Origin of the sequence: Bradyrhizobium sp. SZCCHNR1053 (assembly GCF_032381235.1) — a bacterium.
Lineage (GTDB): Bacteria > Pseudomonadota > Alphaproteobacteria > Rhizobiales > Xanthobacteraceae > Bradyrhizobium.
Genome location: NZ_JAUHJM010000014.1, coordinates 1 through 111,774, shown reverse-complemented (window position 1 = coordinate 111,774; position 111,774 = coordinate 1). Strand labels below are relative to the sequence as shown.

Genomic DNA, 111,774 nt, shown 5'->3' with positions numbered 1-111,774 from the left:
AAGCTCAAATCACCTTTCAGCAGCCACCCGTCGAAATGCCGAACTATGGGGCAGTTGCTTGCAAGGTCTCTTGGACTTTCTGAAGGGTTTGGGCGCCGCGCGGCTCACCGCCATGATCGCAGTCACCGCTGCTCTGATCGGCTTCTTCGGTTTCGTCATCATGCGCGTGACGGCGCCGCAGATGACCACCCTCTTCACCGACCTGACCATGGAAGACTCCTCCAGCATCATCAAGGATCTGGAGCGGCAGGGCATCGCCTTCGAGATCCGCAACGAAGGCAGCGTGATCCTGGTACCGAAGGACAAGGTCACCCGGCTGCGCATGAAGCTCGCCGAGGGCGGCCTGCCCAAGGGCGGCGGCGTCGGCTACGAGATCTTCGACAAGTCGGACGCGCTGGGCACCACGAGCTTCGTCCAGAACATCAACCATCTCCGCGCGCTCGAGGGCGAGCTCGCCCGCACCATCCGCGCCATCGACCGCGTCCAGGCGGCACGCGTCCATCTCGTCCTGCCGGAGCGGCCGCTGTTCTCGCGCGAGACCCCGGAGCCGTCCGCCTCGATCGTCGTGCGCGTGCGCGGCACCCTCGAGCCGGCGCAGATCCGCGCCATCCGCCACCTCGTCGCTTCCGCCGTCAACGGCCTGAAGCCGCAGCGGGTGTCGATCGTCGACGAGGCCGGACAGCTGCTCGCCGACGGCACCCAGACCGACATCGACCAGCAGGTCGGCGACGAGCGCCGCAACGCCTTCGAGAAGCGGATGCGCAAGCAGGTCGAGGACATCGTCTCCTCGGTCGTCGGTGCGGGCCGCGCCCGCGTCCAGCTCTCCGCCGACTTCGACTTCAACCGCATCACTCAGACCTCCGACCGCTACGATCCGGAAGGCCGCGTGCTGCGCTCGAGCCAGACCCGCGAAGAGCAGTCGGCGACCAACGAGAGTAACGGCCAGGTTACGGTCAACAACGAGCTGCCGGGCAACCAGCAGAACCAGCCGCCGCAGCAGCCGCGGGACCAGAGCAAGAAGACCGAAGAGACCAACAATTACGAGATCTCCCGGACCACCAAGACGGAGGTCACCGAGGCCGGACGGGTCAACCGCATCTCGGTCGCGGTGCTGGTCGACGGCGCCTACTCCAAGAACGAAAAGGGCGAGCTGGTCTATCAGGAGCGCAGCAAGGACGAGCTCGACCGCATCGCCGCGCTGGTCCGCTCCGCAATCGGCTTCGACCAGAAGCGCGGCGACCAGGTCGAGGTGGTCAACCTGAAATTCGCCGACGCTCCCACGGTGCCGCAGATCAACGAGCCCACCGGCTTCCTCGGCATGCTCCACTTCACCAAGGATGACGTCATGTACGTCATCGAGCTCGCGGTGATGATGCTGCTCGGCATTGTCGTCGTGTTCATGGTGGTGCGGCCGCTGGTGAAGAAGATCATTGCCACCGAAGAGGTCGCCGCCCTGGGCGGCGGCCTGCCGGCGCTCACCGACGAAACCGTCCAGGCAGCCGCTCACGCCCAGCAGACCGCCAGCCTGATCGACGTCGCCCAGGTCCAGGGCCAGGTCCACGCCCAGTCCGTCCACCGGGTGGGCGAGCTGGCCGACCGCAACCCGGGCGAAGCCGCCGCCATCATCCGCCAGTGGCTCGCCGAGCCGCAGCAGAACTGATCCCACCGACGTGAACCGCCTGAACTGAAAAGAACGTAGACGCCATGTCGCTGCCGCAGACCCAGAACGCCAACGCCAACAACAACGACATTTCCACGGTGATCGCGACGCTGGCGAGCCGCCAGGCGCAGCGCCCGAAGACCGAGCCCTTGAGCGGCCCGCGGCGCGCTGCCGTGATGATGCTCGCGCTCGGCGAGCAGTATGGCGGCAAGATCTGGCAGCAGCTCGATGACGACGAGGTGCGTGAGCTGTCGCTCGCGATGTCGACGCTGGGAACCATCGAAGCCGACGTCGTCGAGGACCTGATGCTCGAATTCGTCTCGCGCATGTCTGCTTCCGGCGCGCTGATGGGCAATTTCGACGCCACCGAGCGGCTGCTGCAGCAATATCTGCCGCCGGAGCGTGTCAACGGCATCATGGACGAGATCCGCGGCCCCGCCGGCCGCAACATGTGGGAGAAGCTCTCCAACGTCCAGGAAGAGGTGCTCGCCAACTACCTCAAGAACGAATATCCGCAGACCATCGCGGTCGTGCTGTCCAAGCTGAAGCCGGAGCATGCCGCGCGCGTGCTCGCGATCCTGCCCGAGGACATGGCGCTCGACGTGATCGGCCGCATGCTCCGCATGGAAGCGGTGCAGAAGGAGGTCATCGAGCGGGTGGAGCAGACCTTGCGCACCGAATTCATGTCGAACCTGTCGCAGACCCGGCGCCGCGACGCCCACGAGGTCATGGCCGAGATCTTCAACAATTTCGACCGCCAGACCGAGACCCGCTTCATCACCTCGCTGGAGGAAGATAACCGGGAGTCAGCCGAGCGCATCAAGGCGCTGATGTTCACCTTCGACGACCTGATCAAGCTCGATTCCGCCTCGGCGCAGACGCTGCTGCGCAATGTCGACAAGGACAAGCTCGGCGTGGCGCTCAAGAGCGCCAACGAGGAGGTCCGCAACTTCTTCTTCGGCAACATGTCGTCGCGCGCCGCCAAGATGCTGCAGGACGACATGGCCGCCATGGGACCGGTGCGACTGCGCGACGTCGACGAGGCGCAGGCCCTGCTCGTCAATCTCGCCAAGGATCTCGCCGCCAAGGGCGAGATCATGCTCAGCAAGAACCGCGCCGACGACGAACTGGTGTATTGATGGCTCAGCCCGCGAAATTCCTGTTCGATACCGACTTCGCCGCGCCGGAGAAGACGACGCGGGAGCGTGCGGCCACGTCCGCCGAGATCGCACAGAAGGTCGCGGCCGCCGAAGCCGCCGCCTACCGCAACGGCTATGAGGCGGCTCAGCGCGAAGCCAAGGTCGAGGCCGACCGCCGCGTCGCGTCGGCGCTGGAGCAGATCAACATCCAGTTGCAGGGCATCTCCGCCCGCTTCGAAGGCATCGAGCAGCGGATGGAAACCGAGGCCGTCGATGTGGCGGTCGCCGTCGCCCGCAAGCTGTGCGCGGCGCTGATCGACGCGGAGCCGCTCGGCGAGATCGTCGGACTCGTGCACGACTGCTTCGCGCATCTGGTGGCCACGCCACACCTCGTGCTGCGCATCAACGAGACGCTGTACGAGCTCGCCCGCGAGAAGATCGAGAAGCTCGCCAAGCAGAGCGGCTTCGAGGGACGCCTCGTGATCCTCGCCGAGCCGGAGATCGCGACCGGCGACTGCCGCATCGAGTGGGCCGATGGCGGCGTGGTGCTGGAGCGCGCTGCGATCGACGCCAAGATCAACGAGCTGGTCGGACGCTACATGGCGTCCAGGAAGAACTAGGCCGCTGTGGCGGCCGAAGGAGTTTAAGTCATGAGCGACAACGAGATCCCGCTTCCCGACCTCAATTCTGCGGACGCACCTCCGTTGGGCGGGGACGTCGGCTACAACGAAGAAGAGCATGCCGCGCGCATCGCGGCCGACCTCGAGGCGGTGTTCGACGTCCCGGTTCAGGTCTCGGCCGTGCTCGGCCGCTCGAAGATGGATGTTGGCGAGCTCCTGAAGCTCGGGCCCGGCACTGTGCTCGAGCTCGACCGCAAGGTCGGCGAGGCGATCGACATCTACGTCAACAACCGGCTCGTGGCACGCGGCGAGGTGGTTCTGGTCGAAGACAAGCTCGGCGTGACGATGACCGAAATCATCAAGTCCGACCGCAACTGACAGGCATGACCTGCGTGCCGATCGAGAGCGGCGCGACCGAATAGGAGACCAACATGCGGCTTCTCATCGTCGGAACGCTGAAGGGCCAGTTGACGACGGCCACCAAGATCGCCATGGAGAACGGCGCCACCGTCACCCATGCCGAGGACAATGAGCAGGCGATGCGCGTGCTGCGCGGCGGCAAGGGCGCCGACCTGCTGCTGGTCGACGTCGCGCTCGACATCCGCGACCTGGTGATGCGGCTCGACGCCGAGCACATCCACGTGCCGATCGTCGCCTGCGGCATCACCAGCGATGCACGCGCCGCGGTCGCCGCCATCCATGCCGGCGCCAAGGAATACATTCCGCTGCCGCCGGATCCCGAGCTGATCGCGGCGGTGCTCGCCGCCGTCGCCAACGATTCACGCGACCTCGTCTATCGCGACGAGGCGATGGCGAAGGTGATCAAGCTTGCCCAGCAGATCGCCGGCTCCGACGCCTCGGTGATGATCACCGGCGAGTCCGGCACCGGCAAGGAGGTGCTGGCGCGCTACGTCCACACCCGCTCGGCCCGCGCCAAGCGTCCCTTCATCTCGATCAACTGCGCCGCGATCCCCGAGCATCTGCTGGAATCCGAGCTGTTCGGCCACGAGAAAGGCGCCTTCACCGGCGCGGTCGCCCGCCGCATCGGCAAGTTCGAGGAGGCCAATGGCGGCACCCTGCTGCTCGACGAAATCTCGGAAATGGACGTGCGGCTGCAGTCCAAGCTGCTGCGCGCGATCCAGGAGCGCGTGATCGACCGCGTCGGCGGCACCCGCCCGGTGCCGGTCGATATCCGCATCATCGCGACCTCCAACCGCAACCTTGCCGACGCCGTTCGCGAGGGCACGTTCCGCGAGGACCTACTGTTCCGCCTCAACGTCGTCAACCTGAAGATCCCGCCGCTGCGCGAGCGCCCCGCCGACATTCTCGAGCTGGCGCAGCATTTCGCGCGAAAATACTCCGAGGCCAATGCCGTGCCGCTGCGGCCGATCTCGGCGGAAGCCAAGCGCATCCTCACCACCAATCGCTGGCCGGGGAATGTGCGCGAGCTGGAGAACACGATGCACCGCGCGGTGCTGATGGCGCAGGGCGACGAGATCGGGCCGGATGCCATCCTCACGCCGGACGGCACCCGTCTCGACATCGGCAAGACCCAGCCTGCCGTCGCGCATGCTACGATGGCCGCGGAACAGGTCACACGCGCTTTGGTCGGCCGCACGGTCGCCGATGTCGAACGTGACCTGATCCTGGAGACCCTGAAGCACTGCCTGGGCAACCGGACACATGCGGCCAATATCTTGGGCATCTCGATCCGCACGTTGCGCAACAAGCTCAACGAATATGCCGACGGCGGCGTGCCGATCCCGCCGCCAGGCTCCGGCGACACGCCGCGCATGCCGAGCGCCGTATAATCTGCCCATCCGGATCGTTCTCGGCGGCGCGCTGGCCCTCGGCGCGCCGCTTGCCGTTTCGCCGGCTGATGCCGCAACGCGCGGCGTGCTGTCCGGCTGCTGGGAGCAGACGTCGCACGCACCGCTCGTCAATCCGTCGTCGGGTCAGGAATGGGGCGCCCGGAGCTGGTGCTTCGCAGGCAAGGGCAAGCTGATCTCGCGAACGATCGCCTGTGGCAAGGAGGGCTGCGACGGCTGGGACAATGAACGCAGCTATCGCTGGCGGCCGCCCACCCTCTCGTTGTCCGATGCCGAGACGTCGCCGGACGGCGGGCGCACCAAAGTGTGGCGCCGCTGCCGCGTGCAGTTTCTGACCGACGATTGGATGCAGCTACAGGACTGTCAGCAGTCCCCGGATCCGTGGGTTCGCGAGAACACGCCGGCGCGTCGTCGCCGGGCACCACCTCACGAATAGTTCGGCGCCTCGGGATTGCGGAAGATGTGAATGGGATCGCCGGGCGTGAACTCGCGTTGCGTCAGCACGGCATAGGCATAGAGCGCGAGATACAGGATCGCGACGGTGCCGATCACGTAGAGCGCCCAGGTTCCGATCCGTTTCATCAGCTCCGCCGCAAACACCGCCTCAAGGCCGCGGTGCTTTTACGGCGTTCAGCTTCGGGACGCCACCCTGCGACCAACCGCCGCTCACCCCCTACGGCACGTCCTGCGGATCGGCCCCGCCGAGGGGGGCAAGTCGGGCGATGTCCGCGTCGCGGTCGACGTGCACATAGCCGCCATGCCAATACGCCAGGGCTGCCGCTTGCGGCGCCACCTCGACATGCACCACGCGGCCGATCACGATGCCATGGGAATGCCGCTCGATGATCTCCTCGACCTCGCAGTCCAGCGCGGCGAGCGCCCCGACCAGGAGCGGCACGCCGGTCACGTGCTTGCGCCACTCGGCGCCGGCGAACCGCTCGGCGCCTCTGAGACCGCCTTTACCCGAGAACCGCTCGGCCACGCCGATCTGGTCCGCGGCGAGCAGATTGGCGCCGAAAACACGCTCCCGCTGCAGGATCGGCCAGGACGAGGCGTTCCGGTTCAGGCTCACGATCACCGAGGGCGGCTCGATGGACAGCGACGCCAGCGAACTCACGGTCATACCGGTCACATCATCGCCGCGCCCTACGGTGATGACGCTGACGCCGCCGACCAGTTGGCGCATCGCAGAGCGGAAGTCAGGCTGAAGCGCCGTAGCATCGGGCATGTGACGGATGATGGAGTTCATTGCGATATTATCTCCTAACCCGTCGTGCCCGGTCCGAGCAACTGGCCCAGGATCGAGCCTTCCAGCGCCGCAAGCTCCGCAGAGCCGCGCTGGCGCGGGCGCGGCAGATCGACCCTGATGTCCTCGGCGATCCGGCCATTCTCGATGACCAGAACCCGGTCGGCCAGGGCCACGGCTTCCGCCACGTCATGGGTGACCAGGATTGCGGTGAAGGTTTGATCGGCCCAGACCCGCTCCAGCAGCCGCTGCATCGCGATCCGCGTCAACGCATCGAGGGCGCCGAGCGGCTCGTCGAACGCCAGCAGGCGCGGACCGCTGACGAGCGCGCGCGCCAGCGCGACGCGCTGCTTCTGGCCGCCGGACAGCACCGCCGGCCATTGGTCGCGCTTGTCGGCGAGACCCACTTCCTCCAGCGCCTGCCGCGCGCGCTCATGCGCGCCGGCGGCCTTGCGCTCGCGGCCGAGGCCGACCTCGACATTGCCGAGCACCCGCGCCCACGGCAGCAGCCGCGGTTCCTGGAACATGACGCGGACGTCCTCGGGCCGCGCCGCGGCTTCACCGAAGCTGATGCTGCCCGACGTCGGCTTGTCCAGACCTGCGATCAGGCGGAGCAGCGTGCTCTTGCCGCAGCCACTCTGACCGACGATCGCGAAGAACTGACCGGCCGGAATCTCGAGATCGATGCCGCGCAGCACCTCGTTGTCGCCGAACGCCTTGCGAAGGTCGCGGATCACCAGCGGCAGGCCGCGCGTCTCGGGTTTGGCCGCGGTCACGCCTGGCTTCCTCGCGCGGCGGAAGGCCTCAGCCTGCCCGATCACGTCAGTGCCGTCGATCGCCTCGGCGCCGGACACGGGAATTCGGAGCGCTTGCTGCATTTACGAACCTCAATGTTTGCTGAAGGCCGGATGCCAGGACAGCGTCATCCGTTCCAGCACCCGCGAAGCGCTGTCGGCGACCTTGCCCAGCAGGGCGTAGATCAGGATAGAGAGCACGACGACGTCGATCTGCATGAACTCGCGCGCCTGCATCGCCATGTAGCCGAGGCCCGAAGAGGCCGCGATCGTCTCGGCGACAATCAAGGTGAGCCACATGATGCCGAGCGCGAAGCGCAGACCGACGAAGATCGACGGCAACGCGCCGGGGAAGATCACGCGGCGAAACAGCTCGCTGTCGGTCATGCCGTAGACGCGGCCCATTTCAATGAGTTGCGGATCGACGGTGCGAATCCCGTGCAGCGTGTTGAGGTAGACGGGGAAGAACACGCCGAGGGCCACCAGGAACAGTTTTGCGCTCTCGTCGATGCCGAACCACAGGATGACCAGCGGGATCAGCGCCAGATGTGGCACGTTGCGCACCATTTGCAGCGTGGTGTCCGTCAGCTTCGCCGACAGCTGCGACAGGCCATTGGCGAGCCCGAAGGCGAAGCCGATGCCGCCACCGATCAAAAAGCCGATCGAGGCGCGCCAGAAGCTGACCCAGATGTTACGGCCGAGCTCACCCGACCACAGCAGCTTCCACCCGGCGCGCGCGACGTCGCTCGGCGCCGGCAGCACCCGCGGCGACACGAGACCGGCGACCGAGGCCGCCTGCCAGATCAGAATGATCGCGAGCGGAACCAGCCAGGGCAGAAATCCATCCGCCTTGGGCATCCTGAGCTTGCGAACCTTGGGAAGGCTTTCGATCAGGCTCATGATTGCGACGCCCGCTGCAGGGGACGATGCTCGTTGGCGATGGTCTCGCCGAACGGGCCGGTGTTGGTGCGCAGTTTGGTCACGTTGCCGGCCTGCTCCGACACGTTCAGCCCAAGCTTGGGAAACACCAGCTCGGCGAAGCGGTAGGCTTCTTCGAGGTGCGGGTAGCCGGACAGGATGAAGGTGTCGATGCCAAGCTCCTGGTACTCGCGGATGCGCGCCGCGACCGTGTCGGGATCGCCGACCAGCGCGGTCCCGGCGCCGCCGCGGACGAGGCCGACGCCGGCCCACAGGTTCGGGCTGATCTCGAGCTTGTCGCGGCGGCCGCCGTGGAGCTGCGACATGCGCTGCTGGCCGACCGAATCCATCCGCGCAAAAATCTTCTGTGCCGAGGCGATGGTGTCGTCGGTGACGTGCTTGATGAGGTCGTCGGCGGCCGCCCACGCCTCCGCGTTGGTCTCGCGCACGATCACGTGCAGGCGGATGCCGAACGACAGCTTGCGGCCACGGCTGTCGGCGACGGCTCTCACCCTGGCGATCTTCGCCGCGACATCTGCCGGCGGCTCGCCCCAGGTAAGATACTTCTCGACCGTATCGACGGCGACGTCGATGCCGGCATCCGACGAGCCACCGAAGAACAGCGGCGGGCGTGGCGACTGCACCGGTGGGAACAGCAGCCGGCCATCCTCGACCTTGATGTGCTTGCCGGCGAAGTTGACGGCTTCGCCTTCGAGCAGCGCGTTGTAGACGGTGAGAAACTCGCGGGTGACCTCGTAGCGCTCCTCGTGCGACAGGAAGATGCCGTCGCCCTTGTTCTCGACCGGATCGCCGCCGGTGACGACGTTGACCAGCAGGCGTCCGTTGGTGACACGGTCGAGCGTCGCGGTCATGCGCGCGGCTACGGCCGGCGATTGCAGACCCGGACGCACCGCCACTAGATAGCGCAGCTTCTCGGTGAATGGCGCCACGGCCGACGCCACGATCCAGGAATCCTCGCAGCTGCGTCCCGTCGGGATCAGCACGCCGAAATAGCCGAGCTGGTCGGCGGCCTGCGCGACCTGGCGCAGATAGTTGAAGTTGACCTCGCGGCCGCCTTGCGAGGTGCCGAGATAGCGGCCGTCGCCATGGGTCGGCAGGAACCACAGCACATTTGGCTTCGACGAAGCGTTGCTCATGTCGTTGTCTTTCGGATTGGTGTCGCGATCTGGCGTCAGGTGGACGGCGTCCACTTCCAGACGATGTCGGCGACGTTGACTTGTTTCGGAATGAGCCCAACCCGGGCGAAGCGGTCGGCGACGGCCTGCTGGCTCTTGATCACCTCGTCGTCGATCGGCACGACGCTATAGACCGAGCGGTCGACGAAGCGCTTGACCGCCTCAAGATCGACGCCGGTGGCCTCGGCCTGGGCCTTGGCGACCTCCTCGTGATGGCTGTTGGCCCACACGCCTTCCGCGGCGAAGGCGGCGTTCAGCCTGGCCACCACGGCCGGATACTTTTCGACGAAGTCGGAGCCGACGATGTAGAACGAATTCGGCTTGTGGACATCCTTGTCCCAAGCGATCACCCGCGCATTCTCCTTGAGCTCGGCGAGCGCGAGATACGGATCCCAGATCGACCAGGCGTCGACCGAGCCCTTGACGAAGGCGGCGGTGGCATCGGCGGGCGCGAGCGGCGCCGGCGTGATGTCGCTCCAGGACAGGCCCGCCTTCTCCAGCGCGGCGACCAGGAGATTGTGCGCGCTCGAGCCCTTGCCGAAGGCGACGCGCTTGCCCTTGAGATCGGCCAGCGTCTTGATCGGCGAGTCCTTGGGCACGATGATCGCCTGGCTGCTGCCGTTCTGCTTGACGGCGGCCGCATAGCGGATCTTGGCGCTGGCAGCCTGCGCGAAGATCGGCGGGGCGTCGCCGACATAGCCGAAGTCGACGCTGCCGACATTGATGGCTTCCAGCAGCGGCGGACCGAACTGGAAGTCGACCCAGACGATGTCGATGCCGACAGGCTTGAACGTATCCTCGATGGTGCGGCGCGCCTTCACCGCCGGGAAGAAGCCGCCCTTCTGGGTGCCGATCCGGATCTCCTTCGGCTTGTCCTCGGCGCGCAGCGGCGCCGCTGAGGCCATCACCGCAGCCGATGCCAACGACAGTTTCAGAAAATCACGCCGCTTCATTGCCCTCTCCGATCACCCTTGCGCATCTACGTTGATGCGATGCACAGGATGATGGTGGCGGGCGAAACGCGTGTCGAGCACCCCTGGAAAATAGTGATGCCGGTCCTCTCGGCTCACGACCAGAGGGGATGATCGTATCGAGGCCCCCACGCAAAGCAGCGAGAATTTCTCGCAAGCAAAGATGCGATCACGCGTCTTCACGGCCCATCAACCAAGATCTCGGTGGGACCGGCGCGACTCCGCTCTGGCGGTGCGCCGGTGTGCGCGAGGTTCCGCCCGCTTGATCCAGGTCAACGCCGGTTTCCGGAGCTTTCTTAAACATAAGATTAGGCGCGGCCCGGATGCCGCAATCCCTCCTGAACCTCCCCTAGCAGAGAATTCTCTCATGTCGCTCGTTGGCAGCGATGCGAACGCGCATGCGCGTCGCAGACGCATGGAAATTTTTGCCTTCCTGTTTCTCACCGCCGTGCTGATGCCCGCGCTCGCGGTCGCCACCGTCGGCTCCTACGGGCTCACGGTGTGGGTCTACCAGATGATGGTCGGGCCGCCCGGCCCGCCTGCTGCGCATTGATTGGAACGACCACGCCTATGCTCTCCCACCGCACCTCCCTCGACCGCCGCGCGCTGATCACCGGCCGTGTCCTCACCGCCGATCCCGTCGTCGCGCCGGCCAAGGGCGAGATCGCCAGCATCATCGTGCAGACCCGCCCCGAGCAGCTCGATCGCGTCGAAGCCGACATCCTCGCGCTGTCCGGCTGCGAGATCCACGGCCGCGACGAGCGCGGCAAGCTGATCGTGGTCGTCGATGCGCCCGATGCCGGCGCGCTCGGCGCCACCATGAACCGGATCGGACTGCTGCCGCACGTGCACTCCGCCTGCCTCGTCTTCCACGCCATCGACGCCGGCTAATCACACGAGACTCCAATGACCGACATGAAGATCGATCGCCGCCAGATGCTGAAGCTGGAGGCCGCCGCGATTGCCGCGGCCGCCGCCGGCATGCCGAGCGCCTCGCTCGCGGCGAACCTCGTCACCGAGCGCGAAGCCTCCGAGTTGAAATGGGACAAGGCCGCCTGCCGCTTCTGCGGCACCGGCTGCAGCGTGATGGTCGCGACCAAGGACAACCGCGTCGTCGCCACCCATGGCGACATCAAGGCCGAGGTCAATCGCGGCCTGAACTGCGTCAAGGGCTACTTTCTCTCGAAGATCATGTACGGCCATGATCGCCTGACGCATCCGATGCTGCGCAAGACCAATGGCAAATACGACAAGAACGGCGAGTTCACGCCCGTCTCCTGGGACGAAGCGTTCGACGTCATGGCCGCGAAGTACAAGGAGGCGCTGAAGAAGCGCGGGCCTTCCGGCGTCGGCATGTTCGGCTCCGGACAGTGGACGATCTGGGAAGGCTATGCGGCCTCGAAGCTGTTCAAGGCCGGCTTCCGCTCCAACAACATCGATCCGAATGCGCGGCACTGCATGGCCTCGGCCGTCGCCGGCATGATGCGCACCTTCGGCATCGACGAGCCGCCCGGCTGCTACGACGACATCGAGGCCACCGACGCGTTCGTGCTGTGGGGCTCCAACATGGCGGAGATGCATCCGATCCTATGGAGCCGCGTCACCGACCGCAGGCTGTCGGCGCCGCATGTCAAGGTCGCCGTGCTCTCGACCTTCGAGCACCGCTCGTTCGACCTCGCCGACATCGGCATGGTGTTCAAGCCGCAGACCGATCTCTATCTCCTCAACGCGATCGCCAACCACATCATCAAGACCGGCCGCGTCAACAAGGAGTTCGTCCAGGCGCATACGGTATTCAAGAAGGGCCAGACCGACATCGGCTACGGCCTGCGGCCCGAGCATCCGCTGGAGAAGAAGGCGACCGGCCGCACCAAGGCCAATGACGCCACCGACATCTCGTTCGACGATTATGCCAAGTTCGTCTCCGACTACACGCTGGAGAAGGCCGCCGAGATGTCCGGCGTGCCGCTGAACCGGCTGGAGGCGCTGGCCGAGCTCTATGCCGATCCGAAGACCAAGGTGGTCTCGTTCTGGACCATGGGCTTCAACCAGCACACCCGCGGCGTCTGGTGCAACAACCTCGTCTACAACATCCATCTGTTGACGGGAAAGATCAGCGAGGCCGGCAACAGCCCGTTCTCGCTGACCGGCCAGCCCTCGGCCTGCGGCACCGCGCGCGAGGTCGGCACCTTCTCGCACCGCCTGCCCGCCGACATGGTCGTCACCAACAAGGAGCACCGCACCAAGGCCGAGCACATCTGGCAGTTGCCGGAGGGCACGATCCCCGACAAGCCAGGCTATCACGCCGTGCTGCAGAGCCGGATGCTGAAGGACGGCCTGCTCAACGCCTATTGGGTACAGGTCAACAACAACCTCCAGGCCGGCCCCAACGCGAACGAGGAAACCTACCCGGGCTTCCGCAATCCGGACAATTTCATCGTCGTTTCCGACGCCTATCCGTCGGTGACCGCGCTCGCCGCCGATCTGATCCTGCCGACCGCGATGTGGGTGGAGAAGGAAGGCGCCTATGGCAATGCCGAGCGCCGCACCCAGTTCTGGCACCAGCTCGTGTCGGCACCCGGCGAGGCACGCTCGGATCTCTGGCAGCTCATGGAGTTCTCCAAGCGCTTCAAGATCGAGGAGGTCTGGCCCGAGGAATTGATCGCTAAGAAGCCGGAATATCGCGGCAAGACGCTGTTCGACGTGCTCTACAGGAACGGCCAGGTCGACAAGTTTCCGCTCGACCAGATCGAGCCGGGCTATGCCAACGACGAATCCAAGGCGTTCGGCTTCTACGTCCACAAGGGCCTGTTCGAGGAATACGCCTCCTTCGGCCGCGGCCATGGCCATGACCTGGCGCCGTTCGAGGCCTACCACAAAGAGCGCGGCCTGCGCTGGCCGGTGGTCGACGGCAAGGAGACGCGCTGGCGCTTCCGCGAGGGCTCCGATCCTTACGTCAAGGCCGGCACCGGCGTGCAGTTCTACGGCTTCCCCGACGGCAAGGCGCGCATCTTCGCTTTGCCCTACGAGCCGCCGGCCGAATCGCCCGACAAGGACTACCCGTTCTGGCTGTCGACGGGCCGCGTGGTCGAGCATTGGCATTCCGGCACCATGACGCGCCGCGTGCCCGAGCTCTACAAGGCCTTCCCCGAAGCCGTCTGCTTCATGCATCCGGACGATGCGCAGGAAGCCAACCTGCGGCGCGGCGACGAGGTCAAGGTCGCCTCGCGGCGCGGCTTGATCCGCGCCCGCGTCGAGACCCGCGGCCGCGACAAGCCGCCGCGCGGGCTCGTGTTCGTGCCGTGGTTCGACGAGTCGAAGCTGATCAACAAGGTGACGCTCGACGCCACCGATCCGATCTCGCTGCAGACCGACTACAAGAAATGCGCCGTGCGCATCGAGCGGGTGTGACGATCATGATGAGAAAAATTGCTGTCATGCTGATCGCGGCCAGCGTTGCGGCCGGATCGAGCGCCCTGCTCGCCCAGAGCGTCTCGTCCTCGCTGCGCGGTCCCGCGCCGCTCAACGACGAGGGCCCGGCGCCGCCGATGCAGCCGATGAAGAACACCGCCGAGAAGGAGGTGCGCAACTATCCGGAGCAGCCGCCGGTGATTCCGCATGCCATCGACGGCTATCAGGTCGACATGCAGGGCAACAAATGCCTGTCCTGCCATGCCCGCGCGCGCACCGCGGAGTCGAAGGCGCCGATGCTGTCGATCACGCACTTCATGGATCGCGACGGCCAGTTCCTGGCGACGGTGTCGCCGCGCCGCTTCTTCTGCACCCAGTGCCACGTGCCGCAGAGCGTCGCCAATCCGCCGGTCAGCAACGACTTCGTCGACATCGACACGCTGCTGGCGCACGACAGGCCGGGTGGCAAGCGATGAGCAGCGCCGACATCCCGGAGGGCGCCAAAGCGCCCGTCCCCGAGAAGCGGCTCGGCCTTGTCCGCCGCGCCTGGCAGTTCATTCTCGACCTCATCGACGTGCTGCTGAAGCCGAGCTCCGTGTTCGGGCTCGGCGTGCTGGTGCTGGCGGGCTTCCTCGCCGGCGTCATCTTCTGGGGCGGCTTCAACACGGCGCTGGAGATCACCAACACCGAGAAGTTCTGCACCGGCTGTCACGAGATGCGCGACAACGTGTTCGCCGAGCTGAAGTCGACCGTCCACTTCTCCAACCGCTCCGGCGTGCGCGCCAGTTGCCCGGACTGCCATGTGCCGCACAACTGGACCGACAAGATCGCGCGCAAGATGCAGGCCTCCAAGGAGGTCTGGGGCCATCTGTTCGGCTCGATCAACACCCGCGAGAAGTTCACCGACCGCAGGCTGGAGCTGGCCCTGCACGAATGGGCGCGCTTCAAGGCCAATGATTCGCTCGAATGCCGCAACTGCCACAGCGCGCAGTCGATGGACATCACCAAGCAGTCGCCGCGCGCCGTCGAAGCGCACCAGCGCTTCCTGTTCACCGGCGAGAAGACCTGTATCGACTGCCACAAGGGCATCGCGCATCATCTGCCGGACATGCGCGGCGTCCCGGGCTGGCAGTAGGCTTCTTCTGGAGGGGAACGAGCGATCGCCGCAGGCACGCTGCGCCCCCTCCCCCGCTTGCGGGGGAGGGCTGGGGTGGGGGCGCCACACGGACAGTCCCGCCGGAGCGTTCCCCCACCCGCATCGCATCTTCCGATGCGATGCGACCTCCCCCGCAACCGGGGGAGGCGTGGACCCACTCGCATCAGCGCTTGATCTCTCCCCTCCAGCCCTTAGGTTCACGGAATGTCCCCGAGTCGCCGCGCGGCTCCATCCCGTTGAGCCATGCCCGCCTTCTCTCCGCATCAGGATTCCGCCCTCAAGGCCGTCGGCGACTGGCTGAAGGCCAAGCCAGGCAAGAACGGCACGCCGCAGGTGTTCCGGCTGTTCGGCTATGCCGGAACCGGCAAGACCACGCTGGCCCGCCACATCGCCGAAGACGTCGACGGCGAGGTCAAGTTCGCGGCCTTCACCGGCAAGGCGGCGCTGGTGATGCGCAGCAAGGGCTGCGACAATGCCTCCACCATCCACTCGCTGATCTATCGCGCGCAGGAGAGCGGCGAGGAGCAGCCGAACTTCGAATTGTGGGACGACGCGCCGGCGTCCAAGGCCAAGCTGATCATCATCGACGAATGCTCGATGGTCGACGCCGATCTCGGCCGTGATCTCCTGTCCTTCGACTGCCCGTTGCTGGTGCTCGGCGATCCCGCGCAGCTGCCGCCGGTCAAGGGCGGCGGCTTCTTCACCGACAGCGAGCCCGACGTGATGCTCACCGAGGTGCATCGCCAGGCCAAGGACGATCCGATCGTGCGGATGTCGATGGACGTGCGCGAGGGCAACACGCTCGACATCGGCCGCTACGGCGAGAGCGAGGTGGTGGAGCGCCGCGAGCTCGATCCGTCGCGCGTGATGGAGGCCGACCAGGTGCTGGTCGGCCGCAACGCCACCCGCCGCGCCTACAACAACCGCTTTCGGCAGCGCCTCGACATCGAGGACGCCCTCCCCGTCGCCGGCGACAAGCTGGTCTGCCTGCGCAACAACCGCAAGAAGGGCCTGTTCAATGGCGGGCTATGGCGGGTGAAGTCGCGCGCGACCTCGAAATCCAAGATCGTGACGATGCGGGTCGCGCCCGACGAGGATCTCGGACGCAAGGTAACGAAAGTCTCGGTGCGCGGCGAATGCTTCGGCGGCGGCATCGACGACATCCCGTGGGAGCAGCGCAAGCCTTACGACGAGTTCGACTACGGCTACGTGCTGACCGTGCACAAGTCGCAGGGCTCGCAATGGGACGACGTGGTGCTGTTCGACGAGAGCTTTGCCTTCCAGGAGAGCCGCGCCCGCTGGCTCTACACCGGAATCACACGGGCCGCGAAGCGGCTGTCGATCGTAGTGTAACGCCGGCTTTACCGCGCGAGGCGATTTCGCCCGCCTCGCTGGTACCCGCCTGCGGCCGGTTGATCCACGTCAACCTGACGCAGGGTCCTTGGCGGATAGAGATCGATTCACATCTCTGTTAATCCGGCAGCAGGCGGCGGGATCGCATGGCAAAGTCCAGGACCACGAAGGGCAAGGCCTCCAACGGCCAACGCATGAAGCGCGCAGCCGCCACCGCGCGCGTCGCGCGCCGGCAGTCCGCCGCCAGGCTCGATCCGATCGCGCAGTCGCTGGTCGACGAACAGATGCAGGCCGCGCAGATCACCGGGCTGTCGGCGTTCGAGACCGTGCTCAACGGACCGCCGGCCCTGGACGCCAACTCTGCGCCGGTCAAGGCGATGCTGGATGGTGCCGCGCCCGACGATGCCAAGCTGATGAAGGCGCTGATCGAGGGCAAGGCCAAGCCCGACAAGCGTCACACCTCCGACGAGCTCGCCGACAACTGGCGCCAGGGCGGCTACCCCTACAAATTCCGCATGTACCGCAAGGACTATGAGGAACAGAAATTCATCCTGCAGACCGAGCTGCTCAAGCTGCAGAACTGGATGAAGGATGCGCGGCAGCGCCTGGTGCTGCTGTTCGAGGGCCGCGATGCCGCCGGCAAGGGCGGCACCATCAAGCGCTTCATGGAGCATCTCAATCCGCGCGGCGCCCGCGTCGTCGCGCTGGACAAGCCGAGCGACGTCGAGCGCGGCCAATGGTATTTTCAGCGCTATGTCGAGCACCTGCCGACCGCGGGCGAGATCGTGCTGTTCGATCGCTCATGGTACAACCGCGCCGGGGTCGAGCGCGTGATGGGCTTCTGCTCGCAGGCCGAATATGACGAGTTCCTGCGCCAGGTGCCGGAGTTCGAGCGCAATCTCGTGCGCAGCGGCATGCATCTCATCAAGTTCTGGTTCTCGGTCAGCCGCGAGGAGCAGCGCCGCCGCTTCAAGGAGCGCGAGGCGCATCCGCTCAAGCAGTGGAAGCTGTCGCCGATCGACACCGCCTCGCTCGACAAATGGAACGACTACACCCGCGCCAAGGAGGCGATGTTCTTCTCCACCGACACCGCCGACTGTCCGTGGACCGTGATCAAGTCCGATGACAAGAAGCGCGCGCGGCTGAACGCGATGCGCTGCGTGCTGCACTCCCTGCCCTATGCCGGCAAGGACGCCTCGCGCATCGGGCAGGTCGACGATCTCATCGTCGGCCGCGCCAGCGTCATCCACGAGCGCGAGGAGCACGCGAGCTGAGGCGACGCGCTCAGCGCCGATGACGCCGATGCGCCCTCACGGGATCGGCCGGCGGCATCGTTGCATTTGCATTCGGAAAGGCCGGCGTGCCACGGCGGGCCAGCTGCGCCTGCGCCGCCGGCGTCAGCGCGCCGCCATTGAGCACATCGCGGTCGGGATGCATGGCCGCATAGGCCGCCGGCTCGGAGAATTGGGCCGACGCCGCGGTGGCCGCCAGTGGCGACACCAGCAGAGCTGCCGCCAGGCTCCTGAATGCGATCATGATTGGTCTTCCCTGTTGCGCACCAATTCGCGCAGGCGATGATGTAGGCAGGCGAAAGCGGCATCCCAATCACGACCGCGCGAGGTGACGGCCGTTCGTGATCGCGCCCATCTCTCAGACGTAGCGCTGCAGCCGCTGTCCGGGCAGCAGATCGTAGGACGCCTTCCAGGCGACCCGTCATCGCCGCTGCGGCAGCCGATCATTCGGGCGGAGATGAGCGGACGGCGGAAACGCGGGCGCCGCGCCGGAGGCGCGCACCAGGCCCATTCGTCCCGCCGGCGTCAGTGCGCCGCCGTTGAGCACGTCGCGATCGGGATACATCGCCTGAAACGCCCCCGGCTCCTGCTCGCCGTAGAACCAGCCCTGCGCCGATGCCGGCGCGGCAGTCGCCATCGACAGCAGCACCGCTGCCGCCTTTGATTTCCAGGATGTCATGATTGTTCTCCAGGTTCTCAAGATGCGGAGAACGCGCACTCGATGTCTGGTCAGGGGTCTGACGATCGAGACGCGTCCGCCTCTGTATTGACCGCAGAGAGAACGAAATATTCGCGGCGTCTCCGCCGCGCGGGCATCACGACCACGAGACCTGAACCACATCATGGTTCGAAGATCGACGAAGTGTGATGTCATCGTGAGCTTGCGGACTAGATGGCCCGTCGGGCAAATCGGCCAACGACGACAGAAGCTGTCAAGGTCTTCTGAAAAACACAAATCGTTTCGCGGTTTGCCCAAATCAGGCTTATGATGCCCGCGTTTCGTTGCACGGCAGGGGACGTATCGCGATCGTCACGGACGTTGGCAGCGAAATGCGATGGACGCGACATGTTGCAGCGGGCGAAGCGCCTGCGGACGAACGACATGGCGCGGACGGCGAAAGCGTGTGGTCCTGGCCTCCCGACGCTGAGGCCAAGCTGGTGGTGATGATCCGCCGGCGACGGGGGCAAGACAGCCGGTCCCCGAGGAGAGCACGTATAAGCGTTAACACCATCGCGCGGGGAAGGCCGGATCTGTCTGGCTGCACCTGTGGTACCTGCCGCCTGCATTTTTTTGAGCAGGCGGGCCACGGGCCTCAGCCGAGGTCCGGCCTTCCCTGCGCCCTCCGCTTCCGGAGGGCCAATGAACCGGTATCCCTCGGGCCATTCGAGCCGCGAGAACAAATCGCCATGTCTGGAACGCTCCCGCCACAACTCACAGTGTCGTTCCCGACGCCCAGTGCGCAATTGTGCACGCCTCGCGCCACCCCGGCCGTTCACGCAGTCGTGTCGCGTCCCCCGTAACGCCGGCCGAGCACCGACGTATCTTGCAGGAGAGGCCGGACCGGGCCAGTGTTTCCGGCTGGCGAGACGAGACAAGCCACCCCTCACGAGGATCCAAAGATGCGCCTCACCCGCTCCCTTTTCGTCAAGACAGCCGTGCTCGGTGCCATGACGGCCGGCATCCTGGCCTGGCAGCCGCTGCACGCCGCCGAGGTGGCCGTCGTGATCCCACCGCCGGCCCAGGATCAGCCGGCCTCCGACGGGCTGGAAACCGCCGTTGTCGCCGGCGGTTGCTTCTGGGGCGTCCAGGGCGTCTACCAGCACACGGCGGGCGTGGTCAGCGCGGTGTCCGGCTATGCCGGCGGCACCAAGGCCACGGCCGACTACCGCACGGTGTCGAGCGGCACGACGGGCCATGCGGAATCGGTCCAGATCAAGTACGACCCGAAGAAGATCTCCTACGGCAAGATCCTGCAGATCTTCTTTTCGGTCGTGCACGATCCGACCCAGTTGAACCGACAGGGCCCGGACTCAGGCCCGCAATATCGCTCGGCGATCTTCACCACCTCGGAGGCGCAGAGGAAGGTCGCGGAGGCCTATGTCGCCCAGCTCGACAAGGCCAAGGTGTTCGGCAAGCCGATCGTCACCAAGATCGGCAAGCTCGAGGCGTTCTATCCGGCCGAGGCCTATCATCAGGACTATCTGACGCTGCACCCGAGCCAGCCCTATATTGCCTATAACGACCTGCCGAAGATCGAGAACCTGAAGAAGATCTTCGCGGAGAACTACATCGAGAAGCCGACGCTGGTCGGCGAGGCCAAAGCGACGAACTGAGGCGACGACCTGCCGCCACGACTTTGAGGCCGCGACGGCGGCCGATCAGCGCAATGACAGGGGCGGACGAGTCTAGGTCCGCCAGAGGAAAAGAGATGAGCGACACCAAGACCGACGACAAGGTCATCAAGAGCGAGGCGGAATGGCGCAAGGAGCTGACGCCGATGCAGTACGCCGTGCTGCGCGATAAGGCGACCGAGCGCCCGTTCTCGGGCGAATACGAGCATGAGCATCGCGCCGGGACCTATGTGTGTGCCGGCTGCGGCCAGACCCTGTTCGAGTCCGACGCCAAATTCGACTCCGGCTGCGGCTGGCCGAGCTTCACCCAGCCGGCGACGGAGAGCCACATCGACGAGGAGACCGACTATACCCACGGCATGGTCCGCACCGAGGTGCTGTGCTCGAAATGCTCGGGCCATCTCGGCCATGTCTTTCCCGACGGTCCGGGGCCAACCGGCCTGCGCTATTGCATCAATTCCGCGGCCCTGAAGTTGAAGCCGCGCTGACGTCACCATCGGCCCCGGTTCCGTTACGGACGGTAATGGGGCCGCTGGGCTGGCGGCCGGCGAGGCGTGGGCGGCCAAAACCGGCCACCAGGGGTGAGATTTTAGCCGTGCAGATCGGGCTCTCCTGCATTCACAAGTTGCAGATCGATTAAACTATTGAAAAAAGAGGACATTTCAGCGCGGTCCGAACCAGGCCGGATTTACGATGTGAGCGTGCAGGATTCGCATTTCTGCCAAATCGGCCTATATTAGGGGTCGTAACTGACTATGCAGGGCCGGGCCGCCTGGAGCGGCAAATCCCGCCCTCCACCCCCGCAATCGCTGGCGTCATCGCCAAGCTGAATGTTTTGAAAGCTCGCGTCAGCGCTTCCAGCCGACAAGAAGAGGTCTCAGACCATGCGTCCACTGCGTCCGTTCAACTTCAACACCTCTGCCGAACTGTTTCCCGCCGCCATCCGCAAGAAGAAGCGGGCGGGGTTTGCCTATAGGCGGTTCGGCACCGCGGCTGAAGCCGTGCGCTTTGCCATGGAGGAGTTGCCTGCGGATTCGCTGAATGGCGCCTACCTGCAGGTCGAGGAAGCCCGGTTCGACCAGAACGGCATCCGCACCCTGTATGAGAGCGAGGCGTTCCCGCTGCCGCGCCGGGTGGTCGACAAGGCGCCGGACGCCGATGCGGCCTGACGGCTGCCAAACCATTCTCCAACACCCTGCCCCGCCTTGTGCGGGGCAGTTTTTTTATGGGGGTCGGTTTGTGCGGCTTTTGGCCCGGTCTCGCGGCGCATCAACGCGGCTGGGTATCGAGCCACCGCCGCAAGATCTTGGCGTTGCGCATGTTGGCGCGGAACAGCACGTCGAAGGCGTCGCCCGCCACGGGGACCATGCCGATCACCCCCTCGACCGCGACATTGCCGAGCATCCGGGTGATGACGTGCCAGGGCGCGCCCAGCGCACGGGCCTCGCGCACCAGCCACAGCGACAGCGCGGTCGCGATGAGGTCACCGACCACAGGGATCAGGCCGATGATGCCGTCGATGCCATAGCGGATGTTGGTGCCGGGCAGGACGAAGGCGACGTCGAGCAGCTTCGCCACCGCCTCCAGCCGCGCGATGCGCTGCTCACGGGTCAGATTGCCGAATGGATTGGAGGTGCTGAAATCGAAGCGCACGCCGCCCGGGCCGACGAAGGCGCCATTGAACGAGGACTGGAAGGATCCCTGCGGGATCTCACGTCCGTCCTGGTCGATGATCGGTCCGCGCGCCTCATTGGCGTTGAAGCGTGCCTGCGAGGCGCGTCCGGAGGCGCGGCGGGGCGAGGGGGTCATCTGCTCTTGCATACCCATCACATAGAAACGCGGCAGCAGGGCGCAAGTTGCGTCACGCCGTCACGCGCTGTGCTCGCTGGGCTGAGCCGCCGGCGCTTCGGGCGGGGTTTCGTCGACGAATTTGTGCACCAGCCACGACGACACCGTCGCGGGAATGAAGCCGACCAGTCCGTAAAGGACCCATTGCAGGGCACCGTATTCGGAGCCGTGCGAAGCGTAGTTGAAGCCGGCGAGCAGGAAGGCGATGCCGCCCACCAGCAGCATCCGCAAGGTCGGCCCGATGCGCCTGACGTGGAACAGGATGTCGTCGATCGCGCACATCATCAGTGCCGGCAGGAAACCGAACAGGTAGCTGTATTGCAGCGAGGTGACAAAGACCTTGAACAGCTTGGCCACTTCGCCGGGATTGGTGTTGGTCCAATAGCCGGACATGTAGGTCGTGACCAGAAGCAGCGCGAAACCGCCCAGCGCCGGGCCCACGGCAACGAAGATGAGATATCGCTTCATGCCCAATCTCCTGCCTCGCCGATTCGCCCAACGCGCGAGGCGCGTGCGGACTGCTCAGTCACCCCACAGCGCGAAGGCGTCGTTGAAGGCGCGCTCGCCCGGCGCGCCCTTCTCGATCGCGATGATGGCCCGGCGCTGATTGCTGTAGACCAGCGGAACGTCGAACCAGGAGCGCTCCTTCAGGAGCTGCACGTTGCGGGTCCGGTCGGCGTCGACATTGGACAGGCCGACCAGGAAGAAGCCGTCGGTGACCTTCACTGCGAGGCCGGCCAGCGGCGTCCCGCGCGCCTGCTCGTTGGATTTCATCAGGATCCCCGGCACGTTGCCGACGCCGCCGCCAGAGAAATCCTGCGGCAGGATGAAGGTCAGTTCCGCGGTATGGCTCGCCGGCAGCGACGTGTCGGTGTTGCGGCGGAACGACATCGTCATCTTGAACTTGCGATCGGGAATCTCGATGTCGGCGCGCACAGCGATGTCGGCCTTCTGCGTCCCCGTCGCCTTGATCTGCTCGGTGCGCCAGACCACCGAGCCGATGTATTGCTTGCCCTTCGGATCGGCGGGATCCTCGTCATAGAGCACGACGCGTTGCGCGACCGGCGCGATCTGGTCCGAGGACGGCGACTGCCCGACACGGTCGGTGATCTTCGGCTTGCTCAGCGGCGTGCCGGTGTCCTTGGGCGCCTCGACCGTCGAGGAAGATTTGAACAGGCCATTGACCATCCCAACCAGCGGCCGGCCCCACAGAATTCCGGCGCCGATCAGGATCAGCACGATCCCTGCGGCGATGGCGGCCTTGAATGGAAAGGTCGAGCCGCTGCGCTCCGACTTCTTCTTGCCCTCGCGATCCGGCGCGGCGCCGCGCTGGCGGGTCGAGGTGGCAGGCAGCGCGTAGCGCTCGGCCTCCTGGACCGACTCGTCATAGGAGTATGGCGCCTCAGGCAGCGGCGGCCGGTCATCGTCGTCGCCCTCGAGCCGATCGAGATCGGTGGTCGGAACGTTGGCGTAGGTCTTGCGCGCCGCACGGTTGGCCTGGGCAGCGGCCTTGCCGAGATCGTCGACATCAGCGGTGATGTCGCGGAAGCCGCGCATGGCGGGCGGCGTTGCCGGATTGCCGTTGTCCTGAGCACCGCGGCGGGCGGCCGCCGGACGTTCGCGCACTGGAGGCGCCGCCCCATCCTGTGGAGGCGTTTGAGGCGGCTGGGGCCGCGGCGGCACAGCCGGTGCGCCAGCGGCAGCCGGCGGCGCTTCCGGTCGCGGATTGCGCGCCGGACGCGGCTCGGCCGTCTCGCCGCCGAGCGGCGGCCGCTCGGCCCGGGCAGCGGCCGGGGCCGCCGGTCGTGGCCGCGGGGCGGTCGTGGCGGCCTGGTCTGGAGTCGGAGCGGGCTGAGCCGCGGGGGTGGCCGGAGCATCCGAATTGCGCGCACCGGCCCGCCGGAGCGCATCACCTGGGCGGGCCGCGCCGCTGGACGCCCGCTGTGCCTCGCGGGCGCGCTGGGCCGCTTCCGCCTCAACCTTGCGCACGGCTTCCTCGAGCGACAGCCGCTCGCGCGTAATCTCGGATTCGCTCAGCGGCGGCTGGACGCTGCGCAACTGTGCGATCAAGGCCGCCCGCGCCCGCTCGTAAAGCGCACGCCGGCTTTCCCCGGGAGCGTTGGGGTCCAATCCGGCAATGGCACGGGCTATCAGCGGGTAGTAGTCGGCCATATCAACTCAATTCGCGCGCTCAGCTGTCGGGTCCCGTCACGCCTCGAAGGGATTCTGGACCAGAATAGTATCCTCGCGTTCGGGGCTGGTGGAAAGCAGCGCGATCGGGCAACCCACCAGTTCCTCGATCCGCCGGACGTATTTGATGGCCTGTGCCGGCAGATCGGCCCAGGAGCGCGCGTTTGCGGTCGGCTGCTTCCAGCCTTCGATGGTCTCGTAGATCGGTTCGACCCGAGCCTGCGCGCCCTCTCCTGCCGGGAAATGATCGATCTCCTTGCCGTCCAGCCTGTAGCCGGTACAGACATCGATGGTGTCGAAACCATCGAGAATGTCCAGCTTGGTCAGCGCAAGACCGTTAATGCCGCAGGTCCGCACCGCCTGGCGGACCAGGACCGCATCGAACCAGCCGCAACGACGCGGCCGGCCGGTATTCGTTCCGAATTCGCGGCCACGCTCGCCGATCTTGCGGCCGGTCTCGTTGTCCTGCTCGGTGGGAAACGGCCCCTGCCCGACCCGGGTCGTGTAGGCCTTGCACAGGCCGAGCACATAGCCGATCGCGCCCGGCCCGAGGCCCGCGCCCGTGGCCGCCTGCGCCGCGACCGTGTTGGACGAGGTCACGTAGGGATAGGTGCCGTGATCGACGTCGAGCAGCGCGCCCTGCGCGCCCTCGAACAACATCCGCTTGCCTTCGCGGCGCTTGATGTCGAGCAGACGCCAGACCGTCTCCGCATAGGGCAGCAGCTTCGGCGCAAAGGCCGTCAGCTCGCGCAGGATCTGCTGGCCGTCGATCGGCTCGAGGCCGAGGCCGCGGCGGAGCGCATTGTGGTGCGCGAGCAGCCGATCGATCTTGTGCGGCAGCGTATCGAGATCGGCGAGGTCCATCAGGCGGATCGCGCGGCGGCCGACCTTGTCCTCATAGGCCGGGCCGATGCCGCGGCGGGTGGTGCCGATCGCGGTCGCCGCGCTCGCGGACTCGCGCAGCGCGTCGAGTTCGCGGTGCAGTGGCAGGATCAGCGTGACGTTCTCGGCAACGCGCAGATTGTCCGGGCTGATGGCGACGCCCTGCGACTGGAGCTTGCCGACCTCGTCGAGGAAGGCCTGCGGATCGAACACGACGCCATTGCCGATCACCGACAGTTTGCCGGTGCGCAGCACGCCGGACGGCAGCAGCGCCAGCTTGTAGGTCGCGCCGTTGATGACGAGGGTATGGCCGGCATTGTGGCCGCCCTGGAAGCGCACGACGATGTCGGCCTGCTCCGACAGCCAGTCGACGATCTTGCCCTTCCCCTCGTCACCCCATTGGGCGCCGACGACGACCACGTTAGCCATTCGCAGCTCTTTCCTCTGCCAAGATCCAAAACAGCACGATCGGTTCGGACGAAATCGCTTCCGATGAGGGGCCAGCCTGGCCAACCATGCGCCCAGCCCAAATCGCGGCCGGGACCGCTCGCTTGCGAGGCGACCCACCGGATAAAGGAAGCCGCCGGGCTAGGCAAGCGAGAACGGGCCTTCGGAGCACACAAGAGCGCCACCAAGCCTTTGATAAGCCCCAAAATTTCATGCCGCCCCGGCTGCGGATCGGGCGACCCGGCCGTACGCTTCTGGCGGCGCATCGACCTGGGCGGTTCCATTGAGCACCCGAACGGCGGCGAATCTACGATCGAAGCGGCGCGCTCTCAGCTCTGGATGCGGCCGTCGACAACCTCGATGATGCGATCGCAGCGCCGGGCCAGATCAAGGTTGTGGGTGACGAGCAGGACGCTCGTGCCAACCTCCCGATTGACCTCGCGCATCAGGCCAAAGACCGCCTCGGCCGACTTGGTGTCGAGGTTGCCGGTCGGCTCGTCCGCCAGCACCAGATCGGGGTTCATCGCCAGCGCCCGCGCCACCGCGACGCGCTGCTGCTGGCCGCCTGACATGTTGCTCGCGAGATGGTCGGCGAATTTCGCCAGCCCGACCTGGTCGAGCAGCGTCGACGCCTGCGCCTCGATCTCGGGGCCCGGGAAGCCGCGATCGACCAGCGAGCCGACGAAGCCGAGCAGTCCGCCTGCAGCAGAAACACACGCAAAATCTGTCCGCGCGAGGTGCCCATCGCACGCAGGATCCCGATCTCCTTGGAGCGCTGGATCACCGAGACGATCAGCACGGCGGCGATGCGGCGCATTGCGGCAACCGAGGCCATCACGGCAGCGGGATGTTGCGCTAGGTCAACCGCCGCCCGGAGAGCTTCATGCAAATCAACCATGATGACCACGACCATTCATCCACCAACCTGGACAGGCCCGCGTGAGCACTGAGACGACCTCCGGTCCGCACCAATTTTGGCGCCTGTCGCCCGCGCAGGCGGGCGCGGCGCTCGGCTGCGACCTGAACGGTCTCGGCGCGGCCGACGCCGAGCAGCGGCTGCAACGCTACGGCCACAACGCCGATGCGCCCTCGCACGTCGTGGGTCCATTGCGCGCCGTGCTCCGCCGCCTGCTCGAGCCGCTGTCGCTGATCCTGCTGGTGGCGGGCATCATCTCGATGGTGACGGGAGACGTGATCGGCGGCGCCATCATCGTTCTCATCCTGACGCTGTCGATCGGCCTCGACACGGTTCAGGAGGGACATGCCGTCAAGGCGGCCGAGGAGCTCCGCCGCTCCGTCGCCTTGAAGGCCGAGGTCAAGCGGGATGGCGCCTATCGCCAGATCGACGTCGAGGCGGTCGTTCCCGGAGACATCCTGCGCGTACGCGCGGGCGACATCGTTCCTGCCGATGCGCTGATCATCGATAGCAAGGCGTTCACCGCCGGCGAGGCGGCGCTCACGGGAGAGCCCTATCCCGTGACGAAACAGTCCGGCATTCCGGCCGTTGAGAACGACACGTCGAATGCGCTGTTCCGCGGCTCGGTGGCGCAGACCGGCGAGGCCGTCGCCATCGTCGTCAACACTGGACCGAACACGATGTTCGGCGCGGCCGCCGCGGCGCTCGCCGAGGGGCAGGCGCGCACGCCGTTCGAGCGCGACCTGCATGAATTCGGCCTCGTCATCGCGCGGCTTACGCTGGCCCTGGTCGTGATCGTGCTCACGGTTCGCGTCGTATTCGGACGCGATGTGCTCGACTCGCTGTTGTTCTCGGTCGCGCTCGCGGTCGGATTGACGCCCGAGCTGCTGCCGATGATCACGACGGTGACACTGTCGCGCGGCGCACTGCGCATGGCCAAGCGCAAGGTGATCGTGAAGCGGCTCGCGGCGATTCATGATCTCGGCGCGATGTCGGTGCTGTGCACCGACAAGACGGGAACGCTGACATCCGCGGAGATCACGCTCGCCCGCAGCGTCGCGCCCGACGGCACCGACCATCCGCGAGCTGCGGAGCTCGGCGCGATCGCGGCCGCACTCGGCGGTGATCGCGGCTCGCTCGATTGCGCGCTCGTCGCAGGCGCCAATCATGCGGCCGAGGGATGGTCCTTGGGCGGCCAGCAGACCTTCGACTTCTCGCGCCGGCTCGGCTCGGTGCTGGCGATCCGCGGCCAGGATCGAATCCTGATCGTGAAGGGCGCGCCTGAGGCGGTGATCGAGTTGTGCACGCAGCAGCGGCATGGCGGCACGTTCGCGCCGCTCGACGACAACGGCCGCACCGAGATGTACGAGCGCGTTCACGCGCTCGCACGCGAGGGCTTGCGCACGGTCGCGATCGCGTCACGGCCGTGGACCGGCGCGCCGCGCGAGATCGAAACCGACGACGAGCAGGAACTGATCTTCGAAGGGCTGTGCGCGTTCGCCGATCCGCCCAAGCCGACCGCGGCGGCAGCGATCGCGCAGCTTGCCCGCGCCGGCATCGCGCTGAAGATCCTCTCCGGCGACGATCCCGTCGTGGTCAAGCGGCTGGCCGGCCTGGTCGGGCTGAAGGCGGATCGCGTGCTGTCCGGCAGCGACATCGCCGAGCTCAGCGACGACGCGCTCGCGGTGCAGGTGCACTCGGCCGATGCGTTCGGCCGTCTCGCGCCCGATCAGAAATCGCGCATCGTCAAGGCGCTGCAGGCCTCCGGCGAGATCGTTGGCTTCCTCGGGGACGGCATCAACGATGCGCCGGCGCTGAAGGCGGCCGACATCGGCCTGTCCGTCGAAGGCGCCACCGGCGTCGCCCAATCGGCCGCCGACATCATCCTGCTCGCCTCTGATCTCGACGTCGTCGCCAACGGCGTCGAAGAAGGCCGACGCACCTTCGCCAACATCCTGAAGTATGTCCGAATGGGCGCGAGCTCGAATGTCGGCAACATGCTGTCGATGGCCGCCGCATCGATGGTGCTGCCGTTCCTGCCGATGCTGCCGACGCAGATCCTGCTCAACAATCTGCTCTACGATCTCTCCGAGCTCGGCATTCCGTTCGACCGCGTGAGCCGGCAGGCGACCGCGCGGCCGCAGCGCTGGGACATGAAGCGGCTCATGCGCTTTGCCGCGATCATGGGGCCCCTGTCGTCCCTGTTCGACTTTCTCACCTTCGGCGCGCTGCTGTATTTGTTCCATGCGACGCCCGATGAATTCCGCACCGCATGGTTCCTCGAATCGATGGCAACCCAGATTCTCGTCATCTTCATCATCCGGACCAATGGGCGGCCATGGAGCAACCGGGCGGATCCGATGCTGACGGCGTCGTCGCTCACCGCGCTCGCCGTCGCACTGGTCGTGCCCTTCACACCGGCCGGCGCATGGTTCGGCTTCGTTGCACCGCCCCTCACCCTCTTAGCTGCCATCGCCGCCCTCGTCGTCGCCTATCTGGTCAGTGCGGAGGGCCTCAAATCGCTCGCGGTGCGATCCGGACCGCGGAGACCGCACCGGGGACACGCTCGTGCGCGATCTTGACGACGGCCATCGCTGCATGGTCGCGATGCATCTGCCCTCTTGATAGGCAGCTGCAATTGGTGTCTGTCGAAAGCGCCGGGAGGAACGGCGGCCGGACATCCCGGCCGCGCGCCGCGGCGCATCGAACCAGGCCAACACCGCCGCATGTCCGCCGCCGATCCCACCGCGTCCGCCGCGCCCGCGCGCGCCTGGATCGCCAACCAGCCCTATGTGCTGCTCAGCATCACGGCGCTGTGCTGGGCCGGCAACTCGATCGTCGGGCGGCTTGCCGCCGGCCACATCCCGCCGGTGACATTGTCGTTCCTGCGCTGGTCGCTCGCCTTCCTGCTGATCCTGCCGCTCGCCTGGAAACAGCTGCGCCAGGACTGGCCCGCGATCCGGTCGCGGCTCGGCATCATGATCGCGTTGTCCGTGACGGGCATCGGCGCCTTCAACACGCTGCAATACTGGTCGCTCGAATATACGCAGGCACTCAACACCCTGCTGCTGCAGTCGGCAGGTCCGCTGATCGTGGCAATTTGGTCGATGCTGCTGTTGCGCGTGCACCTGACCCTGGCGCAGGCCATCGGCATCGTGCTGTCGCTCGTGGGCGTGCTGCTCATCCTGACGCGCGGTCACCCCACCGCGCTGGCCGACATCAGCTTCAACAGAGGGGATCTGATCTTCCTGCTGGCGATGGCGGTGTTCGGCTTCTACTCGGTGCTGACGATCAAGCGGCCGCAGATCCACGGCCTGTCGATGGTCGCCTTCACCTTCGGTTGCGGCGCAGCCAGCCTCATTCCGCTGCTGATCTGGGAAATCAACGCGCGACCGGTCATGGCGCTCGACGCGCAGAACCTGTTGTCGCTGCTCTACGTCGCGATCTTTCCTTCGACGATCGCCTATCTCTGCTTCAATCGCGGCGTGCTCCTGATCGGCGCCAATCGCGCCGCGCCGTTCTTTCACGTGGTCCCGGTGTTCGGCTCGATCATGGCCTTCGTGTTCCTCGGCGAGCAGCCGGAGGTCTTCCACGTGATCGGCTTCGTGCTGGTGCTCGCCGGCGTGTTCGTGGCGTCGCGCAAGCAGGCGACCTGATATCCACGTCCTGCGCGCGCCCCCGCGGCCCTTTGCTGTCCGATGCATGGCACCAATCCGCTGCGCCGGCTTGCGAGGGGATACGATTCAGCCCAGATTGCCTCGTCTCTCCAAGCACGCTTGGCTGCCTTTGCCTGCCCCACACCGTCATCCGCTCTCCTGGCTGAACAACCAGCCCTATCTGCTGCTCACGCTGGCCTCGCTGTTCTGGGCCGGCAACATCGTGCTCGCGCGCTATGTGGCCGGTCATGTCCCGCCGCTGACCTTGTCCTGCATCCGCTGGGTCGGAACGTTCCTGATGCTGTGGCCTTTCGCCCGCGCGCATCTCGCCCGCGACTGGCGAACATTGCGCGCGCATTGGCCGCTGATCCTGCTGTTGTCGCTGACGGGCTTTGCCATCAACAACGCGCTGTCCTATTGGGCGATGCAATATACCCAGGCGCTGAACGGTCTCCTGATCCAATCCTCGACGCCGCTGTTCGTCGCGCTGTGGTCGCTGGCCTTGTTCGGTGTGCGCCTGACCATGGCCCAATTCGCCGGCATTGCGATGTCGCTGATCGGCGTGCTGGTGATCCTGCTGCGCGGCGATCTCGGTGCGCTCGCCGGCATCCAATTCAACCGCGGTGACCTGATGTTTGCGGGCGCGCTGATGGTATTCGGGCTCTACTCGGCCGCCATGACGCGACGGCCGGCGGTGCACCAGCTGTCGCTGATCTCAGCCTGCACGGCGGCCGGCGCCGTGCTGCTGCTGCCGTTCGCGGCTTGGGAATACGCGTCGGGCTTCGTGCTCAAGCCCGATCTGCTGTCGGTCCTGACGCTCGGCTACGTGGTCGTGTTTGCGTCGACACTGGCCTACCTGTTCTTCAATCGCGGCATCAGCCTGATCGGACCGAACCGCGCCGCGCCGTTCCTCCATCTGGTGCCATTGTTCGGCTCGGTGCTCGCGATCCTGCTCCTCGGCGAGGAGCTCAGGCTGTTCCACCTTGCGGGCTACGCGCTGGTCATTGCCGGCGTGATCATCGCGTCGCGGGTCCCGATCCGGCCTCCCGGCACGGGTGACCGGCTCAAGGTGTGAGCGTGCGGCAAGACGCCTCATGAAGACCGGGGAGCATCATCCGGCTGTCATCGAAATGTCAGCGCCGCGTCAGGCCTCCTGTCCAGAACGATGCGTAGATCAAGCTCCCAGGAGGCCCCCCATGCATCGATATCTGCTGACCACCGTTGCCGCGTTCGTTCTGAGCGCCGGCACAGCGTTCGCCCAGGGCGAAGGCGAATTCCCGGCGACGCTCTCCGGCCATGCCGTGATGCCGGCCGAGTCCTTCGTCGAGGCGCCGGCCGATGCCCCGAACGATCTCAAGACCTCCGGCAAATACACCACCGGCAAGCGCATCGACGCGATCGGCAGCGTGATGGGCAAGTCCTATGAGCGTCCGACCGGGGTGTCGCTCCCATTCAAGGGACAACCTCTCCAGGGCCACTCCGGCATCAAGAAGATGGCCGACGGCACGTTCTGGGTCCTCACCGACAACGGCATGGGCTCGCGCTACAACTCGCCCGACTCGATGCTCTATCTGAACCACCACAAGATCGACTGGACCAGCGGCAAGGTCGAGCGGCTCGAGACGATCTTCCTGCATGATCCCGACAAGAAGGTGCCCTTCCGCATCGTGCACGAGGACACTTCCAAGCGCTACCTGACCGGCGCCGATTTCGATACCGAGGGCTTCCAGATCATCGGCGACAATCTCTGGATCGGCGACGAATTCGGTCCCTACGTCATCAAGGCCGACAGGACCGGCAAGGTGCTTGCCGTGTTTGAAACGATCGCGGACGGCAAGCCGGTGCGCTCGCCCGACCACTGGGCGGTGCAGTCGCCGGCCGCGCCCGGCGCCACCTATACCAACGTCAACCTGCGGCGCTCGAAGGGATATGAAGGCTTTGCGTCGTCGGTGGACAGCAAGTTCATCTATGGCCTGCTCGAAGGTCCGCTGTGGGACACCGACAAGAAGGACTGGGAGAAGGTCGACGGCAAGGAAGCCTCGCGCATCCTCGAATTCGACGTCGCCGCGGAGAAGTTCACCGGCCGCTACTGGCAGTATGTGTTCGAGCAGAACGGCAACGCCATCGGCGATTTCAACATGATCGATCCCACACAGGGGCTGATCATCGAGCGTGACAATGGCGAGGGCACCAGCGACAAGGCCTGCCCGCAGGGCACGCGCGGCGAGAACTGCTTTCCCGATCTCGCCAAGTTCAAGCGCGTCTACAAGATCGAGCTCTCCGACGCCAACGTCGGCAAGCCGGTTCGCAAGATCGCCTCTATCGACCTGATGAAGATCAAGGATCCGGACAAAAAGGCGCGCAAGCCGCTCAACGACGGCGTGCTCGCCTTTCCGTTCTTCACGATCGAGAATGTCGACCGCGTCGACGACACCCACATCATCGTCGGCAACGACAACAACCTGCCGTTCTCGTCCAGCCGGGATCCCAACAAGGCCGACGACAACGAGTTCGTGCTGCTGGAGGTCGGCGACTTCCTCAAAGCCAAGTGACGGCTGGCACGCCTACGACTTGACGGCCGCCGTTGATCCGAGAGCCCCGGATCAACGGCGCGCCCGGCCTGATCAGGCCGTTCGCACCTTCGCCATGAAGCCATCGACGGCCTGCTGCAGCAGGCCCGACTGGCTGTCGAGCTCACGCGCGCTCGACAGCACTTCGGAGGCAGCCATGCCGGTCGCTTCCGCCGCCTTGGTAACGCCGCCGATATGGGCGCTGATCTCGTTGGAGCCTGCAGCGACGGACTGGATGTTGCGGGCGATCTCGCGCGTCGCGTCGCCCTGCTGCGCGATCGAGGTCGAGATCGAATTGGTGATCTCGCTCATCTGCGCGATGGTCTGGGTGATGCCGCTGATGGCGGTGACCGCATCCTGGGTCGAGGTCTGCATCGCCGCGACCTGTGCCGAAATCTCCTCGGTCGCCTTCGCCGTCTGGTTGGCGAGCGCCTTCACCTCCGAGGCGACGACGGCAAAGCCCTTGCCGGACTCGCCGGCGCGCGCGGCTTCGATGGTGGCGTTCAGCGCCAGCAGGTTGGTCTGCGCCGCGATCGAGTGGATCAGCTTGACGACCTCGCCGATCTTCTCGGCGCCGGTCGACAGCACCTGAACGGTCGCATTGGTGCGCTCCGCATCGCCCACGGCTTTGCTCGCAATCTCGCTGGAACGGGCGACCTGGCGCGAAATCTCATTGACCGAGCTCGACAGCTCTTCGGCCGCGGCCGCGACCGTGCCGACATTGTCATTGGCGCTCTGGGTGGCGGCGCTGACGGTCGAGGCGCGCGAGCTGGCATCGCTCGCGGTCGAGGTCATCGATTGCGCGGTGTGCTGCATGCCCTCGGCCGCCGACGCCACCGAGCGGACGATGCCGTTGACGCTGCGCTCGAAGTCGGCGGCGAGGTTCTGCATGGCCGCGGTCCGCTCGGCGGCCGCGCGCTGCTGGGTGGCGGCCTCGGCCTGCTCGAGCTCGCGCATCCGCAGCGCGTTGTCCTTGAAGATCTGGACGGTGGCTGCCATCCCGCCGATCTCGTCGCCGCGGCCGACACCGGGAATCTCGCCATCGAGCCGGCCATCGGCGATCTCGCGCATGCGGATGCCGAGACGATCGAGCGGCACGCTGATGCTGCGGCTGATCAGCCAGGCGATCCCGCCGGCGATGACCGCGATGCCCGCGCAGGCCATCCAGATCAGCCATTTCAGGGGCATCATCTTCGCATCGAGATCGTCGACATAGACGCCGGTGCCCACGAACGTATTCCAGCCGGGAATCATCACCGCATAGGAGATCTTGCGGGTCGGATGCTCCTGACCGGGACGCAGATATTCGTAGTGCAAGGTGACTTCGCCGTTCTTGGCAACGCCGTCGCGCAGCTCGACGACGAGCTTGCGGCCGTTGAGCTCGAAATCGATCACATTCGAGCCACGCTGCTTCGGATCCTGGGACAACACCACGTTGCCGTCCATCGTGTAGGCGAACAGATAGCCCATGCCCTTGTCGAAGGTCATCGTTCTCGCGCGATTGACGAACTCGTCGAGCGCGGCCTCCTTCGTCAGCTTGCCGGATTCGACCTCCTTGATGAGGCCCATGGCCATGTTACGCGCGGTCTCGACGATCGCCCGGCACTGTTCGATGCGGGCGTCGACCATCTCCTTTTGCATCAGAGTGCCGGCAAACGTACCGGCCGCGGCAAGGCCCAGCATCGCCACGCCGACGACGATGGCGAGCTTGGGGGCAATCTTCAGGTTATTCAGCAGCACGTAACGAACTCCGCCCGGTCCCCGATCGACGACCTCGATCTGTCAAGGTGAGCTGCTGGTCAACTGATCAGGCGATGGTTAGATTTCGGTTGCAAACGCCCCCCGTAGAAACCCGGATCAGCTCGAGACAACGGCATCCCGAACCGGGACCGCAGCGGAGGCCGGCCGCAACGGCGCAAACTCCTCGGCGGTCAGCGTCTCCTTGGCGATCAGGAGCGCGACGCCGCGCTCGAGGTCCGGGCGATGGCTTTCGAGGATCGCGCGAGCGCGGGCGCCGCCGTCTGCGATCAGATCCCGCACGGCGAGATCGATCTCGCGGCCGGTCTCCTCCGCCGCCGACACGATCTGATCCTGTGGCTGCAGGAACGAGACCTGTGGACGCGGCGCGTATGTGCGCTGCCCGACGGTCGCATCCATCCCGTATTTGGTGACCATCTCGATCGCGATCTCGGTCGCACGCTGCAGATCGTCGGCGGCACCGGTCGAGACGTCGCCGTCGAAGATCAACTGCTCGGAAGCCCGTCCGCCCATCAGCACGGCGATGCGGTTCTTCAATTCGCTGACCGCGAGCAGGAAGCGATCTTCGGTCGGGCGCTGCATCGTGTAGCCGAGCGCGCCGACGCCGCGCGGAATGATCGAGACCTTCTGCACCGGATCGACGCCGACGAGATTGGCTGCGACCAGCGCGTGCCCCATCTCGTGATAGGCGACGCGGCGGCGCTCGGCGGGACTGAGCACGCGGCTCTTCTTCTCGATGCCGGCGACGATGCGCTCGATCGCCATCGTGAAATCGTCGAACGTCACCTCGTGGCCCTTGCGGCGCGTCGCCGCGATCGCAGCCTCGTTGATCAGGTTGGCGAGGTCGGCGCCGGTGAAGCCGGTCGTCAGGGCCGCGACCTTGTCGAGATCGACGCTGTCGGCGACCGTGATCTTGCGGACATGCACCTTGAGAATGGCAAGCCGCCCGCCCCTGTCGGGACGGTCGACCAGCACCTGGCGATCGAAGCGGCCAGCGCGCATGAGTGCGGGATCGAGGATCTCCGGCCGGTTGGTCGCGGCGAGCAGGATGACGCCGGAGCTTGGGTCGAAGCCGTCGAGCTCCGCCAGCAATTGATTGAGCGTCTGCTCCTTCTCGTCGTAGCCGCCAAACTGGCCACCGCCGCTTCGGCTGCGCCCGAGGGCATCGAGCTCGTCGATGAAGATGATGCAGGGCGCGGCCTTGCGCGCCTGCTCGAACAGGTCGCGCACCCGCGCGGCGCCGACGCCGACGAACATCTCGACGAATTCGGATCCGGAGATGGAGAAGAACGCCACACCCGCTTCGCCCGCGACGGCGCGCGCGAGCAGCGTCTTGCCGGTGCCGGGCGGGCCGACCAGCAGGATGCCCTTGGGCACGTGTGCGCCGAGCCGGCCATAGCTCTTCGGATCCTTCAGGAACTGCACGACCTCCTGCAGCTCGAACTTGGCCTCGTCGACGCCAGCGACATCGGCGAAGGTCACCTTGGTGTCGGTCTCGACATAGACCTTGGCGCGCGACTTGCCGATCGACATCAGGCCGCCGAAGCCCTGGCGGTCCATCACCTTGCGGCCGAGGAACACCCAGATCAGATAGAACATCAGCGCCGGCACGACCCAGGACAGCAGCGCCTGAATCAGCCCGCCCGAGGGTACGCCGGTCACCGTCACGCCCTTCGCGGCAAGCTTCGCCGCCAACGGCGGATCGACACGCGTGGTGATGAACGAGGTCTTGCCGTCCGGCTGCTTGTCCTTGAACTTGCCCTGGATCGTATCCTGGCCAACCGCCACTTCGGTGATCTTGCCCTGCTCGATCAGCTGCTCGAACTGGCTATAGGGAATGGTTTCGACCGTGTTGTAGGTCGTCAGCAGCCATTGCAGCAGCAGCATGCCGACGCCGGCGAGGAAGATGTAGCCGACGGCGACGGCCTGCTTGCGGGTGTTCGGGTCGGATTCCATGGCGGCGCTCTCGGTCGAGTTCGATCACGGCCGGACAGGACGTGATCGAACGGGTTCCCACGCGCATAACAGGAGCGGGACCGGGCGGCTTGTCATGGATCAAACGGCGCCGGCCCGTGGCCTCACGCCCCGCCTCAACCCGACGGCTGCATCACGATCGACTTGTCCTTCGGCCAGCGCACCCGCCAGGCGAAGGCGATATCCTTGGCCTCGCCCGGTTTGGCGTCGATGACCCATTCGACGACGCCGCGGCGATCGCGCACGTTCGTCGACGTCGGCGACGTGGTCGCGGACAGCATCTCGACCACGATCTCCTCATTCTCGCTGACCGGCAGCTGATCCTGGATCGCGACCTTCAGCGGGAAGTCGTGAGCGTTGCGGACCGTCGTCTTGAAGGTGCGCTCGTCGATCTTCGCCGTCGTCACGATCAGGCCGGCCGAGCCTTCGTTGCGCTTGACCACACTGCGCTCGACCTTGACCTTGTCGTCGGCCCCGAAGCCGACATGAACGACCTCGTCCTTGCCGGCCGACGCCAGTCTGCTGGTGCCGACGAACATGCCGTCGCGATAGATCGAGACCTTGCCCGGCAGCAGCGGTGCCTCCTCGTTCTGCGGGAAGCTCGCTTCGAGATAGGCGGTGGGATCGATGACGGGCGCCGAACGGATCGTCAGTTCGGGCGTGATCGTCGCGGTGGAAATACGCAGGCTCTTCGCGCCATCATTGGCACCGACGCTGACGCGTCCGGGGAGGTGGAAGACGGTCTGAAAGGCGCTGATCTCGGCAACCGTCTGCTGCTCGACGGCCTTGTCCGCGACATCTCCGAACGTCGTCCCTCCGCCAAAGCGAAACTCCTGTCGGCTCTCCATGAGTCCTCGCACGGCGCTGACGGCGGCCGGCTTCGGCGCTGGCTGTGGCGGCGGCGGATATTGCGCGATGATCGTCCTGAGCTCGGGCGCGCTGCCGCCGCGTCCGGTCCGCACCGTCGAAACCGTCAGCGCGACCTCGGACCAGTCCTCCCCGGTGGCCTGCTGGATCTCGGCGCGTCGCACCAGTTCGAGAGCCGGTTTGCGGTCCTTCGCCGACGTGTCGAGACGCGCGTCGTAGAGCGGCACCCAGCGGGCGTTGCGCACCGCGTAGGTCACGCGCAAGGTCGCCTTGGTCGCTGCTGCAGCCGACAATTCGATCCGCACCTCCAGCTTGCTCGGGGGCTTCGTCGTGAGATTGTCCTGCAGGCGCGCGATCTCGCGATCGATCTCGCGCTGCTTGCGCTCGGCATCACGGATCGCCGCGTCGGCCTGTCCAACCTCGTCGGCAACGGCGGCGAACGCGGCACGCCATTCTGTGATCGGACGCGCCTCGCCCTTCTCGCCGAGCCCGGCCGGTGACGCCTCGGCAAAACGCTCGGCAAACTTCTTGCGCGCCAGGGCCGCGGCGATCGTGCCATCGAGATTGGCGCGCTCGTCCTTCAGCGCTTCGATGCGCTTGTCGATGTCGGGCAAGTTGACGGGCGGCGCCGCACGCGGTGGCTTGGCGTCGACGGTGCCGATCACGAGCTTGGCGCCGGCCTCGCCTTCCACGCGAAGCGAGGACGCATCGAGTCCGAGCGGGAAGTCCTTGGCGATCGCCGTCGTGTCACCGGTGGGAAGGTCGAGCGAGATGACCCGGGTCACGGTCGCGCCGTCGGGATACACGGTGACGGCATCGACGGTGGACGTCGCGTCGAGGTTTGCCGCATGGCCCGGCGCCGCCGCCAGCGAGGCACCGAGAACGAGAGTTGTCGTAACCAGCCACGTCGTTCGCATTGCCATCGATCTCTCCGTATCCCAGCGCCCCTGAGAACCGGATGAGCCGGTCCCTTGCGGGGCGTTAGACGCCACGAGAGGTCCGCGGGTTCAAATCGTGCGACCGCAAAGCTTGCCGTTGAAATTCCGCCGAGCAAAAAAATGGGCAGCACGGCCACGGTGCCGTGCTGCCCCTTTCCGGTCGGTCAATTTGGCCCAGCGCGTGAAGAGTTGAGGTCTGGTTGCGAACCGCGAAGGATGTGCGCTCCCTCTCCCGCTTGCGGGGGAGGGCTGGGGTGGGGGTGTCTCCTCAATTGGGGCTGCCCGAGTGGAGGGGGCCCCTACCCGGCGCTTCGCACCGACCTCCCCCGCTCTGGCGAAGCGAAGCTTCGCTTGACGGGAGAGGTGAACTGAGCCAGCGGCTAAGTCGATTCAACCAAGAAGCACCGCGCGCTCTAGCGCGTCATCAGAACGCCAGCGCCTTGGCCTGCTTGACCTGCGGCAATGCCTGGATCTTGCCGAGCAGCTCGGCCGGCACCGCACCGTCGACCTCGACCAGCGCGATCGCGTCGCTGCCCGGCGCCACGCGGCCGAGATGGAAGGTCGCGATGTTGATCTTGGCGTCGCCCAGGAGGCTTGCGAACTTGCCGATGAAGCCCGGCTTGTCCTCGTTGGTGACGTAGATCATCGACTTGCCGAACTCGGCGTCGACACGGATGCCCTTGATGTCGACGAGACGCGGCTTGCCGTCGGCGTAGACCGTGCCCGACACCGCGCGTTCCTGGTGCTCGGTGGTGACGGCGACCGTGATCAGGCTCTCATAGTCGCTCTCGCCGGCGCGCAGCACCTCGTCGACGATCATGCCGCGCTCCTTGGCGATCACCGGCGCCGACACCACGTTGACCTCGCCCAGCATCGGCCGCAGCAGCCCGGCCAGCACCGCCGAGGTCAGCGCCCGGGTCTTCATCTCGGCGACGTGGCCTTCATAGGTGATCTGGATCTTGGTGATGCTGCTTTCGGTGAGCTGGCCCGCGAACGAGCCGAGCTTCTCGGCGAGCGCGATGAACGGCTTCAGCTTGGGCGCTTCTTCCGCGGTGATCGACGGGAAGTTGATCGCGTTCGAGATCGCGCCGGTGAGCAGGTAGTCCGACATCTGCTCGGCGATCTGCAGCGCGACGTTCTCCTGCGCTTCCGTGGTCGAGGCGCCGAGATGCGGCGTGCAGATCACATTGGCATGACCGAACAGCGGATTGCTGGTCGCCGGCTCCTCGGCGAACACGTCGAGGGCTGCGCCCGCGACATGCTTGCTGTCGAGGGCCTCGAGCAGCGCCTGCTCGTCGATCAGGCCGCCGCGCGCGCAATTGATGATGCGCACGCCCTGCTTCATCTTGGCGATCGCCGCGGCATCGATGATGTTGCGGGTCTTGTCGGTCAGCGGCGTGTGCAGCGTGATGAAGTCGGCGCGCTTCAGCAGCTCCTCGAGCTCGACCTTCTCGACACCGAGATCGAGCGCGCGCTCCTCGGTGAGGAACGGATCGAAGCCGATCACTTTCATGCGCAGGCCCTGCGCACGGTCGCAGACGATCGAACCGATGTTGCCGCAGCCGATCACCCCCAGCGTCTTGCCGGTGATCTCGACGCCCATGAAGCGGTTCTTCTCCCACTTGCCGGCCTGGGTCGAGGCGTCGGCCTGCGGGATCTCGCGCGCCAGCGACAGCATCATCGTGATCGCGTGCTCGGCGGTCGTGATCGAATTGCCGAACGGCGTGTTCATCACGATGATGCCCTTGGCGGTCGCCGCGGGAATCTCGACATTGTCGACGCCGATGCCGGCGCGGCCGATCACCTTGAGCCGCTTGGCGCGCTCGATGATCTTGGCCGTGGCCTTGGTCGCGGAGCGAATCGCAAGGCCGTCATAGTCGCCGATGATGTCGGCGAGCTTGTCCTTGTCCTTGCCGAGATTGGGCTGGAAGTCGACCTCGATGCCGCGATCCTTGAAGATCTGCACGGCAGCCGGCGACAGCGCATCGGAAATGAGAACTTTGGGTTTGGACATGACGATGTTCCTTCACGCCTCTCGCGAGAGAGGGACAGCGCATCGGCGCCGGAATGGGTGGAAGCAATCGAATCGTAGGGTGGGCAAAGCGCAGCGTGCCCACCGTCTTTCGCGTCGGTTGACGTTGATGGTGGACACGGCGCTTCGCGCCTTTGCCCACCCTACGCGTCTTGAATTTCGTCACTGCGAGGAGCGGAGCGACGAAGCAATCCAGACTTTCTTCGTGGCCCTGGATTGATTCGCTGCGCTCGCAATGACGGCACGACGAGCGCGGGTCAGGCCGCCTTCGGCAGCGCGGCCTTGGCTTCGGCAAAAGCCCAGTCGATCCACTGCGTCAGCAGAGCGACGTCCTTGGCTTCCACGGTGGCGCCGCACCAGATGCGCAGGCCGGCCGGCGCATCGCGGTAGTGCGCGAAGTCGAAACCGGCGTTCTCCTTCTCGACCAGCGACACCAGCTTCTTGGCGAACTCCGCCTGGGCATCGGCCGACAGCGATGTGATCGCGGGATCGACGACCTTGAGGCACACTGAGGTGTTAGAGCGGATGGCGGGATCCTTGGCGAGAAAATCGATCCACGGCGTCCGCGCCTTCCAGTCCGCCAGCACCTTGGTGTTGGCGTCGGCGCGGGCGATCAGCGCCTTGAGGCCGCCGATCGACTTGCCCCAGTTGAGCGCGTCCAGATAGTCCTCGACGCACAGCATCGATGGCGTGTTGATGGTCTCGCCCTCGAAAATGCCGGCGTTGAGCTTGCCGCCCTTGGTGAGGCGGAAAATCTTCGGCAGCGGCCAGGCCGGTTTGTAGGTCTCGAGGCGCTCCACCGCGCGCGGCGAGAGGATGAGCATGCCATGCGCGGCCTCGCCGCCGAGCGCCTTCTGCCAGGAGAAGGTGACGACGTCGAGCTTCGGCCAGTCGAGCGGCTGCGCGAACGCGGCAGATGTCGCATCGCAGATCGTCAGGCCTTCGCGCGTCGCGCTGATCCAGTCGGCATTCGGGACGCGCACGCCCGACGTGGTCCCGTTCCAGGTGAAGACCACGTCGCTTGCCGGATCGACTTTCGACAGATCGGGGATCTCGCCATAACCGGCGTGCAGCTTGGTGACGTCCTTGAGCTTGAGCTCCTTGACGATGTCGCTGACCCAGCCTTCGCCGAAGGATTCCCAGGCGATCGTGGTGACGGGCCGCGCACCGAGCAGCGACCATAGCGCCATCTCGACCGCGCCGGTGTCGGATGCGGGCACGATGCCGATCTTGTAGTCGGCTGGCACTTCGAGAACGTCGCGCGTCAGCTCGATGGCCTGCTTGAGCTTGGCCTTGCCAATCTTCGCGCGATGCGAACGGCCGAGGGGAGCATCCTTGAGATTTTCGGAGGTCCATCCGGGGCGCTTGGCGCAGGGGCCGGAGGAGAAATGCGGCACGGCAGGCCGCTGCGAGGGCTTCGCTGCAGTCATCGTCTATCCTTCCAGATAGTAAGCCTCCCGTTGGGGGGAGGTGTCCCGCCGGCGTGAATACGGGAAGGGTCGTTCCGCGTCAAGGAACTTCGCGCGCTCTTGTCGGCGTTCACGCAGTCGTGCTGGCATGCAAGCGAATGCAATTCATTCCGGTGCGGCACCGACCGGTGCCTGACCAGCCGGCGGACGATGCAGGAAGGTCATCGAGGCGTAGGCGCCGATCCAGGAGCCGACCGCCGCAAACGCGACGTAGATCCAGTTCTCGGTGTAGCTGATCACGGCGAAGGACGACAGCATGTACCAGATCGAGCTCCAGGTCGCCGCTGATACTCGCCGCTTGGCAACGACCGCCGAAGTGAACATGACGTAAACCGCGTCGGTCGCTGCAGTCGCCAGCACGACACCGAAGGCCGTCAGTGGATTGATCGCCGACATCGTCCCTCCTCTTCGTTGTGCTGCACCAAGCGACGTCATTGTCTCGCCAAACGCATCCATGCACAATGACGCGATCTGTACGCGCCAAACAACAAGGACAGAACAATGGAACGCGTCCGCCTCGGGAGGAGCCCGCTCGACATCACCCGCCTCGGCCTCGGCACGGCGCCGCTCGGCGGCCTGTTCGAGCCGGTCAGCGATGGCGATGCCGAAGCCACGATCGCTGCGGCGTGGGCGCGCGGGGTGCGCTTCTACGACACCGCGCCGCTCTACGGCTTCGGCCTCGCCGAGCAGAGGCTCGGTGCATTTCTGCGCCATCAGCCGCGCGACAGCTACGTGATCTCGACCAAGGTCGGCCGGCTGTTGCGGCCGGACCCGGCCGCCTCGGGCGAAGATCCGCACTACAAGGGCACGCCGCCGCTGCGGCCGCAGTTCGACTATTCCTACGACGGCGTGATGCGTTCGGTCGAGGAGAGCCTGGTTCGGCTCGGCCTGGATCGCGTCGACATCCTGCTCGTGCATGATCCCGACGATCACTATGACGAAGCCGTGGCTGGCGCCTTCCGTGCCCTGCAGCGGCTGCGCGACGACGGCAGCATCAAGGCGATCGGCGCCGGTATGAACCAGTCGGAGATGCTGACGCGCTTCGCCGAGGCCGTTCCGGTCGACTGCTTTCTCCTGGCGGGCCGCTACACGCTGCTCGACCAGGGTGCGCTGACGGCGCTGTTTCCGATCTGCCGCGCGAAGAACATCGCCATCATTCTCGGCGGGATCTACAACAGCGGCATCCTGGCCAATCCTTACGGGCCGGCGAAGTTCAACTACGAAGATGCCGATGCCGCCTTGGTGGCCCGCGCGCGCCAGCTCGACGCCCTGTGCAAGCAACACGGCACCGAGCTCAAGGCCGCCGCGATCCAGTTCTGTCTCGCCCATCCCGCCGTCACCGTCGGCCTGCAGGGCGCGCGCAATGCGCAGGAGGCGGCCGACAACATCGCGTTGGCGCAGGCGCGAATCCCCGACACGTTCTGGCGCGACCTGCGCGCCAGCAATCTGATCGATGCGCGCGCACCGCTGCCGGGAGAGGCGTCATGAGCCGCGTCATCGATGCGCATCAGCATTTCTGGGATCCCGGCCGCGCCGACTATCCGTGGATGGCCGGCGACGCGCTGGCGCCGATCCGCCGTCCGTATGGTCCCGCCGACCTCGCCCCGCTGCTCGCCGAAAATGGCCTCGACGCCAGCATCCTGGTGCAGACCCGGTCGTCGCTCGACGAGACCGAGGAATTCCTGCGCGTCGCGCACGCGACGCCGTTCGTTGCCGGTGTCGTCGGCTGGGTCGACCTGAGCGATCCATCGGTAGGGTCGACGATCGACAGGCTGCGCGGCCTGCCCGGCGGCGACAGGCTGGTCGGCATCCGCCACCAGGTCCATGACGAGGCCGATCCGGCGTGGATCTATCGCGGCGATGTCAGGCGCGGCCTCGACATCGTGTTCGCGCACGACCTGACCTACGATCTGCTGGTGCGCACGCGCGAGCTGCCGGCGGCGATCGCGACCGTGCGCGCGTTTCCAAGAGCGCGCTTCGTGCTGGACCACGCCGCCAAGCCGCCGATCGTAACCGGGTTCGATCAGGACTGGGCCGATCGCATCGCCGAGCTCGGGGCCTGCGGCAATGTCTGGTGCAAGGTGTCGGGGCTGGCGACGGAGGCCGTCTGGACCGACTGGGATGCCGAGCGGCTGTTTCCCTATGTCGCGCACATCGCACGCTGCTTCGGCGCCGACAGGCTGATCTTCGGCTCGGACTGGCCGGTGTGTCTGCTCGCCGGCAGCTATGGCGAAATCAAGCAGGCGCTCGAGCACTGCCTGACCCGGCTCGGTGCCGAGGTCCGCGACAAGGCCTTCGGCCCGAACGCCGTCGCAGCCTACCGCCTGCCGCTCTGATTGGATCAGAACCGCATCACCATGCCGAAATGGCTCTTGGCGAAGCCGAGCCGCTCATAGAAGCGCTGTGCGTCGGTGCGGCTCTGATGCGTCATGAGCTCGACCAGATTGCAGCGCCGGCTGCGGGCCTCGGCAATCGCCCATTGCAGCAGCTGCTCGCCGATGCCCCGGCTGCGCCGGACGATTGCGACCCGAACGTCTTCGATCAGCGCGCGCGACGCACCTTGCGAGCTGAGCCCGGGCAGGATGCAGAGTTGCAGGCAGCCGACCACCCTGTCCGCCTCCACGGCGACGACCAGGGTGATATTCGCGTCCCGCACGATCGCCTCGAATGCGTCGTAGTAGGACTGCGGCAACGGCTGCTCGACACGCTCCCGCGCCTGGCCGAGATGATCGTCGGCGAGCATGGCGACAATGGCGCCGACGTCGTCGCGCTGCGCGGGTCGAATGCTGATGGACATGAGCTTTCAGGACAGGCTTGCAGACGGCTCAGAACTTGTAGCCGAGGCCCGCGCGCACCGTGTTGATGCTGGTGTCGACCGTCGAGGTGAAGCGGATGTATTCGTATTCGGCCCGCGCAAACAGTCCGCCGACGAGATTGACGTCGACGCCGAGACCGGCGCTGTAGCCATAGATCAGGTGATTGTGCTGAATGTTGTTGGCGCTGAGCGGCGCGAGCGGCGTGTAGGTCCCCAGAAAAGTGGTGCTGACCCGATCCTGAACCGTCACGGACTGGCCGAGATCTGCATTGCCGAGCGCAAGGCCGAAGAACCCATAAGGCAGGAAACAGCCCATTGCATAGCCGGCACGCCCCCGGATCGTTGCCATGTCGGTGATCGAGATCTGCGAGGACTGCGTCGAGGTCACGGCGTGAAAGTTGCCGTCAGACAGTGCGGCCGTGCTGACAAGCGTGCGGCTCGAAGAGGCCATGCCGCCATACTTGCCATGCAGATAGCTCGCCTCGACGCCGAGCACGACGTCGTCCCACTGACTGTTGTAGCCGACGAAGGCGCCGAAGCCAGATGCGCGCGAGGACTGCTTGCCGAGATTGGGGTTCCACGACGATACCTGCATCTGGCTCTCGATCAGCGTGTTGGCAAGCACCGCCGCCGTGATGTTCTTGGTCGAGCCGTTGAAATTTTCATCGGACGAGCCGTAGCCGCCCTGGACGCCGACGTAATAGCCGTCCCAGTTGACCCGCGAATTGTTCAGGCCCTCGGTCAGGCCGCCCCGCAGGATCGGAAGGTCGGACAAATCCGCGGCCTGCGCCGCGGAGATCATGCCGCACACCGAAACCGCCACCACCAGGCTACGCATCGCAACGCTCCAATCAACACTTGACTCTCTGTTCCGATCATCGCGCGTTAACCTTAATCATTCGTTGTCGCAGCGCTCTGCACGGAAATTCTTTCAGCGCGGAGGCGTTCGAACAGCGGGATCAGAAACGCCAAACGGCGCGGGACGCCCGCGCCGCTTGATTGTTTACAGTGATGAGGACCGCTCGGCTCAGCCCTTGCGGATCAAGGGCGGCATCATCGGGGGCGGCGGAGGCTGGTCGAAATTCCAGCGCACGCCGAGCTTCAGGTCGTGCGAGGTGATGTCCTTGAACTTGAAGACGTTGCCGGTGGTGTTGCCGACATAGTCGGACAGGACGCCGGTCTGCCCTTGACCGAGATCGACGTAGCTGTAGGCCAGCTCCAACACCAAGTTCGGATTCACGTTGTAGGCGAGACCCGCATGGGCCGCCCAAGCGAAATTCCATTTCGAGGAGGTCGGCGCCGTCGCGAAGCTCGTGGTCGTGAACGGCAGGTTGTTGATGCCCGTGTCGGTGAAATTCGAAATCGTCACCCGCGCACCGCCGACACCCGCGCCGATGAACGGCGTCACGCACCACCAGGTGCCGAGATCGACGTAGGCGTTGGCGAGCACCAGCCATTCGGACTTGCTGCCGCTGTAATTGTCGATGCCGCTGTAGGGCACGCCGCCCGCCGTTGCATTGAAGCGGTCGGTGGCCTTGAAGTTCGAATTGCCGCGATACTGGCCGGTGACGTCGGCGCGGAACCAGCTGTTGAAGCGATAGCCGACGCCGACGCCGTAGATGCCCGCGGTGTCGAACGCCGAGGTCTGGTTGAACGACGTCATCGGCGTGTAGGCGGACTCGCGCGAGTAATGAACGTCCTTGACCTTTTGATTGCTGAAACCGATGTCGCCGCGCAGATACCAGCCACCGAAATCGGCCGCCGGCGGCGGCGCGTAGACCGGAGGAGGCGCGATGGGCATGTCGGCCGCAAAGGCGAGAGTTGAAAACAGAGAGGCCGCTCCGGCGGCGATCAAAGACTTAACGCTACGCATTGGCTTCGTCCCTTTGGCCGGTGAGGCGATCGAGAATCCGGCCCCACATCACAACTGACGACCGTACAATCGCGCCAAATGCTTAAGCGGCGCTTAACCCTAATTATTAAGGTTGATATTTCCTGAGCGCACAAGAACCGTTAACGACCGCGCAACACCTCCTAACAATTCGTCATCTCCGTCTCGTCCTCGTAGTAATCATCAACTAATTAGTTCAACTTAAAATTGTCAGCGTCGCCCCTCTCCAGACGGAGCGATCGCATATGGCGATCTGCGTTCTGCGCCGTCTGCTCCCACATCGTCGTGGCCGGCCTGTCCCGGCCAGCCACGTCCTTGTTGCGCTCGGAAGGAACGTCGTGGATGCCCGGGTCAAGCCCGGGCACGACGTAACAGATTGGCCGACTTGCCCGCCGCGATTGGCCGATTTCATCGATGCATCGTCCTGTCCTGGCCCCTGCCCGCTTTACGACGAGCCGCGGATCGCGCCGGCAGACCCGAGCCCACCGCTCTCGCGCGCAGGACGACAAGCTGCCAACAAAACGGCCTGCCATCAGACGATGATGGCAGGCCGCAAAGGCCGAATATGACGGTTGATGACTATGCGGCGGCCGCAGCCGCGTTGCCGACCGCAGCAACGATCTCATCGACGACCTCCTCGACCAGATCGCGGTCGTCACCCTCGCCCATCACGCGGATCACCGGCTCGGTGCCGGAGGAGCGCACGAGCAGTCGGCCATGGCCGTTGAGGCGCTTCTGTCCGGTGTCGATCGCCGACTTCACCTCGTCCGCGTCGAGTGGCTTGCCGCTGCGATAGCGGACGTTCTTGAGGATCTGCGGCAGCGGATCGAAGCGATGGCAGACCTCGGAGACCGGACGGCGCAGCCTCTGCACCGTCGCCAGCACCTGGAGCGCGGCGACGAAGCCGTCCCCCGTGGTCGCGTAGTCCGAGAGAATGATATGGCCCGACTGCTCGCCGCCGAGATTGTAGCCGTCGGCCAGCATGCGCTCGAGAACATAGCGGTCGCCAACCGGCGTGCGCACCAGCTCGAGCCCTTGCCCCTGCAGGAAGCGCTCGAGACCGAGATTGGACATGACCGTCGCGACGATGCCGGCGCGCGCCAGGCGGCCGTCCTCCTTCCAGCTCTGCGCGATGACCGCGAGCAGCTGGTCGCCATCGACGATGTGGCCGCGCTCGTCGACCAGGATCACGCGGTCGGCATCGCCGTCGAGCGCGATGCCGATGTCGGCGCGCATTTCCCGTACCTTCCGGCACAGTGCCTCCGGCGAGGTCGAGCCGCATTCCTTGTTGATGTTGAAGCCGTCCGGCTCCACGCCGATCGAGATCACGTCGGCACCCAGCTCCCACAGCGCCTCGGGCACGACCTTGTAGGCCGCACCATTGGCGCAATCGACCACGACGCGCAGGCCGTCGAGCGAGAGGTCGCGCGGCAGGGTGCGCTTGGCGAATTCGATATAGCGATCGTGCACGCCGTCGATGCGGCGGGCGCGGCCGAGGCTCGCGCTCTGCGCCAGCTTCTTGTCGAGCGACTCGTCCAGCAGCTGCTCGATCTGCTTCTCGACATCGTCTGACAACTTGAAGCCCTGCGGCCCGAACAGCTTGATGCCGTTGTCCTCGAACAGATTGTGCGATGCCGAGATCATGACGCCGAGATCGGCGCGCATCGACTTGGTGAGCATGGCGACCGCCGGCGTCGGCATCGGGCCGACCAGCAGCACGTCCATGCCGACCGAGGTGAAGCCGGCCACCATCGCGTATTCGATCATATAGCCGGACAGGCGGGTATCCTTGCCGATCACCACCCGGTGGCGATGCTCGCCGCGCTGAAACAGAAGACCTGCGGCCTGCCCGACCTTGAGCGCGAGTTCCGGCGTGATCAGGCCGTTGGCGCGGCCACGAATCCCATCGGTCCCGAAATAGTTACGGCTCATATGACCCCCAGCAACGGCTTCTGGATTTCGTTACCGGCGGGGGCGAATCACATGGCAAGCCCCTCCGGTCAGCCCGCGGGTTATAGTCGCCTTAAAGCTAAGATGGATTCAAAAAATGTGATCAATCATTACCACGAAACCGCCACGGCCGCCGCAAGTCATTGTTAAGGCTAATTTTTCACTCGACCTGACGGCTCCGGAGGGCCCCCCTCGGAGTGCCCCCGCAGCAGGAATGTGCTCGCTCCGGCGGCCCCTGACGTCCTGTTGCGGAACGCTCGCAGTTTGCGTGTCTTGCCCGGACGCCGTGGCGGTTCCCAAGTTGGATTTGGCAGGCGCCGCAAAGATGCTAGATGACTGCCGAGCCCAAGAAACGAGACGTCGGTGGGGAGTCGAAGAGCGCGATGAAACACGTCACCTGCATTGAAGACCTGCGCCTGCTGCACAAGCGCCGCGTGCCCAAAGCCTTCTTCGACTACGCCGATCGCGGCTCCTATGCCGAGGAGACGCTGCGGGCCAACCGCGACGATCTGCAGAAGATCAAATTCCGCCAGCGCATTCTGGTCGACGTGTCCAAGCGCGATCTGTCGACGACGATCCTTGGCGAGCCGTCATCGATGCCGCTGATCCTGGCGCCGGTCGGCCTCCTGGGCATGCAGCACGGCGACGGCGAGATTCACGCCTGCCGCGCCGCGCAGGCCGCCGGCATCCCGTTCACGCAGAGCACGATGTCGATCTGCTCGATCGAGGACATCGCGGGCAGCGTCGAGAAGCCGTTCTGGTTCCAGCTCTACGTCATGAAGGACCGCGGCTTCATCAAGGCCCTGGTCGAGCGCGCGATTGCTGCGAAGTGCAGCGCACTATGCCTGACCGTCGACCTGCAGGTGATCGGCCAGCGCCACCAGGACATCAAGAACGGCATGAGCGTGCCGCCGGAATGGACGCTGTCGAAGCTGTTCGACTTCGCCACCAAGCCGGCCTGGGTGCAGGGTGTGCTGCAGGGCAAGCGCCGCACCTTCGGCAACATCGCCGGCCACGTGAAGAACACCGAGGATCTCACCAAGCTCTCGGCCTGGACCGCAGCGCAGTTCGACACCTCGCTGAACTGGAAGGATGTCGACTGGATCCGCTCGATCTGGCCGGGCAAGCTGATCATCAAGGGCATCCACGACATCGAGGACGCGAAGCTCGCGGCCGCGACCGGCGCGCAGGCGCTTGTCGTCTCCAACCATGGCGGCCGCCAGCTCGACGGCGCACCGTCCTCGATCCACGTGCTACCCGGCATTGCGGAAGCGGTCGGCGACAAGATCGAGATCATGTTCGACGGCGGCATCCGCTCGGGCCAGGACGTGATGCGCGCGCTCGCGCTCGGCGCCAAGTCGTGCATGCTCGGCCGCGCCTATGCCTACGGCCTCGGCGCCGGCGGCCAGGCCGGCGTCGCCAAGGCGATCGACATCATCCGCAACGAGCTGCTGACGACGATGGGCCTGTGCGGCATCAACACGGTGGCCGAGATCGACCGGAAGGTGCTGGCGGATTGATCGACACTTAACCGGTTGGGACAAAGCATGACGCTGGTCTCACACCGTGATGATCCGAAGCGCTTGCCAAGCAAAAGCTGTCGTCCCTGCGAACGCAGGGACCCATAGCCACCGCTGTCAGTTATTTCGGGCGGTCGCGCCACTGCATGGTGCGTTTGGGCATCTGCTCAGACTAAGACACCCTGGCGTGCCCCGACACTCCGTCCTGGGGTTATGGGTCCCTGCGTTCGCAGGGACGACACCTTTTGTCAGGATGCGGCATACGCTCCAGATGAGCTGGGTCACATCGGCGGCGTCAGCCCATCGCGGCCGACGCTGACGCGGCTGGTCTCGAGCGAGCCATCGGGTAACTGCTTGACGGTGGCCATCACCTTCGCGCCGGCCGTCAGCTCGGACTTGTCGCCGGGCACGAAGGTCACGATCGGCGTGTCCGGCGCGATGTCGACCCGCTTCTCGCCGCCCTTGTATTTGACGAGCAGCGAGTGACCGTCGGTCGAGACCGAGCTTTCGGATACGGTGGCGTTGGTCATGCTCGAATTCGGCTTCAGGTCCCACGACCGCGAGCCTTCGCCCGTGCCGCGCATGTCCTCGGGAAAGATGTGGATCTCGACCGCCTTCGGCGCGCCGTCCGGGCCGGGCACCGTGGTGGCGCCGATGAACGAGCCCAGCTTGATGTCGGAAAGCTGCGCCTTGACGACACCCGAAACGCGCAGATCACCGGCCATGCGCAGCTTGAAGATCTCGCCGCTGCGGGCTTTCACCGTCATCATGTCGGCGTCGACGCTTTCGATGGCGCCGCGCACGCGCGTCGGCACCGGCACCTGCTGGGCAATGGCGAGCGCGGATACAGCCGCAACCATGGCGAGTGAAGCGACGGAACGGATCAGGACGAGACGAGCGGACATGCAGGGCTCCGAGGGCGAGAGAAGATCATCCGCGTCCAATGCGGGGCTACGCGGACGCTCGATCAATGAGACGCCGACCATCTGCGCTTATTCCGCGTTCAAGCCCTTGTGAGATCGGCCTCGACCAGCGCGCGCAACTCGGGCGTGACCTGCGGACGGCGGCCGAACCACAATTCGAAGCCACGCACGGCCTGGTGCAGCAGCATGCCGAGCCCATCGGCAGTGCGCAGCCCCCTCGCCCGCGCCGCCGCGAGCAACTGCGTCTCCAGCGGCACGTAGACGATGTCGGCGACGACAGCCTGCTGCGGCAACAGCTCGACGTCGAGCTCGAGCGGCGGCTGGCCGTGCATGCCGAGCGAGGTGGTGTTCACGAACAGGCCCGCGCGCGGCAGCAGCGCGCCGACGCGGTCCCAGCCTTCGGCAACGACATGGCTGCCGAACTGATCAGCCAGGGCTTGTGCGCGCGCCGCGGTGCGATTGATGACGTGGACGCGGCCGATGCCGCGCTCGAGCAGGCCGAACACGACGGCCCGCGCCGAGCCGCCGGAGCCAAGCACCAGCGCCTCGTCGGTGCGGTCCCAGCCTGGGGCGGCGGCATCCAGATTGCCGATGAAGCCTTCGACGTCGGTGTTGGTGGCCCGCAGGATGCGGTCCTCGTACCAGAGCGTGTTGGCCGCGCCGACGGCGCGGGCACGCGCGTCCGGCTCGCTCAGCTCCAGCACGCGCTCCTTGTGCGGGATCGTGACGTTGGCGCCGACGAAGCCGCGACGGTCGAGATGCATGACGAAGTCCGCCAGCTCTTCCGGCGGCACCGCCTCGATGGTGTAGCCGCCGGCAATGCCAAGCTCGTGCAGCCAATGATGATGGATCAAAGGCGAGCGCGAATGCGCGGCAGGCCAGCCGATCAGGCACGCAGCGCGGGGTTTGGCGGCGAGGGTCATGGCCGTGACATCGGACAAGCCCCGGCTGGAGTCAATGCTGGGGCTCGGCAGTCGCCCCCCGGGAAAGCGCCGCAGCGGCCGAGAGGCGCCATGGCCCCAACGGCGACGCGGCGTTAAGGTCGCGTGTCAGCTCGCGGCGAGCCCATCGGCGACGTCCGCCGGCGCCGTCTCCTTGCCCTTGATGTCGGCCACGGCGCGCTCGATTGTCTCGCGATAGCGCACCAGCGGCGGCCGCACGCCGTGGGTCAGCAGCGCCCGGCGCACGGTCGGCGACGCGCCCGTGATGAACAGGCGGATGCCCTGGCGCCTGGCCTTGGCGGCGACGCGGCTCATGGCGTTGGCGGCCGTCGAATCCAGGAACGGCACGGCGGCGAAGTCGACCACGAAGGCTTTGCGGCGGTCGGCGATCGAGTCGAGCACGGTGCCAACGGTCGAGGCGGCGCCGAAGAAGAACGCCCCGGTGATGCGATAGACCAGCACGTCCTTGTCGGTGCTGAGCTTGGGATTGTAGGGCACCCGCGCGCCGTCCTCGAAATCCGCACGGTCCTGCGCGACCAGCGGCGTGCTGTCCTCGACGCCGGTCATCTGCGCCATGCGGTTGATGAACAGCACGGCGCCGAGCGCAAAGCCGACCAGGATGCCCTCGGTGAGATCGCGGAAGACCGTCAGCCCGAAGGTCGCGAGCAACACCGTGGCATCGCCCCAGGACGATCGGATCAGGGTGGCGAACTCGTGCTTCTCGGCCATGTTCCAGGCCACCACCACCAGCACCGCGGCGAGCGCCGACAGCGGGATGTAGCTCGCGAGCGGAGCCGCGATCAGCATGAACACCAGCAGGAACAGCGAATGCAGCATGCCCGACACCGGCCCGCGTGCGCCGGCGCGAACGTTGGTGGCGGTGCGCGCGATGGTGCCGGTGACGCAGATGCCGCCGAACAGCGCCGAGCCGACATTGGCAAAGCCCTGCGCCACCAGCTCGCAGTTCGAGCGATGGCGACGGCCGGTCATGCCGTCGGCGACGACGGCCGACAGCAGCGATTCGATGGCGCCGAGCAGTGCGAAGGCGATCGCGTCGGGGAACACCGCCTGGACCTTGGCGAGCGAGAACGCCGGCAACGCCGGCGCCGGCAGCTCGCGCGGGATACCGCCGAATTTCGTCCCAATGGTCTCGACCGGAAGCTGCAGCGCGAAGGTGATGATGGCCGCGACCACGACCGCGATCAGGATGCCGGGCCAGGTCGGCCGCAGATGCTTGAGGCCGATGATGATCGCGATCGACAGCGCGGCCGTCACGACCGCAGACATGCTCGCGGTCGGCGCGCCATGCGCGAGCGCCGTGAGCTTCGGAAGCAGCTCGCCCGGCTCCTTGCCCGCAAGCGTGATACCGAACAGATCCTTCAGCTGGCTGGCAAAGATGATGACGGCGATGCCCGCGGTGAAGCCGACCGTGACCGGATAGGGAATGAACTTGATGTAGGTGCCGAGCCGCAAATATCCTGCGATCACCAGGATCACGCCGGACATCATCGTCGCGATCAGCAGGCCATCGAGACCCTGGCGATCGACCGTCGCAGCGACCAGCACGATGAAGGCACCCGCGGGACCGCCGATCTGAAAGCGGCTGCCGCCGAGCAGCGAGACCAGGAAGCCGCCGATCACGGCGGTGTAGAGACCACGCCCCGGCGAGACACCGGAGGCGATCGCGATCGCCATCGACAGCGGCAGCGCCACGATCGCCACGGTCAGGCCCGCCAGCGCGTCGGCGCGAAAGTCGCTGAGGCCGTAGCCCTCGCGCAAGACCGTCAGGAGTTTGGGGGAATAAAGCTCGGCGAAGGTCGGCTCATGATGTCCGACCCGCCCGTGCGAACGGTGTTCGTTTGCGATGCTCATGCCCATCACGCTCCCGTCGCCTCATCGGGCCGCGGCGCAGCCGACGATGCGTCCCACACGAAGCGCCCAGGGGCCCCGTGCCGCGCGATGAGCCTAGCTCGCGTCATCGCGCACAATGTCAGTTTGACGGCCCATGCGGCGGGGCGGCCCCGGGTCCTTCAGGCGAACACCACGCCCGCCATTCTCGCTGCGGGAATGCTCACCGATCAGATCCACGCCCGCACGATTGAGCGCATCGACGACCTTGGTCAGCGAGTCCACCACGCCGCGGACGTTGCCCGTGGAGGCTTCCATCCGCTGGATCGTCGGCAGCGACACGCCGGCCAGCTCGGCCAAGGTTCTCTGATCTATCCCGAGCAGCGCACGGGCTGCTCGCATCTGGAACGACGTGATCACGATGGCCTCACGTAGCAGACACCATAAATGATGTCTGAGACAAAGACAATGATGTAAAATACATCATAAATTGCTTTCGGAGGCAAGCTGGAACCGGCCCTCGCCCACTGTTCCCTGCGCGCCCGAGCAAAGGTCCCGACGCGATCCGGCCCGCCATCCCGAGAGGATGACGGGCCGGTGCTGCTCGGCGCGGAGCGTTCGGCTCAGGCGGCGTCGCGGTGGGAGGCGATGATGTGGTCGGCGGCGCGGCCCGTCACCTCGGCCATGTGGTCGAACTGGCGAGTGAAGCTGCCGGCGCCGGCCGTGGCCGAGCGCAATTCGACGATCAGCTCGCCGATCTCGGCCTCCGGCATCATCGCGCGGACGCAATCCCAGCCCGGCCAGCCGTCGCGGGTGTCGAACGACAGGATCTGGCCGCGCCGCGCCGACAGGATCGCGTTGATCCTGGCGGTCGCTTCCGTGGGGCAGACAATCTCAACGGTGTGAATCGGCTCCAGCAGCACCGGCTGGCATTGCGGCAGCCCCTCGCCGACGCCGACCCGCGCCGCGGTGCGGAACGCGAGGTCGGACGAATCCACGCTGTGATAGGAGCCGTCGGTCAGCGTGACCTCGACGTCGATCACCGGAAAGCCCAGGGGGCCGCGGGCCATTGCGTCGACAACGCCCTCCTCCACCGCCGGGATGTAGTTGCGCGGCACCGCGCCGCCGACCACCTTCTCGGCAAAGCGGAAGCCTTCGCCGCGCGGCAGCGGCCTGATGTCGAGCACGACGTCGCCGAACTGGCCGTGACCGCCGGACTGCTTCTTGTGGCGGCCGCGCTGCGTGATCGGCTTGCGGATGGTCTCCTGATAGCCGATCGCAGGCTGATGCGATTTCACGTTGACGCCGAAACGGTCGCGCAACCGCTCCAGCGCGACGCGCAGATGCATCTCGCCCTGCCCCCACAGCACCGTGTCGTGGGTGCGCGGGTTCTGTACCATCGTCAGCGATGGATCCTCCTCGTGGAGCCGCTGCAAGGCCTGGCCGAGCTTGACGTCGTCCTTGCGGTCCACGGCGGCGATCGAGAGCGCCAGCACGGGTGGGCACGCCTCGACCTTTGCCAGCGGCAGCGGCGCCGTCTTGCCGGTCGCAACCGTATCTCCGGTCTTGACCGCATCGAGCTTGCCGAGCGCGACCGTGTCGCCGGCTTCGGCGCCCGCGCGCTTGCTGTCATAGGCGCCGGTCGCAGCCAGGATGCCGGACACGCGCGCCGCCTCGCCCGAAGCGGCATGCAGCGTCGCGCCGTCGTCGAGATGGCCCGAAAGCAGGCGCGTCAATGACAGCTTGCCGCCGTGCTGCAGGTGCAACGTCTTGAAGACGTAGCCGAGCGCCTCCTTCGCGTCCTTCACGCCCAGCCGCTGCGCGGTCTCGGCGATTCCGGGCGCCTCGTGGCGCAGCGCCTTCATCAGCCTCAGCACGCCGTTCTCGCGCAGCGCCGAGCCGAGCAGCACCGGGCAGATCAGCCCCTCGCGCAATTCGCGCGCGAGATCGTCGAACACGGCGTCGCGCGGCGGCGGGATGTCCTCCAGCAGTTGCTCCATGAGCGCGTCATCGTGATCGGCGAGCTTCTCCAGCATCGAGAAGCGCGCCTCCTTCTCGCGGTCGAGATCGCCGCCTTCGAGCCCAACGACTTCCGACGCCTTGTGCTCGCGATAGATGAAGGCGCGCTCCAGCGCGAGGTCGACGAAGCCCTCGATCAGCTCGCCGTTCCAGATCGGAATCTGGCGCAGCACCAGCGGCACGCGCGAGGCCGGCTGCAATGTGGCAAGCGTCTCCCTGATGCGCGCATTGGCGCGGTCGATCTTGTTGAGGAACAGGAAGCGCGGGATGCGCAGCTCCTCGAGCTCGCGCAGGATGATCTGCAATTGCGGCAGCTTCTTCTCGTCGGCCTCGCAGACCACGATGGCGGCATCGACCGCCGGCAGCGCCGCGCGCATGTCGTGGATGAATTCGATCGAGCCGGGACAATCGAGGAAGGTGTAGCTGTCGCCCATGAAGGTCGTGGTCGCCGCCGTCATGGCGACGCTCATCTTGTGCTGACGCGCCTCCGGGCTGGCATCGCCGACGGATGTGCCGGCGTCGACGCTGCCCGCGCGTGGGATCACGCCCGTCCGCGCCAGGATCGCCTCCAACAGAGTGGTTTTACCGCTTTGGAAAGGGCCCACCAGCGCAATGCACCGTGGACCGCGGGGACTTCTCAGGTCTTGTCCCATTCGCCGCCTCCTCGTTGTGGAGCTCGGCCCTGGATTGGGTCGGCAAAGCCGAATGCTCTGCCTCGGCTGCCGCTTTGGCAAGCAGGGGGCCCGCGAAAAACGTCGCTGCAGTGCGGGGAGTCCGCCGCCTTCCCGCACGATGGCGGAAAGAGCGGCTATTCACGGCAAAGGGAAGATCACCGACCCGGGCGCAATTCGAGGCTTTGCAGCCCCGCCGAGACGCTGAGGCCGACCTGGCCCTGGACGCTGAGTGGCTGCAGCGCGATCGAGTTGGCGGAGCCGCCGACCAGCACGTTGCCGCCAAGGCCGACGCCGACGGCGGCCGAGCCCTGTGCGCCGGCATAGTCGCCGGAGAGATCGCCCGGCCCGAGCCGTGCAACCGGGGCATAGACCACCCAGGCCAGCAGCGATTCCTGGGTGATGCCGAGATCGAGGCCGACCTTGCGGATGGTCGCGACGTAACGATCCTCCGGCAGCCCGTCGGCGCGCAGCACGCAGCCGAGATGGGTGACCGAGCCGACGATGAAGCCGACGCTGGCGCCACCGCGGCATTCGAGGACGCCGACCCGCACGCGATCTTGCGCCTGGGCAGCGCCGCCGATGCAGAGGACGACCGCAGCAGCGAGCCCGGCGAGGATGGTCGAGCGCATGAATAAAACTCCGGCTGAAATGAACGTGTGATGCAGCTCCGTCGATCGGACTGACGATCACGGGGCATCACATCTATGCCACAAGCCTTACAGTCGCACCAGATTCGCCGCGCCGTCAGCACGCGCCATCGCGCCGGCCATTGCGACGCGTTCGCCCGAACGCTTCCGCGGCTCAGCGATAGAAGCGCGAGAAATAGGACGATGAACGGCTCGGGCTCGGGTGGATCGGCAGCAGCGGCACCAGCTCGACCTCAGTGATTCCGGCAGCGATGTTCAGGCCGGTCTGCCCCTGCAGGCTGATCGGCTGCAGGGCGGCGGCGCGATCGGTGTCGCGCACCAGGAAGCTGCCGCCGAAGCCGACCAGAGCCGCAGCGTTGGCGGACAATCCACCGTACCGCCCGCGCAGCTCGCTGCGGCCGAAATCGTTGACCGGTGCGCTGACCGCCCACGCCATCCTGGTCTCATCCGTCAGCCCGACATCGAGGCCGTAGCGCCGGACCTTGGCGACATAGCGCTCCGGCTGGCGACCCTGGCTGCGAAACACGCAGCGCAGGCGTGACTGGGACATCACGAGCTTGCCGGAAGTCTTTCGTCCCGCGCACTCGAGCACACCGGCGCGCATGGGGCGATTTGCGTGGGCTTGCGCGAACGGAGCAACCGACACAAGCAACATGATCGACAGCAGAAGCAGCCGCATCGAACTCCAACCCTACGCCACCAGACTTATCGACCGACAAGAGAAAGGCGCCATGTTCAAAACATGGCGCCTTTCGGCCTGGAACTTGGCTTCTGGAGTTTCGAGACGGATGTTGCCCGATTACCTCAGATTGCCGCAGAAGCGCTGGATGCGCTTGCAGGCGTCCTCGAGGTCGGAGGTCTTGGTCGCGTAGGAGATGCGGAACGCCGGGCCGAGGCCGAACGCCGAGCCGTGCACCACCGCGACGCCCTCGGTCTCCAAGAGCTCGGTGACGAAGGCCTCGTCATTGTCGATCACCTTGCCCGACGGCGCCGTCTTGCCGATCGTGCCGGCGCAGGACGGATAGACGTAGAACGCGCCTTCCGGCCGCGGGCATTCGATGCCGCTCGCCTGGTTCAGCATCGAGACCACGAGGTCGCGGCGCTCCTTGAACACCTTGTTGTTCGCGGGAATGAAGTCCTGCGGACCGTTCAAGGCTTCCACCGCCGCCCATTGCGCGATCGAGCACGGGTTCGAGGTCGACTGCGACTGGATTGTCGCCATCGCCTTGATCAGGTGCGCCGGACCGCCGGCATAGCCGATGCGCCAGCCGGTCATGCAATAGGCCTTGGAGACACCGTTCACGGTCAGCGTGCGGTCGTACAGCGACGGCTCGACCTGCGCCGGCGTGGTGAACACGAAGTCGTCATAGACGAGGTGCTCGTACATGTCGTCGGTCATGATCCAGACATGCGGATGCTTGACCAGCACCTCGGTGAGCGCCTTCAGCTCGGCCTTGGTATAGGCCGCGCCGGTCGGATTCGACGGTGAGCACAGGATCAGCCACTTGGTCTTCGGCGTGATCGCCTTCTCCAACGCCTCCGGCTGCAGCTTGAAGCCATGCGCCGCGGTGCAGACCACCGGCACCGGCTCGCCGCCGGCGAGCGCCACCATCTCCGGATAGCTGACCCAGTACGGCGCCGGGATGATCACCTGGTCGCCGGGATTGATGGTCGCCATCAACGCATTGTACAGGACCTGCTTGCCGCCCACGCCGACGATCACCTGGTTCGGCTTATAGGTGAGGCCGTTCTCGCGCTGGAACTTGCCGATGATGGCTTCCTTCAGCTCGGGGATGCCGTCGACCGCGGTATACTTGGTCTTGCCGTCCTGGATGGCCTTGATCGCAGCCTGCTTGATGTTGTCCGGGGTGTCGAAATCCGGCTCGCCGGCGCCAAGGCCGATGACGTTACGGCCCGCCGCTTTGAGGACGCGCGCTTTATCCGTGACCGCGATGGTCGCGGACGGCTTCACACGGTCGAGCGCAGCGGCGAGAAAGGACATCATCAGCTCCTATGCAGGCGTCGTGGATCACCCCCTCGGGGCCACGACCAGTCATGTCAGGGAAACGCCCATTTGTAGGGCCCCCAGCGCTGCATCGCAAGAAGCTTGGGCACATGGCTCCCAAGACTTTAGGGAACGTTAAAGCCGCCCCGCTAGCGTGGGCCCACGATTGTCCAGAGTCTCAGGCCGAAATGACCACTATCGGGTGCGCCCTGCGATCCGGCGACTGGCTCACGGCCACGCGGATCAAGTCCTACAGCTGGATTCTGCTCGCGGTCACGATCGCGGCAATCGCCGGCTGGATCGCGCTGTCCGACGGGCTGATCGACCGCAACGGCAAGCCGATCGGGACCGACTTCTCCAACGTCTATGCGGCAGGCGTGCTGACCCTTCACGGCAAGGCGGCGGATGCCTACGATCCGCCGCTGCAGCATGCGGTGGAAAAGGCCGTGTTCGATGGCCGCGACGTGCCGTTCTTCGGCTGGCACTACCCGCCCTTCTTCTTCGCGATCGCCGCCATCACCGCCCTGCTGCCCTATGCCGGAGGGCTCGCGCTCTGGGTCGTGTCGAGCCTGCTCGCATACCTCGCGGTCATGCGCGCGATCCTGCCGCGTTCCGAGACCCTGCTGGTGGCGACCGCCTTTCCCGCCGTGTTCGTCAACATCGGTCACGGCCAGAACGCGTTCTTCACCGCGGCGCTGCTCGGCGGCGCGCTGTTGCTGATGGAGCGCGACCGGCCGTGGGCGGCCGGCATCCTGATCGGCCTGCTCGCCTACAAGCCGCAATTCGGCGTCCTCATTCCCGTGGCGCTGCTCGCAGGCACGCGCTGGCCGACGATCGCTGCTGCAGCCGCCACGGTGGCCGCGCTGGTCGCGATCAGCTTCGCCGCGCTCGGCAACGAGGTCTGGCACGCCTTCTTCCAGTCCATGACTTTCACACAGAGCGTCGTGCTCGAGCAAGGCGGCACCGGGTGGGAGAAGATCCAGTCGGTATTCTCCGCCGCGCGCCATTGGGGCGCCGATGTCAGGTCCGCCTATGCGCTGCAAAGCCTGCTGGCGCTGTCGCTCGCGGCCGGACTTGCCTGGCTGTGGCAGAGCGAGGCTGCGTTCGATCTCAAGGCTTCGGCACTGGCGAGCGCGAGCCTGCTGGCGACGCCCTACGTGCTCGACTACGACCTCGTGGTCGTTGCGGTTGCGATCATTTTCTTCGTCCGGCACGGCCTCGCGAACGGCTTTCGCGACTACGAGCTCAGCGTGCTCGCGGCCGCCTGGATCGTGCCGCTGCTCTCGCGCAGCGTTGCCGGGCTGACGACGATACCGCTGGGCCTCATCATTCTGATGGCCCTGTTCGCGCTGACCCTGCGCCGCGCATTCACCGATCGCGCCGTCGAGATCGGTGGACACGCGCGCATCGCACAAGCGTGATCTCGATTGTTTGAATCTATTGGAAAGTTGTTATTCGAGAGTGCAGTGCAGTAGCGCATTTCGACTTTTTCCATCCGTCGGCACTTGCAGCCTGCGCTCATCGGCATCATTGTCTGGCCGCATTGCGGGACGATCTGGCGTCCGGATGCGCGATGCGTCCAACCCTTGATTCCTCGAACTCGAAATCGGCCGGATGTACAAGCTCTATTCGATGCAGCGGTCAGGCAACAGCTACAAGGTCCGCCTTGCGCTTGCGCTTCTGAACGCGCCCTATCAGGCGATCGAGATCGACATTCTGCGCGGCGAGAGCCGCACGCCGGATTTTCTCGCCAAGAATCCGAGCGGCCAGGTGCCGCTGCTGGAAGTCGGCGAGGACCGCTTCATCGCCGAATCGAACGCGATCCTCTGGTATGTCGCCGGCGGCACGCCGCTGGTGCCGGAGCAGCGCATCGAGCGCGCCGAAGCGCTGCAGTGGATGTTCTTCGAGCAGCATGCGCTCGAGCCGAACATCGGCGCCGCCTATTTCTGGCTGCTCTTGGTCAAGGGCGGGCGCGACCTTCAGACCCATGCGCTGGAGGACTGGATGGAGCGCGGCTATGCCGCGCTCCAGGTGATGGAGAATCATCTCAAGAGCAACGATTACTTTGCCGCGAAACAGCTGACGGTCGCCGACATCGCGCTCTACGGCTACACGCACGTCGCCGATCGCTGCGACTTCGATCTGTCGACCTTCCCGAAGATCCGCAACTGGCTGCGCCGCGTCGAACAGACACCCGGTTTCGTCGCGATGGATTGGCAGCCGGCACTGATCGATTCAGCCGGCATCGCCGCCGACTACGGGTGACATGCTCACCGTAAAACTACCGACCGCCCGTAGAACAGCGGGGAAAATACACGTTTAGGCGGGAACAAATACCACGAGCGCCATGTTCTTGCCTTTTTTGCTGATTTGCCGCCGCAATCCTGCCCAGCGCTACCTTAGAATTTACCTCTGCGAGTGATTCGCTCGCGGATGTATGGGTAAGGGATTTCGACTTCATGTCCCGGTGGCGTTGTGCTCCCGTTCCGAAGTTCAGTTGGGTCCGCGGCCGCGCGTCACCGCAGGAGTCGAACCACCGTAGAGGGCTCCGCACGCCCGTCAGCGGCTTTCACGGCCACGCAACGCTCACCCTTTCGCCCGGCCTGACCACCGCCGTGGTCGCAACGATCGCGGCCAGCACGCTCTCATTGGGTGTCAGCGTCACCATTGCGGTGGTGTCGATTCACGCCCTCTTGTCGATGCCCGCTTAGCAGGAAGCCATTTTGACAACCCTTCGCGGTTTTCGCGACAACAGGCGATGATTGTCTCGCACACAAAATGGCGATGAAATCAACGGTCGTAATCGTTGCCGTGACCCTGGCACTCGCGATCCTGCTGGCGGCGTCACTGCTGATCCTGATCGAGCGACGGGGCGAGCTCTCGCTCTCGCCGCTGACCGAGGAGGATCGGTCGGTCTACGTCGAGCTGATGCGGCCGCCCACCGCCGAACCGGTGCTGCCCATCCCTGATTGATCGCGAACACGGCTGCGCGTATCGAAGGTCCGTCGAGATTTTCAAACGGACGACGAATCCTTCATGCACGAAGCACTCACTGTGCGCGCCATCGCGCGCGACGACCATGATCGCTGGCTGCCGCTCTGGGACGGCTACAACGCCTTCTACGGCCGTTCCGGGCCGACGGCGCTGCCGGCCGAGGTGACCGCGATGACATGGTCGCGCTTCTTCGATGCCAACGAGCCGGTGCATGCCCTGGTCGCCGAGAGCGGTGGCGAGCTGATCGGCTTGGCGCATTACCTGTTTCATCGCGCCACCACCACGATCGGGCCGCTCTGCTATCTCAACGACCTGTTCACGAGCGAGGCCGCCCGCGGCAAGGGCGTCGGCCGGGCGCTGATCGAGGCGGTCTACCGCGAAGCGCGGCAGGCTGGTGCGCCGCGGGTCTATTGGCAGACGCACGAGACCAACAGGACGGCACAGGCGCTCTACGACAAGATCGCCGAGCGCTCGGGCTTCATCGTCTACCGCAAGGCGCTGTGAACGGGCGGTGTCACGCCGCCGTCACGGGGCCGGCCTACGCTCCATCGAGCGCCTGATCATCCCCCCGTCACCGGTCACGCGTTTCAGCGGTCCCCGTCAGTCGCCGTCTCTGACCGGGGCCGCATTTTTTTGTCGGGCCTGGTCGTTGGACGTGGCGCGTCTCACGCCACGTTCGTCGTCGTGTCCTGCTGCTCCAATGGTGCCAGCTGAGAAGCCTTCGCCTGCGCGGCTTCGATGCACATTCTGACAGCCTCGCCCATGCTCGCCGCGACCAGATCGGCCTTGGTGGCTTCTTGCAGCACCTTCGCGGCCTCCTGATCGACGTCGGCCGCGCAGCAGACCAACATCACCTTTGCTCTGGGGAGCCGTCGCTTCAAGCGACGAACGGAGTAGCGCATATGTGCGACGCCGGAATTGCCGATATAGATCAGGCAGGCAATCGCAACACCTGCGGGCTCGAGCTTGATGACGTTCGCCGTCGAGAGCGCCTCCGCTCCTGAGACCTTCGCGCCCAACCCGTGCGCCGACGACAGTTGCGCGAGAATCACCGCCGCCGCTTCGTCGATCGGGGTTCGCCCGGCCACGCACAGGACCGGCTGCTCGCTCCGCCATCCTTCGGCGAGATTGTCCTTGCTGAGGATGGGTATCGTGTCGATGGCCCCACTGCTGGCCGAGCTGTCGACGGCCGATGCCGCCTCTGGATCGCTGGTGGTCTCGCGTTTCGCCAGCGGACCATCATTCTGATCGGAAAGATCGGCGGTCAACTCGGCGACGGCGTCACGGATCGTTGCAAGGCGATCATAGGCGAGCGCCCCTCGGTCGGCGTCGGCTTGGGCCAATTGCAGCCCCTTCACCGCGACCTCGTCGCAATAGGCAATCAACGAGCGCTCCTTCAAGAACTCCTCTGCCTTCTCGGCCGCTTCCGTCGGATCGTTCGCAAGCATGCGCTGGTAGAAGATCTCGGGAGGAGACAGCGCTGGACGATCACCGAACATGACGTCGAGGAACTCCAGGCGCTCCACATGTCGTCCGATGACGACCAGGCAGACCGTCAGCGGCGTCGCGAGCACCAACCCGATCGGGCCCCACAGCGCGGTCCAGAACGCGGCTGAAACGACCACCGCCACAGGGGACAGGCCCGTGCTGCGCCCATAGACCATCGGTTCGATGACGTGGCCGAGCAACGGCTCGACCACGAGAAACAGGGCCAGCGTCCAAATCAGCATCGACCAGCCAGGGTCGACCGCTGCCGCCAGAGCAAGCGGAAACGCCGCGGCGATGACGGCGCCGATATAGGGCACGAACCGAAGCGCTGCGGCGAGGATTCCCCAAAGGAGGGCGCTGGGGATGCCGATGAACCACAAGCCGACGCCGATCACGACGCCGAACCCGCCGTTCAGGGCGAGCTGGGTGAGGAACAGCCGGCTGAGCCTGTAAGCCGCATCATCGAGTGCCGCCGTGGTGCGCTGCAGGTCCGATGAGCCCGCAAGGCGGATGAGCCGATTCCTCAGGTCCTCGCGTTGAAGCAATATGAAAATCACGAAGATGATGATGATGCCGGTCGTCGCCAGCGGATGAATGAGCGGCGAAATCAGCGTGCGAAGACTGTCCAGCGCCCCAGGATCGGGCTGCCGGACCTCCACCGGGATCGGGGTCACAGGGACTGAGGAATTCGTTCGCAGTCCGCTCGGCGACCGAGCCGCTTCCGGCTCATTCGGTTTGTCGAGTTCCTTGCCCAGATCCTTGAGCATGTCCGATGCACGCTCGAGCGTCCCTCTCCCGGCTTTGGTGTCGCGGAACGACTGGATCTTGTTGCTCATCGTCGATTGATAGTTCGGCAACTCACTGGCAAGCTGGGTGAGCTGGGTGGCGAGCAGGCTGCCCAGCGTAAAGATCACGACGAACGCGAGAACGACCACGCTGACGACGGCCAGTCCGCGCGGGGCACGAAGCCGCTGCAGTTGCGCGACCAACGGCGCCAATACGAAGCTGAGCAGGATGGCCAGGGCCACGGGCACCAGGATGTCACGACCGAAATACAGCAGCGCGATGATGATGACCGCAAAAATGGCGACGGCCAGCGCGCTGATCAGCCCGAGAACTTCCTCCGGGGTGCGGACCTTGAGCGGCTGTCTGATGATCATCGAATCTCTCTGCGAACGAGGAAGGGCGGCGCACGTCGCTCATGCGGTCAGGCTGTCAACGTCGACGAAGGCGGCGCGTTGCAACGGAGGGAAGCTTCTGACGATGTCGCCGGCGCCGGTGGTCATATGCCGAAAGGTTCGTCTCGATCCGAGCAACCATCCCGGCCTTCGCTAGAACAGAACGACCGAGGGCGCTGGCCGGCGCTGCCCGCCCTGCCGGACATTCGGCTTCCTGTTTCAGACACGCGATAACAGCCTCGTGAGGCTCCAGTTCCCGAGAGCGCCTGACGTCGCCTGCGCGTCTGCCGACGGCTACGACTGCTCAGCTTCGGCGCGCCGTCGCACCTGCTCGAATCAGCCGGACCTTCGCTATGGCGTCGTCCTTGTTGACGCCAGCAGGCCCGGCGGACCGGCTGGCCCGGCGCGAGCAGCTTGCGATGGCGCACGACCGGCGGCCGTCCGGGTCCTGTCGGCCGCCGCATCGCTTCAGCGCAAAACAAGCGTCCGCTCGGCCGTGCTCAGCCAAGCGGGGTCGCGGAGACGGATCGCAATGGCGGGCTTTGTCCTACGTCTTGCTGCCCACCGTTTGGCGGACCTCGAACCCCTCGAACTGCGGCGGGCCGAGATAGTGCACCTTGGTGTCGCCGGCCCGCTGGTGCGCGGCGCGGAATGCTTCGGACTTGGTCCAGTCCTCGAACGTCGTCTTCGACGCCCAGATCGTATGCGAGGCGTAGAGCGTATGGTCCTCGGCTTCCGGTCCCTTCAACAGGTGAAACTCGACGAAGCCCGGCACCTTGTCGAGATGGCTGTCGCGCGACAGCCAGACCTGCTCGAAGGCGGCCTCCGAGCCCTTGGCGACGCGAAAACGATTCATGGCGATGAACATGCTGATCTCCTGAGGGATGAATGCCGCAGGTCGAGGAGTAGCAGACTTCGCGGTGCAATGCGCCTGCGACGACGGCCGCTGATGCCGCAATGTGGAAGGCTTCAGGACGCCTGATCGGGAAATGGCGCAAGCGAGCCTTACGCTACGAGCCCCTTGATCGGCTTCACGGCCGCGCTGTCCGGAAACACCGCGCCGCCGAGCGCGTGCTCGCCGATGCCGAGATGATCGGCGAGTACGCCCTTGAACACCGCGCGAAGATCCGTCGTCGGCGCAAGATCGCGTCCCTGGTAGAGGCTCGCCATCTTCAGCGTCGGCCAGTCGGCGATCACCCGTCCGCCCTTCACCGCACCGCCGGCGAGCAGCGCAATCGTCCCGGTCCCATGATCGGTCCCCTGGGTGCCGTTGATCCTTGCCGTGCGCCCGAACTCGGTTGCGACCACCACGACCGTATCGCGCCAGCGCGGGCCAAGCCCGCTTTCGAACTCGGCGAGCGCACCGTCGAGACCCGACAAGAGCTGCGCCAGCCGACCGACCGCACCACCTTCATTGGCATGCGTGTCCCAACCGTCGAACGCCAGCGCGGCGATGCGCGGACCATCATCCGCGGCGATCAGCTTCGCCGCGCCGCGCGCGACCTGGCGCATCGCCGCGATCTGGTTGCCGCCCGGCTTCGGCTTCATGTCGTCACCGACCGCGACCTTCTCGAGCTGGAGCCCTTGCGACAACGCAGCCGCCAACGCGGGATCGCGATGCGCATAGAGGTCGACCAGCCGCATCGCAGTGTCGTCATCGGCCTGCGGCACCGTCACCGGCGCCCAACCGACGGTGGGCGCTGCGCCGCGCAGCACCAGCGGCGCCGTCGGACCGACCGCGAGCGCGCCCGCGACGCGGGGGCCGCGCGGCAGAGCCTCCACCGCGCGGTTCAGCCAGCCCGATTGCACGCGGCCAGGACCGGCGAAGCCGCTTTCGAGCACGTCCTGACCATCGAAATGCGAGCGCTCGCGATACGGTGTCGCGACCGCGTGAACCACGGCAGCCTGCTTGTCGCGATACATGCGCGCGAATTCCGGCATCGACGGATGCAGCGCAAAGAACGAATCGAGCGGCAGCGCCGGATTTGGTCCCGCCGTCGTCAGCGCGATCGCGCCATGCAGTCCGGCGTAGTCGGGATCGCCGATCGGCGCGACGGTGGCGAGGCCATCGAGCGCGCCGCGCAGGATCACGACGATCAGCCGCGGGTCGCGCTGGCCGGCGGCCCACGCGAATTTCGGCAGACAGCCCCAGGCCGCAAAGGACGCGCCTGCCAGCAGCAAATGGCGTCGCGAGGTCAACAGCGAGGTCGCGATCCGGTCCATCGTCATCTCCTCTGGAATTCCGGCGACATCAGCAACAACGCCAGCGCCTGCTGGCGCGATTCTGCACGCTCGATCGTGCGCCGCGTCTCCGTCGAGGTCGCATCGCCCGCGACGAGATCGAGCAGGTCGCGCGGATCGAGATTGTTGCCGAGACGTGCGGCGAGTTGCGCGGAAATGTCCAGCCGCAGCTTCATGCCCTCAGGGGCAGCCCACATCGCGTTGGTATCAGCAAATCCGTTCGGTCCTGCGGGCGCCCATAGCGGCTGGCCGAGCGTGTTCAGGGAACTGAGATAGAAGCCGGGATCTTCCGGCACGCGCGCCAGCAGCCGGCCGCCGGCGACCAGGAACTCATAGGGCGAACGGATCTTGGTCAGCGGCGCCGACCAGGCCTCGTCGGAGTCGACCAGCGCCAAGGTCAGCGCCTTGAGGTCGCCATCGCTCTTCTTGAACACGGCTTCGAGCCGGGCGACGAGCGCGGGCGGCGGATCATCGGCGACGAAATGGCGCGCGAGCCTGGTGGCGATGAACTTCGCCGTCGAGGGATGGCGGGCGATGTCCGCGAGCGCGGCCTCGCCCTGCGCGAGACCGTCATCCTGATAGACCTTGCCGAGCAGGATCTGCGGCCCCGGCTGGTGCGCATTGGCATTGAACACGAAGCTGCCGGGCGCCGCGTTGCGGCCGTTGCGGCCGGCAAAGCTCCAGCCGGTGATGATGCGCGCCAGCGAGGTTACGTCCTCCTGGGTGTAGCCGCCGCCGACACCCAGCGTGTGCAGCTCCATGATCTCGCGGGCGAGGTTCTCGTTGAGGCCGCGCTTGCGGTTCTGGCCGGCGCGCGAGTCCGGTCCGAGCGATTCCTGGTTGTCGAGGAAGAACAGCATCGCCGGATGCTGCTCGACCGCCTTCAGCATGTCGGCGAAGCGTCCGAGCACGTGCGGCCGGATCGCCTCGCGCTCGAACGCACCGGCCCACATCCGCGCCAACTCGCCCTTGCCTGCGGAGATGCAGAAATGGTTCGACCAGAACGCCACCAGCCGCTCGGTGAAGCCGCAATCGGCGAGCACGGCGCGCTGCAGCCGCGCCAGCGCCTCGGCACGGAACGTCTTCTGGACGACGTTGGGCGGCTGCTGAGCCTGCGCGGGCTTTGCCGGCGTTCCCTGCATCGCGGGTGCAGGGTCGGCGCCGGCTGCTGGGGCCGCCGATGGCGTTGCGGCCGTGGCTTTGTCCGCGCCGTTCGTGGACAGGCCGCGCGTGGGGCTGGACTGCTCCTGCGGCGCAGCCTCCGACTTCGCGGCCTCGCGGGCCCGCTTGACCTCGTCCTGATAGGCGAAGACGGCATCGGCGAGTGCGGGCGTCGGCTGCAGACCCGGCGCTTCCAAGAGCGCTCCATTGGGACGCCCGAGCTCGGCCTTGACGAAGCCGCGCGGGTCCGACGCCGCATTGACGAGATCGCCCGAGGCGCCGCCACGCGCCCCGAAGCCGAAGCGATTCAATGCAACAAGAGCCGCTCGAGCATCACGCGCCATGCCACATCCTCGAGCCTGTCATCGCGGGAGCTCCCGAAACGCTGTGTTGCCGCGACCGCAGACTGCGATGGCGCGGCAGATTGTCACGCACTATACTTGCCCCGGCAGATGAACCGGACATGAAAAGGGGCTGGTCGGACGTGGCTCCGAACGTGACAAATCGTTTAGCGGACATGACCGCGCGGCAACTCACCTGCGAGTCGTGCGGCGCGGAGTTCAGCTGCGATCCCGGCGGCTCCTGCTGGTGCTTCGAAGAGGCCGTGCGCCTGCCGCTGCCCAACAACGGACAAAGCCGGTTCAAGGACTGCCTGTGCGTCAACTGCCTCAAGAGGCTGGCCGGCGAACCGGAGGCGGGATCGTGACGCGCTGGCACGTCGAAGCGGTCCTGCTCGACATGGACGGAACGTTGCTCGACACCGAGAAGGTCTATCTCGAAGCTGCGATCGCAGCGCTGAATGCGCTCGGCTACAGCGACGGCGTCGTCGAGCTCTGCCATGCGATGATCGGCATTCCCGGACCCGACAACGAGCAGACCCTGCGCGACCATTTCGGCGACAATTTTCCGCTGGTCGAAGTCAACCGCCTGTTCGCGGCCAAGACGGTCGAGATCCTGCAGGCGGGCATGCCGCTGAAGCGCGGCGTCGTCGCGCTGCTCGACGCGATCGACGCGGTCGGCCTGCCCAAGGCCGTCGTCACCTCGTCCTCGCGCAGCACGGCCGCGGAGCATCTCCGCCTCGCCCGCATCGACCACCGCTTCGATGCGGTCCTGACGCGCGACGACGTGACCCGCGCCAAACCGCATCCGGACCTCTATCTGCTCGCCGCGGAACGGCTACGGACGCGCGCGCCGGCCTGCGTCGCGATCGAGGATTCCAATCCCGGCGTCGCCTCGGCGCACGCCGCAGGCGCGATCACCTTGATGGTGCCGGACATCGTGCCGCCGAACGATCATTCGCGGGCGAATGCGGCGGCCGTGCTGCCGGATCTCGATGCCGCCATCGCGCTGCTCGCGCGCCGTTCGGTGTTGCCTGTCAAGACATGACGTCACGTCGGCAGGCTCGTCCGGCCATGCCGCTAATTCATCAGCCATTGTCTTCAAAGGCGGCAGAAGACGGTCACGATCGGTTCACGTCGTTGCGCGCCGCCGGCGGCCCTATCGGATGCATTAACCCGCACGCACTACCGTACAGGCGTTGGCGGATGGGCTTCTTTCATGTTGCGATTTATTGGCGCCGCAGGTGCGGCATTTTTGGTTGCGTTCGCAGGTGTGAGTTGGGCGGTGAGAGGCTTTCCGCTTCCGGATGGACCGTGGCGGGGCATGACTCGGACGGCTTCGATTGAAACCGCGGCAAATCTCGCTGCGCCCTTGCGCGAGAGCGGGGCCGTTGTGACGCCTCTATCTCCCCTGGTGGACAGGACCTTCGGCGGCCCGGAGGCAAAAGAGTTCGAGCGCAAGGCGTGGCTCGCGGAGCATACCTCGCAGAGCGACAAGAATCCCAAGCTCGACGCGTTGCGCATGGACGCGCTGCAGGCCGCGACGGCCTACAAGCTGTCGCCATGCGACAAGACCATGAAGCAGAACCTGGTGGACGCACTGACGGCCTATACTCGCGCCTATGTCGCCAAGCTGGATTGCAAGCGGCAGTTCTGGGGTGCAAAAATCTGCACGGACAAATCGCTCCAGGAGGCGGCCGACAGCGTCGGCACGCCGCTCGATCAGCGCGTGAAGGAGGCCTTGTTCGAAGCCTTCGACGAGAAGGGGATCACCAAGGCGGACTTTCCGGCGGATGTGCGCGAGGACGTCCCGATGTTCGCCGGACCCGGTCTCTGGTCCGACGAATCGTCGGTGTGCCGTATCCGGCAGGCGCAACGGGACCGGCGATAGCAAACGAGCGCTGCCATGAACCGGCTCATCTTCATCATTGCAGCCATCCTCGTCTGGCAGGTTGGCGGACGCCTGTTCCTGACCGACGCGCCGAGTGCGGCGGCTGCGTTTCCGCCCGTCACGGGCGCGGAGTTTCAGGACCACGAGAAATACACCGAGGACGCCCGGCGCTCGCAGCGCCAGGACGCGCTGAAGGCGCTCGATCTGGCGTGGAGCGACCGCTGCGGCGCCAAGCGCGACAGCTTCATCAGCGGCCTCAACCACTACTACTATCATCGGCAGAACCAGAACGAGCGCTATCCCGAGACCTATGGTCCGGCGGGCGCCGCCTACATCGCCGGCGTCTGGACGACCGCCGAGGATCGCCGGATCGAACGCCTGACCCAGGAAGCCTACGCCGCCGGCTACATCAAGCCGTCCGATTTCGACGGCATGGCCAGCCAGATGGTCGCGACGATCGTTCGCGGCGAGCGGGTCAGGGGACGCGGCTGCGCAGGCTGACGGTCCTGCGGGAAGCATATCGCCTCCCCTTTGGCAGCGCCGCCGCGACCAGCGTCCGTGCCGCCGCGCCCGCGGTCTCCATGTAGCTGGCGTCACGATGCAGCAGCACGACCGCGAACGCGCCGTCGAGCAGGAGCAGCATCTGCCGCGCGAGCTCGCCCGCTTCGGCAATTCCCTGCTCTTCGAACATCGCCTGCAGCCAGGCCTCGAACTTCTTCTTGTGGGCGGCGCCGATCCTGATCGCGGGATGGCCGGGCAGATTGGCGAGCTCCGCGGTGGTGCGCAGGAAGCCGCAGCCGCGCCATTTCGGATGCCGCGCGGCGCGCGCAAGCTGATTGAAGATCCCGGCGATCTTGTCGGGCAGCACGCCCTCGGTCTCGTCGAACCAGCGCTTGAACAGCGTCAGGTTCGGCTGGTCGCGCGCGGCGAGATAGGCCGCGACCAGATCGTCCTTGCTGCGGAAATGATAATACAGCGTCTTCTTGGTCACGCCGGCCTTTTCCGCCACCGCATCGACGCTGACGGCGCGGATGCCTTCGGCATAGAACAGCCTGCTCGCCGCGGCGACGATGCGGGCGGGCGTGGGATCGGAGGATCGGGGCATGGCGGCGCTCGGTCTCGGTCAATGTATACTAACCAGTGAATATACCTCGGCTGCCGCGACGCCTAGTCTTCGCTTGCTCCAACCGCCAGCCTGCGAGACGCCATGACCGACCTCATCCTGCTCGACATCTCCGACCGCATCGCCATGATCACGCTGAACCGGCCGCAGCGGCTGAACGCGCTCAGCTACGCGCTGATCGATCGATTGACGGCCGCGCTCGACCGCATCGAGACCGATGCCGGCGTCAGGGCCGTGATCCTCACCGGTGCGGGACAACGCGCCTTCTCGGCCGGCGCCGACATCGACGAATTCACCGCAAGCGTCCGCCAGGGGCGCGCTGCCGCGCTGCGCGACTTCGTCCGGCGCGGCCAGGCGATGACGGCGCGGCTGGAGGCGTTCCGCAAGCCGGTCGTCGCCGCCGTGAACGGGCTCGCCTTCGGCGGCGGCTGCGAGATCACCGAGGCCGTGCATCTTGCGGTGGCGAGCGAGCGCGCTAGCTTCGCCAAGCCCGAGATCAGGCTCGGCATGCCGCCGACCTTCGGCGGCACGCAGCGGCTGCCGCGGCTGGTCGGCCGCAAGCGCGGACTCGAGCTGCTGCTGACCGGTGACGCTTTCCCGGCGCAGCGCGCGCTGGAGATGGGCCTCGTCAACGCCGTCGTGCCGCACGACGAGCTGCTGCCGGCGGCGCACGCGCTGGCGCAGCGCATCATCCGCCACGGGCCGGACACCATCGCCGGCATCATCACCGCCGCGACGCGCGGGCTCAACATGGCCGTCGGCGAAGGGCTGCAGGTCGAGAGCGAGCAGTTCGCGAGCCTGGTCGGCAGCCGCGATCTCACCGATGGGCTGGCGGCCTGGCGCGAGCGCCGGCCGCCGCGTTTCTAGACCGGGTGGCCCGGCGACTTGCGCGCCAGCCCGTCGAACGCATCGAGCAGCCGCTCGCGCCAGGCATGGACGCTGTCGCCCTCCTCCAGCAGCCGGAACGGGCTCACCACGCGCGCCCATTGGAAGCCGCCGAACACGATGTAGTCGGCATAGTCGGGCGTATCGCCGCCGATGAAGGCCTGCGTCTTCAAGGTCTGCCGCAGCGGCTCCAGCGACCTGCGGAAGCCGATGACCGCCTGGTCGCGCGAGGCCATGACCTCTTCGAGGCTCTTGCCGAACCGCGCCTCGCGCGATTTGCGGAAATAGTCGGCATCCTCGGCGGCGAGGTTCTTCGGAATGTCGGCGATGATCAGCGGGAAGATGCCGCCGACGATGGCGATGTCACCCCAGGCATTGAGGAAGCGGGCCATCGCGCGGCCGCCGGCGCCGCCGAACAGTGACGGCCGGTCCGGATAGGTGTCCTCGAGGTAGTTGGCGATCGCCCAGGAGTCGGCCACCGCGCGGTCGCCGTCGAGCATGACCGGCACCTTCTCCGATCCATGCGGCGCGATCGCGCTCTTCTCGGTGAAGCGCCACGGAATCGATTCTGCGCTCAGGCCCTTGTGCGCCAGCGCCATCCGCGTGCGCCAGCAATAGGGGCTGAACGGGCGGCCCGCATCGGTCCCGACGAGTTCATACAGCTTCACTGCCATTCCCGGTCTTTCCTCCAACTCCGGACCGTTCTAGCGCACGACGCGGCCGTTGTCGCGCAGCAGCCGCGCGCCGGCATCGGTGACGATGATGAAGATGCCGACGCCCGCGATCGCCTGGCGCGTGACATAGCCCAGATCGGCGGCATCCTCCCACACCGTCAGCCGTGGGCAGCTCGTTCGCCACGTCGCCACCACCTCGGCATGGCTGCGCGGCGCGCGCGCGATCCATTCGACGAAGTCGAGCACCAGGGGGTCTGCCGATACGGCCATGCTCGCCTCACTCTGCCGCCGCCGAGCTCTGCGCGGCCAGCAGCAGCCAGCCGCCATAGAGGATGTAGTAGCTCGCCACCGCCGTGATGATGCGGTTGGCCCAGGTGCGGAACTGCTGCTCGCTCATCGCCTCCAGCAGCCGCCGCGCCAGGCTGGTGCCGAGCATCGACGCTCCGACGGCGACGAGCGCGAGCACGGGATCGAGGCCCGCGGCCTGATCGATGATGCCGCCGAAATAGATCAGCTTGGTGAGGTGGCTCGCGACCTGGCACGTCGCCTTGGTGGCGACGATCGCGCGGCGGTCGAACCGCGCGCCGAGAAAGAACGTGTCGAGCAGCGGCCCCGACACGCCGGTCATCAGCATCAGCCCCATGCAGATCGTGCCGTAGATCGCGCCCTGCCAGACGCTGTCCGGATCGGGCTTGAGGCCGGCCGGCATCAGCCGCGCCATGAACGGCGTGACGCCGAGCAGCAGGAGCGCGACCGGCTTGTCAGGCACGTAGCGCACCAGGGACCATAGGCCGAGCGCCAGCGCGCAACCGACGAGATACACCGCGACCGGCCGCCAGCGGATGTGCCGGCGCCACAGCACGGCGCGCCAGCCGTTGGACGCCATCTGCGTCGCCGCGTGCAGCACCATCGCCGCCGGCAGCGGCATGATCGCCAAGAGCACGCCGATCAGGATCAGCCCGCCCGCCATGCCGAACAGGCCCGACAGGAACGCCGTCGCCACCATCAGCAATCCGAGCGCTGCAATCAGGGCTGGTGTCATGGCTGATCTCCTCGCCATGCAGATTGTCGCACTGGTGACGGCCGCACAAACCGAGTTATCTTGCCCTCCATCAGTTTTCCTGAGGGCTCGATGAGACGGCTGCTGTTCCTCAACGGCATCAAGGCATTCGAGGCGGCGGCGCGCACCGGCAGCTTCGCCGCGGCCGGCAGCGAGCTCAACGTCTCCGCGGCCGCGATCAGCCGCATGGTCAACCTGCTCGAGCAGCGGCTCGGCGTGGTGCTGTTCGAGCGCAAGGCCAACCGCCTGGCGCTGACCGCGCCGGGGCGCGCCTATCAGAGCGGGCTGACGCCGATCTTCGATGCGCTGTCGAGCCTGACCGCGCAGATCATGGCGCCGTCGTCGATGCGCGTGCTGACGCTCGGTGTCGGTCCGACCTTCGCGATGAAATGGCTGATCCCGCGGCTCGCCGATTTCAGCACCGAGCAGCCGGACATCGAGGTCCGCATCACCACCGGCGGGGCGGCGGTGCCGTTCGGCGACGATTGGAGCTGCGGCATCAAGCTCGGCCACGGCGCCTGGCCGGGTCTCGTCGCCGAGCCGCTGTTCGCCGCCGATCTCGTGCCGGTGTGCACGCCGCGGCTGGCCGCGACCTTGAAGAAACCGGCCGACCTCAAGGGCCCGAGCCTGCTACGGGTGTCGCATGCCGCCGAGGACTGGGCGCTGTGGCTGAAGGCCGCGGGCGTCACCCGCGTCAGCGCGCGCGGCACCGAGTTCCAGTATTACGGGCATGCGCTGCAGGCCGCGATCGACGGGCTCGGCGTCGCGATGGGCATCCGTCCCTATATCGACGATGACCTCGCGGCGGGACGGCTGGTTGCACCGTTCGCACTGACCGTCCCAAAAGGCGAGCGCTGGTATCTTGTCTACCGCCACTTCCAGGCCGGCCAACGTGATTTCGCCGCGTTCCGGCGCTGGATCATGCGCGCAGCGTCGCAACCCGCGACCCGGAATTCTCAGCGGAGGGACGCGATCAAAAAAGACGCTGACGTGTGAACCTGTTCACAAATGCCCGGACAAACTCATGCTGTTGTTGCAGTTTGGAACATCCAGGACTGCGCAATGACGTACTTGTACGAAGACTTCGCCATCGAGCCGTTCGAAGCAGGACGCGGCTTGTGGCACGCGCGGATCCGCCGCGCGGACATGACCCCGGTGGTGATCAATGGTGTTTCGTTCCCGTCTCTCGAAGTCGGCTTTGCCTGGTCCGATGCAGACATGGCGATCGCCGATGCCAAGAGCCACATCGACCGCTTCCGCAAGCGGTGGGACTGACGACGGCCAACTGATAGGCCGTCGCTTCGAGCATGCAACGGAGGATATCGACCGCCCCCCGGGAAAAGACGGATAGCGCGACGTGGAACAATCTTCGAGAGTGAAGTCCCCGAGAGTCCATCCGCGCGGCCAGACGGTTCCAAGCCAACAATCCAAACGCCAATTCGAAATGCCGAGTGTATTCGTAATGCGGACTGCAATTCATGGCTGAGCCTGCCGTCAAACACCTCGCTTATTCGGTGCGTACGCGATGCCCGGACTGCGATGCCGAGCTGAGCGTCCTGAGCGTCATCAACGGCCGCGGCGGTTCCGAGTACTGGGCCCTGCAATGCGTCGCCTGCCACGGCGTGCATCTCGACATCGTCGAGCAGCCGACCCGGCATTGAACCGCAGCGAGGGGTCGCTGGAGCGCCATCGCGCGCGCCACGGCTCGCGAGTCGCTCGCTGATCTCGTGTGGCCTTCCGCGTGCAGGCGCATCTCGGGCCGTCCTGCTGCCACCATGCTGTCAGCAAGGCCGCTGCGCGGCGCCCGATCACTCTTTCAAGTCGGCGTCATCCGTCCCATATTCGGGCCATGGCGAAGACCCCCGACACCCCCAAGAAGCCTGGCCGAACTCCGAAATCGAAAGCGCACCGGCCCGACGTGCAGCCGATCGCGCCCGCGCTCGCCGAGCTGCTCAATCCCGCCATCAACCGCGGCGAGAGCGGCATCGGTTCCTCAACGGGACTGAAGCCGCCGCCGGACAATTCCTGGGACCGCCGCAGCGGCGGCGAGGCCGCCGCGCATCGCGCGCGGGCGTCGACCAAGGGCAAGAGCGCCGAGGTTGCGGCCCGCGACACGTCCGATCGCCCGATCCCGCTGCGGCCGAATCCGCAGCCGGTGGGAGGGCGTTCGTCCGTCCGTGACACGTCACAAGCTTCAGCCCAGCAGGACGCTGCGCTCCCTCCCCCCTTGTGGGGGAGGGCTGGGGAGGGGGGTGCCCCAAGCAACACTGCCCGTGAATCCACCCCCGCCTCCTCCCCGCAAGGGGGAGAGGAGGAGAGCGTGGCGGCGCGACCTGAGTCCCCTCCCGCGTTGGCCGACGACTCAGACACAGCTCGTGCCGGAGTACCCCCCTCCCCACCCCTCCCCCACAAGGGGGGAGGGAGCGCCGCAGCGCATGCGGACGCGCCCTTTGACAACGCTGGCGAGTCAGGCCTCGCCGAAGCTCCGCAGGCCAATTACGGCACCGCCGCCACCATTCCGACGCTCGATCCCGAGTTGGCGCGGCAACTCGGCCTGCCGACCGCCGAGGACGACGACGAGGCGCTCGCCCGGCCGCCGCGCAGCAAGATGGAGGCGCTCGGCGTCAAGGCCACGGCCGAAGCGCTGGAGGCGCTGATCCGCGACGGCCGCCCCGAATTCCGCCGCGATGACGGCTCGACGCAGATCTGGACGCCGCACCGCCCGCCCCGCCCGGAGAAGTCCGAAGGCGGCGTGCGCTTCGAGATCAAGTCGGCCTATGAGCCGAAGGGCGACCAGCCGCAGGCGATCAAGGAGCTGGTCGAGGGCATCGCACGCAACGACCGCACACAGGTGCTGCTCGGCGTCACCGGCTCCGGCAAGACCTACACCATGGCGAAGGTGATCGAGGCGACGCAGCGCCCGGCCATCATCCTGGCGCCGAACAAGACGCTCGCCGCGCAGCTTTATGGCGAGTTCAAGAGCTTCTTCCCCGACAACGCGGTCGAGTACTTCGTCTCGTACTACGACTACTACCAGCCCGAGGCCTACGTCCCGCGCACCGACACCTATATCGAGAAGGATTCCTCGATCAACGAGCAGATCGACCGCATGCGCCACGCGGCGACGCGCGCGCTGCTCGAGCGCGACGACGTCATCATCGTCGCCTCAGTGTCCTGCATCTACGGTATCGGCTCGGTCGAGACCTACACCGCGATGACCTTCGCGCTGAAGAAGGGTGAGCGCATCGACCAGCGCCAGCTGATCGCCGACCTCGTCGCTTTGCAATACAAGCGCACCCAGCACGACTTCACCCGCGGCACCTTTCGCGTGCGCGGCGACGTCATCGACATCTTCCCGGCGCACTATGAGGACCGCGCCTGGCGCGTGAACCTGTTCGGCGACACCGTGGAGAATATCGAGGAGTTCGATCCGCTCACCGGCCACAAGCAGGACGAGCTGGAGTTCATCAAGGTCTACGCCAACTCGCACTATGTGACGCCGCGCCCGACCCTCGTGCAGGCGATGAAGTCGATCAAGTCAGAGCTGAAGATCCGGCTCGACCAGTTGCACGCGCAGGGCCGCCTGCTCGAGGCGCAGCGGCTGGAGCAGCGCACCACCTTCGACATCGAGATGATGGAGGCGACCGGCAGTTGCGCCGGCATCGAGAACTACTCGCGCTATCTCACCGGCCGGCTGCCCGGCGAGCCGCCGCCGACGCTGTTCGAATACGTCCCCGACAATGCGCTGGTGTTCGCCGACGAGAGCCACGTCACGGTGCCGCAGATCGGCGGCATGTTCCGCGGCGACTTCCGCCGCAAGGCGACCCTGGCCGAATACGGCTTCCGCCTGCCCTCCTGCATGGACAACCGCCCGCTGCGCTTCGAGGAGTGGGACATGATGCGGCCGCAGACGGTCGCGGTGTCGGCGACCCCCGGCGGCTGGGAGCTGAACGAGGCCGGCGGCGTGTTCGTCGAGCAGGTCATCCGCCCGACCGGCCTGATCGATCCGCCGGTCAACATCCGCCCCGCCCGCACCCAGGTCGACGATCTCCTCGGCGAGGTCCGCGCCACCGCGCAGGCGGGCTATCGCTCGCTGATCACGGTGCTGACCAAGCGCATGGCCGAGGATCTCACCGAATATCTGCACGAGCAGGGCATCCGCGTCCGCTACATGCATTCGGACATCGACACCATCGAGCGCATCGAGATCATCCGGGACTTGCGCCTCGGCGCGTTCGACGCGCTGGTCGGCATCAACCTGCTGCGCGAGGGCCTCGACATTCCCGAATGCGCGCTGGTCGCCATCCTCGACGCCGACAAGGAAGGTTTCCTGCGCAGCGAGACCTCGCTGATCCAGACCATCGGCCGCGCCGCGCGCAACGTCGACGGCAAGGTGATCCTCTACGCCGATCAGATGACCGGCTCGATGGAGCGCGCCATCGCCGAGACCAACCGCCGCCGCGAGAAGCAGGTCGAGTACAACACGGCCCACGGCATCACGCCGGAGAGCGTCAAGAAGTCGATCGGCGACATCCTCAACTCGGTCTACGAGCGCGACCACGTGCTGATCGAGACCGGCGGCGGCACCACCACCGACGACGTCATCTCGATCGGCCACAATTTCGAGGCGGTGCTGGCCGATCTCGAAACCCGCATGCGCGAAGCCGCCGCCGATTTGAACTTCGAGGAAGCCGCCCGCCTCCGCGACGAGGTCAAGCGCCTCCGCGCCACCGAGCTTGCCGTCGTCGACGACCCCACCGCCAAGCAGCGCACCGTGCAGGGCAAGGCCGGCGCCTACGCCGGCGCCAAGAAGTACGGCGACGCCGCCAACCTCCCGACCACGGCCCTGAAGGGCCGCGGCTCGGCAGCACGCGGCGGCGGTGCGTCAAGCCGCGCGGGCGGTCCCTCCGTTCCCTCCCCCCTCGTGGGGGAGGGCCAGGGAGGGGGGCCCACGAGTCGCGGCGCCCATGGCGCAAGCACCGCCTCCAAAGTCCACAAGCCGCATCTCGACGAGATGCACGGCCCGGAGTCCCTGCCCTACCGCCCCAACCCCAAGCTGCCCGAAAAACCGTTCGGTAGCACCAGCCGCATCATCCAGCCGACCAACTCGCGCGAGTCCGGCCCCGAATTCGGCCCCGCCCCGCGCTCTACCGGCGGGCAGCCTGGCAAACGGGGTGGGTGGAAGAAGCGGTGAGCGTCGTCCGTGGGGAAAAGCGATGACCATGAAGACGAAGCGTTTCGACAAGCTGCTTCATCGGCAGGCGAAGGCGGACACGAGATTCGCGGCGGCGCTTCTTCGCGAAGGCGTCGACGCGATGCTCAGCGGCGACATGGAAACGGGGAAAACCATTCTTCGCGACTACATCAAGGCGACCGTCGGATTCGAAAAGCTCGGTGAGGCGATCGATACACCGCCCAAGAGCCTGATCCGCATGTTCGGCCCGCAAGGCAATCCTCAGGCCAAGAACCTCTTAAGCGTGATCGCTTATCTGCAGAAGCAGGCGGGATTGCAGCTCCACGTCACCGGCTAAGCGCTCGATCGAGCGTCGGCCAAGTCGACAGGCTGCATCTGGACCAAATGCACGGCGAGGAGTCGCTGCCCTACCGCCCCCTGCCGGAAAAATCTTTCCGGTCCGTATCATCCAGCCGACCAACTCGCGCGACTCAGGCCCCGAATTCGGTCCTGCCCCCGCTCGACCGGCGGCGCGCCGGGAAAGCGCGGCGGGTGGAAGAAGCGGTGAGGTGTAAACCTTCTCGCCGCCTCATTGCGAGGAGCGACAGCGACGAAGCAATCGAGTCTATGCACTTGGCCTGATCTGGATGCTTCGCTTCGCTCGCAATGACGTCCGGCCCGCGATCTCGACTGGAAAACATATCATGTTGAGCTACTCTGCTCACATGAAACTCGGTTTTGAAGAACCTCAGACTGCCTACACCAGCGGCACGCAGAAGGCGCGGGCCTGGACCGAAGCTTGGGTCGGCGCGCAAGCCTATTGTCCGAACTGCGGCCGATCGAACATGGCGCAGTTTCCCAACAACAGCCCGCTGGCCGACTTCTTCTGTACGAGCTGCAGCGAAGAGTTCGAGCTGAAGAGCCAGAAGAAGGTATTCGGCGCCAAGGTCGCCGACGGCGCCTATGGGACGAAGTGCGAGCGGCTGGCCGCCAGCAACAATCCCAATCTCCTGCTGATGAACTATGACCGTGACACCCGGTCGGTCATCAACCTCTTCGTCGTGCCGAAGCATTTCTTTGTCCGCGACATCATCGAGCAGCGCAAGCCGCTCGCGGCGACCGCGCGCCGCGCCGGGTGGGTCGGCTCGAACATTCTTCTCGATCGCGTTCCCGAGTCGGGCAAGATTCACATCGTCCAGAATCGCGTCGTCCGCGCGAAGGAGGTCGTGCTGCAGGAGTGGAGCCGGACGCTCTTCCTCCGCAAGGAATCCTTGGATTCACGCGGATGGCTGATCGAGGTCTTGAAATGCGTCGAGTCGCTCGGCAAAGCGGAATTCACGCTCGACGATGTCTACGCTTTCGACCGCCATCTCAGCCTGCTCTATCCCGGCAACCAGAACGTCCGACCGAAAATCCGCCAGCAGCTCCAGTTCCTGCGCGATCAGGGATTCCTGGAGTTCGTATCGCGCGGCCGCTATCGTTTGAAGACGTGAGGTCCGGCAATGGCCTGGTTCTTGAACTTCTATCGTTGTGAACGTTGCGCGCAGGCCTGGACCGATGAATGGTCGTGCATGTGCGACGACGAGTGTCCTCATTGCGGCGCCCGCGACATGTCTCCGTCCCGGAGCGAGGACCTGACAGAGCTGATTTTGAGCAATGAGGATTGCTTTGTCGTCCTGCGATCGGCTGATGACGCCGAGGACGAGCCGTCCTATGAAGAGCTCGGGCGGTTCTCGAGCCGAGCCAAAGCGGAAGAATTTCTCGCGGCGTCGGACCCAAATTAGGGGTGCCCTTCACGAAATCCATCAGACGGCCCGCCAGACAACGCGAGAGATGAAGCGCGCATCTTCCGAAAAAAATAAACTTCTTGCGCTTTATCGGAATTCATGATTATCTCCCCCGCATCCCGCCTCACCGCAGAGGGGCGTTGCGCGCGATCGTCACGACACGCGAGGTGGGAATGCGATGGCCGCGACGAAGCCGCAGCGCATCTTCGGATGCGCGGACGAACGGCAGCTTGCGGACGTGAAGTCGCAGCGTCCTGATACCCCGATGCTGGTATCAACCTGGCGCAATGCGAGCGCATGGCGCTAGGGATGGTGGCCAACAAGCCCGGCGCACCAGGGAGACTGCGTATAAGCGTGAAGACCGTCGCGCAGGGAATGCCGGTTGAATCGGCTTTGCCTGTGGTACCTGCCGCCTGCATTTTTTTTCGCAGGCGGGCCATGGGTGAGGCCTTCACCCGGCATTCCCTGCGCCCTCTGCACTCACGAGGGCTACGCGGATCGCATCACTCGGGCATCACATGCCGCGAGACCGCGCCGTCATGTCCCGGAGCAATCCTTAGCTGTTTGAATCGTAAATCCGTTGTTCTCTCCACTGCCGTCGCGGGCAGGCTGCGACGCGACAGCGCGGCGCGGCGACCTGGGATCCATACGCAGCGGCGGTCGTGAGGGACAAGAAGCCAATAGCAAGCGTGCCTCAAACCGCTCCCTGGGGGTATGGGTCCCGGCGTTCGCCGGGACGACAACAGGGTTTGTTGAGGCCAATGCGCATCACCCTCGCTGGCGTAACGGAAAAAGCCACGACGCGAACAAGCGGCGCTCCCTTGTAGCCGGCACCTGCGGCACGGACCGAACGCCCGGTCACGCCGGGCCATCGCCGCCAGCTTGAGGTGAAGGCATGCCAAGCACGATGGACGCGCGGATCAACTACGTCCGGCCCTGCCCGTTGATCTGGCCCCGCTGCTGCTGACGCTCCTGCTCCTTGGCACGGTGACGGCCATAGAGGCAGCCGGCGGCCGCGCCGAGCACGCCGTGATGACCGGCATAGTGGCCGGCCACGCCGCCGACGATGGCGCCCTTGATGCACCCCTTGGCTTCGGCGGCCTGCGTCGACAGCAGCGCCAGCGCTGCGACGGAGGCGGCAAGCATGGTCTTCGTGATCGACATCTTCGTGATCGAGCTCCGCAAGAATGGTGCGGGGTAACGGCGACGCGGCGGAGCGGTTCCCGCCTCGCAACCGACATGACGCCTTGCGCGAACCTTTCGCGCGCGGGGATGACCCATGGGATGAGAGATGGCCCGAGACATGATCGTGACGCGATCCCGCGCCAAGCTTCCGTTCACCGTACCGGCGCATTGCGCCGGCAGACGGTCACACAAGTGGTTGACGGCCGCGGGCCGGCATCTCCAGAACGCCATCGCCGACGCGGGCGTTCCCGTCAGTGGAGACAGGATGATCGAGCACATCAACAAGCAGCGCGTGCGCAAGCTGCTCGAAGCCCATGCCGCCGGCGATTTCGACAGCGTGCTGGCGCATTGCACCGACGATCTCGAGCACTTCGCCTCGGCGCCGATCGACATCTTCCCCCATCTCGGCGGCCGCCGGGGCAAGGCCGAGGTGCGGCAGATGTGGGAGACGGCACGCAGCCGCTATGCCGAGGTCCGGCACGAGATCAAGACCATGATCTGCGAAGGCGACCAGGTCGCCGTGGATCTGCGCATCTTCCTGCGCAAGCGCGACAACGACCGCATCGTGCAATACGACCTCGCGGCCTTCTACACGCTGCGCGACGGCCGCGTCGCCCGCATCCGCGAGATCATGGACACCTACGACCTGGTGCAGCAGGTGCTCGAATGCGATCTCAGCCGGCTGCTGATCGCGGGCGCCGCCCGGCCCTGAGGCCCGGCACGGCGGTTGCGGAGGCCAGCCCTGACCGGCCGATCACGGAAACGTCACCACCGGCGGCGCCGTTGCCTTGAACCTGTGGCCCGGGCTCCGCACCCCATCAGCGGTGGTATACGGGGCATCGGTGACATGAGAATAGCATTCCTGGCGATGGCCGGACTGGTGATGGGCGTCGTCGGCGGCGCGACGATCGGAGTAGGGCTTGGACTGGCCTGGATCGAGCTGTTCAACACCAGCGAATTCGAAGGCTATGCGGGCATGCTGGTGTTCTTCACCTTCATGCCCCTCGGCGCCCTGATCGGCGGTCTCGCCGGCGCCACCCTGTTCGGCATGGCCGCCTTCCGCGACCACGAGGTCGCGATCGCGCAGCAGCGGATGCAGCACGAAGGGCGTTGACGGGGGTCCTGGCGCCCCGCTGCCGGCACTGGCGTGCATTTGTGCGATGCAAAAAGAACCGTTGCGCGCGCAGGTGGTTGATTTATGTGAGGCGTAAGAGAGATAGATTCGGCGCCCCGGCGTGACGTCCATTGCGGCGTCGCCTTCGGGCCGGCGCGCCCCCTCGCAAGCCAGTTCAGGATCCCGAGCCGATGACGGAGCACAGCCTCTGGCGTCTGTCGCGCGCATTGCATGGCGCGATCAACGACCGCCGTTTCGACGATTTCGCCGAGCTTCTCGACGACGACATCGACTGGGCCATCTACGGCCCGATCGACATGTTTCCCTTCCTCGGCGCGCGGCACGGCCGCGCGGCGGTGCTCGACGCCGTCAGGCAGATCGCGGACAATGTGAGCATCCGGCGGCTGGAGCGCGAGACCTTGATGCTGGACGAGACCAGCGCGGCGACGATGGTCCGCTGCGCGATGACGGCGCAGGATTCCGACAAGCCGATCACCGCGCGGCTCGCGCAATTCATGCAATTCCGCGCCGGAAAGCTCGCCCGGCTGCGGATCCTGATCGATACGTTCGATCTGGTCGAGCAGACGCTCGGCCGCTCCATCGACCTGCCGCGCATCGGCAGCTTCGCCTGAGCCCGCCGCCCCGCGGGTTGGATTGTGGTCGCACTCACCGACAACCCAACAGATCGTGACTGGCGCAGCCATAATTTTGCGCCAAGATTCCACCATATTCCGGCACACAGGTTCGGGCGGCGGGGGTTGCTCTCATGACATCGTATGGTTGCGCGCTGGCGGTTTTTACGGCCGGCTTCGGCCTCCTTGCGTCGGCCGCGCAGGCCCAGACGCTGATGCAGGCGCCGCAACCGCTGCAGATCGTGCCCTGGCAGCAGATCGCGCCGGAGCCGGAGGACGATGACAAGTCCGAGGACCAGGCCGCAGCGGCCGACCCGATGAAGGACATCGACGTCGGAAAGCTCGACTGGAGCCAGCTCGCGATCGACGACACCACCTTCCTCGACCGTCCCGAAGCCGCCGCCGCGGCGAGGCGCAAGGCCGCCGCAGAGAAAGCCGCCGCGCTCGACTGGTCGAACCAGAACAAGGGCAGCCTCGCCTCGGGCGTGTCGGTCAAGCAGTCGGTGTCGTCGTTCTGGGACGCCCGCGTCGGCGCCGACATGACGGTCGCCCGGCAGCCGACCACGATGTCGGAATTGCTGGCGGAGAAGGCCGAGAACGGCGGCAATGCTCCGCAATCCGGCGGCTCGGCCTGGGCGGCCGTCACCGCGCCTGGCGCCGGCTCGATCTGGGACAAGACCGCCATCGAGGCCCGCGTCGACCCCGGCTCGGATCAAAGCCGGCTGGGCACCACCATCACCAAGGCGGTGCCGATCGATCACTACAATCTGACCCTGCAGAACGGCTACAACGTCACCCAGCAGGGCATGGTGCCGATTCCCGGCGCGGCGCCGAAGACCAGCCGCAGCTTCGACACCGAGCAATCCGCCAGGCTCTCGATCGGCGACACCGGCACCAGCGTCACCGCCGGCCAGACCTTGTCGTCCAGCGACGACAAATGGCTGCGCAAGCTCGGTGCCGAGCAGAAGCTGTCGGATGGTCTCAGCGTATCCGGCTCGGTCAGCGAGACCGCGCAGGGCGGCACCAGCAAGAGCATTTCAGCCGGCTTCAAGCGGAGCTGGTGACGTTCACCATTGCGGCAGCCCGCCACGAATGGTCGAACCATCGCCGCAGCTTCGCCGCGGTGCGGCCCAATTTGGCCGCACTGATAGGCTTTGAGAAGTTCGTCGTGCGGGGACACCGCGCTCGCTTGAACGCGAAATGAGGAAATAGCCGATGAATGTCATTCGTCCGGACAAGATCGATGGAACTGAAGCCGAGCTGGATACGGATCTGGCGGCGGTCTCCGAAGTCGAGGCCGGCATTCGTGATTTCGTCCGTAATGATATCGCCTATCTGCGCCGTCCCAATGCGGCCGCCACGGCCGAGGCCTCGATCGATGCCGATGCAGCAGTGAACAGCGTCACCACGCTGATCCAGCGCGTCGCCGGCACCTCCCTGTCGGAGATCGAGAACCTGATCGGGGAGCTCGAGAGCCTGCGCGAGCTGCTGCACGCCGAGGGCCAGCGGGTGCAGCGCGAGATCGCGAGCTATGCGCAGCTCAGCCAGGCGGCGATGAAGTCGACCCGGGCGATCGCCGAGAACGTGACGCAGTGGAAGCGCGCCGCCGACGGCCTGCGCAGCAGCTGAGCATTCTTTCCGGACCTTGAAGAGGACCGCCGTGCGAGCCATCGCGCGGCGGTTTTCGTCTTTGCAGCGCCTCGCCCTTGAACGTGACCCGGCCCTCCCGCGACCAACTCCCGCCCATCTCGTGGCGGGCAGGTTGCGTCAAGAGGGTGTCACTTTCATGGAAACGATCCGGCCGGAAAACACCGATCCGATTCCTCTGAGGCCTGAGCCTCAGCGGATCGGGACCATCATGGTCCGCTTCGTCGGTTTGCTGGTGGTGGCGATGGCGGTCATGGTGCTCATCTGGAGCCGCTAGACCGCCTCTACAAACAACAGAACTGCGTGGTCCGTTCTGGTTAACGAGTAGTTAATCCGTCACTCGTTGATCGTCGCTGACGTCTCCAGCGAATACGAGCCGTCGGCATAGCCCTTCACGACCATTCCCGTCGCGAGCATCACCGCGAGCGTCACGCTGGCAAAGATAAAGCCGAGGAGTTTCAGACCACCGCGATCTGCCATACTCATCCCCCACATCCTGATCCCTGATTGGCTGTCTTATAGAGTCGGAGTTCAGAATGCGTTAGCGCGAAGTTCGTTCCGCGCCGACAATCCTACGAAGCGTGACCTTTTCGCCTCAACCCTCGTTCCGTCGAGGGACAAAGGCCGATGCCAGCACCGAGAACACCAGATCGCCGTGCTGATTGATGCCGGTATTGCGCGCCTGCAGGATGCCCCACTCCGGGCGCGACGCCGACGCGCGAAGCGAATCAATCTCACTGGAAAAGCTGATCGTATCACCCGCAAGCACCGGCTTGTACCAGCGCAGATCCCGAAAACCGGGAGAAGGACCTCCGAGGACGATCGGCTCGCCGCGCGAGCGCGCGATCTCCAGGAGGCGCTGATTATCCGCGACGATCAGCTTCATGCAGACGGAGCCGATGTGCCATCCCGATGCCGCGAGCCCGCCGAACAGCGATCGGCGGCCCTCTTCCTCGTCGAGGTGAAAGCGTTGCGGATCGAATTGAACGGCAAAGCGCTTAATCTCTTCGGCTGTGAACGTGTAGGAGCCGAGCTCTCGGCGCTGGCCGACCTGAAGATCTTCGAAAAAGCGCATCAGCCCACCTGCCCGCGGCTCTCACGGCGCTCGACGATGATCGGCGAGACCATCTCGCAAAGCCTCATGCCTGCCTTGTTGCGCACGCTGCATTTGAAGGTGACGATCCCGGTCGACGGACGGCTCCGCGACACCCGCGCCTCCAGAACCTCCACATCGAGCATCAGCTCATCGTCGGGACGCAGGGGCGAGAGCCACCGGACCTCGTTGACGCCCGGTGAACCGAGCGAGGCGGTGCGACCGATGAAGCCGTCGAACATCATGCGCATCATCAGCGAGCAGAGGTGCCAGCCCGAGCCGGACAGGCCCCTGAGCATCGACTGCGAGGCGGCTTCTTCGTCCAAATGCATCGGCTGCGGATCAAACTCAGAGGCGAAGGCGATGATCTCGTCGCGGGTGACGTGTCGCGGGCCAAAGCTGCCGAACGGGCCTTGCGGAAAATCTTCGAAGGTGAGGGTCATGAGGCTGGGAATGGCTGAAAGAAGCCCGATTGTGGCCGCACTTTGCAGCAATCACAACCGGGCCGCTCGCATGGCTGACGCCCGGTCCAGTCGCACGAGAGTGCCAGAAGGCGCCACACACTGGGACCAACTCGGCCGCCGCGCATGTCGTCTGGCGCGAGAGTCGAGCAGGACTTAAAGACGGATTCGACTTCGATTCGGACGTGGCCGGGGGATCAGGATGTTGGAATTTCGCGATTTGTTCCAGTGGGACCGCTTCATCACGCCCACCATCATCAAGACGTTCTATTGGCTCGTGATTGCGCTGATCATCCTGTCGGGAATTCGCGGCATTTTCACGGGCCTCTCCGAAATGGCGATCAGCCCATTCGGCGGTTTCCTGATGCTGTTGTCCTCGCTCGCCGGAATCATCGTCGGCATGGTGTTCTCGCGCATCATCGCCGAGTTCGTGCTGATCGTCTTCCGTATCAACGAGCACCTCGGCGCGATCCGCGAGCAGGGGCGGATGTAGCCGCCCCACAGGCTCTCAGTTGTTGAAGCGGAAGTGCATCACGTCGCCGTCGGCGACGACATACTCCTTGCCTTCGAGCCGCAGCTTGCCGCCCTCGCGCGCGCCCGCCTCGCCGCCAAGCGCGACGTAGTCGGCAAAGGCGATAGTCTCGGCGCGGATGAAGCCCTTCTCGAAATCGGTGTGGATGACGCCGGCCGCCGCCGGCGCCTTGGTGCCGCGGTGAATGGTCCAGGCCCGCGCCTCTTTCGGACCTACGGTAAAATAGGTGATCAGGTCGAGCAGCTGATAGCCGGCGCGGATGAGCCGATCGAGGCCAGCCTCTTCGAGCCCCAAGGTCTCCAGGAAGTCGACGCGCTCCTCGCGCGACAGCGTCGCGATCTCAGACTCGATCTTGGCTGAGATCACGACGGCGACCGCGCCCTCCTCCTTGGCCCGCGCGAACACCGCCTGGGAGAAACTATTGCCGTCCTTGGCAGAGCTTTCCTCGACATTGCAGACATAGAGCACGGGCTTGGATGTCAGCAGGCCGAGCATGCCGAAGGCGCGCTCCTCCTCAGGCTTGCGCTCCAACAGCCGCGCCGGTTTGCCGTCGCGCAGCAGCACCAGAGCACGGGTGACGAGCTCGTACTGCTCCTTGGCATCCTTGTCGCCACCCTTGGCCTTCTTGGACAGGTTGTCGACCCGCTTCTCGAGGCTGTCGAGATCGGCCAGCATCAGCTCGGTCTCGATGGTCTCGATATCGGCGAGCGGCGCGATCTTGCCCTCGACATGGGTGATGTCGGAATCCTCGAAGCAGCGCACAACATGCGCGATCGCGTCGACCTCGCGGATGTTGGCGAGAAACTGGTTGCCGAGGCCTTCACCCTTGGAGGCGCCGCGCACCAGGCCGGCAATGTCGACGAAGGTCAGCCGCGTCGGGATGATCTGTCCCGACTTGGCGATGGCCGCGAGCTTCTCCAGCCGCGGATCGGGCACGGCGACCTCGCCGACATTCGGCTCGATGGTGCAGAACGGATAGTTCGCGGCCTGCGCCGCCGCCGTCTCCGTCAGCGCGTTGAACAGCGTCGACTTGCCGACATTGGGCAACCCGACGATTCCGCATTTGAATCCCATGACCCGTCCCGCATCCTTTTAGACGACGGCCCGAAGCGCCTCACACGGCGCCAGCGTCGCCCTTGTCCAGAAAACCTTTGGCCTGCAGCGCCAGATGCACCTTGTTGGCGAAGGTGGAATCGCGCCGGCCCGTCAACAAACCTGCATTGTCGGCGACCGCCTCGCACAGCGCCTCGACCCAGGGCATGTCGGATTTGGCGAAGTCCGACAGCACGTGGCCGTGCACCAATTCCTTGACGCCGGGATGGCCGATGCCGAGCCGGACGCGGCGATAGTCGTTGCCGAGATGCGCCGAGATCGAGCGCAGCCCGTTATGGCCGGCAATGCCGCCGCCGACCTTCACGCGCAGCTTGCCCGGCGGCAATTCCAGCTCGTCCTGAAACACCGTGACGTCGCCGACGCCGAGCTTGAAGAAGCTGGTCGCCTCCTGCACGGCGCGGCCGGATTCGTTCATATAGGTCGAGGGCTTCAACAGGATGACGCGCTCGGAGTCCAGCGTGCCTTCCGAGGTCTCGCCCTGAAACCTGCGGCGCCACGGCGAAAAGCGGTGACGCCGCGAAATCTCGTCCACGGCCATGAAGCCGATATTGTGCCGGTTGCGCGCATATTTCGCGCCGGGATTGCCGAGGCCGACAAACAGCAGCATGACGCGGCATCCGCACCCGCCGTCGCTTCGGGAAGCACGGGACCCGCCCGTGCTTCCCGCAAGCGGAACGGCTTACTTCTTCTTGTCGCCGCCAGCCGGCGCCTTGGCCGCGGCAGCAGGGGCCTTCGCCGCGGCAGCCGGAGCAGCAGCAGCGGGAGCCGCGGCGGCGCCAGCAGCAGCCTTCTGCTCCTCGCCATAGCCGGACGGCGGCACGATGGTCACGAGGGTGGCGTCGTCGCGCGACAGCGTCTTCACGCCGGTCGGCAGCTTGACGTCGGAGATGTGCAGCGAGTGGTTGATCTCGAGCGCGCTGACATCGGCCTCGATGAACTGCGGGATGTTCTCCGCCAGGCACTCGAGGTCGAGCGTGTGGGTCACGATGTTGACCGTGCCGCCGCGCTTGACGCCCGGCGCGGCTTCCGAACCCACCACATGCAAGGGCACGCTGACGCGGATGGTCGCGCCCTGGCCGAGCCGCATGAAGTCGACGTGGATCGGGAAGTCCTTGACCGGATCGAGATGGAAGTCGCGCGGGATCACCCGGTGCTTCTTGCCGTCGAGGGTGACGTCGAAGATCGTGGTCAGAAACCGGCCCGCAAGGATGCGCTGGCGCAGCTCGCGGTCTTCCACCGAGATCGGCAGCGGGGGCTGGTTGTCTCCATAAATCACTCCGGGCACTCTCCCGGCGCGACGCTCTGCCCGTGCGGCCCCCTTGCCGACTGACGGACGGGCGGTCGCCTTCAGTTCTCTGACGGTCGCCATCGTGTTAAGTCCTTGTTTTAAAAAGTTAAAGGCCGCAATGCGGCCCGTTGCTGGACGTCCTTCGGCAAGCCTCCAGGGGTGCGGGGGCCGCGGACGTGGCGGCGTTCTAGCGGCAAACCTGGGAAATGACAAGGAAATGAAGGGGCCGCCTGCCCTTCCCGTCCCAGGGCGACCCGGCCGCGGCGTCAGCCGTCCGCGCGGCCGGCACCCGGCGGCGTGCCGGCCGCGCCGCCCAGCTTGGCTTCCAGCGCCGCGATCCGGGCCTTCAGCGCCTCGTTCTCCTCGCGGGCGAGCCGGGCCATGTCCTTGACCGCCTCGAACTCCTCGCGCTTCACGATGTCCAGGTCGTTCAGGATCTTTTCCGCCTGGTTGCGGATGACGGAATCGACCTCCCGCTTCATGCCTTGGGCGGCACCGGCGGCATCGTTCATCAGGCGGCCGAGTTCGTCGAAAAACCGGTTGTTGGTCTGGGTCATGTGAGAAACTCCGCGTCCCGCGACGAGCACGATTGTGGAAGACAGAATGGCGATCCCTGTCGCCGCCCGCAAGATGGGCCCGTCTTGTCATGCCTTGGTTTCCTTGTCATCGTACTTGTTGCGCCGGCCCGCGGCGCTGGTATGAGCAGCCCTGAGATCACATCGCGCCGCGCCTGTTCATGTGGCGGGGCCCGTTCGAAGCCCGCATCGCCCGGGGGCTTCCAGAAGCGGGACGCCGTGTCCACGAAAGCCAGTGAATGACGCCTCTCCTCATCGACTTCCCCGTGTTCGATCCGGTTGCGATCGCCATCGGCCCGTTCGCGATCCGCTGGTACGCGCTGGCCTATATCTGCGGCATCGTGCTCGGCTGGCTCTACGCTCGCTCGCTGCTGAAGAAGGACCGGCTGTGGGGAGGCCCGGCGCCGATCTCGCTGCCACAGCTCGACGATTTCATTCTCTGGGTCACGATCGGCATCATTCTCGGCGGCCGCACCGGCTACGTGCTGTTCTACAATCTGCCGTTCTTCATCGACCATCCGCTGGAGATCTTCCAGCTGTGGAAGGGCGGCATGTCGTTCCATGGCGGCTTCATGGGCTGCGTCATCGCCGTGATCTGGTTCAGCCGCCGCAACGGCCTGCCGATCCTGTCGCTCGGCGACCTCACCACCGCCGTCGCTCCGATCGGGCTGCTGCTTGGCCGCATCGCCAATTTCATCAACAGCGAGTTGTGGGGCCGCACGGCCGATCCCAGCCTGCCCTGGGCGATGATCTTCCCGCGCGATCCGACCCACCTGCCGCGCCATCCGAGCCAACTCTACGAAGCCGGCCTCGAAGGCATCCTGCTGTTCATCGTCCTGGCGATCATGATCCGGCTCGGCGCGCTGAGGCGGCCCGGCATGATCCTCGGCAGCTTCATCGGCCTCTATGGCACGGCGCGCATCGTCAGCGAGCTGTTCCGCGAGCCGGACGAGCAACTCGGCTTCCTCTGGCGCGGCCTGACCATGGGCATGCTGCTGTCGGTGCCGATGCTGATCGTCGGCGCCATCCTGGTGGCACGGGCGCTGCGCAGGCCCGAGAGTCGTCAAGCCACTCCGTCGCTGCAGGCCAATCCGTGATCGAGACGTCTCCGCTCCACACCGAGATCAAGCGGCTGATCAAGGCGTCCGGCCCGATGCCGGTCTGGCGCTACATGGAGCTGTGCCTGATGCATCCGGAGCACGGCTACTACATCTCGCGCGATCCGCTCGGACGCGAGGGCGACTTCACCACCGCCCCCGAAGTGAGCCAGATGTTCGGCGAGCTGCTCGGGCTGTGGGCGGCCTCGATCTGGAAGGCGGCCGGCTCGCCGCAGCAGTTCCGGCTGATCGAGCTCGGGCCCGGCCGCGGCACCATGATGTCGGATGCGCTGCGGGCGCTGCGCGTGCTGCCGCCGCTGTACCAGACGATCTCGGTTCACATGGTCGAGGTCAATCCGGTGCTGCGTGAAAAGCAGAAGGCGACGCTGACCGGCCTGCGCAACGTTACCTGGCACGAGAGCTTCGACGAGGTGCCGGAGGGCCCCAGCGTCATCTTCGCCAACGAGTATTTCGACGTGCTGCCGATTCACCAGATGGTGAAGCGCGAAACCGGCTGGCACGAGCGCGTGGTCGAGCTCGACGAGGAGGAGAACTTCGTCTACGGCGCGGCCGCCGATCCGACGCCCGGCTTCGAGCTGCTGCTGCCGCCTCTGGTGCGCGCCGCCCCGGCCGGCGCGATCTTCGAATGGCGGCCGAACACCGAGATGATGGCCATCGCCAGGCGCATCCGCGACCAGCGCGGCGCCGCCGTCATCATCGATTACGGCCATGTGCGCAGCGACGTCGGCGACACCTTCCAGGCCATCGCCCGTCATAGCTTCGCTGATCCCCTCAAGACACCGGGGCTTGCCGACATCACCGCCCATGTCGATTTCGACGCGCTGGCGCGGGCCGCGGAAGCCGTCGGCGCGCGCGTTCACGGCCCGGTCACGCAGGGCGAGTTCCTGCAGCGGCTCGGCATCGAAACCCGCGCGCTGACCCTCATGCAGAAGGCCTCGCCGGAAGTCTCGGAGGACATCGCGAGCGGGCTGAAGCGCCTGACCGGCGGCGGCCGCGGCGGAATGGGGTCGCTGTTCAAGGTGCTCGGCATCTCCGATCCGGCCATTCCGGTGCTGGCGGGAATCAGCGACGAGCACACCAACGAGACGACGGGAGGCGCATGATGCTGGTATCATCGGATGTGATGTCCGCGATTCCTGGCCTGCGCCACGCGTTCTTCACCCGCGAGGGCGGCGTCTCCGACGGCATCTATGCCGGGCTCAATGGCGGGCTTGGATCGAATGACGTGCCGGAGAACGTCCGCGAAAACCGCCGCCGCATGGCCGTCCATCTCGGCGTCGCGCCCGACCAGTTCCTCAGCCTGCACCAGATTCATTCGCCCGACGTCGTGGTTGCGACCGGGCCCTGGGACGGCCCCGTCAGGCCGAAGGCCGACGCGCTGGTCACCGCGACGCCGAATCTCGCGATCGGCGTTACCACGGCCGATTGCGGGCCGATCCTGTTCGTCGACCCGCATAGGCGCATCATCGGCGCGGCCCATGCCGGCTGGAAAGGTGCGCTCAACGGCGTGCTCGAAGCCACGCTGCGGGCGATGGAGGAGCTCGGCGCAGAGCGCGGCCGGATCATTGCCGCGATCGGCCCCCTGATCCGCCAGCCGAGCTACGAGGTCGGCACCGAGTTCGTCACGCGCTTCCTCGACGACGACGCCGAGCACGCGCGCTTCTTCTTGCCGTCGGTTCGCGACGGCCACGCGATGTTCGACCTCGCCGGCTTCATCCGGATGCGGCTGGAAAACGCCGGCGTGCTGCTGATCGACGATCTCGGCCTCGACACCTATGTCGACGAGCGCTTCTTCAGTTACCGCCGCTCGGTCCATCGCAACGAGCCGGACTATGGCCGGCACGTCCACGCCATCATGCTCGAAGGCTGAAGCTGGGCGCCATTGTGGCCGCATGTGGATTGCTTAACCCTTTCTGTACAACTGAGTGCACTCTGTCCCGATCTGTGGCAGCCGCGACCTAGACGTTAATCGATTTTAACGATATCGCTCCCGACGATGAGGGGAGCGCCGACACCACTTCGACGGATCAGCCGCGCTGCGCAGCACGCCTGCGTTGCCGTTTTGCTGATGACGTCGGCCGCAACGCTCGGCGGCTGCGCGACCAGCAGCGGTGGTCCGTCCAACGCCTATGCGATGGCGCCTGCATCCGATAGCGCCACGATCGCCTTCGAGCAGATCGACGGCCCGCCGCCGCAGATCTTCGACCGCATGGTCAGCGTGCTCGACAGCGAGTCCAAGCTGCGCAGCCTCGCCATCGTGTCGCGCGAGGCCCCTGCAGCGTATCGTGTCCGCACCTATCTCTCCGCCCAGGTCGTCAGCGGCAAGGGCGTGATCGCCTGGGTGTTCGACGTCTACGATCGCAATCAGCAGCGCGCGCTGCGGCTGTCGGGCGAAGAGCCGGTCGGACGCGGCGGCCGCGATCCGTGGAACAATGTCGACGACATGGTGCTTCGGAAAATCGCGCAGGCTGGCTTCAGCGGACTTTCGAACATGCTGAACGGCACCGCGCCGGCCGACAGCGCGCCACCGGCGGCGCCGGCCGCCCGCGGCCCCGCGGTCGCCGCGGCCGAGCCCGCATCGCCCAGATCCGACGGCACCAGCGTCGCGGCCCTCGGCTACACCGACCATTAGGCAAAGAGGCGCAATTTGCGCCGTTCTTGACCGGGAAAAACACCTGTTTGACCGGGAAAAACACCTGCGGCGGGTTGCCATGCGCGCAGTGTCCTTGATATCACCTCGCCCGTGCAAAACTGCCGGTTCCATGGATAGCCCGATATGCTGAACAAGGTCTCCAGCGAGACGCGAGGAGAATTCACGATGTCGGCCAAGAACGGCTCCATCAAACTCGTCGCCGGCAACTCCAATCCGGCTCTCGCCGCCGGCATCGCCGCTGAGCTCGGGCTGCCGCTGACGAAAGCGGTGGTCCGGCGCTTCGCCGACATGGAGATCTTCGTCGAGATCCAGGAGAACGTCCGCGGCTCCGACGTCTTCATCATTCAATCGACGTCCTATCCGGCGAACGACCTGCTGATGGAGCTCCTGATCATCACCGATGCGCTGCGCCGCGCCTCCGCGCGCCGCATCACCGCCGTGGTGCCCTATTTCGGCTATGCGCGGCAGGATCGCAAATCGAACTCGCGCACGCCGATCTCGGCCAAGCTCGTCGCCAATCTGATCACCCATGCGGGCGTCGACCGCGTCATGACGCTCGATCTGCATGCCGGCCAGATCCAGGGTTTCTTCGACATCCCCACCGATAACCTTTTTGCCTCGCCGCTGATGGTGCGCGACATCAAGGATCGCTTCGATCTCTCCAGCCTCATGGTCGTCTCGCCGGACGTCGGCGGCGTGGCGCGCGCCCGAGGCCTGGCCAAGCGCATCAACACGCCGCTTGCCATCGTCGACAAGCGCCGCGAGCGTCCCGGCGAGTCCGAGGTCATGAACGTGATCGGCGACGTCTCCGGGCACACCTGCATCCTGATCGACGACATCGTCGATTCCGGCGGCACCCTGGTGAACGCGGCGGATGCGCTGCTCAAATACGGCGCCAAGGACGTCTACGCCTACATCACGCATGGCGTGCTCTCCGGCGGTGCCGCGACCCGCATCACCTCGTCGCGGCTGAAGGAGCTCGTCATCACCGACTCCATCATGCCGACCGAAGCGGTCCGCAACGCGCCCAACATCCGCACGCTGGCGATCGCGCCGCTGATCGCCGAGGCGATCGGCCGCACGGCGGCGGAAGAATCGGTGTCGAGCCTGTTCGACTGACCTCGGTTGTCTGCGAACGTCGCCTCATCCTTCTCGCGCTAGAACTCGATTTGGCCCACCCTCCCCTGGAGGGGGAGGGTCGATCACACGCGAAGCGGGCGAGCGGGGTGGGGTGATCTCTCCGCAGGCTCTGGTGCAAGTGGAGAGATCACCCCACCCCGCCTCACGTCTCGCTTCGCTCGTCGTGAGGCGACCCTCCCCCTCCAGGGGAGGGTGGGCAGCTTGCCCCGTACGCCGTCATTGCGAGGAGCGCAGCGACGAAGCAATCCAGGGTGCCTCAACGGAGAGATACTGGATTGCTTCGCTGCGCTCGCAACGACGCCCGCGGTGTCTTTCATGGCAACATTGTCTGCCGACATCTGGAGATGCAGCTCCGCGATCTCGCGACGCATTTTGCGTCCGAGCTTTGCTCATCGTGCCGCCCTCACGAGATGAAGGGCGCAGGGAAGGCCGGGCGCTGGCCGCGCCCGTGGCCCGCCTGCTGAAAAAAATGCAGGCGGCAGGTACCACAGGTCTGGCCGAACACACCCGGCCCTCCCTGCGCGATGGTTTTGACGGCTGCTTCGCGTTCTCCCCGGTGCGCCGGCTTGTTGGCCACCGTGCGCGCAACGCGCTTGCGCGCGTTACGCGGGACACCAGCTTCGGGATGCCAGGACCGCGCGACTTGACCGTACGGGCCGCATCGTTCGTCGGCGCGAACTGAATCACGCTGCGACCCGACCCGCCCATCGCATTCCGCTGCCGACGTCCATGACGACCGCGATACGTCCCCTCCGACGCAACGGAACGAGCGGGACCATAATGCTGATTTTGCGAAATCGTCAAGCGATTTATTTTTATCCGAAGGGATGGACAGGATTTTGCGAGGACAAGACGATTTGCCCGGCGGGCAGTCTGAGCCTGTCAGAATTTGCTGATGAGCTCGAGCTACGCCGATCCCGCCTCATCCTCGAGCCGCTCGACAGAACCGAACTCCAGGCGCAGCAGCATCTCCAGCGCCACACCCATGTTCGGAACGATGGTGCCATAGTCTAAGCGGCTGGTCGACGCGATCACCCCACGCAGATGGTCACCGAGGTGATACACCGCGCGGACGTTCGGGCCGAGCCGATCCAGCGTTGCCTTGATCGGATCCAAAGGCGTCTTGGTCTCCAACATGAAGACAGCCGACACGAACGAGGACAGAACGCTCTCGACGATCGCGCCCTCGCGCAGCATCAGCTCGATGGCATCGGAGCGATAGGTCGGGATCGTCTCGGCTGTATCGTCGCGAACCTGAAGCAGCACATGGCACACTCTCGTGCGCTGGAGTGGAGGGATGGATAGGTCGCGCTGCCCGAGCGCCTCCAAGGTCTCTTCAGACACAAAGTCTCCAAAGACGGCACGGAGACGTTTTCTCATGAACCAGCTCATGGCCAAAGATAGCCCGGATGAGTCCCAACCCGTCAATCGAAACCGTTGCCGCCGCGTAGAGCCAGCCGCATGGGCGATCGGCGGGCGCCTTGCACACCTGATGCCGTTGGTTCACAACATCCCACGAGACGCCAAGGACAACAACAAGAACGCAGCCGAGCCCTGCCCTTCATGCTCAACGCCATCGAACGCCCGGCAGGCCCGCCGCCCAGCCTCGGCCAGATCGCCAGTGACTTTGGTCCGCTCTACGCCTCGCACGGCTTCATCGGCTGGCTGTTCGCGATCACAGGACCGGTCGCCATCATTCTGTCGGTCGGCGCCAATGGCGGGCTGTCGCAAGGCGAAATCGCGTCGTGGATCTTCGGCGTGTTCTTCATCAACGGGCTGATCACGCTGTTGCTGTCGTGGCGCTATCGCGAGCCGTTGGTGCTGTTCTGGACCATTCCGGGCACCGTCCTGGTCGGCCAGTCGCTGACACATCTCAGCTTCCCGCAGGTGGTCGGCGCGTTCTACGGCACCGCGCTGTTGATGCTGGTGCTCGGGCTCACCGGCTGGGTCAAGCGCGCGATGCAACTGGTGCCGATGCCGATCGTGATGGGCATGGTCGCCGGCGTATTCCTGCGCTTCGGCCTCGATCTCGTCCGCGCCGTGTTCGCCGACTTCGCCATCGCCGGGCCGATGGTCGTCGCCTGGCTGCTGCTGACCGCGCTGCCAGCGCTCGGCCGGCGCTGCCCGCCGATCATCGGCGCGCTCGTCATTGGCACGCTCGCAGCCATCCTGTTCGGCAAATACGACCAGAGCGCGTCGCTGCAAATCGCGCTGATCCGGCCCGTGATCCAGACGCCGTCCTGGTCGCTGGCGGCGATGATCGAGTTGATCGTGCCGCTCGCGGTCACCGTGCTGGTGGTGCAGAACGGCCAGGGCTTTGCGGTGCTGACCGCCGCCGGCCACACGCCCCCGGTCAATGTGGTGACCGTGGCCTGCGGCATCGGCTCGGCGCTCGCGGCTGTCGTGGGCGGCGTGTCGACCTGCCTGACCGGACCGACCAACGCGATCGTCGTCTCCGGCGGCGAGCGCAAGCGCCACTATACCGCGGCGATGGTCGTGGGCGTGCTTGCGCTCGGCTTCGGCCTGCTGGCGCCGACCTTCACCACGCTGCTGCTGATCGCGCCGAAATCATTGATCACCGCGCTGGCGGGCCTCGCCATGCTGCGCGTGCTGCAAACGGCGTTCGTGACCGCGTTCAGAACGAACTTCTCCCTCGGCGCCCTGATCGCCTTCCTGGTCACCGTCGCCGACGTGCCACTGCTCAACATCGGCGCCGCGTTCTGGGGGCTCGTCGCTGGCTTTGCACTGTCGTGGCTGCTGGAGCGGGCGGATTTCACAGCCGCATCGGGCGCATAACGGATTGCCGCATCGCACCACGCGCTGTCGTCGCATTCCCAGCCGAACGGGCACCATGCTGTTGCAGCGCCGCTGGATCGCGCTACACTTCACGACCAAACAAGAAGTCTTCTGGGAGGATATGATGACCGCGATCACGCGCCGCAACATGCTTGCGGGCACGGCAGCAGCAGGCGCGCTGGCGCTCACCGGCCAGCCGGCCTGGTCTGAGCCGCAGTGGAAGAAATATGCCGGTACCAAGCTCGAGGTGATCCTCGCCAAGGGGCCGCGCGGCGACAATCTGCAGAAGAACATCAAGGAATTCACCGCGCTGACCGGCATCGAGGTGGAATCCGAGCAGATCCCGGAGCAGCAGCAGCGACAGAAGGTCGTGATCGAACTGTCGTCGGGCAAGCCGAGCTTCGACGTCGTCCATCTCAGCTATCACGTGCAGAAGCGGCAGTTCGAGAAGGCCGGCTGGCTCGCCGACATCACCGACTTCATGAAGGATCCGAACCTCACGGCGCCGGACCTCGTGCAGAGCGATTTCTCCGCCGCCGGGCTGACTTACGCCAGCAACGACAAGGGCCGGATGTTCTCGCTGCCATGGTCGGTGGACTACTTCATCCTCTACTACAACAAGGAGCTGTTCGCGAAGAAGGGCGTCGAAGTGCCGAAGACGCTCGACGAGATGGTCACGGCGGCGCAGAAGCTGACCGATGCCAAGGACGGCACGTTCGGCTTCGTCGGCCGCGGCCTGCGCAACGCCAACATGACGCTGTGGACGAACTTCTTCCTCAACTATGGCGGCGAGTTCCTGGACGCCAAGGGCAACATCCTGACCGACGGCCCGGAGGCCGTCGAGGCGACCAAGCTGTATCAGAAGCTGCTGACGACCTGCGCGCCTCCCGGCGTGGCCGGCTTCAACTGGATGGAGTCGATGGCCTCATTCACGCAGGGGCGCTCGGCGATGTGGATCGACGGCGTCGGCTGGGCGCCGCCGCTGGAGGACGCCAATGCCTCGCGCGTGGTCGGCAAGGTCGGCTACACCGTGGTGCCCGCCGGACCGAAGGGACAGTACTCGGCGACCTATGGCGACGGCATCGGCATTGCGGCTGCGAGCAAGAACAAGGAAGCCGCCTGGCTGCTCTGCCAGTGGCTGGTGTCGAAGCCGCAAGGCGCCCGCCTGGTGCAAGCCGGCGGCGGCGTACCGTTCCGCAACTCGGTGCTCAACGATCCCGGAGTCCAGGGCGGCGTGAAGATGCCGAAGGAGTGGCTGCAGTCGGCGATCGACTCCGGCAAGATCTCTAAGCTCGGCCTGCCCGTGATCATCCCGGTCGCCGAATTCCGCGACCTCGTCGGCGCTGCGTTGACCGCCACCCTGTCGGGCGCCGATCCCGCGACCGAGCTGAAGAAGGCGCACGAGCAGTTCCGCCCGATCCTGGAGCGCAGCGAGAAAGCGTGAGCACGATCGTCGAACAGGCCGGCGCGGCAGCGGACGCCGCTGCGCCGGAACGCGCGTTGCGGCCGCCGTCGTACTGGCCGTTCGTGGTGCCGGCGCTGGTCACCGTGCTCGCGGTGATCATCTTTCCCTGGCTGTTCACGATCTGGATGAGCTTCCAGGAGTGGAAGGTCGGCTCACCCACGACCTTCGTCGGGCTGTCGAACTACCTGCGGCTGCCGGCCGATCCGCGCTTTGTCGAGTCGGTCGGACACACGCTGTCCTACACCGCGCTGTCGGTGCTGCTGCCGCTGGTGCTCGGCACCTTCGCCGCGGTCGTCTTCCACGCCCGCTTTCCCGGGCGCGGGCTGCTGCGCGCCCTCTTCATCATGCCGATGATGGCGACGCCCGTCGCGATCGCGCTGGTGTGGACCATGATGTTCCACCCGCAGCTCGGCATCCTGAACTATCTTCTGTCGCTGGTGGGCCTGCCGCCACAGCTCTGGGTGTTTCATCCGGGCACGGTGATCCCCTCGCTGGTGCTGGTCGAGACCTGGCAGTGGACGCCGCTGGTCATGCTGATCGTGCTCGGCGGCATCGCCTCGCTGCCGACCGAACCGTATGAGAGCGCGCAGATCGACGGCGCCAGCACCTGGCAGATGTTCCGCTACATCACCTTGCCGCTGATCATGCCGTTCCTGTTCATCGCCGCGATGATCCGCGCCATCGACGCCATCAAGAGCTTCGACATCATCTTCGCGATCACCCAGGGCGGCCCGGGCTCGGCGTCGGAGACCATCAACCTCTATCTCTACAGCGTCGCCTTCGTCTATTACGACCTCGGCTATGCCTCGGCGATCGCGGTGGTGTTCTTCGCGCTGATCATCGCGCTGACCGCGCTCTTGCTGGTGCTGCGCCGGCGCGCACAGTGGAATGCGCTGGGGAGCGACGCATGAGCGCGCAGACCATCCTCGGCCGGCTCGGCCTCGCGCTCGGCGTCTTCCTCATCGTCTCCCCGGCGATCCTGTTCTTCCTCTGGATGATCTCGCTGTCGGTGAAGTTCGAGGTCGACAACGCCGCGTATCCGCCGGTGTTCTGGCCGGAGCATTTCGCCTGGAAGAACTATGCCGACGTGCTGTCGTCCAACCGCTTCTTCACCTATTTCAAGAACAGCCTGCTGGTGACCGGCGGCGCGACTTTTCTCGCCATGCTGGTCGGCGTGCCCGCCGGCTACGGCATCGCACGGATGGCCGCGCATAAATCGGCGATCGTGATCCTGATCGCGCGCATCACGCCCGGCCTGTCATACCTCATCCCGCTGTTCCTCTTGTTTCAGTGGCTCGGCCTGCTCGGCACGCTGTGGCCGCAGATCATCATCCATCTCGTCGTCACCGTGCCGATCGTGATCTGGATCATGATCGGCTATTTCGAGACCACGCCGATCGAGCTCGAGGAAGCCGCGCGCATCGACGGCGCAACGCGCTGGCAGGTTTTCCGCCACGTGGCATTGCCGGTGGCGAAGCCCGGCCTCGCGGTCGCCTTCATCCTCGCGGTGATCTTCTCCTGGAATAATTTCGTGTTCGGCATCGTGCTGGCCGGACGCGAGACCCGCACCTTGCCGGTCGCGGTCTACAACATGATCTCGTTCGATCAGCTCTCGTGGGGGCCGCTCGCGGCGGCGGCGCTGATCGTGACCCTGCCGGTGCTGCTGCTGACCGTGTTCGCACAGCGGCAGATCGTGGCCGGCCTGACGGCGGGTGCGGTCAAGGGGGGCTGACGGGTATAATGCATACCAAAGAGAACCTGCGGCGGAATGCCGAACTTGCCTTGGTCAGGCCATAGTCTACCACTTGGTTACCTGCGTGGAACCGGGATTCGCCCCGCCCTGAAGCGCGGCGATGGCCGCGTTGATGGCTTCATCTCGTCTCTGCGCCGGCTTCGTTCCAGCCGAATACCACTGCGCCGCACGATCGACCGGCTCCGGATTTGCGCTCCGTCCGGTCCGTCTTGCAACCTGTCACCGGCTGAACGCCCGACCGACGAAAGCTGCATGACGTCCGATCGCGACGCCTCCGCGCCAGACCGATTGACTTCCCTGTTGCAGACCGAGCTGCTCGACTCGCCGCCGGAGCCGGGCTTCGACCGCGTCACGCGCCTGACCACGCGGCTGTTGCAGGCCCCAGCGGCGATCATCGCGCTGGTCGATCGCGACCGGCAGTTCTTCAAGAGCTCGGTCGGCCTGTGCGAGCCATGGGCGTCGCTGCGCGAGACGCCGCTCAGCCACTCCTTCTGCCAGCACGTCGTGACCTCGGCGCAGCCGCTGGTGATCAGCGACGCCAACGAGCATCCGCTGGTGAAGGACAATCTCGCGGTGCCGGTTCTCGGCGTGATCGCCTATCTCGGCGTTCCCCTGCGGCTGCCGAGCGGCGAGGTGATCGGCGCGCTCTGCGCCATCGATCACGAGCCGCGGCCGTGGAGCGACGACGACATCGCCCAGCTCACCGAGCTCAGCGAGATCGTGATGGACGAAATCGCACTGCGCACCGAGAATGCGCGGCGGCGCACGGTCGAGCAGCACCATCGCGTGCTGGTCCATGAGCTCAATCACCGCGTCAAGAACACGCTGGCGCTGGTCGACAGCGTCATCGCGCTGAGCATCCGCGCCGATTCGGCGCTGGCCGAGTTCGGCGAGGTGCTGCGCGGCCGCATCGCGGCGCTGACGCGCAGCCACGCGCTGGCGCTGGATCGCGGCCGCGAAGCGATCGCGCTCAATGAGCTGGTCTGCGCCGAACTGGCGCCGCTGCAAGGCGACCGTGTCGCGGTCGACGGTCCTGCCGTGCCGCTTCCGCCGGGCGTCGCGCTGTATCTGTCGATGGGGCTGCACGAGCTCGTCACCAACGCGGTGAAATACGGCGCGCTGTCGAACGATGCAGGACGGGTGACGCTGAGCTGGACCCATGCCGACGGACGGCTCAAGCTGTCCTGGGAGGAGAACGGCGGCCCGCAGGTCTCCCCACCTGCGAGCAACGGCTTCGGCTCGCTGCTGTTCGAGCGCATTCTCGGCGCGGCCCTGAAAGGCGAGGTCACGCGCGACTTCGCGCCGGACGGGCTCAGGGTCTCGTTCGACCTGCCGCTCGCGCCGTGACGGAATTCAGCCGCGCTGCCCGCGCCGCCGCACCTGCGTGATCTCGGCCAGAATCGACATCGCGATCTCCTCCGGCGTGATGGCGCCGAGATCGAGGCCCGCCGGGGCCTTGACCTTGTCGAGCAGCGCGGCGTCGATGCCGTCCTTGATCAGCTTGTCGCGCAGGCTGTCCATCTTGCGGCGGCTGCCGACGAAGGCGTGGTAGGCCGCATCGCAGGCGAGTGCGGCGCGCAAGGCCGCCTCGTCGCCCTTGCCTTGCGTCGACACCACGACGAAGCGGCTGCTCCCGGCCGGTTGATCCAGCGCGAAGCCATCGATCAGCACATCGGCCTCTGGTGTCGTGACGAGATCGGACGCCGGCGCCGCCAGCGTCACGTGATAGCCGAGCGGCCGCGCCTGCGCGGCGAGCGACAGCGCCACCGGGCTCGCGCCTAAGATCACCAGCGCGGGATACGGCAGCACCGGCTCGACGAAGATGTCCATCGTGCCCTTGCTCGGGCACATGTTGGATGCGAAGCGCACACCCTCTTTCATCTCACCCGGCTTGACGCCGAGCTCGGCGAGCAGGTCGTCCGGCTGCACCGAGACCATGCGCGGAATGCCGTCGGCGAGCGCCTCGCGCGCCGCCTTGAGCACCGCGCCGCGGGCGCAGCCGCCGCCGATCCAGCCCGCGACGATGGCACCATCCGGTCGGATGATCGCCTTGGCACCGGCCTTTGCCGCGGTCACCGACACCGTGCGCACGACGGTGGCGAGCACGAAGCTTTCGTCGGCAGCTTTCAATTGGGCGGCGAGATCGAGCAGTTCGGAGGAGGTGGTCATGGGTGCCCCCTCTGACGCACGTTCGAGGCAATCTGCAGCAGCACTGAAGGTCTGTTCCCTCCCCCCTCGTGGGGGAGGGAGCCGACCGCCGATGCCGAGGCAGTCTGCGTCAACAACACTTCAGAGCGGCTCACCCTCGTCATCTCACAACCTCGCCAGATACGGCTCGAGCGCCGCGAGCGAGCCCAGCGTATGCGCGGGCGCGTAGAGATCGACATGCGGCAGCGCCGCCTTGATGCCGCGGGCTTCCGGCGCGTAGCCGTGCCAGCCGAGCATCGGATTGAGCCAGACGATACGGCGGCAACGGCGTCGCAATTGCGCCATCTCGCGGCCGAGCAAGGCTGGATCACCGGTGTCGTAGCCGTCGGAGACGATCATCACGCAGGTGCGCGAATGGATGACGCGCGGCGCGTGCCAGCGGTTGAAGGTCGCTAGGCTTTCGCCGATCCTGGTGCCGCCGCCGGCGCCCTGCGCCATCATCGACAGCCGATCCAGCGCCCGCGCGGCATCCCTCTCCTTCATCGCATCTGAGACGTGAGCCAGCCGGGTGTGAAACAGGAACGCTTCGGCCTCGCGGAAGGCGTCGAGCACGCCGTGGATGAAGCGAACAAACACCGACGTATAGGGGCTCATCGAGCCGGAGGCGTCGAGCAGCACCACCAGCCGGAGCGGCTTGGGCTTGCGGCGGCGATGCACCAGCGCGATCGGCACGCCGCCATGGCTGATGTTGCGGTGGATGGTGCGGCGCAGGTCGAGCCGCTCGCCCTTGCGCCGGAGCTGATCGCGGCGGGTCAGGCGCGTCTGCATCGCCTTGGCGAGACGCGCCGCCGCCTCATGCGCCAGCGCGACCTGGTCGGGATCTGCGAGCTTGCGGAAGTCGGTATCGCTGATGGACTCCACGCGCGATGCACCTTCGCGGACGCCCTCGCCGGCCGCCTCGCGTGGGGTTTCGTCAGAGGGAATCTGATCGGTCGCGCCGTGATGCCCCTGCCGAGCAGCATTCGCATCCTGCAGACTCTTCAGGGACGGGCTGTTCGCCGATTGCAGCGACCCTGCCGTCAGAACGCGCGAGCGCACGCGCTTGCCGAGCCAGAACGCGTCGAACAGGCCGTCGAAGCGATCCCACTCGTTCTTGCGCGCCGAAAACAGGTGCTTGAAGGCGGAGCGCAACAGGCCGGGCCTGTCGGCATAGCCCGCCGTCATCACGGCCGCCGCATCCTGCCCCTCCGACAGGCCGACCGCAAAGCCGTTGTCGCGCAGCGTCTTGAGAAATGCGCTGAGGCGTCCCGCGACCAGCCGCGCCACCGCGTCCATGTCCTCATGATCAGGCGTGGCGCCGCAGCAGCTCATGCGACCTTCCCCAACAATCGCGCGGCGACCTCGCGGGTGATGTGGCAGCGGTCCTCATGCGTCTTGAGCAGACACATCAAGGTGTCATGCACGACCTCCGGCTGGTCCTCGAGGTCGCGCACATCGAGCCCGACCAGCGCGGCTGCCCAGTCCAGCGTCTCGGCCACACCCGGCACCTTGCGCAGCTCTTCTTTTCGCAGGCCCTCGACCAGGCGCGCGATCTGCAGCGCAAGCGACGCCGACGCGCCATCGATCCGCGCCAGGATGATGCGGGCCTCGCGATCGACATCGGGATAGTCGACATAGTGATACAGACACCGCCGGCGCAGCGCGTCCGACAGCTCGCGGGTGCCGTTCGAGGTCAGCACCACGTGCGGGATGCTGATGGCTTTGATGGTGCCGAGCTCGGGAATCGATATCTGGAAGTCCGACAGGAGCTCCAGCAGGAACGCCTCGAATTCGTCGTCGGCGCGGTCGATCTCGTCGATCAGCAGCACCGGCGGCGTGGCGCGGCGGATCGCCGCAAGCAGTGGCCGCTCCAGCAGATACTTCTCGGAGAAGATCTGGTCCTCGATGGTATCCGGCTGGCCGCGATGCGCCTCGATCGCAAGCAGCTGGCGCTGGTAGTTCCACTCGTACAGCGCGGAGCTCTGGTCAAGACCCTCATAGCATTGCAGCCGGATCAGCTCGGTGCCGTGCACGCAGGCGAGCGCCTTGGCGACCTCGGTCTTGCCGACCCCGGCCTCGCCTTCCAGCAGCAACGGCCGCTTGAGCAGATGCATCAGCGCGATCGCAGTCGCAAGCTCGCCATCGGCGATGTAGCCGCAGGCGGAGAGCGATTGCGCGATGTCGTCGCGGGTTTTCATAAGCGTTTGATTCTCGATTTCACCGCGAAGCCGGTGCGTTCCTTCCCCCCTTGGGAGGGCTAGGGAGGGAAATGCCCCGCGCGAGACTGCCGCCGGGGACCCCCACCCCCAACCCCTCCCCGCAAGGGGGAGGGGAGGGCACTGCCGATACCGTTATAGCTCCACTCTCTCCGCGTCATTGCGAACGAAGCGACGTGTCCGCCGAAGCCCGCAGGGCGTAGGCGGAAGCAATCCAGGGTGGTGGGCGGGACTTTGGATTGCTTCGTCGCTTCGCTCCTCTCAATGACGGGAGTGCTGTTGGATCTGGTCTACACCACCACGCCCAGGTTCTTCGCCGCCTGCCAGTTGCGCCAATAGTCATGCGGCATCTGGATGTGCGTCGAGCCTAAGAACGAGAACGCGTCATTGACCGCGTTGGAGAACGCCGGCACGCCGCCGACATTGGGGCTTTCGCCGACGCCCTTGGCGCCGATCGGGTGATGCGGCGAGGGCGTCACCGTGAAGTCGGTCTCCCAATGCGGCGTCTCGACCGCGGTCGGCATGAAGAAGTCCATGAACGAGCCGGTCACGACATTGCCCTCGGAATCGTAGCGGATCTCCTGGCCCATCGCGATCGCGAAGGCTTCGGTGAGGCCGCCATGAATCTGGCCCTCGATGATCATCGGGTTGATGCGGGTGCCGCAATCATCCAGCGCATAGAAGCGCCGGACCTTGTACACGCCGGTGTCGACGTCGATGTCCATCACGCAGAGATAGGCGCCGAACGGATAGGTCATGTTGGGCGGATCATAATAGCTGACGGCCTCCAGCCCCGGCTCCATGCCCGGCGGCACGGAGTTGTAGGCCGCCCAGCAGATGTCCTTCATCGACATCACCTTCTCGGGCAGGCCCTTGACCCGGAAGCCGTCGATGTCCCATTCGAGATCGTCCTCATGGACCTCGAGCTTGTAGGCCGCGATCATCTGCGCCTTGGCCTTGATCTTGCGCGCGGCCATGGCGATGGCTGCCCCTGCGACGGGCGTCGAGCGCGAGCCGTAGGTGCCGAGACCATAGGGCGCCGTGTCGGTGTTGCCCTCCTCGACCATGATGTTGTCGGCGGGAATGCCGATCTCGCTGGCGATGATCTGGGCCCAGGTGGTCTCGTGCCCCTGGCCCTGGCTCTTGGTGCCCATCCGCGCAATGCCGGCGCCGGTCGGATGCAGCCGGATCTCGCAGGAATCGAACATCGCGATGCCCAGGATGTCGCAGTTCTTCGACGGACCGGCGCCGACGATCTCGGTGAAGAAGGAGACGCCGATGCCCATGATCTCGCGGGTCTCGCCGCGCTGGAAGGCGGCGCGCTTCTCGGCCTGCTCCTTGCGCAAGGCCGCGTAGTCCACGGCCTCCATCATCTTGCGCATGGCGGTGTGGTAGTCGCCGGAGTCATATTCCCAGCCGAGCGCCGAGTGATAAGGAAACTGCTCCGGCCTGATGAAGTTCTTCAGGCGTAGCTCGGCCGGATCCATGCCGAGTTTCTGCGCCAGAATGTCCATGCCGCGCTCGATGCAATAGGCCGCCTCGGTGACGCGGAACGAGCAGCGATAGGCGACGCCGCCCGGCGCCTTGTTGGTGTAGACGCCGTCGACGACGCAATGCGCGACCGGGAAATCATAGGAGCCGGTGACGATGTTGAAGAAGCCGGCCGGCCATTTCGACGGATCGGCGCAGGCATCGAAGCCGCCATGGTCGGCCAGCACGTGGACGCGCAGGCCGGTGACCTTGCCGTCCTTGGTCGCAGCGATTTCCGTTGTCATGTGATAGTCGCGCGCAAAGGCGGTTGCGGTCAGATTCTCGATGCGGTCCTCGACCCATTTGACCGGCTTGCCGGTGACGATGGAGGCCACCGCGGCGCAGATGTAGCCAGGATAGGCGCCGACCTTGTTGCCGAAGCCGCCGCCGATATCCGGCGCGATGACGTGGATCTTCTGTTCCGGCAGTTTTGCGATCAGCGATACCACCGTGCGGATGACATGCGGCGCCTGGAAGGTGCCCCAGATCGTCAGCTCGCCCTTGATCTTGTCGAACGAGCAGACGCACTGGCAGGTCTCCAGCGGCGATGGATGGGTGCGGTGATAGGAGATCATCTCCTTGATCGTGACGTCGGCCTTCTTGAACGCGGCGTCGGTGAGCTCCTTGTCGCCGACGCTCCACTCGAAGATGTGGTTGTGGTGCTTGCGCGGGCCGTGCGCGCCCGAGGTCTTGCCGACGAGGTCCTCGCGCAGCACGGGCGCATCTGAATCCATCGCCTTGAACGGATCGACCAGCACCGGCAGCGGCTCGTACTCGACCACGACCTTGTTGACGCCGTCATCGGCGGCGTAGCGGTCGGTGGCGACGACAAAGGCGACCTCCTGGTTCTGGAACAGCACCTTGCCGTCGGCGAGCACCATCTGCACGTCGCCGGCCAAGGTCGGCATCCAGGCGAGGTTGACGGTCTTCAGGGTCTCAGCGGTGATGACCGCGAGCACGCCGGGCACCTTCAGCGCCTCCTCGGTGTGGATCGCCTTCACCCGCGCATGGGCATGCGGCGAGCGCACGAAGTCGCCGTGCAGCATGCCCGGCAGCTTGACGTCATCGACGTAGTTGCCCTTGCCTTGGGTAAAGCGGATGTCCTCGACGCGCTTGCGCCGGCAGCCCATGCCTTCGAGCGCGGCTTCGCGTTGTTCCCGCGTGGGAGTCATGTCGTTCATTCGGCGGCCTCCTGGAATTCAACGCCGTTGATCTTGGCGGCGGCGTATTGGATCGCCTTGACGATGTTCTGATAGCCGGTGCAGCGGCAGATGTTGCCGGAGATGCCGGCGCGGATCTCAGCTTCCGTCGGCGACGGATTTTCCTGCAGCAGCCGATGCGCGCGGAGAATCATGCCCGGCGTGCAGAAGCCGCATTGCAGGCCATGCATCATGCGAAAGCCTTCCTGCAGCGCCGACAGCGATCCGTCGGCGTTGGCCATGCCCTCGATCGTGGTGATCTCGCAGCCATTGGCCTGCACCGCGAGCATGGTGCAGCTCTTCACGCTCATGCCGTCGATGTCGATGGTGCAGGCGCCGCAATGGCTGGTCTCGCAGCCGATATGGGTGCCGGTGAGCTGCGCCTGCTCGCGCAGGAAATGAACCAGCAGCGTGCGCGGCTCGGCGAGGCCTTCGACCTCGCTGCCGTTCACCTTCATCGTGATATGGGCTTTGGGCATTCGTTGCTCCCTGGGAAATCGCAAAGCTTGGGCACCACTTGAGCCGCAGTGTCAGTGCGCTCCCCTCCCCCTTGCGGGGAGGGGTCGGGGGTGGGGGTCCTCAGCGGCAGTGTCGCTTGGGGCTTCCCCGGCCCTCCCCCACAAGGGGGGAGGAGAAGAGAGAGTTCGCCGAGTGGCGATGTGCGTTCAGGTTGCCCGCCTCGCAGCGCGCTGCAGCGCGCGCATCACCATGATGCCGCCGACATGCGTGCGGTACTCGGCAGGTCCCCGCGCGTCGGAGGCCGGCTGCATGATCGCACGCGCGGCGCTCGCCGCCGCCTTCAGCGCGGCATCATCGAGCGTGGTGCCGATCACTGCAGTCGCCGCGTCGGTCGCCAGCAACGGCGTCTCGTGCAGATTGGTCAGTGCGATCACGCACGTCTCCACCTTGCCGCCCGCCATCGTCAGCACCACGGCGGCTGCGGCCGTCGCATAGTCGCCGACCTTGCGCTTCAGCTTCTCGTAGGCGTAGCCGTGCCCCGCAGCCGGAAGCGGGATGCTGATGCCAGTCAGGATCTCGCCGGGCTCGAGCGCGGTGAAATAAGCGCCCTGGTAAAACTCGCGCGCCGCGATCTCGCGAACGCCGTTCGGCCCTTCGAGCCGATAGGAGGCGTCCAGCGCCAGCATCAAGGCCGGCATGTCGTTGCCGGGGTCGCCATTGGCGACATTGCCGCCGAGCGTGCCGCGGTAGCGCACCTGCGGATCGGCGATCAAGAGCGCGGTCTCGTGCAGGATCGGCAGCGCCTCACCGATGTCGGCAGACGCCAGCAGCTCGGCCTGCGTGGTCATCGCGCCGATGACGATGCGGTCGCCATCGCGGCGGATGCCCTTGAGCCCGGCGATGCCGTGCAGATCGATCAGATGCGCCGGGGTCGCCAGCCGCAGCTTCATCATCGGCAGCAGGCTGTGGCCGCCGGCGAGCGGTCGCGCGTCATCGCCGAGGTCGGCGAGCAGCTTGATCGCATCGCTGACGCTCGCCGGCCGGTGATAGTCGAACGGGCCAGGAATCATGACGTTTCCTCTCCTGTGCTGGCCTGCCTTATCGGCAAGGCCGTCGCGTTGTTGCGGCGGGCGTTCGTGCTGCGAGAGCGAAGTGCGAACGCGGACGCATCGCGGATTGGCGCGGAGCGTCGATCGGGATCGCTGGCCGCGCAACGAAGCCGGCACGGAGAGCGGCGAAATCGCACGAAATGCGGCTGGTCGCGCACGAATTGCGTCAGCGAGGGCGACCCAATCGCGCGAGTGACGGCGTGAGCGGCCGCGCAAGACGCGCGCGCGGTGTTGCATGCGTTGGGGAGAATGGCGGCGCTCTGTTGCAGCAGCGAAACGAACGCTGAACTCAGGCCGGCCGCCGCAGCCCGAGCCGCGCCTTGACCTCGGCGACCTTGGCGCGGCTCACCGGCACGCGCGGCTTCGAGGGGCCATCGAGCTCGATGATCGCGCCCTCGCCTTCCCGACCGACGTAGATCACATGCTCGATCGCGACGATGTGGCTGCGGTGCACGCGGATGAAGCGGCCGGGATCGAGCTGCGCCTCAGCCTCGGAGATCGACCATGGGCACATCCGCTCCCGGGTGCCGTCGTGAATCCGTGTGTAGTGCGCATCGGCGCGCACGCTGCGCACGTCCCCGGCATCGATGAAATGGGTGCCGTTGGCGCCCTCCAGCGGCAATCGCGCCGCGGTCGCGCGCGGCGGCTGGCCGATGCCCCCCAACGGCGCCGCCGTCGCCCGGCTCGGAACGGCGACCTCGACGACCGGCTCGGCCGCCGTCGCGGCCGGCTCCGGGGCCAATTGCGGCGCAGCCTCGGCAACGGCCGGCATCGGCTGCGATTGACGGCGCGGGTCCGGCACCAGCGACAGCAAAAATCCGGCGACGATGACGAAGCACAGCACGGCGACGACGATCGCGAGCGCTTGCGGCGACGCAGCAAGTCCTGTTGCGGCGTGATGGTGTCCCTCACCGATCGGCACGACATGCATTCCCAGCATCGCCGTGTAATGCATGCCGGACACGGCGATGCCGAACGCAACCGCGCTGATGGCGAGCCGTAGCCCGTCCTGCCGCGCCAGGAAGATGCGCAGGCCGCCATAGGCGGCGCCGATCGCAATCGCCACCGACAGCGCCACCAGCGCCGGATCATGCGTCAGCCCGAATGAGCCGGACAGGCCGTGCATGCCGACATAATGCATGCTGGCGATGCCGGCGCCGAGCAGCAGCGCGGAAGGGACGACGCGCCGGGGCGAGGGATCGCCGATGCTGACGAAGAACAGCGAGATGCCGATCACGAGCGCGCAGATCAGGAACGAGATGATGGTCGGCAGCACCAGATAGACGGCATCGGCCGGCAGTGGCGCCGCCATCATGCCCACGAAATGCATGGTCCAGATGCCCACCGCCAGAATGCCGGCGGCGCCGGACAGCAGCACGCGCGCATTCTCTCCCGGACCGCTGCGGATGCGCGCGGTGAGACTGAAACCGGTATAGCCACCCAGGCTCGCGATCACGACCGAGAGCGCGACGAGATAAGGATCGTATCCTTCGATCATCCTTGTCGGCCGCCCGTCGCCACGGGCAAGCCTCCTCCCAGGAGAGATTTTACAGGGGTGGCGAGGAAATTGACAACACAAGGCGGGGAGCGTGAGGGGGCGTGGTGTCGCTGAGGGTGGGGCGGACGACACGATGACTGATCGGCGCGGAGCAAGAGGCTGAATTCGAGCTCGAGCCGCGAGACGGTGAGCCCCCTCCCCCTCGCGGGGAGGGGTCGGGGGTGGGGGGTCCACGAGGGTATGAACCGGGCTGAGTCCTGACAATTCAGACCGGGTTGATTCCTGACAGGCAAGCTTCGTC

112 protein-coding genes and 3 pseudogenes are annotated in these 111,774 nt (G+C 66.0%); 59 read left to right on the top strand and 56 right to left on the bottom strand.

What is annotated here, in order from left to right; translation table 11 throughout:
* Positions 1-58 precede the first annotated feature (58 nt).
* Genes fliF through QX051_RS25945 form a run of 6 tightly spaced genes read left to right on the top strand, consistent with a single transcriptional unit; the run spans position 59 to position 5,684 of the window.
* Entirely contained in the window at positions 59-1,660 is a 1,602-nt protein-coding gene (fliF, locus tag QX051_RS25970) for a flagellar basal-body MS-ring/collar protein FliF (protein WP_315733858.1), read from the top strand.
* A 44-nt stretch (positions 1,661-1,704) separates the two neighbouring features.
* Positions 1,705-2,799 carry a flagellar motor switch protein FliG gene (gene fliG / locus QX051_RS25965; protein ID WP_315733860.1) on the top strand — a complete coding sequence of 365 codons (1,095 nt, stop codon included), beginning with the start codon at positions 1,705-1,707 and terminating at the stop codon, positions 2,797-2,799.
* Entirely contained in the window at positions 2,799-3,419 is a 621-nt protein-coding gene (locus QX051_RS25960) for a FliH/SctL family protein (RefSeq protein ID WP_315778077.1), read from the top strand. Before fliG ends, QX051_RS25960 begins: the two co-directional genes overlap by 1 nt.
* Before the next feature lie 30 nt (positions 3,420-3,449).
* Complete coding sequence (fliN, locus tag QX051_RS25955; protein ID WP_315733864.1) at positions 3,450-3,797, top strand: flagellar motor switch protein FliN; 348 nt, start codon at positions 3,450-3,452, stop codon at positions 3,795-3,797.
* A 53-nt stretch (positions 3,798-3,850) separates the two neighbouring features.
* Positions 3,851-5,230, top strand: coding sequence for a sigma-54 dependent transcriptional regulator (locus QX051_RS25950; RefSeq protein WP_315778076.1), 1,380 nt, complete (start codon positions 3,851-3,853; stop codon positions 5,228-5,230).
* Positions 5,160-5,684, top strand: a complete 525-nt coding sequence (locus QX051_RS25945; RefSeq protein WP_315778075.1) for a hypothetical protein — start codon at positions 5,160-5,162, stop codon at positions 5,682-5,684. The genes QX051_RS25950 and QX051_RS25945 overlap by 71 nt, the downstream gene beginning before the upstream one ends.
* Here QX051_RS25945 and QX051_RS25940 read toward each other — a convergent pair.
* The 6 genes from QX051_RS25940 to QX051_RS25915 all read right to left on the bottom strand — a co-directional run bounded on the left by QX051_RS25940 (position 5,675) and on the right by QX051_RS25915 (position 10,355).
* The gene (locus QX051_RS25940; protein WP_315733870.1) at positions 5,675-5,830 is read right to left on the bottom strand and encodes a hypothetical protein; all 156 of its coding nucleotides are present in this window, start codon (positions 5,828-5,830) and stop codon (positions 5,675-5,677) included. The genes QX051_RS25945 and QX051_RS25940 overlap by 10 nt on opposite strands.
* A 91-nt stretch (positions 5,831-5,921) precedes the next feature.
* On the bottom strand, positions 5,922-6,497 hold the full coding sequence (locus QX051_RS25935; RefSeq protein WP_315778074.1) for a flavin reductase family protein: 576 nt from the start codon (positions 6,495-6,497) through the stop codon (positions 5,922-5,924).
* A 14-nt stretch (positions 6,498-6,511) separates the two neighbouring features.
* Complete coding sequence (locus QX051_RS25930; RefSeq protein ID WP_315778073.1) at positions 6,512-7,372, bottom strand: ATP-binding cassette domain-containing protein; 861 nt, start codon at positions 7,370-7,372, stop codon at positions 6,512-6,514.
* A 9-nt stretch (positions 7,373-7,381) separates the two neighbouring features.
* Positions 7,382-8,188 (bottom strand): ABC transporter permease subunit, encoded by an 807-nt coding sequence (locus QX051_RS25925; RefSeq protein WP_315778072.1) that lies wholly within the window; start codon positions 8,186-8,188, stop codon positions 7,382-7,384.
* A complete protein-coding gene (gene ssuD, locus QX051_RS25920; protein ID WP_315778071.1) occupies positions 8,185-9,363 on the bottom strand; it encodes an FMNH2-dependent alkanesulfonate monooxygenase in 1,179 nt (392 codons plus the stop codon). The genes QX051_RS25925 and ssuD overlap by 4 nt, the downstream gene beginning before the upstream one ends.
* A gap of 35 nt (positions 9,364-9,398) precedes the next feature.
* Positions 9,399-10,355 carry an aliphatic sulfonate ABC transporter substrate-binding protein gene (locus tag QX051_RS25915; RefSeq protein WP_315778070.1) on the bottom strand — a complete coding sequence of 319 codons (957 nt, stop codon included), beginning with the start codon at positions 10,353-10,355 and terminating at the stop codon, positions 9,399-9,401.
* Positions 10,356-10,740: 385 nt separating this feature from the next.
* On the opposite strand from QX051_RS25915, the gene napE reads away from it, so the two are divergent.
* The 7 genes from napE (at position 10,741) to ppk2 (ending at position 17,567) form a co-directional block, all read left to right on the top strand.
* A complete protein-coding gene (gene napE / locus QX051_RS25910) occupies positions 10,741-10,926 on the top strand; it encodes a periplasmic nitrate reductase, NapE protein (RefSeq protein ID WP_315733882.1) in 186 nt (61 codons plus the stop codon).
* Positions 10,927-10,943: 17 nt separating this feature from the next.
* On the top strand, positions 10,944-11,264 hold the full coding sequence (locus QX051_RS25905; RefSeq protein WP_315733883.1) for a chaperone NapD: 321 nt from the start codon (positions 10,944-10,946) through the stop codon (positions 11,262-11,264).
* A gap of 15 nt (positions 11,265-11,279) precedes the next feature.
* Positions 11,280-13,784 (top strand): nitrate reductase catalytic subunit NapA, encoded by a 2,505-nt coding sequence (gene napA / locus QX051_RS25900; protein WP_315778069.1) that lies wholly within the window; start codon positions 11,280-11,282, stop codon positions 13,782-13,784.
* A 5-nt stretch (positions 13,785-13,789) separates the two neighbouring features.
* Entirely contained in the window at positions 13,790-14,260 is a 471-nt protein-coding gene (locus QX051_RS25895) for a nitrate reductase cytochrome c-type subunit (RefSeq protein ID WP_315778068.1), read from the top strand.
* Positions 14,257-14,919, top strand: coding sequence for a NapC/NirT family cytochrome c (locus tag QX051_RS25890; protein ID WP_315733889.1), 663 nt, complete (start codon positions 14,257-14,259; stop codon positions 14,917-14,919). Before QX051_RS25895 ends, QX051_RS25890 begins: the two co-directional genes overlap by 4 nt.
* Before the next feature lie 264 nt (positions 14,920-15,183).
* A complete protein-coding gene (locus QX051_RS25885) occupies positions 15,184-16,293 on the top strand; it encodes an ATP-dependent RecD-like DNA helicase (RefSeq protein ID WP_315778067.1) in 1,110 nt (369 codons plus the stop codon).
* Positions 16,294-16,439: 146 nt separating this feature from the next.
* Positions 16,440-17,567 (top strand): polyphosphate kinase 2, encoded by a 1,128-nt coding sequence (gene ppk2, locus QX051_RS25880; RefSeq protein ID WP_315778066.1) that lies wholly within the window; start codon positions 16,440-16,442, stop codon positions 17,565-17,567.
* Between the two features lie 10 nt (positions 17,568-17,577).
* Here the strand turns inward: ppk2 and QX051_RS25875 are convergent, their stop codons facing one another.
* Complete coding sequence (locus QX051_RS25875) at positions 17,578-17,829, bottom strand: hypothetical protein (RefSeq protein ID WP_315778065.1); 252 nt, start codon at positions 17,827-17,829, stop codon at positions 17,578-17,580.
* A gap of 177 nt (positions 17,830-18,006) precedes the next feature.
* Positions 18,007-18,264, bottom strand: a complete 258-nt coding sequence (locus QX051_RS25870; RefSeq protein WP_315778064.1) for a hypothetical protein — start codon at positions 18,262-18,264, stop codon at positions 18,007-18,009.
* A gap of 941 nt (positions 18,265-19,205) precedes the next feature.
* On the opposite strand from QX051_RS25870, the gene msrA reads away from it, so the two are divergent.
* The 3 genes from msrA (at position 19,206) to QX051_RS25855 (ending at position 21,106) form a co-directional block, all read left to right on the top strand.
* The gene (gene msrA / locus QX051_RS25865) at positions 19,206-19,919 is read left to right on the top strand and encodes a peptide-methionine (S)-S-oxide reductase MsrA (protein WP_315778063.1); all 714 of its coding nucleotides are present in this window, start codon (positions 19,206-19,208) and stop codon (positions 19,917-19,919) included.
* Positions 19,920-20,014: 95 nt separating this feature from the next.
* Positions 20,015-20,425 (top strand): peptide-methionine (R)-S-oxide reductase MsrB, encoded by a 411-nt coding sequence (msrB, locus tag QX051_RS25860; protein ID WP_315778062.1) that lies wholly within the window; start codon positions 20,015-20,017, stop codon positions 20,423-20,425.
* Positions 20,426-20,821: 396 nt separating this feature from the next.
* On the top strand, positions 20,822-21,106 hold the full coding sequence (locus QX051_RS25855) for a hypothetical protein (RefSeq protein WP_315733902.1): 285 nt from the start codon (positions 20,822-20,824) through the stop codon (positions 21,104-21,106).
* A gap of 100 nt (positions 21,107-21,206) precedes the next feature.
* Here QX051_RS25855 and QX051_RS25850 read toward each other — a convergent pair whose 3' ends face one another.
* The 6 genes and pseudogenes from QX051_RS25850 to QX051_RS25825 form a co-directional block, all read right to left on the bottom strand.
* Positions 21,207-21,758 (bottom strand): DUF4112 domain-containing protein, encoded by a 552-nt coding sequence (locus tag QX051_RS25850; protein WP_409997726.1) that lies wholly within the window; start codon positions 21,756-21,758, stop codon positions 21,207-21,209.
* A 48-nt stretch (positions 21,759-21,806) separates the two neighbouring features.
* Positions 21,807-22,253: a DUF5413 family protein gene (locus tag QX051_RS25845; protein ID WP_315733906.1), complete on the bottom strand. Its 447-nt coding sequence runs from the start codon at positions 22,251-22,253 to the stop codon at positions 21,807-21,809.
* A 54-nt stretch (positions 22,254-22,307) separates the two neighbouring features.
* Positions 22,308-23,957, bottom strand: a complete 1,650-nt coding sequence (locus tag QX051_RS25840; protein ID WP_315778061.1) for a hypothetical protein — start codon at positions 23,955-23,957, stop codon at positions 22,308-22,310.
* A gap of 36 nt (positions 23,958-23,993) precedes the next feature.
* A complete protein-coding gene (locus tag QX051_RS25835; protein ID WP_315733910.1) occupies positions 23,994-25,286 on the bottom strand; it encodes an adenylosuccinate synthase in 1,293 nt (430 codons plus the stop codon).
* Positions 25,287-25,633: 347 nt separating this feature from the next.
* Positions 25,634-25,978, bottom strand: a pseudogene (locus QX051_RS25830) (ABC transporter ATP-binding protein); the annotation flags it as partial.
* A pseudogene (locus QX051_RS25825) lies at positions 25,976-26,115 on the bottom strand (FtsX-like permease family protein); the annotation flags it as partial. The pseudogenes QX051_RS25830 and QX051_RS25825, both read right to left, overlap by 3 nt.
* 128 nt (positions 26,116-26,243) lie before the next feature.
* Here QX051_RS25825 and mgtA point away from each other — a divergent pair.
* From mgtA to QX051_RS25805, 4 genes are all read left to right on the top strand, one after another.
* Complete coding sequence (mgtA, locus tag QX051_RS25820) at positions 26,244-28,802, top strand: magnesium-translocating P-type ATPase (RefSeq protein WP_315778060.1); 2,559 nt, start codon at positions 26,244-26,246, stop codon at positions 28,800-28,802.
* Positions 28,803-28,946: 144 nt separating this feature from the next.
* The gene (locus QX051_RS25815) at positions 28,947-29,876 is read left to right on the top strand and encodes a DMT family transporter (protein ID WP_315778059.1); all 930 of its coding nucleotides are present in this window, start codon (positions 28,947-28,949) and stop codon (positions 29,874-29,876) included.
* Between the two features lie 130 nt (positions 29,877-30,006).
* A complete protein-coding gene (locus tag QX051_RS25810; protein ID WP_315778058.1) occupies positions 30,007-30,951 on the top strand; it encodes a DMT family transporter in 945 nt (314 codons plus the stop codon).
* A gap of 121 nt (positions 30,952-31,072) precedes the next feature.
* Positions 31,073-32,428 carry an esterase-like activity of phytase family protein gene (locus QX051_RS25805; RefSeq protein WP_315778057.1) on the top strand — a complete coding sequence of 452 codons (1,356 nt, stop codon included), beginning with the start codon at positions 31,073-31,075 and terminating at the stop codon, positions 32,426-32,428.
* 72 nt (positions 32,429-32,500) lie between these two features.
* Here QX051_RS25805 and QX051_RS25800 read toward each other — a convergent pair whose 3' ends face one another.
* From QX051_RS25800 to QX051_RS25775, 6 genes are all read right to left on the bottom strand, one after another.
* Entirely contained in the window at positions 32,501-34,186 is a 1,686-nt protein-coding gene (locus QX051_RS25800; protein ID WP_315778056.1) for a methyl-accepting chemotaxis protein, read from the bottom strand.
* Between the two features lie 117 nt (positions 34,187-34,303).
* Entirely contained in the window at positions 34,304-36,160 is a 1,857-nt protein-coding gene (gene ftsH, locus QX051_RS25795) for an ATP-dependent zinc metalloprotease FtsH (RefSeq protein ID WP_315778055.1), read from the bottom strand.
* 134 nt (positions 36,161-36,294) lie between these two features.
* Positions 36,295-37,962, bottom strand: coding sequence for a mucoidy inhibitor MuiA family protein (locus QX051_RS25790; protein WP_315778119.1), 1,668 nt, complete (start codon positions 37,960-37,962; stop codon positions 36,295-36,297).
* Positions 37,963-38,407: 445 nt separating this feature from the next.
* Positions 38,408-39,997, bottom strand: coding sequence for a phosphoglycerate dehydrogenase (gene serA, locus QX051_RS25785; RefSeq protein WP_315733917.1), 1,590 nt, complete (start codon positions 39,995-39,997; stop codon positions 38,408-38,410).
* A gap of 275 nt (positions 39,998-40,272) precedes the next feature.
* Positions 40,273-41,445, bottom strand: coding sequence for a phosphoserine transaminase (locus QX051_RS25780; protein WP_315757325.1), 1,173 nt, complete (start codon positions 41,443-41,445; stop codon positions 40,273-40,275).
* Between the two features lie 144 nt (positions 41,446-41,589).
* Positions 41,590-41,880 carry a hypothetical protein gene (locus tag QX051_RS25775; RefSeq protein WP_315733919.1) on the bottom strand — a complete coding sequence of 97 codons (291 nt, stop codon included), beginning with the start codon at positions 41,878-41,880 and terminating at the stop codon, positions 41,590-41,592.
* Positions 41,881-41,985: 105 nt separating this feature from the next.
* Here QX051_RS25775 and QX051_RS25770 point away from each other — a divergent pair, with 105 nt between their 5' ends.
* The gene (locus QX051_RS25770) at positions 41,986-42,972 is read left to right on the top strand and encodes an aldo/keto reductase (RefSeq protein ID WP_315778054.1); all 987 of its coding nucleotides are present in this window, start codon (positions 41,986-41,988) and stop codon (positions 42,970-42,972) included.
* Positions 42,969-43,820, top strand: a complete 852-nt coding sequence (locus tag QX051_RS25765) for an amidohydrolase family protein (RefSeq protein WP_315778053.1) — start codon at positions 42,969-42,971, stop codon at positions 43,818-43,820. The genes QX051_RS25770 and QX051_RS25765 overlap by 4 nt, the downstream gene beginning before the upstream one ends.
* A gap of 5 nt (positions 43,821-43,825) precedes the next feature.
* Here the strand turns inward: QX051_RS25765 and QX051_RS25760 are convergent, their stop codons facing one another.
* The 4 genes from QX051_RS25760 to glmM form a co-directional block, all read right to left on the bottom strand.
* Positions 43,826-44,281, bottom strand: a complete 456-nt coding sequence (locus tag QX051_RS25760; protein ID WP_315778052.1) for a GNAT family N-acetyltransferase — start codon at positions 44,279-44,281, stop codon at positions 43,826-43,828.
* Between the two features lie 28 nt (positions 44,282-44,309).
* Positions 44,310-45,137 carry an outer membrane protein gene (locus tag QX051_RS25755; protein ID WP_315733923.1) on the bottom strand — a complete coding sequence of 276 codons (828 nt, stop codon included), beginning with the start codon at positions 45,135-45,137 and terminating at the stop codon, positions 44,310-44,312.
* Between the two features lie 189 nt (positions 45,138-45,326).
* Positions 45,327-46,172: an outer membrane protein gene (locus QX051_RS25750; protein ID WP_315778051.1), complete on the bottom strand. Its 846-nt coding sequence runs from the start codon at positions 46,170-46,172 to the stop codon at positions 45,327-45,329.
* 597 nt (positions 46,173-46,769) lie between these two features.
* Positions 46,770-48,122 (bottom strand): phosphoglucosamine mutase, encoded by a 1,353-nt coding sequence (gene glmM, locus QX051_RS25745; protein WP_315733925.1) that lies wholly within the window; start codon positions 48,120-48,122, stop codon positions 46,770-46,772.
* Between the two features lie 401 nt (positions 48,123-48,523).
* Between glmM and QX051_RS25740 the strand changes: the two genes are divergently transcribed.
* Positions 48,524-49,660 carry an alpha-hydroxy acid oxidase gene (locus QX051_RS25740; protein ID WP_315733926.1) on the top strand — a complete coding sequence of 379 codons (1,137 nt, stop codon included), beginning with the start codon at positions 48,524-48,526 and terminating at the stop codon, positions 49,658-49,660.
* Between the two features lie 281 nt (positions 49,661-49,941).
* Here QX051_RS25740 and QX051_RS25735 read toward each other — a convergent pair whose 3' ends face one another.
* From QX051_RS25735 to QX051_RS25700, 8 genes are all read right to left on the bottom strand, one after another.
* A complete protein-coding gene (locus QX051_RS25735) occupies positions 49,942-50,520 on the bottom strand; it encodes a hypothetical protein (RefSeq protein ID WP_315771906.1) in 579 nt (192 codons plus the stop codon).
* 143 nt (positions 50,521-50,663) lie between these two features.
* Positions 50,664-51,506, bottom strand: coding sequence for a shikimate dehydrogenase (locus QX051_RS25730; RefSeq protein WP_315771871.1), 843 nt, complete (start codon positions 51,504-51,506; stop codon positions 50,664-50,666).
* A gap of 126 nt (positions 51,507-51,632) precedes the next feature.
* Positions 51,633-53,396, bottom strand: a complete 1,764-nt coding sequence (locus tag QX051_RS25725; RefSeq protein WP_315733928.1) for a SulP family inorganic anion transporter — start codon at positions 53,394-53,396, stop codon at positions 51,633-51,635.
* 93 nt (positions 53,397-53,489) lie between these two features.
* Positions 53,490-53,792 (bottom strand): helix-turn-helix transcriptional regulator, encoded by a 303-nt coding sequence (locus QX051_RS25720; protein ID WP_315757334.1) that lies wholly within the window; start codon positions 53,790-53,792, stop codon positions 53,490-53,492.
* A gap of 203 nt (positions 53,793-53,995) precedes the next feature.
* Positions 53,996-56,044, bottom strand: coding sequence for an elongation factor G (locus QX051_RS25715; RefSeq protein WP_315771870.1), 2,049 nt, complete (start codon positions 56,042-56,044; stop codon positions 53,996-53,998).
* 176 nt (positions 56,045-56,220) lie between these two features.
* Positions 56,221-56,694, bottom strand: coding sequence for a DUF992 domain-containing protein (locus QX051_RS25710; protein WP_315778050.1), 474 nt, complete (start codon positions 56,692-56,694; stop codon positions 56,221-56,223).
* 172 nt (positions 56,695-56,866) lie between these two features.
* On the bottom strand, positions 56,867-57,391 hold the full coding sequence (locus QX051_RS25705) for a DUF992 domain-containing protein (RefSeq protein ID WP_315733932.1): 525 nt from the start codon (positions 57,389-57,391) through the stop codon (positions 56,867-56,869).
* 120 nt (positions 57,392-57,511) lie between these two features.
* Entirely contained in the window at positions 57,512-58,714 is a 1,203-nt protein-coding gene (locus tag QX051_RS25700; RefSeq protein ID WP_315733933.1) for a pyridoxal phosphate-dependent aminotransferase, read from the bottom strand.
* 191 nt (positions 58,715-58,905) lie between these two features.
* Here QX051_RS25700 and QX051_RS25695 point away from each other — a divergent pair, with 191 nt between their 5' ends.
* The 4 genes from QX051_RS25695 (at position 58,906) to QX051_RS25680 (ending at position 62,215) form a co-directional block, all read left to right on the top strand.
* Entirely contained in the window at positions 58,906-60,138 is a 1,233-nt protein-coding gene (locus QX051_RS25695; RefSeq protein ID WP_315778049.1) for a glycosyltransferase family 87 protein, read from the top strand.
* A gap of 193 nt (positions 60,139-60,331) precedes the next feature.
* A complete protein-coding gene (locus tag QX051_RS25690; RefSeq protein WP_315714112.1) occupies positions 60,332-60,982 on the top strand; it encodes a glutathione S-transferase family protein in 651 nt (216 codons plus the stop codon).
* A 513-nt stretch (positions 60,983-61,495) separates the two neighbouring features.
* Positions 61,496-61,690, top strand: coding sequence for a hypothetical protein (locus QX051_RS25685; RefSeq protein ID WP_315733936.1), 195 nt, complete (start codon positions 61,496-61,498; stop codon positions 61,688-61,690).
* A 63-nt stretch (positions 61,691-61,753) separates the two neighbouring features.
* A complete protein-coding gene (locus QX051_RS25680; RefSeq protein WP_315733937.1) occupies positions 61,754-62,215 on the top strand; it encodes a GNAT family N-acetyltransferase in 462 nt (153 codons plus the stop codon).
* Positions 62,216-62,376: 161 nt separating this feature from the next.
* Here the strand turns inward: QX051_RS25680 and QX051_RS25675 are convergent, their stop codons facing one another.
* The 4 genes from QX051_RS25675 to QX051_RS25660 form a co-directional block, all read right to left on the bottom strand.
* The gene (locus QX051_RS25675; RefSeq protein ID WP_315733938.1) at positions 62,377-64,359 is read right to left on the bottom strand and encodes an AI-2E family transporter; all 1,983 of its coding nucleotides are present in this window, start codon (positions 64,357-64,359) and stop codon (positions 62,377-62,379) included.
* Positions 64,360-64,924: 565 nt separating this feature from the next.
* Complete coding sequence (locus QX051_RS25670) at positions 64,925-65,245, bottom strand: antibiotic biosynthesis monooxygenase (RefSeq protein WP_315733939.1); 321 nt, start codon at positions 65,243-65,245, stop codon at positions 64,925-64,927.
* A 137-nt stretch (positions 65,246-65,382) separates the two neighbouring features.
* Positions 65,383-66,606 carry a DUF1501 domain-containing protein gene (locus tag QX051_RS25665; protein WP_315778048.1) on the bottom strand — a complete coding sequence of 408 codons (1,224 nt, stop codon included), beginning with the start codon at positions 66,604-66,606 and terminating at the stop codon, positions 65,383-65,385.
* On the bottom strand, positions 66,603-68,123 hold the full coding sequence (locus QX051_RS25660; protein WP_315778047.1) for a DUF1800 domain-containing protein: 1,521 nt from the start codon (positions 68,121-68,123) through the stop codon (positions 66,603-66,605). The genes QX051_RS25665 and QX051_RS25660 overlap by 4 nt, the downstream gene beginning before the upstream one ends.
* A 140-nt stretch (positions 68,124-68,263) precedes the next feature.
* Between QX051_RS25660 and QX051_RS25655 the strand changes: the two genes are divergently transcribed.
* The 4 genes from QX051_RS25655 (at position 68,264) to QX051_RS25640 (ending at position 70,509) form a co-directional block, all read left to right on the top strand.
* Entirely contained in the window at positions 68,264-68,485 is a 222-nt protein-coding gene (locus tag QX051_RS25655) for a cysteine-rich CWC family protein (protein WP_315735657.1), read from the top strand.
* The gene (locus QX051_RS25650; protein ID WP_315778046.1) at positions 68,482-69,165 is read left to right on the top strand and encodes an HAD family phosphatase; all 684 of its coding nucleotides are present in this window, start codon (positions 68,482-68,484) and stop codon (positions 69,163-69,165) included. Before QX051_RS25655 ends, QX051_RS25650 begins: the two co-directional genes overlap by 4 nt.
* 276 nt (positions 69,166-69,441) lie before the next feature.
* Complete coding sequence (locus QX051_RS25645) at positions 69,442-70,008, top strand: hypothetical protein (RefSeq protein ID WP_315778045.1); 567 nt, start codon at positions 69,442-69,444, stop codon at positions 70,006-70,008.
* Positions 70,009-70,023: 15 nt separating this feature from the next.
* Entirely contained in the window at positions 70,024-70,509 is a 486-nt protein-coding gene (locus QX051_RS25640) for a hypothetical protein (RefSeq protein WP_315778044.1), read from the top strand.
* Here QX051_RS25640 and QX051_RS25635 read toward each other — a convergent pair.
* Positions 70,484-71,113, bottom strand: a complete 630-nt coding sequence (locus QX051_RS25635) for a helix-turn-helix domain-containing protein (protein ID WP_315778043.1) — start codon at positions 71,111-71,113, stop codon at positions 70,484-70,486. The genes QX051_RS25640 and QX051_RS25635 overlap by 26 nt on opposite strands.
* 102 nt (positions 71,114-71,215) lie before the next feature.
* Between QX051_RS25635 and QX051_RS25630 the strand changes: the two genes are divergently transcribed.
* Entirely contained in the window at positions 71,216-71,998 is a 783-nt protein-coding gene (locus QX051_RS25630; protein WP_315778042.1) for a crotonase/enoyl-CoA hydratase family protein, read from the top strand.
* On the opposite strand, the gene QX051_RS25625 is transcribed toward QX051_RS25630, so the two are convergent.
* The 3 genes from QX051_RS25625 to QX051_RS25615 are packed head-to-tail and all read right to left on the bottom strand — an operon-like array spanning position 71,995 to position 73,732.
* Positions 71,995-72,690 (bottom strand): glutathione S-transferase family protein, encoded by a 696-nt coding sequence (locus QX051_RS25625; protein WP_315778041.1) that lies wholly within the window; start codon positions 72,688-72,690, stop codon positions 71,995-71,997. The two genes, QX051_RS25630 and QX051_RS25625, sit on opposite strands and share 4 nt — an antisense overlap.
* A 30-nt stretch (positions 72,691-72,720) precedes the next feature.
* The gene (locus tag QX051_RS25620; protein ID WP_315778040.1) at positions 72,721-72,960 is read right to left on the bottom strand and encodes a hypothetical protein; all 240 of its coding nucleotides are present in this window, start codon (positions 72,958-72,960) and stop codon (positions 72,721-72,723) included.
* 7 nt (positions 72,961-72,967) lie between these two features.
* Positions 72,968-73,732, bottom strand: a complete 765-nt coding sequence (locus QX051_RS25615) for a sulfite exporter TauE/SafE family protein (RefSeq protein ID WP_315778039.1) — start codon at positions 73,730-73,732, stop codon at positions 72,968-72,970.
* Positions 73,733-73,822: 90 nt separating this feature from the next.
* Between QX051_RS25615 and QX051_RS25610 the strand changes: the two genes are divergently transcribed.
* From QX051_RS25610 to QX051_RS25575, 9 genes and pseudogenes are all read left to right on the top strand, one after another.
* Positions 73,823-74,746 (top strand): LysR substrate-binding domain-containing protein, encoded by a 924-nt coding sequence (locus QX051_RS25610; protein ID WP_315778037.1) that lies wholly within the window; start codon positions 73,823-73,825, stop codon positions 74,744-74,746.
* Between the two features lie 66 nt (positions 74,747-74,812).
* Positions 74,813-75,025, top strand: coding sequence for a hypothetical protein (locus QX051_RS25605; protein WP_315733961.1), 213 nt, complete (start codon positions 74,813-74,815; stop codon positions 75,023-75,025).
* Between the two features lie 203 nt (positions 75,026-75,228).
* Positions 75,229-75,411: a hypothetical protein gene (locus tag QX051_RS25600; RefSeq protein WP_315733962.1), complete on the top strand. Its 183-nt coding sequence runs from the start codon at positions 75,229-75,231 to the stop codon at positions 75,409-75,411.
* A 188-nt stretch (positions 75,412-75,599) separates the two neighbouring features.
* The gene (uvrB, locus tag QX051_RS25595; protein ID WP_315778036.1) at positions 75,600-78,944 is read left to right on the top strand and encodes an excinuclease ABC subunit UvrB; all 3,345 of its coding nucleotides are present in this window, start codon (positions 75,600-75,602) and stop codon (positions 78,942-78,944) included.
* Positions 78,925-79,281, top strand: coding sequence for a transcriptional regulator (locus QX051_RS25590; RefSeq protein ID WP_315778035.1), 357 nt, complete (start codon positions 78,925-78,927; stop codon positions 79,279-79,281). The genes uvrB and QX051_RS25590 overlap by 20 nt, the downstream gene beginning before the upstream one ends.
* Before the next feature lie 29 nt (positions 79,282-79,310).
* A pseudogene (locus QX051_RS29510) lies at positions 79,311-79,491 on the top strand (hypothetical protein); the annotation flags it as partial.
* Between the two features lie 136 nt (positions 79,492-79,627).
* Positions 79,628-80,416 carry a DpnI domain-containing protein gene (locus QX051_RS25585; RefSeq protein WP_315778034.1) on the top strand — a complete coding sequence of 263 codons (789 nt, stop codon included), beginning with the start codon at positions 79,628-79,630 and terminating at the stop codon, positions 80,414-80,416.
* Between the two features lie 9 nt (positions 80,417-80,425).
* The gene (locus QX051_RS25580) at positions 80,426-80,707 is read left to right on the top strand and encodes a hypothetical protein (protein WP_315778033.1); all 282 of its coding nucleotides are present in this window, start codon (positions 80,426-80,428) and stop codon (positions 80,705-80,707) included.
* Positions 80,708-80,888: 181 nt separating this feature from the next.
* Positions 80,889-81,017, top strand: a complete 129-nt coding sequence (locus QX051_RS25575; RefSeq protein ID WP_315778032.1) for a hypothetical protein — start codon at positions 80,889-80,891, stop codon at positions 81,015-81,017.
* Positions 81,018-81,634: 617 nt separating this feature from the next.
* Here QX051_RS25575 and QX051_RS25570 read toward each other — a convergent pair.
* Positions 81,635-81,856: a hypothetical protein gene (locus tag QX051_RS25570; protein ID WP_315778118.1), complete on the bottom strand. Its 222-nt coding sequence runs from the start codon at positions 81,854-81,856 to the stop codon at positions 81,635-81,637.
* Positions 81,857-82,160: 304 nt separating this feature from the next.
* Between QX051_RS25570 and QX051_RS25565 the strand changes: the two genes are divergently transcribed.
* From QX051_RS25565 to QX051_RS25540, 6 genes are all read left to right on the top strand, one after another.
* Positions 82,161-82,607 (top strand): nuclear transport factor 2 family protein, encoded by a 447-nt coding sequence (locus QX051_RS25565; RefSeq protein ID WP_315733967.1) that lies wholly within the window; start codon positions 82,161-82,163, stop codon positions 82,605-82,607.
* Between the two features lie 135 nt (positions 82,608-82,742).
* Complete coding sequence (locus QX051_RS25560; protein ID WP_315714089.1) at positions 82,743-83,009, top strand: hypothetical protein; 267 nt, start codon at positions 82,743-82,745, stop codon at positions 83,007-83,009.
* A 191-nt stretch (positions 83,010-83,200) separates the two neighbouring features.
* Positions 83,201-83,641, top strand: a complete 441-nt coding sequence (locus QX051_RS25555) for a nuclear transport factor 2 family protein (protein ID WP_315733968.1) — start codon at positions 83,201-83,203, stop codon at positions 83,639-83,641.
* Positions 83,642-83,775: 134 nt separating this feature from the next.
* A complete protein-coding gene (locus tag QX051_RS25550) occupies positions 83,776-84,705 on the top strand; it encodes a hypothetical protein (protein WP_315778031.1) in 930 nt (309 codons plus the stop codon).
* 151 nt (positions 84,706-84,856) lie between these two features.
* Positions 84,857-85,270 (top strand): hypothetical protein, encoded by a 414-nt coding sequence (locus tag QX051_RS25545; RefSeq protein ID WP_315714086.1) that lies wholly within the window; start codon positions 84,857-84,859, stop codon positions 85,268-85,270.
* A gap of 31 nt (positions 85,271-85,301) precedes the next feature.
* Positions 85,302-85,565 carry a hypothetical protein gene (locus QX051_RS25540; RefSeq protein WP_315778030.1) on the top strand — a complete coding sequence of 88 codons (264 nt, stop codon included), beginning with the start codon at positions 85,302-85,304 and terminating at the stop codon, positions 85,563-85,565.
* 59 nt (positions 85,566-85,624) lie between these two features.
* Here the strand turns inward: QX051_RS25540 and QX051_RS25535 are convergent, their stop codons facing one another.
* The 3 genes from QX051_RS25535 to QX051_RS25525 form a co-directional block, all read right to left on the bottom strand.
* Entirely contained in the window at positions 85,625-85,774 is a 150-nt protein-coding gene (locus QX051_RS25535) for a hypothetical protein (protein WP_315714401.1), read from the bottom strand.
* 109 nt (positions 85,775-85,883) lie between these two features.
* Positions 85,884-86,363, bottom strand: coding sequence for a MaoC family dehydratase (locus tag QX051_RS25530; RefSeq protein WP_315778029.1), 480 nt, complete (start codon positions 86,361-86,363; stop codon positions 85,884-85,886).
* The gene (locus QX051_RS25525) at positions 86,363-86,824 is read right to left on the bottom strand and encodes a MaoC family dehydratase (RefSeq protein ID WP_315757358.1); all 462 of its coding nucleotides are present in this window, start codon (positions 86,822-86,824) and stop codon (positions 86,363-86,365) included. Before QX051_RS25525 ends, QX051_RS25530 begins: the two co-directional genes overlap by 1 nt.
* A gap of 220 nt (positions 86,825-87,044) precedes the next feature.
* Between QX051_RS25525 and QX051_RS25520 the strand changes: the two genes are divergently transcribed.
* Entirely contained in the window at positions 87,045-87,335 is a 291-nt protein-coding gene (locus tag QX051_RS25520; RefSeq protein ID WP_315714083.1) for a DUF4282 domain-containing protein, read from the top strand.
* A 15-nt stretch (positions 87,336-87,350) separates the two neighbouring features.
* Here QX051_RS25520 and ychF read toward each other — a convergent pair whose 3' ends face one another.
* The 4 genes from ychF to QX051_RS25500 all read right to left on the bottom strand — a co-directional run bounded on the left by ychF (position 87,351) and on the right by QX051_RS25500 (position 90,332).
* Positions 87,351-88,448: a redox-regulated ATPase YchF gene (ychF, locus tag QX051_RS25515; RefSeq protein ID WP_315778028.1), complete on the bottom strand. Its 1,098-nt coding sequence runs from the start codon at positions 88,446-88,448 to the stop codon at positions 87,351-87,353.
* A gap of 40 nt (positions 88,449-88,488) precedes the next feature.
* Positions 88,489-89,094 (bottom strand): aminoacyl-tRNA hydrolase, encoded by a 606-nt coding sequence (gene pth, locus QX051_RS25510; protein ID WP_315778026.1) that lies wholly within the window; start codon positions 89,092-89,094, stop codon positions 88,489-88,491.
* 72 nt (positions 89,095-89,166) lie between these two features.
* Positions 89,167-89,856, bottom strand: a complete 690-nt coding sequence (locus QX051_RS25505; RefSeq protein ID WP_315733977.1) for a 50S ribosomal protein L25/general stress protein Ctc — start codon at positions 89,854-89,856, stop codon at positions 89,167-89,169.
* 185 nt (positions 89,857-90,041) lie between these two features.
* Positions 90,042-90,332, bottom strand: a complete 291-nt coding sequence (locus QX051_RS25500; RefSeq protein ID WP_315757361.1) for an accessory factor UbiK family protein — start codon at positions 90,330-90,332, stop codon at positions 90,042-90,044.
* Positions 90,333-90,589: 257 nt separating this feature from the next.
* On the opposite strand from QX051_RS25500, the gene lgt reads away from it, so the two are divergent.
* The 6 genes from lgt (at position 90,590) to QX051_RS25470 (ending at position 95,943) form a co-directional block, all read left to right on the top strand.
* Positions 90,590-91,447 (top strand): prolipoprotein diacylglyceryl transferase, encoded by an 858-nt coding sequence (gene lgt, locus QX051_RS25495; RefSeq protein ID WP_315778023.1) that lies wholly within the window; start codon positions 90,590-90,592, stop codon positions 91,445-91,447.
* A complete protein-coding gene (locus tag QX051_RS25490; protein ID WP_315778022.1) occupies positions 91,444-92,571 on the top strand; it encodes a class I SAM-dependent methyltransferase in 1,128 nt (375 codons plus the stop codon). The genes lgt and QX051_RS25490 overlap by 4 nt, the downstream gene beginning before the upstream one ends.
* Positions 92,572-92,591: 20 nt before the next feature.
* Positions 92,592-93,338 (top strand): peptidoglycan editing factor PgeF, encoded by a 747-nt coding sequence (pgeF, locus tag QX051_RS25485; protein ID WP_409998140.1) that lies wholly within the window; start codon positions 92,592-92,594, stop codon positions 93,336-93,338.
* Positions 93,339-93,536: 198 nt separating this feature from the next.
* Positions 93,537-94,100, top strand: coding sequence for a hypothetical protein (locus tag QX051_RS25480; RefSeq protein WP_315733982.1), 564 nt, complete (start codon positions 93,537-93,539; stop codon positions 94,098-94,100).
* Positions 94,101-94,286: 186 nt separating this feature from the next.
* Positions 94,287-95,240 carry a ribose-phosphate pyrophosphokinase gene (locus QX051_RS25475; protein WP_315735662.1) on the top strand — a complete coding sequence of 318 codons (954 nt, stop codon included), beginning with the start codon at positions 94,287-94,289 and terminating at the stop codon, positions 95,238-95,240.
* Positions 95,241-95,709: 469 nt separating this feature from the next.
* The gene (locus QX051_RS25470; protein ID WP_315778019.1) at positions 95,710-95,943 is read left to right on the top strand and encodes a hypothetical protein; all 234 of its coding nucleotides are present in this window, start codon (positions 95,710-95,712) and stop codon (positions 95,941-95,943) included.
* Between the two features lie 224 nt (positions 95,944-96,167).
* On the opposite strand, the gene QX051_RS25465 is transcribed toward QX051_RS25470, so the two are convergent.
* Positions 96,168-96,641 carry a hypothetical protein gene (locus QX051_RS25465; protein WP_315778018.1) on the bottom strand — a complete coding sequence of 158 codons (474 nt, stop codon included), beginning with the start codon at positions 96,639-96,641 and terminating at the stop codon, positions 96,168-96,170.
* 183 nt (positions 96,642-96,824) lie between these two features.
* Between QX051_RS25465 and QX051_RS25460 the strand changes: the two genes are divergently transcribed.
* From QX051_RS25460 to QX051_RS25440, 5 genes are all read left to right on the top strand, one after another.
* Entirely contained in the window at positions 96,825-98,057 is a 1,233-nt protein-coding gene (locus QX051_RS25460; RefSeq protein WP_315778017.1) for a benzoate/H(+) symporter BenE family transporter, read from the top strand.
* A gap of 124 nt (positions 98,058-98,181) precedes the next feature.
* Positions 98,182-99,501: a sugar ABC transporter substrate-binding protein gene (locus QX051_RS25455; protein ID WP_315757368.1), complete on the top strand. Its 1,320-nt coding sequence runs from the start codon at positions 98,182-98,184 to the stop codon at positions 99,499-99,501.
* Positions 99,498-100,433: a sugar ABC transporter permease gene (locus tag QX051_RS25450; RefSeq protein ID WP_315757369.1), complete on the top strand. Its 936-nt coding sequence runs from the start codon at positions 99,498-99,500 to the stop codon at positions 100,431-100,433. The genes QX051_RS25455 and QX051_RS25450 overlap by 4 nt, the downstream gene beginning before the upstream one ends.
* Positions 100,430-101,254, top strand: coding sequence for a carbohydrate ABC transporter permease (locus QX051_RS25445; protein WP_315733991.1), 825 nt, complete (start codon positions 100,430-100,432; stop codon positions 101,252-101,254). The genes QX051_RS25450 and QX051_RS25445 overlap by 4 nt, the downstream gene beginning before the upstream one ends.
* Before the next feature lie 273 nt (positions 101,255-101,527).
* Entirely contained in the window at positions 101,528-102,622 is a 1,095-nt protein-coding gene (locus QX051_RS25440; protein WP_315778016.1) for an HWE histidine kinase domain-containing protein, read from the top strand.
* 6 nt (positions 102,623-102,628) lie between these two features.
* Here the strand turns inward: QX051_RS25440 and QX051_RS25435 are convergent, their stop codons facing one another.
* From QX051_RS25435 to QX051_RS25405, 7 genes are all read right to left on the bottom strand, one after another.
* Positions 102,629-103,444, bottom strand: a complete 816-nt coding sequence (locus QX051_RS25435) for an XdhC/CoxI family protein (RefSeq protein WP_315778015.1) — start codon at positions 103,442-103,444, stop codon at positions 102,629-102,631.
* Positions 103,445-103,588: 144 nt separating this feature from the next.
* Positions 103,589-104,794: a VWA domain-containing protein gene (locus QX051_RS25430; protein WP_315778014.1), complete on the bottom strand. Its 1,206-nt coding sequence runs from the start codon at positions 104,792-104,794 to the stop codon at positions 103,589-103,591.
* The gene (locus QX051_RS25425) at positions 104,791-105,660 is read right to left on the bottom strand and encodes a MoxR family ATPase (protein WP_315778013.1); all 870 of its coding nucleotides are present in this window, start codon (positions 105,658-105,660) and stop codon (positions 104,791-104,793) included. The genes QX051_RS25430 and QX051_RS25425 overlap by 4 nt, the downstream gene beginning before the upstream one ends.
* Positions 105,661-105,968: 308 nt before the next feature.
* The gene (locus QX051_RS25420; RefSeq protein WP_315778012.1) at positions 105,969-108,389 is read right to left on the bottom strand and encodes an aerobic carbon-monoxide dehydrogenase large subunit; all 2,421 of its coding nucleotides are present in this window, start codon (positions 108,387-108,389) and stop codon (positions 105,969-105,971) included.
* Positions 108,386-108,886, bottom strand: a complete 501-nt coding sequence (locus tag QX051_RS25415; RefSeq protein ID WP_315778011.1) for a (2Fe-2S)-binding protein — start codon at positions 108,884-108,886, stop codon at positions 108,386-108,388. The genes QX051_RS25420 and QX051_RS25415 overlap by 4 nt, the downstream gene beginning before the upstream one ends.
* 186 nt (positions 108,887-109,072) lie before the next feature.
* Positions 109,073-109,936 (bottom strand): xanthine dehydrogenase family protein subunit M, encoded by an 864-nt coding sequence (locus tag QX051_RS25410; RefSeq protein WP_315771840.1) that lies wholly within the window; start codon positions 109,934-109,936, stop codon positions 109,073-109,075.
* 328 nt (positions 109,937-110,264) lie between these two features.
* Entirely contained in the window at positions 110,265-111,473 is a 1,209-nt protein-coding gene (locus QX051_RS25405) for an MHYT domain-containing protein (protein ID WP_315778010.1), read from the bottom strand.
* Positions 111,474-111,774: the final 301 nt, after the last annotated feature.

What these genes read in the sequence shown, in the direction of transcription:
- QX051_RS25660 (WP_315778047.1), bottom strand. Translation starts at nt 68,123, where the DNA reads ATGGCGCGTGATGCTCGAGCGGCTCTTGTTGCATTGAATCGCTTCGGC.
- QX051_RS25770 (WP_315778054.1), top strand. Translation starts at nt 41,986, where the DNA reads ATGGAACGCGTCCGCCTCGGGAGGAGCCCGCTCGACATCACCCGCCTC.
- QX051_RS25725 (WP_315733928.1), bottom strand. Translation starts at nt 53,396, where the DNA reads ATGAGCATCGCAAACGAACACCGTTCGCACGGGCGGGTCGGACATCAT.
- QX051_RS25535 (WP_315714401.1), bottom strand. Translation starts at nt 85,774, where the DNA reads ATGAGTATGGCAGATCGCGGTGGTCTGAAACTCCTCGGCTTTATCTTT.
- QX051_RS25815 (WP_315778059.1), top strand. Translation starts at nt 28,947, where the DNA reads ATGTCCGCCGCCGATCCCACCGCGTCCGCCGCGCCCGCGCGCGCCTGG.
- QX051_RS25775 (WP_315733919.1), bottom strand. Translation starts at nt 41,880, where the DNA reads ATGTCGGCGATCAATCCACTGACGGCCTTCGGTGTCGTGCTGGCGACT.
- QX051_RS25870 (WP_315778064.1), bottom strand. Translation starts at nt 18,264, where the DNA reads ATGACATCCTGGAAATCAAAGGCGGCAGCGGTGCTGCTGTCGATGGCG.
- QX051_RS25435 (WP_315778015.1), bottom strand. Translation starts at nt 103,444, where the DNA reads ATGACCACCTCCTCCGAACTGCTCGATCTCGCCGCCCAATTGAAAGCT.
- QX051_RS25740 (WP_315733926.1), top strand. Translation starts at nt 48,524, where the DNA reads ATGAAACACGTCACCTGCATTGAAGACCTGCGCCTGCTGCACAAGCGC.
- QX051_RS25605 (WP_315733961.1), top strand. Translation starts at nt 74,813, where the DNA reads ATGACGTACTTGTACGAAGACTTCGCCATCGAGCCGTTCGAAGCAGGA.
- QX051_RS25410 (WP_315771840.1), bottom strand. Translation starts at nt 109,936, where the DNA reads ATGATTCCTGGCCCGTTCGACTATCACCGGCCGGCGAGCGTCAGCGAT.
- QX051_RS25565 (WP_315733967.1), top strand. Translation starts at nt 82,161, where the DNA reads ATGATCGAGCACATCAACAAGCAGCGCGTGCGCAAGCTGCTCGAAGCC.
- QX051_RS25930 (WP_315778073.1), bottom strand. Translation starts at nt 7,372, where the DNA reads ATGCAGCAAGCGCTCCGAATTCCCGTGTCCGGCGCCGAGGCGATCGAC.
- QX051_RS25960 (WP_315778077.1), top strand. Translation starts at nt 2,799, where the DNA reads ATGGCTCAGCCCGCGAAATTCCTGTTCGATACCGACTTCGCCGCGCCG.
- QX051_RS25615 (WP_315778039.1), bottom strand. Translation starts at nt 73,732, where the DNA reads ATGACACCAGCCCTGATTGCAGCGCTCGGATTGCTGATGGTGGCGACG.
- QX051_RS25620 (WP_315778040.1), bottom strand. Translation starts at nt 72,960, where the DNA reads ATGGCCGTATCGGCAGACCCCCTGGTGCTCGACTTCGTCGAATGGATC.
- QX051_RS25805 (WP_315778057.1), top strand. Translation starts at nt 31,073, where the DNA reads ATGCATCGATATCTGCTGACCACCGTTGCCGCGTTCGTTCTGAGCGCC.
- msrA (WP_315778063.1), top strand. Translation starts at nt 19,206, where the DNA reads ATGCGCCTCACCCGCTCCCTTTTCGTCAAGACAGCCGTGCTCGGTGCC.
- QX051_RS25850 (WP_409997726.1), bottom strand. Translation starts at nt 21,758, where the DNA reads ATGCAAGAGCAGATGACCCCCTCGCCCCGCCGCGCCTCCGGACGCGCC.
- pgeF (WP_409998140.1), top strand. Translation starts at nt 92,592, where the DNA reads ATGTCCGCGATTCCTGGCCTGCGCCACGCGTTCTTCACCCGCGAGGGC.
- QX051_RS25710 (WP_315778050.1), bottom strand. Translation starts at nt 56,694, where the DNA reads ATGCGCTCGACCATCCTCGCCGGGCTCGCTGCTGCGGTCGTCCTCTGC.
- QX051_RS25635 (WP_315778043.1), bottom strand. Translation starts at nt 71,113, where the DNA reads ATGCCCCGATCCTCCGATCCCACGCCCGCCCGCATCGTCGCCGCGGCG.
- napA (WP_315778069.1), top strand. Translation starts at nt 11,280, where the DNA reads ATGACCGACATGAAGATCGATCGCCGCCAGATGCTGAAGCTGGAGGCC.
- QX051_RS25505 (WP_315733977.1), bottom strand. Translation starts at nt 89,856, where the DNA reads ATGGCGACCGTCAGAGAACTGAAGGCGACCGCCCGTCCGTCAGTCGGC.
- QX051_RS25545 (WP_315714086.1), top strand. Translation starts at nt 84,857, where the DNA reads ATGAATGTCATTCGTCCGGACAAGATCGATGGAACTGAAGCCGAGCTG.
- QX051_RS25925 (WP_315778072.1), bottom strand. Translation starts at nt 8,188, where the DNA reads ATGAGCCTGATCGAAAGCCTTCCCAAGGTTCGCAAGCTCAGGATGCCC.
- QX051_RS25890 (WP_315733889.1), top strand. Translation starts at nt 14,257, where the DNA reads ATGAGCAGCGCCGACATCCCGGAGGGCGCCAAAGCGCCCGTCCCCGAG.
- QX051_RS25560 (WP_315714089.1), top strand. Translation starts at nt 82,743, where the DNA reads ATGAGAATAGCATTCCTGGCGATGGCCGGACTGGTGATGGGCGTCGTC.
- QX051_RS25625 (WP_315778041.1), bottom strand. Translation starts at nt 72,690, where the DNA reads ATGGCAGTGAAGCTGTATGAACTCGTCGGGACCGATGCGGGCCGCCCG.
- QX051_RS25700 (WP_315733933.1), bottom strand. Translation starts at nt 58,714, where the DNA reads ATGTCCTTTCTCGCCGCTGCGCTCGACCGTGTGAAGCCGTCCGCGACC.
- QX051_RS25445 (WP_315733991.1), top strand. Translation starts at nt 100,430, where the DNA reads ATGAGCGCGCAGACCATCCTCGGCCGGCTCGGCCTCGCGCTCGGCGTC.
- QX051_RS25875 (WP_315778065.1), bottom strand. Translation starts at nt 17,829, where the DNA reads ATGATCGCATTCAGGAGCCTGGCGGCAGCTCTGCTGGTGTCGCCACTG.
- QX051_RS25915 (WP_315778070.1), bottom strand. Translation starts at nt 10,355, where the DNA reads ATGAAGCGGCGTGATTTTCTGAAACTGTCGTTGGCATCGGCTGCGGTG.
- QX051_RS25475 (WP_315735662.1), top strand. Translation starts at nt 94,287, where the DNA reads ATGTCGGCCAAGAACGGCTCCATCAAACTCGTCGCCGGCAACTCCAAT.
- QX051_RS25500 (WP_315757361.1), bottom strand. Translation starts at nt 90,332, where the DNA reads ATGACCCAGACCAACAACCGGTTTTTCGACGAACTCGGCCGCCTGATG.
- QX051_RS25730 (WP_315771871.1), bottom strand. Translation starts at nt 51,506, where the DNA reads ATGACCCTCGCCGCCAAACCCCGCGCTGCGTGCCTGATCGGCTGGCCT.
- QX051_RS25420 (WP_315778012.1), bottom strand. Translation starts at nt 108,389, where the DNA reads ATGAACGACATGACTCCCACGCGGGAACAACGCGAAGCCGCGCTCGAA.
- QX051_RS25895 (WP_315778068.1), top strand. Translation starts at nt 13,790, where the DNA reads ATGATGAGAAAAATTGCTGTCATGCTGATCGCGGCCAGCGTTGCGGCC.
- QX051_RS25630 (WP_315778042.1), top strand. Translation starts at nt 71,216, where the DNA reads ATGACCGACCTCATCCTGCTCGACATCTCCGACCGCATCGCCATGATC.
- QX051_RS25405 (WP_315778010.1), bottom strand. Translation starts at nt 111,473, where the DNA reads ATGATCGAAGGATACGATCCTTATCTCGTCGCGCTCTCGGTCGTGATC.
- QX051_RS25570 (WP_315778118.1), bottom strand. Translation starts at nt 81,856, where the DNA reads ATGCTTGCCGCCTCCGTCGCAGCGCTGGCGCTGCTGTCGACGCAGGCC.
- QX051_RS25415 (WP_315778011.1), bottom strand. Translation starts at nt 108,886, where the DNA reads ATGCCCAAAGCCCATATCACGATGAAGGTGAACGGCAGCGAGGTCGAA.
- lgt (WP_315778023.1), top strand. Translation starts at nt 90,590, where the DNA reads ATGACGCCTCTCCTCATCGACTTCCCCGTGTTCGATCCGGTTGCGATC.
- fliG (WP_315733860.1), top strand. Translation starts at nt 1,705, where the DNA reads ATGTCGCTGCCGCAGACCCAGAACGCCAACGCCAACAACAACGACATT.
- QX051_RS25580 (WP_315778033.1), top strand. Translation starts at nt 80,426, where the DNA reads ATGGCCTGGTTCTTGAACTTCTATCGTTGTGAACGTTGCGCGCAGGCC.
- QX051_RS25715 (WP_315771870.1), bottom strand. Translation starts at nt 56,044, where the DNA reads ATGGGACAAGACCTGAGAAGTCCCCGCGGTCCACGGTGCATTGCGCTG.
- QX051_RS25845 (WP_315733906.1), bottom strand. Translation starts at nt 22,253, where the DNA reads ATGAAGCGATATCTCATCTTCGTTGCCGTGGGCCCGGCGCTGGGCGGT.
- QX051_RS25885 (WP_315778067.1), top strand. Translation starts at nt 15,184, where the DNA reads ATGCCCGCCTTCTCTCCGCATCAGGATTCCGCCCTCAAGGCCGTCGGC.
- QX051_RS25575 (WP_315778032.1), top strand. Translation starts at nt 80,889, where the DNA reads ATGGCCGCGACGAAGCCGCAGCGCATCTTCGGATGCGCGGACGAACGG.
- fliN (WP_315733864.1), top strand. Translation starts at nt 3,450, where the DNA reads ATGAGCGACAACGAGATCCCGCTTCCCGACCTCAATTCTGCGGACGCA.
- ftsH (WP_315778055.1), bottom strand. Translation starts at nt 36,160, where the DNA reads ATGGAATCCGACCCGAACACCCGCAAGCAGGCCGTCGCCGTCGGCTAC.
- QX051_RS25675 (WP_315733938.1), bottom strand. Translation starts at nt 64,359, where the DNA reads ATGATCATCAGACAGCCGCTCAAGGTCCGCACCCCGGAGGAAGTTCTC.
- QX051_RS25750 (WP_315778051.1), bottom strand. Translation starts at nt 46,172, where the DNA reads ATGCGTAGCGTTAAGTCTTTGATCGCCGCCGGAGCGGCCTCTCTGTTT.
- QX051_RS25905 (WP_315733883.1), top strand. Translation starts at nt 10,944, where the DNA reads ATGCTCTCCCACCGCACCTCCCTCGACCGCCGCGCGCTGATCACCGGC.
- QX051_RS25430 (WP_315778014.1), bottom strand. Translation starts at nt 104,794, where the DNA reads ATGAGCTGCTGCGGCGCCACGCCTGATCATGAGGACATGGACGCGGTG.
- QX051_RS25765 (WP_315778053.1), top strand. Translation starts at nt 42,969, where the DNA reads ATGAGCCGCGTCATCGATGCGCATCAGCATTTCTGGGATCCCGGCCGC.
- QX051_RS25670 (WP_315733939.1), bottom strand. Translation starts at nt 65,245, where the DNA reads ATGTTCATCGCCATGAATCGTTTTCGCGTCGCCAAGGGCTCGGAGGCC.
- QX051_RS25425 (WP_315778013.1), bottom strand. Translation starts at nt 105,660, where the DNA reads ATGAAAACCCGCGACGACATCGCGCAATCGCTCTCCGCCTGCGGCTAC.
- QX051_RS25835 (WP_315733910.1), bottom strand. Translation starts at nt 25,286, where the DNA reads ATGGCTAACGTGGTCGTCGTCGGCGCCCAATGGGGTGACGAGGGGAAG.
- QX051_RS25640 (WP_315778044.1), top strand. Translation starts at nt 70,024, where the DNA reads ATGAACCGGCTCATCTTCATCATTGCAGCCATCCTCGTCTGGCAGGTT.
- QX051_RS25735 (WP_315771906.1), bottom strand. Translation starts at nt 50,520, where the DNA reads ATGGTTGCGGCTGTATCCGCGCTCGCCATTGCCCAGCAGGTGCCGGTG.
- QX051_RS25440 (WP_315778016.1), top strand. Translation starts at nt 101,528, where the DNA reads ATGACGTCCGATCGCGACGCCTCCGCGCCAGACCGATTGACTTCCCTG.
- QX051_RS25680 (WP_315733937.1), top strand. Translation starts at nt 61,754, where the DNA reads ATGCACGAAGCACTCACTGTGCGCGCCATCGCGCGCGACGACCATGAT.
- QX051_RS25520 (WP_315714083.1), top strand. Translation starts at nt 87,045, where the DNA reads ATGTTGGAATTTCGCGATTTGTTCCAGTGGGACCGCTTCATCACGCCC.
- QX051_RS25790 (WP_315778119.1), bottom strand. Translation starts at nt 37,962, where the DNA reads ATGCGAACGACGTGGCTGGTTACGACAACTCTCGTTCTCGGTGCCTCG.
- msrB (WP_315778062.1), top strand. Translation starts at nt 20,015, where the DNA reads ATGAGCGACACCAAGACCGACGACAAGGTCATCAAGAGCGAGGCGGAA.
- serA (WP_315733917.1), bottom strand. Translation starts at nt 39,997, where the DNA reads ATGTCCAAACCCAAAGTTCTCATTTCCGATGCGCTGTCGCCGGCTGCC.
- QX051_RS25525 (WP_315757358.1), bottom strand. Translation starts at nt 86,824, where the DNA reads ATGACCCTCACCTTCGAAGATTTTCCGCAAGGCCCGTTCGGCAGCTTT.
- QX051_RS25690 (WP_315714112.1), top strand. Translation starts at nt 60,332, where the DNA reads ATGTACAAGCTCTATTCGATGCAGCGGTCAGGCAACAGCTACAAGGTC.
- QX051_RS25695 (WP_315778049.1), top strand. Translation starts at nt 58,906, where the DNA reads ATGACCACTATCGGGTGCGCCCTGCGATCCGGCGACTGGCTCACGGCC.
- napE (WP_315733882.1), top strand. Translation starts at nt 10,741, where the DNA reads ATGTCGCTCGTTGGCAGCGATGCGAACGCGCATGCGCGTCGCAGACGC.
- QX051_RS25705 (WP_315733932.1), bottom strand. Translation starts at nt 57,391, where the DNA reads ATGCGGCTGCTTCTGCTGTCGATCATGTTGCTTGTGTCGGTTGCTCCG.
- QX051_RS25685 (WP_315733936.1), top strand. Translation starts at nt 61,496, where the DNA reads ATGGCGATGAAATCAACGGTCGTAATCGTTGCCGTGACCCTGGCACTC.
- QX051_RS25855 (WP_315733902.1), top strand. Translation starts at nt 20,822, where the DNA reads ATGCGTCCACTGCGTCCGTTCAACTTCAACACCTCTGCCGAACTGTTT.
- QX051_RS25755 (WP_315733923.1), bottom strand. Translation starts at nt 45,137, where the DNA reads ATGCGTAGCCTGGTGGTGGCGGTTTCGGTGTGCGGCATGATCTCCGCG.
- QX051_RS25935 (WP_315778074.1), bottom strand. Translation starts at nt 6,497, where the DNA reads ATGAACTCCATCATCCGTCACATGCCCGATGCTACGGCGCTTCAGCCT.
- uvrB (WP_315778036.1), top strand. Translation starts at nt 75,600, where the DNA reads ATGGCGAAGACCCCCGACACCCCCAAGAAGCCTGGCCGAACTCCGAAA.
- ppk2 (WP_315778066.1), top strand. Translation starts at nt 16,440, where the DNA reads ATGGCAAAGTCCAGGACCACGAAGGGCAAGGCCTCCAACGGCCAACGC.
- QX051_RS25780 (WP_315757325.1), bottom strand. Translation starts at nt 41,445, where the DNA reads ATGACTGCAGCGAAGCCCTCGCAGCGGCCTGCCGTGCCGCATTTCTCC.
- QX051_RS25840 (WP_315778061.1), bottom strand. Translation starts at nt 23,957, where the DNA reads ATGGCCGACTACTACCCGCTGATAGCCCGTGCCATTGCCGGATTGGAC.
- QX051_RS25665 (WP_315778048.1), bottom strand. Translation starts at nt 66,606, where the DNA reads ATGACGATGGACCGGATCGCGACCTCGCTGTTGACCTCGCGACGCCAT.
- QX051_RS25460 (WP_315778017.1), top strand. Translation starts at nt 96,825, where the DNA reads ATGCTCAACGCCATCGAACGCCCGGCAGGCCCGCCGCCCAGCCTCGGC.
- QX051_RS25455 (WP_315757368.1), top strand. Translation starts at nt 98,182, where the DNA reads ATGACCGCGATCACGCGCCGCAACATGCTTGCGGGCACGGCAGCAGCA.
- pth (WP_315778026.1), bottom strand. Translation starts at nt 89,094, where the DNA reads ATGCTGCTGTTTGTCGGCCTCGGCAATCCCGGCGCGAAATATGCGCGC.
- QX051_RS25550 (WP_315778031.1), top strand. Translation starts at nt 83,776, where the DNA reads ATGACATCGTATGGTTGCGCGCTGGCGGTTTTTACGGCCGGCTTCGGC.
- QX051_RS25480 (WP_315733982.1), top strand. Translation starts at nt 93,537, where the DNA reads ATGACGTCGGCCGCAACGCTCGGCGGCTGCGCGACCAGCAGCGGTGGT.
- QX051_RS25945 (WP_315778075.1), top strand. Translation starts at nt 5,160, where the DNA reads ATGCCGACGGCGGCGTGCCGATCCCGCCGCCAGGCTCCGGCGACACGC.
- QX051_RS25610 (WP_315778037.1), top strand. Translation starts at nt 73,823, where the DNA reads ATGAGACGGCTGCTGTTCCTCAACGGCATCAAGGCATTCGAGGCGGCG.
- QX051_RS25600 (WP_315733962.1), top strand. Translation starts at nt 75,229, where the DNA reads ATGGCTGAGCCTGCCGTCAAACACCTCGCTTATTCGGTGCGTACGCGA.
- QX051_RS25530 (WP_315778029.1), bottom strand. Translation starts at nt 86,363, where the DNA reads ATGCGCTTTTTCGAAGATCTTCAGGTCGGCCAGCGCCGAGAGCTCGGC.
- QX051_RS25465 (WP_315778018.1), bottom strand. Translation starts at nt 96,641, where the DNA reads ATGAGAAAACGTCTCCGTGCCGTCTTTGGAGACTTTGTGTCTGAAGAG.
- QX051_RS25950 (WP_315778076.1), top strand. Translation starts at nt 3,851, where the DNA reads ATGCGGCTTCTCATCGTCGGAACGCTGAAGGGCCAGTTGACGACGGCC.
- ssuD (WP_315778071.1), bottom strand. Translation starts at nt 9,363, where the DNA reads ATGAGCAACGCTTCGTCGAAGCCAAATGTGCTGTGGTTCCTGCCGACC.
- QX051_RS25760 (WP_315778052.1), bottom strand. Translation starts at nt 44,281, where the DNA reads ATGTCCATCAGCATTCGACCCGCGCAGCGCGACGACGTCGGCGCCATT.
- QX051_RS25940 (WP_315733870.1), bottom strand. Translation starts at nt 5,830, where the DNA reads ATGAAACGGATCGGAACCTGGGCGCTCTACGTGATCGGCACCGTCGCG.
- QX051_RS25555 (WP_315733968.1), top strand. Translation starts at nt 83,201, where the DNA reads ATGACGGAGCACAGCCTCTGGCGTCTGTCGCGCGCATTGCATGGCGCG.
- ychF (WP_315778028.1), bottom strand. Translation starts at nt 88,448, where the DNA reads ATGGGATTCAAATGCGGAATCGTCGGGTTGCCCAATGTCGGCAAGTCG.
- QX051_RS25645 (WP_315778045.1), top strand. Translation starts at nt 69,442, where the DNA reads ATGACTCGGACGGCTTCGATTGAAACCGCGGCAAATCTCGCTGCGCCC.
- glmM (WP_315733925.1), bottom strand. Translation starts at nt 48,122, where the DNA reads ATGAGCCGTAACTATTTCGGGACCGATGGGATTCGTGGCCGCGCCAAC.
- QX051_RS25585 (WP_315778034.1), top strand. Translation starts at nt 79,628, where the DNA reads ATGTTGAGCTACTCTGCTCACATGAAACTCGGTTTTGAAGAACCTCAG.